The organism is Nocardioides sp. (assembly GCF_035697785.1).
In the GTDB taxonomy this organism is placed as follows: domain Bacteria; phylum Actinomycetota; class Actinomycetes; order Propionibacteriales; family Nocardioidaceae; genus Nocardioides_B.
Map to the genome: position 1 here is coordinate 1 of NZ_DASSCL010000099.1, position 99,007 is coordinate 99,007.

Sequence of the window (99,007 nt, forward strand, 5' to 3'; positions counted from 1 at the left end):
GAGATGCGGTCCGCGTTCGCGGGCGGCTTCGGGCCGTTCACGAACACCGGCGGCGGACCCGGTGGCACGACCTTCGACGTCAACGACCTCTTCGGAGGTAGGGGCGGCGGGGGCGGCGGCTTCGGCGACCTCTTCGGGACCATGTTCGGCGGCGGGGGCGGCGGGACGCGCACCACCCGCACCCAGGCCCGCCGGGGCGCCGACATCGAGACCGAGGCGACCATCGGGTTCGCCGAGGCGGTCGACGGCGTCACGGTCTCGCTCCGGCTCAGCTCCGACGCACCGTGCCCGGACTGCTCCGGCACCGGCGCCAGGTCGGGCACCGTGCCGCGGGTCTGTCCCGAGTGCGAGGGCGTCGGCATGCGGGCCGCATCGGTCGGCGGCGCGTTCACGATGAACGAGACCTGCCCGGCCTGCGGCGGCCGCGGCCTCGTGGTCGACGACCCGTGCCCGACCTGCCACGGATCCGGCCGCGGCTTGTCCAACCGCACCATCTCGGCGCGGATCCCGGCCGGCGTCAAGGACGGCCAGAAGATCCGGCTGCGCGGCAAGGGCGCGAGCGGCGAGCGCGGCGGCCCGGCGGGCGACCTCTACGTCACCGTCCACGTCACGCCGCACCCGCTCTTCGGGCGGCGCGGTGACAACCTGACGCTGACCGTCCCGGTCGCGTTCCACGAGGCCGCCCTCGGAGCGGACATCAAGGTGCCGACCCTCGACGGCGCCCCGGTCACCGTGAAGATCCCGCCGGGCACGCCGAACGGCCGCACGTTCCGCGTGCGCGGCAAGGGCGCGCCGCGCAAGGACGGCCATCGCGGCGACCTGCTCGTCACCGTCGACGTACAGGTGCCGGCTCACCTCGACGAGGCGGGCCGGGCCGCCGTCGAGGCCTACCGCGACGCGACCAGCGGCAGCGACCTGCGCAGCAAGCTCTTCGAGGGCGGTCCACGATGACTGCCCAGCGCTTCCAGGCGGCTGCCGGGCAGCCGGGCCCGGACGTCCCCGTCTACGTCATCAGCGTGGCCGCGGAGCTGACCGGTCTGCACCCGCAGACGCTGCGCAGCTACGACCGGCTCGGCCTGGTCCGTCCCGGGCGGACGCTGGGCGGCGGCCGCCGCTACTCCTGGCGCGACATCGAGGTGCTCCGCGAGGTCGCCCAGCTGACCGCGAGCGGCATCGGGCTCGAGGGAGTGCGCCGGATCCTCGATCTCGAGCACCAAGCCGAGGCGCTGCGCCAGCGCGTGGCCGAGCTCGAGCACGAGCTCGACGCCGCGCACCGAGCGCTGCGCGTCACCCGGACCGACCGCTCCGCACCCAACCTGCCCGCGGTCCGAACCGTCCCCGGCCAGTCCGTCACCGTCTGGCGCCGCAGCACCCGCTAGCCATGAACGATTCGTCTGCGGTCCGCCCGTGTGAATCACCCCATAGACCGCAGACGAATCGTTGTTGAAGGAGAACTCATGGACGCCTCGAAGTTCACCACCCGCAGCCAGGAAGCGATCAACACCGCGATCTCGACCGCCAACGCGGGCGGGCACCCTCAGGTGGAGGCCGTGCACCTGCTCGCTGCCCTGCTCTCGCAGCCCGACGGGATCGCCCGGCCGCTGTTCGAGGCGGCGGGCGTGCAGCCCACGGCGGTCGTCGCCGGTGTCGAGGCCGAGCTGAAGAAGCTCCCGGCCGCGTCGGGTGCCACGGTCGGCGCCCCGTCGTACTCCCGCGCGGCCCTGCAGATCCTCAGCACGGCGGGTGACATCGCGGCGGAGATGAAGGACGACTACATCTCCACCGAGCACCTGCTGATCGCCGCCGCCACCGTGGAGAGCCCGGTGCGCACCATGCTCGCCGAGGCCGGCGCGAGTGCCGAGGCGTTGCGCGGGGCACTGACCAGCGTGCGCGGGACGCAGCGAGTCACCACGCAGGATCCGGAGTCGACGTACCAGGCGCTGGAGAAGTACGCCGTCGACCTGACCGCAGCCGCCAAGGAGGGCAAGCTCGACCCGGTGATTGGCCGCGACGCCGAGATCCGCCGGGTCATCCAGGTGCTGTCGCGGCGCACCAAGAACAACCCCGTACTGATCGGCGAGCCCGGCGTCGGCAAGACCGCGGTCGTCGAAGGGCTCGCCCAGCGGGTCGTCGACGGCGATGTGCCCGACTCGCTCAAGAACCGTCGGGTGCTCTCGCTCGACTTGGCCGCGATGGTCGCCGGCGCGAAGTACCGCGGCGAGTTCGAGGAGCGGCTCAAGGCGGTGCTCGAGGAGATCAAGGCCGCCGAGGGCCAGGTGATCACGTTCATCGACGAGCTGCACACCGTCGTGGGCGCCGGCGCGGGCGGCGACTCGGCCATGGACGCCGGCAACATGCTCAAGCCGATGCTCGCCCGCGGTGAGCTCCGGATGATCGGCGCCACCACGCTCGACGAGTACCGCGAGCGGATCGAGAAGGACCCCGCCCTGGAGCGTCGCTTCCAGCAGGTGTTCGTGGGCGAGCCGTCGGTGGAGGACACCGTCGCGATCCTGCGCGGCCTGCAGGAGAAGTACGAAGCACACCACGGGGTGAAGATCACCGACCAGGCGCTGGTGGCGGCGGCGATGCTCTCCGACCGCTACATCTCCGGCCGGCAGCTGCCCGACAAGGCGATCGACCTGGTCGACGAGGCGGCCTCGCGGCTGCGAATGGAGATCGAGTCCTCGCCGGAGGAGATCGACCAGCTCCGCCGGGTCGTGAACCGGATGCGGATGGAGGAGCTCGCCCTCGACCGGGAGACCGACGAGGCCTCCCGCGAACGCCTGGGCAGGCTGCGCGCCGACCTCGCCGACCGCGAGGAGGAGCTGCGCGGGCTGGAGGCCCGGTGGGACCGCGAGAAGGCCGCCCTCGAGGGGTCCGGCGAGCTGCGCAAGCAGATCGACCAGCTGCGCTCGGAGGCGGAGCGGTTCCAGCGCGACGGTGAACTGGCCAAGGCCAGCGAGATCCTCTACGGACGGATCCCGGCTCTTGAGAAGCAGCTCGAGGCGGCCGCCGAGGCCGAGCAGGCCGTCGCCGGTGAGGAGCCGATGGTCCGTGAGGAGGTCGGTGCGGAAGAGATCGCCGACGTCGTCGAGGCCTGGACCGGCATCCCGACCGGCCGGCTGCTCGAGGGCGAGACCGCCAAGCTGCTCCGGATGGAGGAGGTCATCGGCGAGCGGCTGATCGGCCAGAAGCCGGCCGTCGCCGCGGTGTCCGACGCGGTACGCCGCTCGCGGGCCGGCATCTCCGACCCCGACCGTCCGACCGGCACCTTCCTGTTCCTCGGCCCGACCGGCGTCGGCAAGACCGAGCTCGCCAAGTCGCTCGCAGACTTCCTTTTCGACGACGAGCGGGCGATCATCCGCATCGACATGAGCGAGTACTCCGAGAAGCACAGCGTCGCCCGGCTGGTCGGTGCGCCTCCCGGCTACGTCGGCTACGAGGAGGGCGGCCAGCTCACCGAGGCGGTGCGCCGCCGGCCCTACAGCGTGGTGCTGCTCGACGAGGTCGAGAAGGCGCATCCCGAGGTCTTCGACATCCTGCTGCAGGTGCTCGACGACGGCCGGCTCACCGACGGGCAGGGCCGCACCGTCGACTTCCGCAACACGGTGCTGATCCTGACGTCCAACCTGGGCTCCATGTACCTCGTCGACCCCACCCTCGACGACGAGCAGAAGCGCGAGTCGGTGATGGGCGTCGTGCGACAGTCGTTCAAGCCGGAGTTCCTCAACCGGCTCGACGAGGTGGTCATGTTCGACGCGCTGACCCGCGACGAGCTCTCGCACATCGTGGATCTCCAGGTGGCCGAGCTCGGCCGCCGGCTGGCCGTGCGGCGGATCACCGTCGACGTCACCAAGGAGGCGCACGAGTGGCTGTCGCGCACCGGCTACGACCCGGCGTACGGCGCCCGTCCGCTACGTCGCCTGGTGCAGACCGCCATCGGCGACCCGCTCGCCCGCATGCTGCTCGCCGGCGAGGTGAAGGACGGCTCGTCCGTGACCGTGGATGTGTCGGAGGCCGGCGACTCGCTCACGCTCACGCCCGCGTGACCGCGGCGTCGCCCGGTTGGGCGTGCATGGTGCAATTGCCGCATGAGTGAGTCGACGACGCTGCCGCGTCCGCGTCAGGTGACGACCGCGGCGATCATCGGCGGGATCGGGAGCCTGCTGCTCGTCGTCTCGCTCTTCGACCTGATGAGCGGGCTGCACAGCATCGAGGCGCGCGAGCAGATCGCCGACAATCTCGCCTCGCCCGCCTACGAGGGGCTCGGCGTCGACGCGGCGTTCGTCACCGAGGCGCTGCGCACCCTGCTGCTCGTCACCGGCGCGCTCGCCGCAGCCGGGGTCGTGCTCGCGTTCTTCGTGTTCCAGCGGCACCGCGGCGCCCGCCTCGGCTTCGGCATCGCGGCCGCGCTGCTCTTCGTGAGCACCTTCGTGCTCGCCGACTGGATCCCGGGGGTGCCGTTCGGGATCACGGTGGTGATGGCGTTCGCGGCCTCGCTGCTCTGGAGCCCGCCGGTGCGGGACTGGTACGCCGGTCGCGCACCCGCACCCGCCCGCGAGGACACCACCCGGTCCGCCCGCCCCGGGCCGACCACCGCCGCCTGGGCCCCGCCGACGACGCAGTCCCAGCCGCCAGAGGGACAGCCCTCGCGCCCCGAGGACCCCGCCGACGCCCCGCCCCGACCGCCTGCCGACGAGCATGCGCAGCCCGCGCCGGCGGCGTACCCCTACGGCGGGCAGCGGCCCGCCGGCACACCCTCCTCCTGGGCGCCTCCGCCGTCCGGAGCCCGACCGGTCGACCCGCACCGCCGCCCCGGCCAGGTGACCGCGGCGGTCGTGCTCACCTGGATCGTGACCCCGGTCGTGGCGTTCGCGTTCTTCCTGGTCGTGATGATGCTCATGGTCGCCCGCGACACCCTGCTGGAGGCGATCCGGGAGGCCCCCGAGCTGGAGTCGTCGGGCTTCACGACCGGGGAGCTGATGGCCGCGCTGTGGGCGGCCAGCGCGATCCTGCTGTTCTGGTGCCTGGTGGCGTGCGTGCTGGCCTTCCTGGCTTTCCGTCGGCAGGGCTGGGCGCGCGGCGTGCTGGTCGGGTCGGCCGTGATGGCCACGCTGGTCTCGCTGGTCGCGTTCCCGCTCGGCCTCCTGGTGGCGCTGCCGGCGGCCGCGTCAGCCGGACTGCTGCTCAGCGGTCCGGCGCGGGCCTGGTACGCCGCGCCGCCCGGCTCGACCGCGGGCCCGCGTCCGCCGTCGTCGTACCCGCAGCAGCCGATGCCGCCGCCCCCGCCGCCGAGGCAGGGCAAGCCGCCGGTCTGGTGAGCGCCGAGCCCGTCGAGACCCTCAGGCGTGCAGGTCGGCCGAGGTGAGCCGGCGGATCCCCTCCTCGATGACGGCCGCCTCCTTGCAGAACGCCCACCGCACCATGTGCCGGCCCTCGTCCTGGTCGTCGTAGAACGCCTGCGACGGGATCGCGACCACCCCGGCCCGCTCCGGGAGCGCCAGGCAGAACGCCTTGGCGTCGGGGTAGCCGTAACGGCGCACGTCGGTCGAGACGAAGTAGGTCGCCTCCGGCACGAAGACGTCCAGGTCGAGACGGGAGAGCCCGTCGCAGAGCAGGTCGCGCTTGGCCTGGAGGTCCTTGGCCAGCAGGTCGTAGAAGCCGGCCTCCTGGTCGAGCGCGTGCGCGATCGCGGGCTGCAGCGGCGCGGCGTTGCTGAAGGTGAGCCACTGCTTCGCGGAGTACACGGTCGCCACCAGGTCGGCCGGACCGGTCGCCCAGCCGACCTTCCAGCCGGTGAACGAGAACGTCTTGCCGGCACTGGAGATAGACACGGTGCGGTCCCACATGCCGGGCAGCGTGCAGATCGGCACGTGCTCGCGGCCGTCGTAGCGCAGGTGCTCGTAGACCTCGTCGGTCACCACCAACGTGTCGTGCTCGACGGCCAGCCGCGCCACCTCCGTGAGCTCGTCGCGGGTGAGCACGGCGCCGGTCGGGTTGTGTGGCGAGTTCAGCAGGATCAGCTTGGTGCGGTCGGTGACGGCGGCGCGGAGTTCGTCGAGGTCGATGCGGAAGCCCGGCGCGCGCAGGGTGACGGGTCGTCGTACGCCGCCGGCCATCTCGATGCACGCGACGTAGGAGTCGTAGAACGGCTCGAGGACCACCACCTCGTCGCCGGGGTCCACGAGCGCCAGCAGGGCGGCCGCGATCGCCTCGGTGGCGCCGGCGGTGACGACCACCTGCGTGTCGGGGTCCAGGTCGATGCCGTAGTGCCGGGCCTGGTGGGCGGCGACCGCCGCCCGCAGCTCCGGCACGCCGGGGCCAGGGGCGTACTGGTTGCGGCCTGCCCGCAGCGCCTCGACCGCCGCCTCGACCACCGCCGGCGGCCCGTCCACGTCGGGGAACCCCTGGCCGAGGTTGAGCGCACCGGTCCGGACGGCCAGAGCGGACATCTCCGCGAAGATCGTCGGCGGCACGTTCTGCAGGCGGCGGGCGGTCCGGGGGCTGGGTGTGGCCATCTGCCCAATCTAGACACCGCCGGTGAGGGATGATCGGGGGATGGGTGGGCAGCCGCGCGGGCGGCGCCGGGTGACGTTCTGGCTGGGGACCGGTCTGGTCGCGGCCGGGTTGGCGCTGCTCGGGTACGTCGGCTGGCAGTTCTTCGGCACCAACATCGTCTCCGAGCGCCGGCAGCGCGAGACCGTCGCGGAGCTGCAGCGGCAGTGGCGCGAGCCCGCGACCGTCGTGGAGGGCGACGACAGGTCCGGTGCGCGCGCGGAGCCGGCCGCCGTACCTCTGGGCCGGGCGTCCGCGCTGGTCCGGATCCCGCGGTTCGGTGACGACTACGTGATGCCGGTGCTCGAGGGGGTCGGCGACGACGTACTCGCACGCGGGTTCGGCCACTTCGAGGACTCGGCGGCCGCGGGCGGCCGCGGCAACTACGCGCTGGCGGCGCACCGGGTCACGCACGGCGAGCCGTTGCGCGACATGCCGTCGCTGCGTCCCGGTGACGAGGTCCTGGTGGAGACCCGCGACACCGTCTACACCTACGTGCTCGACACCGACCCGTTCGTGGTGACCTTCCGGGATGTCTGGGTGGTGGCCAAGGAGCCCGAGAACCCCGACCTGGCCGGGGTGAACCCCATCGACGACCCGCGGCTGCTCACGCTCACCACCTGTGCCGAGATCTTCCACACCGACGACCGGATGATCGCGTTCGGCCACCTCGTCTCCGCGGAGGACAAGCCGCCTGCATAGGGTGAGGCCCGTGACCGAGAACAGCCTGGCTCGCGACATCGACTCCACCTGCCGGCTCACCGGCGACTTCCTGCTGCGTTCCGGGCAGCGGGCCACCGAGTACTTCGACAAGTACCTCTTCGAGGCCGACCCCGCGCTACTCGCCCGGGTGGTCGAGGACATGGCTCGGCTGGTGCCGGAGGGCACCGAGGTCCTCGGCGGTCTCGAGCTCGGCGGCGTGCCGATCGCGACCGTGCTGAGCCAGCGCACCGGGCTGCCGAGCGTGTTCGTGCGCAAGAAGGCCAAGGAGTACGGCACCTGCAAGCTCGCCGAGGGCACCGACGTCCGCGGCCGGCGGGTGACCTTGGTCGAGGACGTGATCACGACCGGCGGGGCGGTGCGGGACGCGACCCGTGAGCTCCGCGCCGCCGGGGCCACCGTCGAGGTGGTCCTCTGCGCGATCGACCGCTCGCCGGAGGGTGAGAACCCGCTGGCCGACCTCGGGCTGGTGGTTCGCTCGGTGCTCACGAAGGCCGAGCTGGACGCGGTGTCGGTCGGCTGACGTTTGGGGGGGTGGGGCGGGGGCCAATTACCACGGGACCGTGGTAATCCACCGCTCCCCGCGGGGAGTTCGCCCCGGGAAGGGGACGTTTACCACGGGACCGTGGTAATCCACCCGCCCCGAGCTCAGTCCTCGGTGAGCTCGCCGAGCTTGCGGGCAGCGCGCTCACGCAGCATCTCGATCGCGATCGGTACGACGGCGATCGCCACGAACGCCAGGACCATCACCTCGACGTTGTCGCGGACGAAGGGGATCGAGCCGAGGTAGTAGCCGAGCGCGGTGACGCCGGCGGCCCACGCCAGCCCCCCGATGGCGGAGTAGATGATGAACTTCCGGAAGCTCATCGTCCCGACGCCCGCCATCACCGTGATGAACGTGCGCACCACCGGCACGAAGCGGGCCAAGACGATCGCACGGCTGCCGTACCGATCGAAGAAGTCGCGTGTCTTCTCGACGTACTCCTTCTTGAACAGCCGCGAGCCCTCCCGCCCGAACACGCTCGGCCCGAACTTGTCGCCGATGACGTACCCGCACACGTTGCCGAGCATCGACGCCGCGAACAGCACCAGGCAGCACAGCCACAGCGGGTACGACACCTTGTCCTGCGCGACGAGCAGCCCGACGGTGAAGAGCAGCGAGTCGCCCGGCAGGAAGAACCCGATCAGCAGCCCGCACTCCGCGAACACGATCGCGGCGGCTCCCCACAGTGCGTAGTCGCCGAACCGGTCCAGCATCGTCGCCGGGTCGAGCCAGTCGATGCCGAGCAGGAGGGGTGCGATCACCGCAGGAGCCTAGTGGGCGGCGAGCTTCACCCGGGGGCGGGTGGGCGCCGGCCGATTACCACGGTCCCGTGGTGATCTCCCCCTTCCCGGGGCGAGCTCCCCACGAGAAGCGGGAGATTCACTGGGGACCGTGGTAATCAGCCACTCGGCGGCGGCAGCGCATCCGTCGACTCGATCACGCCCATCCCGGTGATCCGGAGCAGGTCGGCGACGATCGAGCGGGCCTGGGCCAGGATCACCTCCGACGACAGATCGTGCGTGCGCTCCACCTGCGCGGTGGTCAAGGCGACGGCGACCAGGGCGGGCTGGGCGGCTGACGGCATCCGGTCGTTCTCCAGCTCCTCGGCGACCCGGTCGGCGGCGTCCGCCAGCTCGCCGCACAGCACCGTCAGCCCGCGCGGCACCGGTTCGCCTCGGTGCGCCGCGACGGCCGCTCGGCGTACGACGACGCGGGTGTTGCGCAGCGCCAGGTCCAGGGGCTCGACGAGCTCGGCCATCCGGCGCAGCGGCTCCCGGTGCCGCAGCCGGAACGGCGACGACGCGACCACGGACAGCCCCTCGTCCGAGGCGTCCTGCAGCTCGCGGATCAGCACGTCGGTCGCGCGGGCGTCCGACAGCAGCTCGAGCGCGGGCTCGACCTCCCCGTCGCGCATCACCTCGGACGCGCCGCGGAGCAGCTCCGCGATCTTCCGTACGACGACGGCCGCCTGCAGGCGGGGACGGCGCAACGGCGCCCGCGGCACCGCCGTCGCGGCCACCACCGCCACCGCGCCGCCGATCAGGGCGTCGGTCCATCGGGTCAGCGCCGCGTTCGGGTCCGGCAGCAACGTGGTGACCACGATCGACTGCACCGCCGCCTGGGTCACGAACAGCCGGCTGGCGTCCAGCAGGAACGCGACCGACATCGAGGCGGCGACCACCACCGCAAGCTGCCAGGCGCCGGAGCCGAACTGCACCACGAACAGGTCCGCGACGAAGACGCCGATCGCCACCCCGAGGGTGACCTCGACGACCCGGCGCAGCCGCTGCCCGTAGGAGGTGCCGAGGCAGAGCACCGCGGCGATCGGCGCGAAGAACGGGATGTCGTGCCCGAGCAGGTCCGCGGCGACGAACCATGCGACCCCGGCCGCGACGGCACACTGCCCGATGTGCCAGGCGTTGGTGCGCAGCCGGTGCATCCGCTGCTCGACCGACGTACGGCCGCGCTGCAGCGCTCGGTCCAGGGTCTGCTGGGCGTCCACGGGCTCAGGCTGCCAGACCGGCCCGGCGCACCGGCACGGCCGGGCCGGTCAGGCGTCGGTGTCCGCGGTGGCGGCCTTCCGGTGCCGCCAGAACTCCACCGCCATCGGCAGCACGGAGACGAACACGATCACCAGCACCGCGGCCTCGATGTTGTGCTGGAGGAACTCGATGCCGCCGAGGAAGTAGCCGAGCAGGGTCAGACCGGTCGCCCAGAGCACCGCCCCGACGAACGACCAGACGAAGAAGTGCCGGCGGTCCATCTTGCCGATCCCGGCGACCACGGTGATGAAGGTGCGCACGATGGGCACGAAGCGGCCGAGCACCAGGGCCCGGGCGCCGTACTTCTCGAAGAACTCGTGGGTCTGGTCGAAGTACTTCTTCTTGATGAACCGGCCCGTGTGCTCCTGCAGCGGCTCGCCGATGGCGCGGCCGATCTCGTAGCCGACCACGTTGCCCAGGAACGCCGCGAGGCTGAGGATCACGCACGCGGTGACGATGCCGATGTCGATGCCCGCCTCGCCGGCCTGCGAGCGGTGCACGAACAGGCCGACGCTGAACAGCAGCGAGTCGCCCGGCAGGATCGGGAACAGCAGCCCGCACTCGATGAACACGATCGCCACGCTGACCCAGAACATCTGGTCCCCGAACCGGTCGAGCAGCCACTCGGGGTCCATCCAGTCGATCCCGAGCAGCATCGGGACGGCCAGCAGCGTGTCGATCACCCGTGAACCCTAACCGCACCACGCCGGGCGCCTGGTTCGCCTCCTACGATCTCCGGGTGGACGACGTGCAGCCCGAGCAGCCCCGCGCGCCGTACGACCCGATGCCGCACGGCCCACCCGAGGTGGGCGTCGGTCCGTGGCCCGGTCCGTGGCCCGAGGGCGAGCAGTACGACGCCCGGCTGCTCGCCGAGGGCGACCGGCGCAACGTCGTGGACCGCTACCGGTACTGGACGATGGAGGCCATCGTCGCGGACCTCGACCGACGCCGGCACGGGTTCCACGTCGCGATCGAGAACTGGCAGCACGACTTCAACATCGGCACCATCGTGCGCACCGCCAACGCGTTCCTCGCCGCGGAGGTGCACATCATCGGCAACCGGCGGTGGAACCGACGCGGCGCGATGGTCACCGACCGCTACCAGCACGTGCGGCACCATCCGTCCGTCTCCGAGCTCGCCGACGACCTGCACGCGCGCGGCGTGACATTGCTCGGCATCGACAACCTGCCCGGTTCGGAGCCGATCGAGACGCTCGCCCTGCCGCGCGACGTCTGCCTGCTGTTCGGCCAGGAGGGCCCGGGCCTGTCCGAGGCGGCCCGCCTGGCGTGCGACGGGACGTTCTCGATCACCCAGTTCGGGTCGACCCGGTCGATCAACGCCTCGGCGGCGGCCGCGATCGCGATGCACACCTGGATCCGCCAGCACGCCGACCTGGACGGCGAGCACTCCTGGCTCGGGGGCCCCGGGGCGACGTCCTGAGGGCCGAGGAAGCCCTGGTCGAGGGTATTGAGCGTCGCCGAGCCGTGGGTGTGAAGCCTCCCCCTCGGTCAGCCACCCCCACCCATCTGGACGGGCGCGGCCCAGTCGCCAGGCCCCGAACCCTGGCTGGGGTGGTCCTTTCCGCAGCGGAGGCAGCGCCGGTAGCGGGCGCCGTCCTCGGTGGTCTCGGTGTGCCACTGGTGGTGGACGTGGAGGCGGCAGAGCAGCGGGGTGCGGGGCACGGCATCGTGGATCATGGTGTTCTCCTCGGTTAGGGCACGGCGCAGGGCCCAGGCGCGCGACAGGATGCCGACCGAGAAGCGGAGCTGGGAGGCGGACCTTTCGATGAAGCTGAGTTCTGCCAGGAACTCCTGTCGATAGCGGGTGCGGGACGACCCGCGTGGGAGGACCAGCGTGGCGGTGACCACTGCGCACCGCGCCGCGATCGCGGGCCGGTTGGCCGCGTCTGGTGTGGTCGTGCCAGGGGTGTTCATCACTGGCCGGGGAGCGGGTGTGGTGCCAGGCCGGCCCGCCGTGGACGGGAGGCGCGCAGCAGGGCGGCCGGTGCGCGGTTCGCGCCGGCGGCGGTGAGCCGGTAGTAGCGCCTGGCGGGGCGGCCGGCCTGGCTCGGGTCGACGTCCTCCCAACGAGACTCCACCCAGCCCACGCCCTCCAGCCGGGCGAGGATCGGGTGCACTGTGCCGCTGGGCAAACCGGCAGCGGAGCCGATCTGCCCGCCGTACAGCTCGACCTCCGCATCCGCGAGGAGCACCTGCAGCACGAGCTGGGTGGGGATCGTCATGCGGGGTCCCCGCTCGCCGTCGAACATGCATGTACTCTACCTAGGGGCTAGGTAGAGTACAACCATGACTTTGGGCCGGTGCTGTGGTCGAGCCGGGTCAGCAGTCGATCTCGAACAGCGGGCCGGCGGCTGTGACCTCGGTGCCGGGGGCGCCGAGCGCACGCGCCTCGAACGGACAGTCGAGTACGACGACGGCGCAGATCGACGAGTGCCCGGCGGCCTCGACGTACTCGGGGTCCCAGGTGACCACCTCGTCGCCGGCGCTGACCCGGTCCTGCTCCTCGAGCAGGGCGGTGAAGCCGTCGCCGTTGAGGTGCACGGTGTCCATCCCGAGGTGTACCAGCACCCCCGGGCCGCGGTCGCTGACCACCACGAAGGCATGCGGGTGCAGCTTCGCGAGCACGCCGTCGATCGGGGCGACGGCGGTCTGGGTGCCGGCCTTGGGACGGATGGCTGCACCGGGGCCGACCAGGCCGGCGGCGAACACGGGGTCGGGGAGGTCGCTGACATCCTCACGTAGGCCCGCGACCGGGGAGAGCACCTCGACCATCACCGCTCGCCCCGCCGGGCCGCCGCAGCCAGGTGCGTGCGCATCAGAGCAGCGCTTCGATCTGGGACGCGATCGTGTCGGCGTCCGGGCCGACCACGACCTGCACGACCGAGCCGGCCCGCATGATCCCGTGCGCCCCGGCGTCCTGGAGCGCGGTCTCGTCGACCAGCGCGGTGTCGGCAAGGGCGGTGCGGAGGCGCGTGATGCAGGCCTCGATCTCGACGATGTTGGTGCTGCCGCCCAGGCCGGCGACGATCTGCTCGGCTTGGCTCATGGGTGCATTGAACCACCCGGCAAACGGGTACACGTGCGGGGAGCCCGGTCTCGATCTCGGGAGGAGGACGATGGACGCCGACAGCCGGGCGGGTGCCGAAGCCCGCCCGTCGACGCCCCCTGCCGAGACCGCCCACCGGATCGGGCTCGGGGCCTTGCAGCGACTCGGTCGCAGCCTGATGCTCCCGATCGCCGCGCTTCCGGTCGCCGCGATCCTGCTCCGCCTGGGCCAGCCCGACATGCTGGGCGCGGGCGACTCCGGGCTCGCGCTGGCGTCCCGGTGGCCGTCCCTCGAGCCGGTCGCCGACGTCCTCGCGGCGGCGGGTGGCACGTTGTTCAGCCACCTGGGGCTGCTCTTCGCCGTGGGCGTCGCGGTCGGGTTCGCCCGCAAGTCCGACGGCTCGACCGCCCTGGCCGCCGTGGTGGGCTACCTCGTGTTCGACGAGGTGACCACCGCCATGTCGCCGTACGTCCTCGAACCAGCCACCGGCACGTCCTCGCAGGTCATCGACTACGGCGTCTTCGGCGGCATCCTCATCGGCATCGTCTCGGCCCTGCTGTGGCAGCGCTTCTACCGGATCAAGCTGCCGACCTACCTTGCCTTCTTCGGCGGCCGCCGGTTCGTCCCGATCATCACCGCCAACGCCGCGCTGCTCCTCGGGGTGGCGTTGTCGTTCGCCTACCCGGTCTTCGACCACGGCCTCACCGCGCTCGGCGAGTGGCTGGTCGGCAACGACATCATCGGCGCCTTCGTGTACGGCGTGGTCAACCGGCTGATGATCCCGTTCGGCCTGCACCACATCATCAACTCGGTGCCGTGGTTCGTCGTCGGCGAGTTCCAGACGCCGAGCGGCGAGGTGGTCCGCGGTGACATCGCCCGCTTCCTGAGCGGCGACCCGACCGCCGGGGCGTTCATGACCGGCTTCTTCCCGATCATGATGTTCGCGCTGCCGGCGGCGGCACTGGCGATCTACCACGAGGCGAGCCCCGGCCGCCGCAAGGTCATCGGCGGCGTGATGCTCTCGGGCGCACTGACCTCCTTCGTCACCGGCGTCACCGAACCGCTGGAGTTCGCCTTCATGTTCGTGGCCTGGCCGCTGTTCCTGATCCACGCGGTGCTGACCGGGACGTCGCTGGCGCTCGTGAACGCGCTCGGGATCAAGCACGGGTTCGCCTTCTCAGCCGGCGCCATCGACTACACCCTGAACTTCACCCCGGCCACGCAGCCGCTGCTGCTGGTGCCGATCGGGTTCGCCTACGCCGCCCTCTACTACGTGCTGTTCCGGGTGGTGATCCGGCGCTTCGACCTGGGCACGCCCGGTCGCGATCGCCACGAGCCGGAACGCGAGGGGCGGACCACCGACTGATCGCCTTGCTTCGTCGTACGACGTCGGCCGTAGGGTGTTGGCACCGGCCGACCCAAGCCCGACACAGGAGACGAACATGCCCATCGCCACTCCCGAGGTGTACGCGGAGATGCTCGACAAGGCGAAGCGCGAGTCCTTCGCCTACCCGGCCATCAACGTCAGCTCCTCGCAGACGCTCAACGCCGCCCTCAAGGGTTTCGCCGACGCCGGCAGTGACGGGATCATCCAGGTGTCCACCGGCGGTGCGGAGTACCTCTCCGGGCCGACCGTGAAGAACATGGTCACCGGGTCCGTGGCCTTCGCCAGCTTCGCCGCCGAGGTCGCGAAGAACTACCCGGTCAACATCGCACTGCACACCGACCACTGCCCCAAGGACAAGCTCGACGGCTTCGTCCGGCCGCTGCTCGACATCTCCGTCGAGCGGGTCAAGAACGGCCAGGAGCCGCTGTTCCAGTCGCACATGTGGGACGGCTCGGCCGTGCCGCTCGACGAGAACCTCGCGATCGCCCAGGAGCTGCTGGAGAAGGCCGACGCCGCCAACATCGTGCTGGAGATCGAGGTCGGCGTGGTCGGCGGCGAGGAGGACGGCGTCGTGGGCGGCTCCGGCGACAAGCTCTACAGCACCACCGACGACGCGCTGGCGACGGTCGCGGCGCTCGGCACCGGCGAGAAGGGCCGTTACATGACGGCACTGACCTTCGGCAACGTGCACGGCGTCTACAAGCCCGGCAACGTGAAGCTGCGGCCGGAGATCCTCAAGCAGGCCCAGGACGCCGTGGTCGAGAAGCTCGGCCTCGAGGCCGGCTCGAAGCCGTTCGACCTGGTCTTCCACGGCGGCTCCGGCTCGCTGGCGGAGGAGATCGCCGCCGCCGTCGACTACGGGGTGGTCAAGATGAACGTCGACACCGACACCCAGTACGCCTTCACCCGCCCCGTAGCCGGGCACATGTTCAGCAACTACGACGGCGTGCTGAAGGTCGACGGCGAGGTCGGCAGCAAGAAGGCCTACGACCCGCGGGCGTGGGGCAAGGCCGCCGAGGCGGGCATGGCCGCGCGCGTCGTGGAGGCCTGCGAGCACCTGCGGTCCACGGGAACATCCGTCTCTGCGTGACAGCCGCTCCCGTGCCACGGAGCCCGCGTGACCCCAGCCACAGCGGCATGAGATCCGCCTGGGGTCTCACTCGCCGAGCCGGGCCCACACCGTCACGTCGGTCGGCACCCGCCCGTCGAGCAAGACCTCGCTCGTCAGCAGCACCTCGGCACCATCCGGCAGCGCGACGGGGTCCGGCCCGAAGTTGGTGAGCACGAGGTAGGACCCGCTCGGCGTGCTCCGCACGAGCGCGAGCACGTCGGCGCCGTACGCCTCCGACACCGCCACCTCGCCGGTTCCCAGCCCCAGCTCCTTGCGCAGGGCGAGCAGCGACCGGTACAGCTCCAGGGTCGAGGCCGGGTCGCCTGCCTGGGCGTCGACGGCGTACCGCGCGAACGACGCCGGCTGCGGCAGCCAGCTCTTGCCGGTCTCGCTGAAGCCGTACGCCGGGGCGTCGGCACGCCACGGGATCGGGACCCGGCAGCCGTCGCGGCCGACCACCTCACCGCCGTGCCGGAACCAGGTCGGGTCCTGGCGGTGCTCGTCGGCGAGCATGCTGTGCTCGGGCAGGCCGAGCTCCTCGCCCTGGTAGAGGTACGCCGAACCAGGCAGCGCCAGCATCAGCGCCGACGCCGCGCGGGCCCGCCGCAGCCCGAGCTCGGCGTCCGGTTGCGGGTCGCGGGGCCCCAGCCCGCGGTGGTCGTGCTTGCCGGGTTTGGCCAGACCGAGCCGGCTGGCGTGCCGCACCACGTCGTGGTTGCTCAGCACCCACGTGGTCGGCGCCCCGACCAGGGCGTTGGCCTGCAGCGACGTCTCGATCGCCTCGCGGACATCGTCGGCCGCCCACAGCGAGCCCAGGTAGTGGAAGTTGAAGGCCTGGTGCATCTCGTCGGGGCGCACGTAGAGCGCGAGCCGCGAGGCGGGCTCGACCCAGGCCTCGGCGACCATCATCCGGTCCCCTGGCCGCCCGTACTCGTCGAGCACCTCCCGCCACTCGCGGTAGATCGCGTGCACGCCGTCCTGGTCCCACATCGGCGGCCGCTCGCCGTCGGAGTTCTCGCCCTCGAGCAGCTCCTGCTCGTGGTCCCAGTGGGGCAGGCCCTCTGCCTTGACCATCCCGTGCGCGACATCGACCCGGAAGCCGTCGATGCCGCGATCGAGCCAGAACCGCAGGACGTCGCGGAACTCCGCGTGCACCTCGTCGTTCTGCCAGTTCAGGTCGGGCTGCTTGACGTCGAACATGTGCAGGTACCACTGGCCGGGCGTCCCGTCCGGCTCGGTCACGCGGCTCCAGGCAGGGCCGCCGAAGACGCTGCGCCAGTCGTTCGGCGGCTCCGAGCCGTCGGTCCCGGTGCCGTCGCGGAACAGGTAGCGGTCCCGCTCGGGCGAGCCAGGGCCGGCGGCGAGCGCGGCCCGGAACCAGGCGTGCTCGTCGGAGGTGTGGTTGGGGACCAGGTCGGCGATCACCTTCAGGCCGAGAGCATGCGCCTCCGCGATCAGCGTCTCGGCGTCCCCCAGCGAGCCGAACAGCGGGTCGACGTCGCGGTAGTCCGCCACGTCGTACCCGCCGTCGGCCATCGGCGAGACGTAGTACGGCGAGATCCAGATCGCGTCCACGCCGAGGTCGGCGAGGTACGGCAGCCGGGCCGTGATGCCGGGCAGGTCGCCGACCCCGTCACCGTTCCCGTCGGCGAACGAGCGCGGGTAGACCTGGTAGACGACCGCGTGCTGCCACCAGCGCGCGGTCTCGTCGGCCGGCGCCGGGCTGCTCGGCAGCGGCGTGAGTGCTGGGGTCGAAGTCACCGGACCATGGTGAGTCATCGCGGCGGCGGCGCTCGCGGCACCCCGGTCGTTCCGGCGGCCGGCCAGTGGGGTGGTCGGCACCCCGGGCACAATGAGGCCATGACCTTCCAGGACCTGATGGCCGGCCCGCCCCCGACGCACCTCCCGGAGGACCCCGCCGCTGGGCTGCTCGACGGTTCCGTCGATCCGGCCGCCGTCGTGCGCGACCACCCGGAGTCGCCGCTGGCCTGGGCCACCCTCGCCGAGCGGGCGCTCGCGGACTCGGCGGTGGACGACGTGACGGCGTACGCCTACGCCCGGGTCGGCTACCACCGCAGCCTGGACCTGCTCCGCCGCAACGGCTGGAAGGGCCACGGGCCGGTGCCGTGGGAGCACGAGCCGAACCGCGGTTTCCTCCGCGCGCTGGCCGCCCTCTCCATCGCCGCCACCCGGATCGGGGAGACCCCCGAGGCCGAACGCTGCGCCGAGTTCCTGCGCGACTCCAGCCCCACCGGCTACGACAGGCTGCTCCCAGGCACCTGACCCCAGGCGGTTCGGATCGCGTCCACACGACATGGGGGCACAGGCGAAGCGCCGGAATCGTCCCCTGCTGCGATTCCGGCGCTTCGACTGGTTGTCGGGCCGACCCGGGGTTTCCCGAATCCCCCGATTTGGAAATCCCGGTCGGCCTCAGGGAGAAGATTGGCAGTCGCACGTCACGGTTTGCCTGTCCACTCGATGCCAATGGCACTAAACTGCCAGCGTGGCCGAGCAGGACGAGCATCCCTCACCCCTGTCGGTGCTCGGGTTGTCCGCTGCGGAGGAGTCGCTCTACCGCGCGCTGCTGCGCACCCCCAGGCTCACGGAGGAGAGCGCGGCCAGCGTGGTCGGCGCCGACCGGCGGTCCACCGCCGAGCTGGTCGACCGTCTCGTGGGGGCGGGACTGGTGCTGCGAGACGATGACGCGCTGGTCGCCGCGCCCCCGGAGCAGGCGCTCGAACGGCTCATCAACGACGAGCAGCAGCGGCTGCAGGCGGTGCGCGAACAGCTCACCGGCGTCCGCGGCCTGGTGCCCGCCCTCACGGCCGACTACCGGGCCACCCGCGGTCCTCTCGGCGAACCGGTCCAGGTCGAGTCGCTGCCGATCCGCGAGGCGCTGCCGGTGCTGCGCAGCCTGGCGGTCGAGACCGACGGCGACCTGCTCTGGATGCGCCACGACCAGTGGCGGCTGCCGGTCGGCCGCGCCGTCGACGAGTGGGTGCGCGACCAGCTGCGGCAGGGGCGGCGCTCGCGGGTGCTCTACCCCGCGCGCGTGCTGGAGGAGGCGCCGGAGGCGGTACGACGCCGCGCCGACCTCGGCGAGCACGTGCGCATCCTCGGCGAGCTGCCCGGCCGGCTCGCCGTGATCGGCACCGCCGCCGCGCTCCTCCCGCAACGCTTCGACGTCGCCGACGACGTGCTGCTCGTCCTCCGCCAGCAGTCGTTGGTCACCGCGATGACCCTGCTGTTCGACGCGCTGTGGGAGCGCGCCCTGATCGTGCCGGGCATCGGCGGTGACGGGGAGGCCGAGAGCGAGAGCGCCCGGCGGCTGATCCTCGACCAGATGGCCCGCGGCGCCAAGGACGAGCAGATCGCCCGCACACTCGGCCTCTCGCTGCGGACGGTGCGCCGCCGCGTAGCCGATCTCATGGACGAGCTCGAGGCGGGTTCCCGCTTCCAGGCCGGCGTCGAGGCGGTACGACGAGGGTGGCTCTGAGACGGGCGCTACACCGGCACGACGGGGTCGCGCGGCGGAAGCGGCATCGAGAACGCGCCCGGCTCGATGCGCCAGGTGCGGGTGCGCTCGGGGCCGGAGAGCTCGCCGTCGGCGCTGCACCAGAACGCCTGACCGGCCACCGAGACGGTCTTGCCGCGCACGTAGATCACGTCATCGCGCTCGGGGTGCCGGCCGAGCTTGAGCTGGAAGGCGTACCCGAACCGGGACAGCGGCCCCACCGCGAACGACACCATCACGTCCAGCTGGCCGTCACCGGTGTCGGCGTGCGGGGTCAGGTCCGTTCCGCCGCCGACGGTCGTGCCGTTGCCGATGGCCACCTGGACGACGTGCCGGTCCATGTCGGCGACCACCTCGCCGTCGACCTCGACCCGGAACCGGTAGAACGGCGGCCGGATCGACGCCTGCGCCGCGCCGACGACGTACCCCAGCCGGCCCAGCGCCTTCTTCCACGACCGGGCCTTGTGGCTGGCCTGCGCACCGACCCCGACATGCACGTTGTTGACGACCACCTCGCCGACGCAGTCGACGATGAGGTCGACCGGGCGGACCTCGCCGGTGACGATCAGCTCCGCGGCCGCGCGCGGGTCGAGCGGGATGTCGTTGCCGCGGGCGAAGTCGTTGCCGGTGCCGAGGGGGAGCAGGCCGACCACCGTGTCGGCCAGCTCGTTGCGACGGTGCAGGGCGGCCACCACTGCGTGCAGGCTGCCGTCCCCGCCGGCCACCACGACCCGACGGCCGCCGCGCCGGTGCAGGACGCCGTCGAGCTCCCCGGGGTTGCCGGTCGTGGCCACCTCGACGTCAGCGTCCCGGCGCAGCACGTCGAGGGCCTCATCGAGGCGCTCACGGTCGGCGCTCCCGGCTTCGGCGTTGGCGATCAGCAGCAGTGGATCCACGGACCGAGACAGTACCCCCGGGCCCCGGCGAGAAACCGAGGACCAGACCGCCGCCCGCCCGGCGTCCCGCGCTCCGAGGCCGCGGCTCGGGCGCCCGGGAGCGGCGGGGGCCCGCTTTGTTAGCCTTGGTTCGCAAGAGCCCCGGTGCTGTTTGCACCCGGGCCTTTTTGTTGGCAGCTGTTGTCGGCGGCAGAGAGGTGCCCATGCCCGCGATCGTGGTGCTCGGAGCGCAGTGGGGCGACGAAGGAAAGGGCAAGGCGACCGACCAGCTCGGGTCCTCGATCGATTATTGCGTGCGAACGTCCGGCGGAAACAATGCAGGGCACACCATCGTCGTCAACGGCGAGAAGTTCGACACCCACCTGCTGCCGTCCGCCGTCCTGATCCCCGACGTCGTCCCGGTGATCGCCAACGGCGTCGTGGTCGACCCGGCCGCGCTGTTCGACGAGATCGACGGCTTCCGGGCCCGCGGCGTCGAGGTCGCGAACCTGGTCGTCTCCGCCAACGCCCACCTGATCACCAGCTACCACACCACCCTCGACAAGGTCACCGAGCGCTTCCTCGGCAAGAACCTCATCGGCACCACCGGCCGGGGGATCGGCCCGACGTACGCCGACAAGATCAGCCGCACCGGCATCCGGGTCGCTGACCTCTTCGACGAGAGCATCCTGCGGCAGAAGGTCGAGGGCGCCCTCGACCTCAAGAACCAGGTGCTCGCCAAGGTCTACAACCGGCGCGCGATCGAGCCCGAGCAGGTGGTCGAGGAGCTGCTGTCGTACGCCGACCGGCTGCGCCCGATGGTCGCGGACACGAGCCTGTTGCTCAACCTGGCGCTCGACGAGGACAAGACGGTGCTGTTCGAGGGCGCCCAGGCGACCATGCTCGACGTCGACCACGGCACCTATCCGTTCGTGACGTCGTCCAACCCGGTCAGCGGTGGGGTGTGCACCGGCGCCGGGGTCGGGCCGACCCGGATCAACCGGGTGATCGGCGTGATCAAGGCCTATACCACCCGCGTCGGGTCCGGGCCGTTCCCGACCGAGCTGCACGACGACGACGGCGACAAGCTGCGCTCGGTGGGTGGCGAGTTCGGCGTGACGACCGGCCGGCCGCGGCGCTGCGGATGGTACGACGCCGTGATCGCCCGCTACGCCGCCCGGGTCAACGGGCTCACGGAGTTCTGTCTCACCAAGCTCGACGTGCTCGGCGCCTGGGAGCGGATCCCGGTGTGCGTCGGCTACCAGGTGGACGGCGAGCGCATCGACGAGATGCCGATGACCCAGTCGGACTTCCACCACGCCGAACCGGTCTACGAGTTCTTCGACGGCTGGAACTCCGACATCTCGGACTGCCGCTCCTTCGAGGACCTCCCCAAGAACGCCCAGATCTACGTACGGGCGCTCGAGGAGATGTCCGGGGCCCCGTTCTGGGCGGTCGGCGTTGGCCCGAGCCGCGAGCAGACGGTCGTTCTCCGATGAAGGTCCTGGTGGTCGGGTCCGGGGGCCGCGAGCACGCCCTGGCACTTGCGCTGTTCCGCGACCCCGAGGTCAGCCAGGTGTACGCCGCGCCGGGCAACCCGGGGATGGCCGCGGTTGCCGAGCTGCACCCGGTGGACGCCGTCGACGGGGCGGCCGTGGCGGCGCTGGCGACGGAGCTGGACGTCGACCTCGTCGTGGTCGGCCCGGAGGCCCCGCTCGTCGCGGGCGTCGCCGACGCGGTCCGCGCAGCCGGGATCTCCTGCTTCGGCCCGTCCGCCGAGGCGGCCGTCCTCGAGGGCTCGAAGGCGTTCGCCAAGGACGTGATGGCCGCGGCCGACGTACCCACCGCGCTCGCCCACGTCTGCGGCACGCCCGACGAGGCGGCCGCCGCGCTCGACGCGTTCGGTGCGCCGTACGTCGTGAAGGACGACGGCCTCGCGGCCGGCAAGGGTGTGGTCGTGACCGACGACCGCGACGTGGCGGCCGGCCACGCTGCCGCCTGCGGACGGGTGGTCATCGAGGAGTACCTCGACGGTCCCGAGGTCTCCGTGTTCGCGATCACCGACGGTGAGACCGTGCTACCGATGCTGCCCGCCCAGGACTTCAAGCGGGTCCACGACGGCGGCGAGGGCCCCAACACCGGCGGCATGGGCGCCTACACGCCGTTGCCGTGGGCGCCCGAGGGTCTCGTCGACGAGGTCACCGAGCGGGTGCTCCGACCGACGGTCCGGGAGATGGCCCGCCGCGGCACCCCGTTCACCGGGCTGCTGTACGCCGGGCTGGCGCTCACCGGGCGCGGGGTCCGGGTGGTGGAGTTCAACGCCCGCTTCGGCGACCCCGAGACCCAGCCGCTGCTCGCCCTGCTCGAGTCCCCGCTCGGCGTGGTGCTCAAGGCGGCGGCCGACGGCCGGCTGCACGAGGTGGGGCCGCTGAAGTGGCGCGACGGAGCCGCGGTCGCGGTCGTCGTCGCGGCGCACAACTATCCCGGCACCCCGCGCACCGGTGACCCGATCACCGGGGTCGACGCGGCCGAGGCGCTCGACGGGGTCGACGTGATCCACGCCGGCACCGCGGTGCGCGACGGCGCCCTGGTCACGTCCGGCGGCCGGGTGCTCGCCGTGACCGCGGTGGGTGCCGACGTCGCGGAGGCGCGGCAGCGGGCGTACGCCGGCGTCGCCTGTGTCGACATCGACGGCTGCCACCACCGCACCGACATCGCGGCCCTCCCGGTCGAGGCCGAGGAGACCCGGTGACCGTCCCCAACGTCCTCGCCACCCGGTACGCCGGCGCCGACCTGGCCGCGATCTGGTCGCCCGAGCACAAGATCGTGCTCGAACGGCAGCTGTGGGTCGCGGTGCTCAAGGCCCAGCGCGACCTCGGCATCGACGTACCCGCCGGTGTCGTCGAGGCCTACGAGGCGGTCGTGGACAAGGTCGACCTCGACTCGATCGCGGCGCGCGAGCGCGTCACCCGGCACGACGTGAAGGCGCGGATCGAGGAGTTCTGCGCGCTCGCCGGCCACGAGCACATCCACAAGGGGATGACCTCCCGCGACCTCACCGAGAACGTCGAGCAGCTGCAGGTGCGCTCCTCGCTGCTGCTGGTCCGCGACCGCGTCGTGGCCGCCCTGGCCCGGCTGGGGCGGCTCGCGGCCGAGCACCGGAGCCTGGTGATGGCCGGCCGCTCCCACAACGTGGCGGCGCAGGCCACCACCCTGGGCAAGCGGTTCGCCAGCATCGCCGACGAGATGCTGGTCGCGCTCGACCGGCTCGAGGACCTGCTGGCGCGGTACCCGCTGCGCGGCATCAAGGGCCCGGTCGGCACCGCCCAGGACATGCTCGACCTGCTCGACGGCGACGCCGACAAGCTCGGCGAGCTCGAGCGACGGGTCGCCGCCCACCTCGGCTTCGAGCGGGTGCTGACCAGCGTCGGGCAGGTCTACCCGCGCTCGCTGGACTTCGACGTGCTGTCCGCGCTGGTGCAGGTCGTCGCCGGACCGTCCAACCTCGCCACCACGATTCGGCTGATGGCCGGCGTCGAGCTGGTCACCGAGGGCTTCAAGGAGGGCCAGGTCGGCTCCTCGGCGATGCCGCACAAGATGAACACCCGATCGTGCGAGCGCGTGAACGGTCTCGCCGTAGTCCTGCGCGGCTACCTCTCCATGGTCGGGGAGCTCGCCGGCGACCAGTGGAACGAGGGGGACGTCTCCTGCTCCGTCGTACGCCGGGTGGCGCTGCCCGACGCGTTCTTCGCGACCGACGGGCTGTTCCAGACGTTCCTGACCGTGCTCGACGAGTTCGGCGCCTTCCCGGCCGTGGTGCAGCGCGAGCTCGACCGGTACCTCCCGTTCCTGGCCACCACCAAGGTGCTGATGGCCGCGGTCCGCAACGGGGTGGGCCGTGAGACCGCGCACGAGGCGATCAAGGAGGCGGCCGTCGGCGTCGCCCTGGCGATGCGGCAGGGGCAGACCGACAACGACGTCTTCGCCCGGCTCGCCGCCGACGAGCGGCTCGGGCTCACCGAGCAGCAGCTCGAGACCCTCGTGGCGGACCCGATCACCTTCACCGGCGCGGCCGTCGCGCAGGTGGACACCGTCGTCCGCCGGGTCGAGCAGGTCGCGGCGTCGTACCCCGACGCCGCGACCTACACCCCCGGTTCGATCCTGTGAACCGCCACCGATATCGGTAGCCGTCGCGTGACCCAGGGGTCACGGTCGGGCTACCGACATCGGTGGGTTGGGGGTCAGCGGACGATGCCGGGATCCTGCGCGAGCGTGATGGCCGTGTGCGCCACCGCGTCGCTCATGATGTCCAGCGACTCCCGGCTGACGTTGTCGATGTCGTCGGCGGGCGTGTGGTAGTTCGGGTCGTAGTGGATGCCCGCGGTGCCGCCGTACATCCCCACCTGCGCGGGCGTCTTGGTCCCGTCACCACCGGAGAACAGGCCGCCGGCCGCGACCCCGTTGTTGATGAACGCCTGGTAGTCCGACCGGCCGCTGAACGCGGTGTCGTTCCACGGCTGGTCGACGGAGTCGAAGTATTCGGTGAAGACGGACTCGGTCTCGATCGAGCCCGGCGGGATGACGACGCCGTCGGGGTTCGGGTTCCCGGCGTTGTTGGAGTTGTTGGCGTCGTACACGCCGATCTGGAAGTTCGGCGAGCCGAGCATGTCGAAGTTGAGGTACGTCGCGATGTCCTGCAGCGCACCTGGCTTTTCCTTGAGCTGGTTGACGTAGAACGTCGAACCGACCAGGCCGGTCTCCTCGGCGCCCCACCAGGCGAAGCGGACCTTGCCGTCCAGCTTGTACTTGGGGTTCGCGATCTCCTCCGCGACGGTGAGGACCGTCGACGTGCCGGACGCGTTGTCGTTGATCCCGGGACCGCCGACGACGCTGTCGAGGTGGCTGCCCAGCATGATCACGTCGTCCGCGTCGCCGCGCTTGGTCTCGGCGATCACGTTGAAGGTCTGGCGCTGCTCCACGAGGGTGCGGAGGTCGACGGTCAGGTTCACGGCGCCCGCCGCCATTTCGGCGATGAGGGCCTGGCCGTCGGCCTGGGTGATGCCGGTGGTCGGTGCGACGCCCTGCGGGTTGTCACCGAGCGTGCCGTTGAGCTCGCCGTCGGCGTTGTTGTAGATGATCACCGCGGCGGCGCCGGCGGTGTTGGCGGCCTGGCTCTTCTGGGCGAAGGGGCAGGTGCCGCGGCTGACCAACGCGATCTGCCCGGCCACCGCCGTGCCGTCCCAGTCGGTCGCCTCGCAGCCCAACGGGTCCGCGGGGTCCGCCGGGGTGACCAGGTTCGCCGTCACGCCGCCCGGCGGCGTGCTCGGGCTCGCGGTCATCACGTGGTTGTCGATGGTGCGCTGGTTGGCGCCGTTGACCCGCACGTTCTCCGCGAGGATCTCGGTGTAGGTGAACGGGAAGTACTGCCGCTTGGTCTTGTACCCCGCCTTCTTCAGGCGCTTCTCGACGTACCGGCCGCTGGCTTCGTAGCCCGGCGTGCCCGACGCCCGGGTTCCGCCGTTCTCGTCGGCGATCTCCTGGAACTCGTCGAGATGCTTCATGATCTTGCTGACGCTGACTTCCTTGCGCAGCTTCTTGCTGGCGTCGCTGTTCCCACCGGGGTCGGCGGCCGCGGTGACGGCCCCGAACGTGAGTCCGGTGGTGGCGAGTGACGCGACCGCCGCGGTGATGGTGGCCGCGCGCAAGCGTGAGTTCTTCTTCACCCAGAGGCTCCTTGTGCAGGGGGAGGACGCTGTTCGTCCGACCCGAGATGGGTCAGACACAACCAAACCGGACGGCTCTGGTAAAGACCCCTCACCAATTCGTGACCAGGTGGACCCTCCGAGCGGGCTCCAGATGACACGCGCGGCGTGGCACCCTGGGCGGATGGCCGAGCAGCAGGTGAGCGCCGTCGACGTGGTGGTCCGCGGCCAGGTGCAGGGGGTCGGGTTCCGCTTCCACTGCCTGCACGAGGCCCAGCGCCTCGGCGTCAACGGGTGGGTGCGAAACGAGCCCGACGGCACGGTCGCCGGGCACTTCGAGGGGACGCCGGACGCGGTGCACGCCCTGGTCGACTGGTGTCGCTCCGGACCGGCCTACGCCGACGTGACCTCCGTCGAGGACCGACCGGCGGCACCGACGGGGGCCCGGACGTTCAGCGCGGGCTGACCCGGGACGCGTGCCGGAGGTCGCGCACGGCCACCACGAGCGCGAGCACGATCAGGACCAGCGCCGTGCCGAGCGCGACCCGCAGGGCCGTCGCCGTGGAGCCGGATGCGGTCACCGTCACCTGGTAGACCGACATCACCAGCGCCGTGCCGAGCGCCGAGCCGATCCGCTGGCCGGTCTGGAGGGCCCCGCCGGCGGCGCCGCCCATCCGCGGCGGCACCTCCTCGAGCGTGAGCGTGAAGTTGGGGGAGACCACGCCGCCGCCGCCGAGCCCGGCCAGCAGCAGCGGCACCACCAGCAGCGGCCACAGCCCGTCGCCGTCGTGGCCGGGCACGAGCAGCATCACGCTCACCAACCCGACGATCACCACCAGCAGCGCCAGCACCGTCACCCGCCGGCCGACCCGGGACACGAAGTGCCCGGCCACCGGCGCGGTCACCGCCGACCCGATCGCGAACGGCGTAAGCATCAGCCCGGTGGCCAGCGGGGACAGGTCGAGCCGCTCCTGGAGGTGGACCGACAGCACCAGGAAGACACCGGTGAAGCCGGTGAAGTACAGGCTGCCGAGCAGGATCCCGGACGCGTAACCGGGCGCGGCCCGGAGCAGGCTGACGTCGAGCAGCGGTGCCCGGCCGGTGGCGACGAGGCGGCGCTCCCACCGGGCGAACACCCAGAACAGCACGGGTGCGCCGACGAGCACGAGCAGGACCGGGGAGACGCCGGCCATCACCGCGACCAGCGGGTACAGCACGCACAGCACGCCGGCACCCAGCAGCGCGGCCCCGACCAGGTCGATCCGGTCGGCGGCGCCGCCGGGGGACCCGTCCCGCCCCGGAACCAGCCTCGCCACGAACACCAGTGCCACCAGGCCGATCGGCACGTTGACCAGGAAGATCGCCCGCCAGCCGTTCTCCTCGCCGAACGCCGCGATGATCAGGCCGCCGAGGACCGGGCCGAGCGCGGCGGAGACCGAGACCGTCAGCCCGAACAGGCCGAAGGCGCGCCCCCGCTCGGGTCCGCGGAACAGCTGCTGGATGAGACCCGAGTTCTGCGGGGTGAGCAGTCCGGCGGCCGCACCCTGCGCGAGCCGGGCGACCACCACCCACAGCTCGTCGGGGGCGAGGCCGACCGCGGCGCTGGAGACCAGGAACCCCGACAGCCCGATCACCATCATCCGGCGCCGCCCGAGCGCGTCGCCGAGCCGGCCGCCCGCGACCAGGGTCAGCCCGAACGTGAGCGCGTAGCCGGAGATGATCCACTGCACCCCGGCCGCGGACGCGCCCAGTCCGGAGCGGATCGAGGGCAGCGCGACATTCACGATCGTGACGTCCAGCAGCGCCATGAAGCCGATCACGAGGGTGACCGCGAGGATCCGCCAGCGCCGAGGGTCGGGCTCGAAGTCGGCGTCCGCGGCGGCCGCGTCGTACCCGGTCTCCGTCACGCCCTCCAGGGTGCCCCCGGCCGTCAAGCCGGAAACGGTCCCGCCGACGCCCGGCTGTTGGCACGGCGGGTCAGACCAGGCACTCCCCGTCGTGCAGCGCGAGCCGGTCCGCGACGTGCTTGATGTCGGCGCGCCAGACCTCCTTGGGCGGCGGCGGGAGCATCTCGTTCCACTCCACGGCCATCGAGCCCAGGATGTGCGGCAGCCGTTCGTAGCGGGCCAGGAACCACACGTGCATGTGGCTGCCGCCGTCGCCCCACCGGCACACGTGCACGCGCCCGATGTGCGGCAGCCGGGACATGATCCGGTGCAGCCAGATGCTGATCCGGCCGTACTCCGCGGCCAGCTCGTCGTCGAGGTCGCCGAGGTCGAGGTGCTCGCGCGGGTGCAGGAACAGGATCAGCGGCAGGCCGCCCGGCTGATCCATCGACGAGACCGCCCAGCGCTCGTTGCACCAGACCGCGTTCTGCGGCAGCCAGTCGGGATCCGTCTGGCTGGTGGTCGCCGACACCCCGCAGTCGCAGGTCCGGTCGCCCTCGCCCCACCGCGGCCCCTCCTGCGCGAGCGGCGGCTCGACCACCTTCGGCTGCCACGTGTCGCCGACCTGCTCCCAGGGGAAGATGTCCCACTCGGCGACCGGCGGCATCGGCAGCCGCCCGCCCTCCCCGACCTGTTCGACGACACGTGCGTAGACCTCTTCTGGTGACAACGGCATGCGTCCACCCCATCACGGCCGGTGACAACGATTCGTCTGCGGGTCGCCCGCGTGGATCACCCCATAGACCACAGACGAATCGTTGTTAGGGTCCCCGCGTGACCACCTCCGACCTCGGCATCCCGCCCGCCCCGCGGATCGAGGGCGCCGAGCACCTGCACTCCGGCAAGGTGCGCGACCTGTACCGGCTCACCGAGGGCCCGCACGCCGGCCGGCTGCTGATGGTGGCCAGTGACCGGATCTCGGCCTTCGACTTCGTCCTCGACACCACCATCCCAGACAAAGGGGCGATCCTGACCCGGATGTCGCTGTGGTGGTTCGAGCGGCTCGCGGACGTGGTGCCACACCACATCGTGTCCAACGACGTGCCCGCGTCGGTCGCGGGCCGGGCGGTGGTGTGCGAGGGCCTCGACATGTACGCCGTCGAGTGCGTCGCCCGCGGCTACCTCACCGGCTCGGGACTGCTGGACTACCGCGCGACGGGCGAGGTGTGCGGCATCCCGCTGCCCGCCGGGCTGGAGGACGGCGGGCGGCTCCCGGAGCCGATCTTCACGCCCGCCGCGAAGGCCGCCGTGGGCGACCACGACGAGAACGTGTCGTACGACGCCGTGGTCGGCGTGGTGGGACCGGATGTCGCGGCCCGGCTGCGCGACGTGACGCTGGCGGTGTACGCGCGGGCGGAGGGCATCGCGCGGGAGCGCGGCATCATCCTCGCGGACACCAAGCTCGAGTTCGGCTCCCGGCCCGCATCCGGGGAGCCCGGGGAGCCCGGGGAGCCCGGGGAGCCCGGTGGGGTCGCGACGATCGTGCTGGCGGACGAGGTGCTCACCCCGGACTCCTCCCGGTTCTGGCCGGCCGACGAGTGGGTGCCGGGCCGCCAGCAGCCGTCGTACGACAAGCAGATCGTGCGCAACTGGCTGCTGTCCGCCGAGAGCGGGTGGGACAGGTCGTCCGGCGAGAAGCCGCCGCCGTTGCCCGACGCCGTCGTGGAGCGGACGCGGGCGCGGTACGTCGAGGCGTTCGAGCGGCTGACCGGCCAGACGTTCTGAGAGCCACCGATATCGGTATGCCGGGAGTGGTCCCCACGTCACGCTCCGACTACCGATATCGGTTGGGTGACGAGCGCCGCACCGCTGAGTAGGTTGAGGCCATGTCGAACCTCGCAGCCCTCCTCGAAGGATCCGCCGAGCGCTACCCGGAGCGGGAGGCGATCGTCTTCGCGGACACCCGGCTCAGCTACGCGCAGGTCAACGGCGCCGCCAACCAGGTCGCGAACCTCCTCGTCGAGCGCGGCATCGAGCCCGGCGACAAGGTCGCGCTGAGCTGTCCGAACCTGCCGTACTTCACGATCGTGTACTTCGGCATCCTCAAGGCCGGCGCCACCGTCGTACCGCTGAACGTCCTGCTCAAGGGCCGCGAGGTCGCCTACCACCTCGCCGACTCCGACGCGAAGGCGTACTTCTGCTTCCAGGGCACGCCGGAGCTGCCCATCGGCGCGGAGGGCAAGGCAGGGTTCGACAAGACCGAGGCCTGCGAGCACTTCTTCGTGATCACCGCCGACCCCGCGGCCGAGTCGCCGATCGAGGGTGCCGAGACGATGGGCCGGGCGATGGCCGGACGGCCGCCGACGTTCGACACCGTTGCGACCGACGACGACGACACCGCGGTGATCCTCTACACATCGGGTACGACGGGGCAGCCCAAGGGCGCGGAGCTGCGGCACCGCAACATGCGCGACAACGCGCTATGCGGCAAGGAGCTCTTCGACGCGGACGCCGGTCGGCCCGACACCTACCTGTGCGTGCTGCCGCTGTTCCACTCCTTCGGACAGACCGTGATCCAGAACGGCGCGTTCGCCTTCGGCGGCACCGTCGTGATGCTGCCCCGGTTCGAGGCCGCCCCGGCTCTGGCCGCGCTGCAGAAGGAGAACGTCACGTTCTTCGCCGGCGTACCCACGATGTACTGGGGCCTTCTGGGCGCGCTCGACGACACCGTCGACGTCGAGGGCATCGCCCGCAACCTGCGCATCGCGGTCGCCGGCGGGTCGGCCCTGCCGGTCGAGGTGCACAAGGACTTCGAGAAGAAGTTCGGGGTCACGATCCTCGAGGGCTACGGGCTGTCGGAGACCTCGCCGGTCGCGAGCTTCTCTGAGCACGGCGCACCGGCTCGGCCGGGCTCGATCGGCATCCCGATCCCGGGCGTGGAGATGAAGCTCCTCAAGCCGGAGAGCTGGGACGAGGTCGACTGGACGCCCGACGCGATCGGCGAGATCGCGATCAAGGGGCACAACATCATGAAGGGCTACTACGCCCGGCCGGAGGCGACCGAGGAGGCGATCCGCGACGGGTGGTTCCGGTCCGGCGACCTCGCCAGGCGCGACGAGGACGGCTGGTACTACATCGTCGACCGTTCGAAGGACATGATCCTGCGCGGCGGCTACAACGTGTACCCGCGCGAGATCGAGGAGGTGCTGATGACCCACGAGGACGTGTCGCTCGCCGCGGTCGTCGGCGTGCCCCACGAGAGCCACGGCGAGGAGATCAAGGCCTACGTGATCCTCAACGACGGCGCGTCCGCGACCAGCGACGACCTGGTGGCGTGGGGCAAGGAGCACATGGCCGCGTACAAGTACCCGCGCATCGTCCAGGTGGTCGACTCGCTGCCGATGACCGCCACCGGGAAGATCCTGAAGCGCGAACTCGCCTGACCCTGCGGGGCCGATTACCACGGTCCCGTGGTGAACGGCCGCTTCCCGTGGGGAGTTCACCCCGGGGAGCGGGGGATTACCACGGGACCGTGGTAATCCACCCCTCCCTCCCGAGCACCGACGGCCCCGCGTCCTAGACTCGCTACCGAACCTCGTCGCCCTCCCAAGGAGACCCCCGTGGCCCGTGTCGTCGTCGACGTCATGCTCAAGCCCGAGATCCTCGACCCGCAGGGCAAGGCCGTGCACGGCGCACTGCCCCGGCTCGGGTTCGAGGGGGTGACCGGCGTCCGGCAGGGCAAGCGGTTCGAGCTCGAGCTGGACGGCGAGCTGACCTCGGCCCGGCTCGCCGAGGTCCACGAGATCGCGGAGAAGCTGCTGTCCAACCCCGTGATCGAGGACTTCGAGGTCCACGTCGAGGAGCACGAGGGGTCCCCCGCGTGAGGATCGGTGTCGTCACGTTCCCCGGCTCGCTCGACGACGTCGACGCACGCCGCGCCGTCACGATCGCCGGCCACGAGGCGGTGGCGCTGTGGCACGGCGACCACGACCTCAAGGGTGTCGACGCCGTCGTGCTGCCCGGCGGCTTCTCCTACGGCGACTACCTGCGTTGCGGTGCGATCTCCCGGTTCTCCCCGCTGATGACCGACGTCGTCGAGGGCGCGAAGAGCGGGCTGCCCGTGCTCGGCATCTGCAACGGCTTCCAGATCCTCTGCGAGTCCCACCTGCTGCCCGGCGCGCTGATCCGCAACGACCACCAGAAGTTCGTCTGCCGCGACCAGCGACTCCGCGTCGAGAACGCACACACCGCCTGGACCTCGTCGTACGACGAGGGGCAGGAGATCACCGTCGTGCTCAAGAACGGCGAGGGCTCCTACGTCGCCGACGCCGCCACCCTCGACCGGCTGGAGGGGGAGGGCCGGGTCGTCGCGCGCTACCTCGACGTCAACCCCAACGGCTCGCTGCGCGACATCGCCGGCATCACCAACGAGCGCGGCAACGTCGTCGGCCTGATGCCGCACCCGGAGCACGCGGTCGAGGACCTCACCGGGCCCGGCACCGACGGGCTCGGCTTCTTCACGTCGCTGCTGGCCGCGGCGGCCGTCTGACCCATCGGGGAGCCGCACGTGCCCGTCACCGTCGAGGACGTCCGCCGGCTCGCGCTCACGCTTCCCCGCACCACCGAGCACCTGATCCGCGACCGGGTGAAATTCCGGGTCAAGCAGATCGTCTACGTGTCGTTCTCCCGCGACGAGACCCTGATGGGCTTCGCCTTCCCGCGCGAGCAGCGCGCCGCGCTCGTCGAGAGCGAGCCCGACAAGTTCCAGCTGCCGTCGGCCGGCGACATGCGCTACCAGTGGGTGGTCGCCCGGATGGAAGCTCTCGACCTCGACGAAATGACCGAGCTCGTCACCGACGCCTGGACGATGGTGGTGCCCAAGTACGTCGCCAGGGAGTACTTCGACGGACTCCCCTAGCGCCGAGCCGGTTCCGCACCCGCCACCGCGAGCCGGGCGGCGCGGGACATGTCCGCGGTCACCCGTTCCAACGGGCCGCTCCGGTCCGCGAGCCGGAACAGGGCGCCGATCACCAGCACCACCACCACGTGCAGGGTGAACGTCGGCACGTCGTCGTCCGGCCAGAACGTCGGCGTGCGCAGCACCACGTGCAGGGAGTACAACGTCAGCGTCATCGCGCCGGCGCCGAACACGACCGCCCAGACCGCTGGCACGAACCGCGTCACCAGCAGGCACAGCCCGATCAGGGCGAGCGCGGTGCCGGTCGTGTGAGCGAGGTCGAAGGGCGTGGCGGTGTGCGGTGCGCTGGTCGCCAGCCACCACCAGCTGCCGGTCGGGGTGGTGCCGAAGAGACCGTGCTCCAAGGTGTTCTCGAGACCGCCCTCCGGGCGGGAGCCGGTCAGGGTCCGGGCCAGCGTCGACCGCACGCCGGGCTGGTCGACGAGGTACGCCGACGCGGCCTTCGCCAGTACCGCCGTCACTACCCCGACCACCAGCACCCAGGCCGCGGTCGTGGGCCGACGGAGGTCCAGGCGGCCGATGGCCATGCCGGCCAGGAGGTAGGTCAGCCACGACCACGCCGGGTAGTAGCCGGAGAACGTCAGCTCGCTGACGAGCTCCACGGGGAACACGAGGTGGTCGAACGTGGGGCTGGCCAGCGTCGGTCGTGGCAGGTCCGGGCGCAGCAGGTGCGACACCACCGGCGCGAGCGCGCACCAGCCCACGGCCAGCGCGGCCAGGGCGCGCGCACCCAGCAGGGTGAACGGGATGCCCAGCGCGAACAGCACCCCGTAGTAGGTCAGGATGATCGCGATCGTGGTGTCGAGCGCCCCCAGGATCAGGCCGATGAACGCGATCACCAGAGCCCGCACCGCGAGGCCGGCGGCGGCTGCCCACCACGCCCGCCCGCGCAGCGGCGTACGTCGTCCCGACATCAGGCTGAGGCTCACGCCCGCGAGGACCGCGAACAGGGCGGCCGACCGGCCACCGGCGATCGACTGCACCACCGTCGTACCGCCGTCCGGCGTGGACGTCACCAGCGCGTGCGTCGAGATCATCCCGATCAGCGCGATGCAGCGCGCGACGTCGAGCCCGACCACCCGTCCGGGACGGACCAGTGCCGCGGCTACCAAGGGTCGCCCGCTGCGCGCCGAGGCACTGCCGTCCTCAGCCGCGCTCGATGCGGATCACCCGGTCACCCGTGCCGTTGCTCGTGGTGATCCACAGCGTCCGGTCCGGCGCCGGCTCCACGGTGCGGATCCGGCCGAAGTCGTTCTGGAAGAAGCGGCGGATCCGGCCGCGGCCGCCGCCGCGCAGGTCGACGCGGTAGAGCGACTGACCGGCCAGCGCTCCCACCCAGGCGTACCCACCGGCGACCGCGAGTCCGGACGGGGAGCAGGTGGACGTGGGGGACCAGGTGACCAGCGGGTCGTGGAAGCTGCCACCCCCGCCGTCGCCGCCCTCGACGACCGGCCAGCCGTAGTTGTGGCCCTTGACGATCCGGTTCAGCTCGTCGCGGGTGTTCTGGCCGAACTCGGTCGCCCAGAGCCGGCCGCGCTTGTCGAACGACAGCCCCTGGACGTTGCGGTGCCCGAAGGACCAGACCGGGCTGCCGCGGAACGGGTTGCCGGCCGGCACCTCGCCGTCCGGGGTGACCCGCAGGATCTTGCCGCCCAGCGAGTCGACGTCCTGGGCGTTGCTGGTGTCGCCGGCGTCGCCGGTCGAGACGAACAGGTGGCCGGCGGGGCCGAAGCGCAGCCGTCCGCCGTTGTGGTTGCCGGCCTTGGGGAACCCGGCCAGCACCGTCTCCTGGCTGCCGAGCCGGCCGTCGACGTACCGCATCCGGACCACCCGGTTGTCGTCGGCCGCGGTGATGTAGGCGTACAGCCAGCGGGTCTCCGCGAAGTTGGGGTGGCAGGCCAGCCCCAGCAGGCCGCCCTCGCCGAAGGACACGACCCCCTCGACCTCGCCGACGACCTTGCTGCCGCCGCGGCGCGAGACCTTGTGCACCAGCGCGGAGTCCCGCTCGGCCACCAGGGCGTTTCCGGTGGGCAGGAACGCCAGCCCCCAGGGGATCGACAGGCCGCGCGCCAGCGTCCGCCGCTTGGTGGGCGGCGCGGCCGACGAGGCGGGCGGGCCGAGGGCGGTGCCGGCGAGCAGCCCACCGGTGCCCGCGGCCCCGGCCTTGAACAGCGTGCGTCGGTCCAGCAGCGTCATGATGGCTCCTCCCAGTGCGGCCGACATGGCGTCGGGGTAGGGCACGTTGGTAGACCCCGTGGCCTGCTGCGCGCCGTCCGGCACGCACGCTGGCGGCGTTGCCGTCACTCGACGGGCCGCCGGCCCGCCCTCGCTCCGTCGCCTTGCCATCGCACGCACCGGACGTCGCTCGCGACGGCCGAGGGTTTACCAACGCACCCTAGGCCACCGTCACACTCCGGGCGACCACATTCAAGAGGCGACCGGCTGTGTAGATTGAGGCCGCCACCCCTCCGTTCCGGCTGGAGACCTGACACCCGGTGACCGACCAGCGCACGCACCTCGACACCGTCGAGGTCGCCACCAGCAACCCCGACCGCGAGCAGCCGTGGGCCGACCTCGGTCTCAAGCCCGACGAGTACGCCGAGATCCGGGAGATCCTCGGCCGCCGGCCCACCTCCTCCGAGCTCGCGATGTACTCGGTGATGTGGAGCGAGCACTGCTCCTACAAGTCCTCCAAGGTCCACCTCCGCCAGTTCGGCGAGAAGATGACCGACGAGATGCGCGCCCACCTGATGGTCGGGATCGGCGAGAACGCCGGCGTCGTCGACATCGGTGACGGGTACGCCGTCACGTTCAAGGTCGAGTCGCACAACCACCCGTCGTACGTCGAGCCCTACCAAGGCGCCGCCACCGGCGTCGGCGGCATCGTCCGCGACATCCTCGCGATGGGGGCGCGACCGGTGGCCGTCATGGACCCGCTCCGCTTCGGGCCGCTCGACGCGCCCGACACGCACCGCGTGCTGCCCGGGATCGTCGCGGGCGTCGGGGGCTACGGCAACTGCCTCGGTCTCCCCAACATCGGCGGCGAGGCGGTCTTCGACCCGACGTACGCCGGCAACCCGCTGGTCAACGCGCTCTGCGTCGGAGTGATGCGGCACGAGCAGCTGCACCTGGCAAAGGCTTCGGGCGCGGGCAACCAGGTCATCCTGTACGGCGCACGCACCGGCGGCGACGGCATCGGCGGCGTCTCGGTGCTCGCCAGCGAGACGTTCGAGGACACCGGCCCCACCAAGCGGCCGGCGGTCCAGGTCGGCGACCCGTTCATGGAGAAGCTGTTGATCGAGTGCACCCTGGAGATCTTCGCCGAGGACCTCGTCGTCGGGATCCAGGACCTCGGCGGTGCGGGACTGTCGTGCGCGACCTCCGAGCTGGCCAGCGCCGGCGACGGTGGCATGCACGTGTGGCTCGACCGGGTCCCGCTGCGCGACTCCTCGCTCGCCCCCGAGGAGATCCTGATGAGCGAGTCGCAGGAACGGATGATGGCCGTCGTCGAGCCCGGCAACGTCGATCGGTTCCTGGAGATCTGCGCCAAGTGGGACGTCGACGCCACCGTCGTCGGCGAGGTCAACGACTCGGGTCGGCTCACCATCGAGTGGCACGGCGAGACCGTCGTCGACGTGCCGCCGCGCTCCGTCGCGCACGACGGTCCGACGTACCAGCGCCCCTACGCCCGGCCGGACACGCAGGACGCGTTGCAGGCCGACGCCGCAGAGACGCTCGACCGGCCCAAGACTGGCGAGGAGCTGCGCGAGACGCTGCTCCGGCTGGTGGCGAGCCCGAACCTCTGCGACAAGTCGTGGATCACCGACCAGTACGACCGCTACGTCCAGGGCAACACCGTGCTGGCGCAGCCGGAGGACTCCGGCATGGTGCGCGTCGACGAGGAGTCCGACCTCGGGGTCGCGGTGTCCACCGACTGCAACGGCCGGTTCGCGCGGCTCGACCCGTACACGGGAGCGCAGCTCGCGCTCGCCGAGTCCTACCGCAACGTCGCGACCACCGGCGCACGGCCGCTCGCGGTCAGTGACTGCCTCAACTTCGGGTCCCCCGAGGATCCCGGGGTGATGTGGCAGTTCGCCGAGGCCACCCGTGGCCTGGCCGACGGCTGCCGCACGCTCGGTGTACCGGTCACCGGCGGCAACGTCAGTCTCTACAACCAGACGGGTGAGACCGCGATCCTGCCGACGCCGGTCGTGGCGGTGCTCGGCGTGATCGACGACGTCACCCGGCGTACGCCGTCCGGCTTCGTCGCCGAGGGTCAGCAGATCTACCTGCTCGGCACGACGCGCGAGGAGCTCTCGGGCTCGGAGTGGGCGCACGTCGTGCACGGCCACCTCGGCGGGATGCCGCCGCAGGTCGACCTGGCCGCGGAGAAGGAGCTCGCCGACATCCTCGTCAACGCGTCCCGCGACGGGCTGGTCGACGCCGCGCACGACGTGTCCGACGGCGGTCTGGCGCAGGCCCTCGTCGAGGCGTGCCTGCTCGGTGCCGGTCGCCGCGGCGTCGGTGCGCGGGTGTGGCTGCCCGACGAGCTCGAGCCGTTCGTCGCGCTGTTCGGGGAGTCCGCCGGCCGCGCGATCGTCGCGGTGCCGCGCTCGGAGGAGGTGCGCTTCACCGACATGTGCAGCGCTCGCGGCTTCCCGCACCTGCGCATCGGCGTGACCGACGGCTTGGGCGACGACGCGGTGCTCGACGTGCAAGGCCAGTTCAGCGTCCCGCTCGCCGAGCTCCGGGCCGCCTGGACCGGCACCCTGCCCGCCGCCTTCGCCTGACAACGATTCGTCTGTGGTCTATGGGGTGATTCCCGTGGGCGGATCGCAGACGAATCGTTGTCGGTTGGCTACTTCTTGCCGGCGCGGAGCATCGTCCAGAGGTCGTCGGTGACCACGCCGGTGCGGGCCATGCCGTGGTCGGCCTGGTAGGCACGGACCGCGGCGGTGGTGCTGGCCTCGAAGACGCCGCTGACCTGCAGGCCGGCCTTGTCCGCCGCGTTGAGGGCGCGCTGCAGCCGCCGTACGGCGTGGCTGGCGGCGCCGTACTTCATCAGCGGGTGGTGGCCGCGGGCCAGGATCGACGTCCACACCGCCTTCGACATCGAGCCGCCCGCGGGCAGCCCGACCTTGGTGCGGTACGCCGCGGCGGCCGCGGCGGTCGCGCGGTCGTAGCTGCCGGTGATCGGGCCGGAGTACTGCTTCTTCTGACGCAGCAGGCACTGCGCGGCCTTGACCAGGTCACCCTGGCTGCCGACCCGCAGCTTCGGGTACGCCGGGTGGTCGATGTCGACGCCGCCGCAGAACACCTTGGCCGTGCGCGCCGTCGACCCGTCGCCGAGGTCGACGTAGTTGCTGTCGATGTTGATCGTGACGCCGCCGTGGGTCTCGTTGTGGCCCCCGCGGTACTGGTGCACGCGCTTGTGCGGGGTCCAGCTGGTGTCGCGGAGGTACGGCGTACGGCCGGGCTCGTTGATCCGGCCGGGCACACCGCTCCACCGGGCGACCCAGAGCTGGTCGGGCATCTTGTAGGTGCCCGGACGCAGCGTCGCCGCGTCGTCGAGCATCTTCACTCCGGTGCCGGCGCTCGAGTAGAAGCCGGAGAGGTAGCCGAGCTTGTGCAGCTTCTTGGTCCAGGCCGACAGGAAGCTGAGCGCGGACTCGCGGCAGTCGGTCATGTCGGAGCGGAAGTCGCCCTCGAGGTCGTACCACATGGTGCTGCCCGGGGCGATGCCCAGCGCGGTGGCGCGGCTGACCGTCTTCTGCGCCTCGGCCCGGCCCTGCGCCCGTGCCTTCCGGTAGCGGCTCGTCGGATCGGGGTTGATCCGCACCTGCTGCTTGTAGCGGTCCCGGGAGGTGCACCAGGCCTGCGGCCCGAGCGTGATCGGCAGCAGCCGCCAGCCGTTGGCGAGCTGCGTGCTCACCCAGGTGGGGGTGAGGTTCGGCTGCACCGGGCAGGCCCGGGAGTCGCCGGAGATGTAGATGCCGACCGCCCAGAACGGAGAGTTGTACAGCCAGGCGTCCATCGCCTTCTGGCTCGGCGCCAGGCACTGGTCGAAGCCGTAGCCGGTGAAGTTGCCCGGCGTCGCGACGTTGCTGGCCTGGGCCGGGGCGGCGACCGCGACCAGGCCGGAGCCGATCGTGACCAGGCCGACCAGGACGCCGACCAGGCTGCGCACCCGTGTGGAGACGGTGGACCGGGGGCGCGGGCGGAGACTGACGAGCGGCATGAGGACTCCCAGAGGTCAATGAGCAGGAGTCACTCTAGTCACAAAATCCTCAACCGTATCCAGGGTTCAACGAGAAATCCGCGAATGACACGCGTGTAATTCGCGCGTTCCTTCAGCGGCGACCCTGCTGGAGCTGGTCCCACACGACGACGGTGACCACGCCGGTGCGCGGCAGGTCGCGTCCCTTCTGGTAACGCTTCACCATCCGCTGCGTGCGCCGGTCGAACACCCCGGTGACGTCGATCCGGGCGCCTTCCGCGGCGTTGAGGGAGCGCTGCAGCCGGCGTACCGAGCTCGCCCGCGAGCCGTACTTCAGCAGCGGGTCCGAACCCCTGGCGAGCAGCGCGGTCCAGGTCTTCCGGTTGGCCTTGCCGGTGATGCTCAGCGTGTCGGTACGACGCTGCAGCCGCTTGACCGCCTTGACGGTGCCCTGGTGGTACCTGCCGTGCAAGCGGCCGTTGTAGAAGTCGCCCTTGCGCAGGAAGCACTGCAGCGCCTTCACCTTGTCGCCGCGGTCGCCCCGGCGCAGACCCGGGTAGCGCGGGAAGTCGACGTCGGTGTGGCACATCCTGGTCCGGCCCTTGGGCTCGGATCCCTTGCCGAAGTCCATGTAGTTGCTGTCGATGCTGATCGGCACTCCGCCGTACGTCTCCGTGTGCGTGCCGCAGAACTGCCGCATCCGGTTGCGCTGCCAGCCCTCGTCCGAGATGAACTCCGTGCTGGTGGTGCCCCACCTGAGCCTGCACGAGTCGCGGCTGACGTAGTGGGCGATCCAGATCTGGTCCGGCAGCACCCAGTGGTCGGTGGTGTCCACGCGGGCGTCGTCGAGCATCTTGATGCCGGACGCGGCGCTGGAGTAGTAGCCGCTCCTGTAGCCGGCGGCGTGCAGCCGGTCCGTCCAGGCGGACACCAGCGCGAGGGCCGAGTCGCGGCACTCGGTCTGGCTGATGCTGAACGCCTCGAGGTCGTACCAGAGCGTGCTGCCGGCGCCGATGCCGTAGGCCCGCGCGGCCGCGACCGCCTCGTCGGCCTCGACGGTGCCCTGGGCGCGCGCGGCGGCGTAGTCGCCGGCAGGGTTCGGGTCGATCCGCTCCCAGTCTCGTCTCGGGTCGCTGCAGGAGGCCTGCAGGCCGACATGGATCGGGATCAGCCGCCAGCCGCGGCTGTTCTGGGTGGCTACCCACTCCGGCGAGAGCTCGACCTGCACGTCGCAGAAGCGGTTGCGGCCCGACGTGTAGATGCCGACGCCCCAGTACGGCGAGCTCTGCCACCACGCGTCCATCGCGGCCTGGGACGGCGCCTGGCAGGCGTCGAACGCGTAGCCGGTCATCGCGCCCGGCATCCGACGCGTGGCGGCGTCGGCGGGACGCAGCAGCGCCATCCCGGCCAGCGCAACGGCCAGCGCCAGGACGATGGTCAGCGAGCGACGTACAGACGGCACAGCGGGTCCCCCCGAGATCGATGGTGAGCGGTCACCTTATCGGTCGCTGCGCAGCATCGTCGTGCACACTTCGGGCATGCCCGTCCGTCTGCGTCCCGCCGATCCGGCGGAGGTGGGTCCCGCGCTGGACCGGTTCCGCGCCGGCGGCCGCGACGCCGCGGACCTGCGGCTGCTGACCAAGCACCTGCTGGCCCTGCTGATCGCGCGGGCACCCGGTGCCGCGGTCGAGGTCCGGGTGCCGCCGTACGCCGCTGTGCAGTGCGTCGGCGGCACCCGGCACACGCGGGGCACCCCGCCCGCCGTCGTGGAGACCGACCCGGCGACCTGGATCGCCCTGGCCGTCGGCGACGAGGACTGGGCCCAGGCGGTGGACCAGGGCCGGGTCGTCGCGTCGGGGGAGCGAAGCGACCTGTCCGGCCTGCTGCCTGTCGCCTGACGGTCAGACGGTCGGTCCGTCCGGACCGCCCGAGCGTAGTGCCTTCGGGTCAGTCGTCCCGACGATCGGGTCGTTCTGTCCGGATTGCCGGGATCCCACGTCACGCCGGACTGTCGAACTCGTCCTCCCCATGCCGGACCGCCCCGGTCCGCATCGCACCCGAGGACACGTCATGACGCTGCTGGCACCCGAGCCGACCAGTCGCTCCGAGCACCCACGACGGCCGCTGCGCCGACCCGTTGGGCCGGGCGCGCCGGACATCCGGCCGCTGCCGCTTGCCGCCTGGGCCGACGGGCTGGCCGGTCCCATGTCCGAGACGCGGCGGTCCCGGAACCTGGCCCGTTTCGGCGGTCTGGTCGCCGTGCTGTCCCTCCTCGGCTACATCGCCTGGCGGCTGCTGGCCACGGTGCCTCCGACGGGACCCTGGCGGTGGGCGGCCTGGCTGCTGATCGCGTTCGAGGCGGTCCCGATCGTCGGAGCCGTCGTCAAGCTCGTCGGCACCTGGACGACCGACGCGCCGTCAGTGCCCCCGCTGCCCGCGGGCGCCGGAGCCCCGGGCGGCATGCGCGTGGCGGTGCTGATCCCGACGTACGACGAGCCGGCCGAGATCGTCGGGCCGACCATCGCCGCGGCCTGCCGGCTCGAGCCCGCTCACGAGACCTGGGTTCTCGACGACGGGGACCGGCCGTGGCTCGAGGAGCTCTGCCGCGACCTCGGTGCCCGCTACCTGACGCGCCCGGAGCACGAGCACGCAAAGGCGGGCAACCTCAACCACGCCCTCGACCTGATGCAGAGGGAGGAGGCGGCCGGTGCCCTGCCCATCGACCTGATCGCCGTGCTGGACTGCGACCACGTGCCACTGCCCGCGTTCCTCACCGCGACGCTGGGCTACTTCGAGGACGACGACATCGCCCTGGTCCAGGCGCCGCAGACCTTCTTCAACGGCGGGGCCTTCGACGACGACGGCTACACCGGCGAGCAGGGCCTGTTCTTCAACGTGCAGCTCGCGGCCCGTGCGCACGGCGGCGCCGGCACGTTCTGGTGCGGCTCCACGTCGGTGCTGCGGGTCGCTGCGCTGCGCCAGGTCGGCGGAGTCGCGCAGGAGACCGTCACCGAGGACATGCACACCACGCTGAAGCTGCAGCGACTCGGCTGGCGCACGGCGTACCACCACCAGAACCTGGCCCTCGGCCTCGCACCGGCGACGCCCGAGCAGTACCTCGTCCAGCGCCGCCGCTGGGGCATGGGCGCCATGCAGGTGCTCGTGCACGAGAAGCTGTGGCGCCGGCACCGTTGGATGTCGCTGCGCACCCAGTTCGAGTACCTCACCGGCGCGCTGTGGTGGCTGGAGGGGCTGGTGACCCTGCTGGCCCTCGCCATCCCGGCGACGCTGCTGCTCACCGGTGTCCCGACGTCCACGGCCTCGGCGCAGGCCTTCGTGACGGTGTTCGTCGGCGCGTTCGCACTGCGGATGTGGGGCTACAAGCTGCTGCTGCGTCGGCAGATCCGCTGGCGGACGGCGTTCGCCCTGCGCGTGCTGCGCGTGCCGGTGGGTCTGGCCGCCCTGTGGTGGCTCATCACCCAGCAGGCGTTGCAGTTCAAGGTGACCCCGAAGGGGGCCGCCGCCAAGCGTCGGCGTGGTCGCGTGCCCGTTGTCGTGCTCGTGCTGACGGCCGCGGCCGTCGGGTTGTCGGGGTACGCCGTCGCGGGGATCGCGGGCTGGGTGCCGTGGCGCACGGACGCGTCCTCGACGGTCGCCTCCGGCATCTGGCTGCTGGTCGCCGTGGGTGTCCTCGCGCACGCCATGGTGCGGATCCGCGCCGAGCAGTACTCCACGTCCCGTCGGGTCGCGCACCGCTTCGAGGTCCCTCTGGACGTGTGCCTCGATGGCCGGCCGGCCCGCCTGGTCGACGTGTCGGTGCGCGGCGCGGCGGTGCGGATGCCCGCCGGGAAACGGCCTCCCGAGGGCGACGTCCACCTGGAGCTCCCCGGCGCTCCGGCGGTCCGGCTCAGGGTCAGGGCGGTCGCCGGCGACCTGGTCAAGCTCAGCTCGGTCGAGGGGGACTGGGTCGCGCTGCGAGACCTCTCGTTGTGGCTCTTCCACACCCCGCACGGTGCGGTCCCGGCGCTCCCCGCCGGGGTGCCGGTGGTGGCCGTCCAGGCGTCCTGACCCCGCCTCGGCGGCGTCTCAACGCTAGGGGCGCTTCGGTCCGTGTCGCTTCGGCGGGACCACCGGGCGGCCGTGCTGGAGCGCCAGCCAGGTGCGGTGCGCCGCGACGCCGGTGACCCGCAGCCGGGCCCGGCGCTGGTAGCGCTGCACCGCCGCGGAGGTGGCCGGGCCGAAGTGTCCGTGCACGCTGACCGCACCCGGCAGCGCGGCCGTCAGACTTCGTTGGAGGCGGCGCACCGCGGGTCCCTCCGAGCCGCGTTTGAGGACCGGCCGGGATCCGCCGGCGAGCAACGCGGTCCAGGTGCGCTCGTCGAGGCGACCGGTCCTCCGCAGTCCGGCGGACCTCTGGAGCTGCCGGACCGCGGCGCGGGTGCGCCCGTCGAAGTGGCCGTCCGGGCGACCGTGGAGGTGCCCGGCGCTTCGCAGCAGACACTCGGCGGTGCTCACGACCTCGCCCCGGTTGCCGCGACGGAGCGTCCGGTAGTGCCGGCGGTCGGCGTCCCGCCCGCAGGCGGCGGGGGTCCGACGCAGGGTGGGTGACGACCCGAGCTCGACGTAGTTGCGGTCGATCGCCAGCCGCACGCCGCCGTACGACGCCCGCACGTCCAGCGCGTACTGGTGCACGCGGCCGTTCGTCTTCCAGCGCGGCGCGCGCAGCCAGTCACGCCCCAGCCAGGTGTCGCGCCGGCCGTTGGCCCACGCGAACCAGATCGCGTCGGGGTGCGGGTAGGACCGCCGGCCGCGCACCTTGCCCACCGCCTTGATGCCGGCACTCACGCTCGAGTAGACCCCGGAGCGGTAGCCGCTTCGGTGCAGGGTGCGGGTCCACGCGCCCAGGAACCGCAGCACCGTGCTCCGGCACCGGCCGCGGCCGGGCGGGAACCACTCGAGGTCGTACCAGAGCGTGCTGCCCGGCGTGATCCCCAGGGAGAGCGCGGCCGCCCGGGCTCCGCGGGCGGCCCGCACGCCCTGGCGGTGGGCGAGCGCCGGGCGCGTCGAGATCCGTCTCCCGTAGCCCGTGCAGCTCGCCTGCGGGCCGACCCAGATCGGCAGCGTCCGCCAGCCGCGCCGGGTCTGCCGTGCGACCCACCGGCGGGTGAGGTGCTTCTGCTGGCAGGCGCGCAGCGGGCCGCCTATGTAGATGCCGACCCCCCGAAAGGGGGAGGCGACCCGCCAGCGGTCCATCGCCCGCGACGACGGTGCCCGACACGCGTCGAACGCGTAGCCGCTCCACGAATGGAGAGCTCGTGCCTGGGCCGGCTGCACCGCGCCCCGCTCGGCGCCGCGGCCAGGTGCGCGGTCCCGGTCCCGTTCCCGCTGGTCCAGTCCGGAGGGCTTCTCGCGGAGCGGTGCCGACGCCTCCGCCGGTCCCGGGCGATCCACGGGCCGGGCGTCCGCGGCCTGTACGGACAGGACGACGGCGAGCGCGACGACTGCCGCCAGCACGGGGCGGGGAAGGCTGCGGATCAGGCTGCGAAGGGGCGGGCGGACGGGGTCCGAAGCGCGGTTGCGGGCGCGACGGTGCCGGGGGTGGGGCATGCAGGGGCTCTTCTCGGTGAATCGTCAGGGAGGGCCTCCCGAGCAAGGCCCCGGTACTGTAGGTCGAAGGTTCGCGGCCCGCTGCATTTCGGACATTTCTGTCCCTCGTAGGGTGTCCGCCATGACCTCGACCCAGCAGATCCGCGCCGCCGTGCGCGACGTGATGCCTTCCGTCCGTGCCGACCTCGAGGCGCTCGTGCGCATCCCGTCGGTCAGCGCCGACCCGGCGCGCGCGGACGACGTACGACGGTCCGCCGAGGCCACCGCGGACTTGTTCCGGGCCGAGGGCTTCGACGACGTGCAGATCCTCACCGCCGCGGGTGGTGCGCCGGCCGTGGTCGCGCGCAGGCCCGCCCCGGAGGGCGCCCCGACCGTCTTGCTGTACGCCCACCACGACGTGCAGCCCACCGGCAGCCTCGATGACTGGGACAGCGACCCGTTCGAGCCGACCGAACGCGGCGCTCGCCTCTACGGCCGCGGTGCCGCCGACGACAAGGCAGGCATCGCCGCCCACCTGGCCGCCATCCGCGCGTTCGGCGACGAACTGCCGGTCGGCGTGACGCTGCTGATCGAGGGCGAGGAGGAGGTCGGGTCGCCGACGCTGGAGGCGTTCCTGGGTGAGCACCGGGACCTGCTGGCCGCCGACGTGATCGTGATCGCCGACTCCGGCAACTGGGACATCGGCGAACCGGCGCTCACCACCAGCCTGCGCGGTCTGGTCGACTGCCACGTCGAGGTGCGCACCCTCGAGCACGCCGTGCACTCCGGCATGTGGGGCGGTGCCGTCCCGGACGCCATGACGGCGACGATCCGCCTGCTCGCGACCCTGCACGACGCTAACGGCGACGTCGCCGTCGAGGGCCTGGTCAGCGGCCCGGCCGCCGACGTCGACTACCCCCTCGACCGGGTCCGCGCCGAGTCGGGCCTCGCCGAGGGTGTCGAGCTGATCGGCACCGGCTCGGTCGTCGAGCGGCTCTGGACGAAGCCCGCCCTCGCCGTCATCGGTATGGACATCACCCGCACGGCCGACGCGAGCAACACGCTGATCCCGTCGGTGAAAACGAAGATCTCCGTCCGGCTGGCCCCCGGCGACGACTGCAAGCGCGCGATGCGGCACCTCGAGGATCACCTGCGCAAGCACGTTCCGTTCGGCGCGCAGCTGACCTTCACCCCCGGCGAGCTCGGCGAACCGACGCAGATCGACGCCACCGGTCCGGCGTACGACGCCGCCCGGGCCGCGTTCAAGGAGGCCTGGGACGGCGTCGACCCCGTCGACATGGGCGTCGGCGGCTCCATCCCGTTCATCGCCGCCTTCCGCGACGCCTACCCCGACGCCTCCGTCCTGGTCACCGGCGTCGAGGACCCCGACACCCGCGCCCACGGCGCCAACGAAGGCCTCCACCTCGCCGAGTTCGAGAAGGTCTGCCTCGCCGAAGCGCTCCTCCTCCACAACCTCGCAAGCGGCAGCTAGGCGAGGCTGCAGCCCGCGCGTAGGCGCGGATCACGGCGGGTCGTCCGAGGGAACGGGCGGACGACGAGGGCGCCGGACCGTGGCGGGCCTGGCGGGAGGCCGAGCGAAGCGAGGCCGGATGGTAGGTCCGGCGCCCTCGTCGGGAGCCCGGGCCCTCGGCCGGGACAAGCCGACCCAACCGCAACACAGCGGACCGGAACCACCGCCGCGGGGCGCGATCCGCGCGACGTCACCTCCACGTACCATGAACCACGTGCCAAGCTCACGCGGTGACGGCCGCCTGACCCACGAGCTCGACCCCCACGACACCGGACCCCAGGACGCCTGCGGCGTGTTCGGCGTCTGGGCACCAGGTGAGGACGTCGCCAAGCTCACCTACTACGGCCTCTACGCGCTCCAGCACCGCGGCCAGGAGTCGGCCGGTATCGCGGTCGGCAACGGCCGGCAGATCCTCGTCTACAAGGACATGGGCCTGGTGTCCCAGGTCTTCGACGAGTCCACGCTCGCCTCGCTCCAGGGCCACCTCGCCGTCGGCCACTGCCGCTACTCGACGACCGGCGCCAGCACCTGGCACAACGCCCAGCCGACGTTCCGCCCCACCGAGACCGGCTCGATCGCGCTGGCCCACAACGGCAACCTCACCAACACCCACGAGCTCGCCGCCCGGGTCGCCGAGCTCGGGTCCACCGACGCCCTCGACCTCTCGATGAAGAACGCGCCGGCGTCGACCAACGACACCAGCCTGGTCACCGCGCTGCTCGCCCACCACCCCGACCGGAGCCTCGAGGAGAACGCCGCCGAGCTGCTGCCCACCATCAAGGGCGCGTTCTCCTTCGTCTGGATGGATGACCACACGCTGTACGCCGCCCGCGACCCGCAGGGCATCCGGCCCCTCGTACTCGGCCGTCTGGACCGCGGCTGGGTGGTCGCCTCGGAGACCGCGGCTCTCGACATCGTGGGTGCTTCGTTCATCCGGGAGGTCGAGCCCGGTGAGATGGTCGCGGTCGACGAGGACGGTCTGCGCAGCCGGCACTTCGCGACCGCGGTGCCGAAGCACTGCCTCTTCGAGTTCGTCTACCTCGCCCGCCCGGACACCCTGATGAACGACCGGCGCGTGCACAGCGTGCGCGTCGAGATCGGCCGCCGCCTCGCCCGCGAGTTCCCTGCCGACGCCGACCTGGTGATGCCGGTGCCGGAGTCCGGCACCCCCGCCGCGATCGGGTACGCCGAGGAGAGCGGCATCCCCTACGGCACCGGTCTGGTCAAGAACTCCTACGTCGGACGCACGTTCATCCAGCCCTCCCAGACGATCCGCCAGCTCGGCATCCGGCTCAAGCTGAACCCGCTCCGCGACGTCATCGAGGGCAAGCGCCTGGTCGTGGTCGACGACTCGATCGTCCGCGGCAACACCCAGCGGGCCCTGGTCCGGATGCTCCGCGAGGCCGGCGCCCGCGAGGTGCACGTGCGGATCTCCAGCCCGCCGGTGAAGTGGCCGTGCTTCTACGGCATCGACTTCGCCACCCGCGCCGAGCTGATCGCCAACGGGCTCACTTCCGACGAGATCTGCCGCTCCATCGACGCCGACTCCCTGGCCTACATCTCGCTCGAGGAGCTGGTCGAGGCGACGACGGTCCCGAAGCAGCAGCTGTGCCGGGCCTGCTTCGACGGTGTCTACCCGGTCGAGCTCCCCGACCCCGAGCGGCTCGGCAAGCACCTGCTCGAGCTCGACCCCGTACTCCCGCTCGACTCCGTCGACGTACCCCGGGTGTCGCTCACCCCGGGCGGTGGCGCGGGCGACGCGCTGGACCGTCCCTGACCGCAGTCCCGCCACCACCCCGCTCGCTCGGCAACGAACCGAAGGACCAGCGATGACCCAGCCCCCTGCCCGTGACCAGCGGTCCGGCGCCACCTACGAGGCGGCCGGCGTCTCGATCGACGCGGGCGACAAGGCCGTCGAACTGATGAAGGTGTGGGTCGACAAGGCCCGCCGTCCGGAGATGGTCGGCGGCATCGGCGGCTTCGCCGGGCTGTTCGACGCCAGTGCGCTGAAATCGTTCGACCACCCGCTGCTCGCCACCTCGGCCGACGGAGTCGGCACCAAGGTCGCGATCGCGCAGGCGATGGACGTGCACCACACGATCGGCTTCGACCTGGTCGGCATGCTTGTCGACGACCTGGTGGTGTGCGGTGCCGAGCCGCTGTTCCTCACCGACTACATCGCCACCGGCCGCGTCGTACCCGAGCGCATCGCCGCCATCGTGCAGGGCATCGCCGAGGCGTGCGTCCAGGCCGGGTGCGCCCTCGCCGGCGGCGAGACGGCCGAGCACCCCGGACTGCTGGGGCCCGACGAGTACGACGTCGCGGGCTCCACCACCGGCGTGGTGGAGGCGGCCGACCTGCTCGGCCCGGGTCGCGTGCGGACCGGGGACGTGGTGATCGCGATGGCGGCGAGCGGGCTGCACAGCAACGGGTACTCCCTGGTCCGGCACGTGCTCCTCTCCGAGACTGCCGGCGCCGGGTGGTCCCTCGACCGGCACGTCGACGAGCTGGGCCGCACGCTCGGCGAGGAGCTCCTGGAGCCGACCCGGATCTACGCCAAGGCCTGCCTGGACCTGGCGCGCTCCACCGCCACGCACGCGATGTCGCACGTCACCGGCGGCGGGCTGGCCGCCAACCTGGAGCGGGTGCTCCCCGACGACAAGGTCGTGACCATCGACCGGGGCACCTGGACCCCGGCCCCGGTGTTCGACCTGGTCCGCCGGGTCGGCGACGTCGCCCAGCCGGCCCTGGAGCAGACCCTCAACTGCGGGGTCGGGATGGTCGCGCTGACCGACCCCGACGACGCCGACCGGGCGGTCGCGCTGCTCGCCGGCCACGGAGTCGACGCCTGGGTGTGCGGCGAGGTGGCCGCGGCGACCGGTGCCACCGGGACCGCCGCGGGCGGCACGGTCACCCTCCGGGGGCAGCACCCCGGCTGGTGACCCCTCGCACCACCGATATCGGTATGCCCGGAGTGACCCATGGGTCACGGCGGACATACCGACATCGGTGTCAGCCGTGAGCGAAAACTCGTGCCGATTGACGAGCCGGGTGTGCGGGATTGTTGCCCGGGCAGGTACGGTTGGACCACGAGAAACCATCAGGACAGACCGGACGCTCGTCCGTCACTGGCCCTCGCGGTCCTTGCCGACCGTTGAAGGTCGGGTGGGCGTGACTCCGGCCAAGTGTGCGAGGGGGTCGACCCTATGGGGCGCGGCCGTGCGAAGGCCAAGCAGACCAAGGTCGCCCGCGACCTGAAGTACCGCTCCCACGAGACGGACTTCGGCGCGTTGGCGCGAGAGCTGCATGGCGACAACGACAACTCCGACGGGTCCGGTGACGCAGGTGGCGGCACCGACCTCGACGAACTCGACGAGTGGTCGGACTACTCCGACTCTCGTTCCTCGCGAGACTGACGCCAGGACGCGAAACCCCTCACCGGTCCGCGGGCCGGTGAGGGGTTCACTCGCGTCCTGACCCCGGTTGGCGAGCCCTACCCGAGCCAGACGCCCCGCAGGCGTCCGACCTCGCGCATCCGGCGCTCCGCGATCCGGTCGGCCGCGACAGCCGGCGGGACGCCCTCGTCCTCGGCCAGCGCGAAGACCTTCTTGGTGGTGTCGTAGATCTTCTCGGCGCGCGCCTTGGCGCGGTCGAAGGAGAAGCCCTCGAGCTCGTCGGCCACCTGGATCAGGCCGCCGGAGTTCACCATGTAGTCGGGCGCGTAGAGCACGCCGCGGTCCTGCAGCTGCTTCTCGATGCCGTCGTGCGCGAGCTGGTTGTTGGCGGCGCCGCAGACGATCTTGGCGCTCATGACCTCGACGACCTCGTCGCTCAGCGCACCGCCCAGGGCGCAGGGCGCGTAGACGTCGAGCTCGGTGCCGACCAGCGTGTCCGCGTCGGCGACGGCCAGAACCTCGGGGTGCTCGGCCTGCACGCGCGCGATCGCCTCGGGGTTGACGTCGGTGACGGTCACGGAGGCGCCGTCCTCGACCAGGTGGCGGACCAGGTGATGACCGACCTTGCCGACGCCGGCGACCCCGACGGTGCGTCCGTGCAGCGTAGGCGCGCCCCAGGTCGCCTCGGCCGCGGCGCGCATCCCCTGGAAGACGCCGTACGCCGTCAGCACCGAGGAGTCGCCCGCGCCGCCGTGCGCGGCGGTGCGACCGGTGACGAACGAGCACTCCCGGGCGATGTGGTCCATGTCCTCCGAGAAGGTGCCGACGTCGCAGGCGGTGTAGTAGCGGCCGTTGAGCGACTGCACGAAGCGCCCGTAGGCGCGCAGCAGGGCCTCGGTCTTGAGCGTCGTCGGGTCACCGATGCTCACGGCCTTGCCGCCACCGAGGTCGAGCCCGGCCAGGGCGGCCTTGTAGGACATGCCCCGGGAGAGGTTCAGGACGTCGGCGAGCGCGTCGGCCTCGGACGCGTAGGGGTAGAACCGGGTCCCGCCGAGAGCGGGCCCGAGCGCAGTGGAGTGGATCGCGATGATCGCGCGGAGACCGGTCGGCTCGTCGTGGCAGTACACGACCTGCTCGTGTCCGGAGGCCTGGTCGAAAACACCTGGCGGGAGGCCCTGCGGGCCGGCGGGAGAGGTCCCGGTCACGGTGGTGACCCTTCTGTTCGGGCCCGCGGGGGTGGTGCGGGCGTTGGCACGGGGGGTGCGGGCGTCGGCCGCGGGGGTGGTGCGGCGACGTACCAAGACTACGGAACCGCGCGGGTCGGCGGCCAACCCGCGGCGTTTCCCCGCAGATTGGGGGGACATGGGTACCTCACGGTGAGGGACCGTGACTCATATGTGCCATTGTCCGGAATTTCCCCCGGACCTAGGCTCGACGGTGCAACACTGGAGCGGAGGGAAAGTCCGGGGCACCTTGCGGGAACTCCGGACGATGACAAGTGTGAGGGAGGCCCGCTATGGACACGCGGCCACCGGAGTCCGAGCCCCTGCTGACACCTGCTGAGGTGGCGGCGATGTTCCGCGTCGACCCGAAGACGGTCACGCGGTGGGCCAAGGCTGGCAAGCTGAGCTCGATCCGGACTCTCGGCGGACACCGCCGGTATCGGGAGTCTGAGGTCCGAGAGCTGTTGACGGGCATGGTGCCCGAGCAGCGGCGACCGGAAGAGTCGGCCTGACCGGAGCGCACGTTCCGCGCTCGCGAGCGCGGTTCCGAGCTTGATCGTGCCCCAGCATCCACGAGAGGTGCTGGGGCATGGTGCTGTCCGGACCTGTTCACCATGGGCTGCCGCCACCCGGGGCGATCCTCAGCGCAGGCCGAGCACGTAGGCGCGCACCTGGCGGGCCTCGCGGAGCCGACGTTCCCAGGTGACGCCGGTCGCGATCAGCACCGCCCCGGCCGCGCCGATGAGCACCCAGCGGGGCACGGTGTCGCCGATGTACGGCGCGGCCAGCCGGAGCACCAGCAGCCCGCCGACCACGGCACCGGACACCACCGGGGCGGTCCAGCGCAGCAGGACCCCGGCGAGCACCAGGACCAGGCAGCCCAGGCCGAGCAGCAGCACCCGGGGGCCCTGCGGGTCGGCCAGCGCCCAGAGCAGGCTCGGCACCAGCGCGAGTGACAGGGCCGGGCCCAGCGCCGTCATCGTGGTCGCCCCCGGGTGGGTGCGCAGGTGCCACAGCCCGACCGCGGCGAGGGCGGCGGCGCTCGGCAGCGTGTAGGCCTCCGGGGCCCGGACGCCGAGGTCCCACAGCCGGACCCAGCTGGCCGTGGCGAGCAGCGCCCCGCCGGGCCAGCCGAGCATCCGGCGGTCGGCGCGCAGCAGTGCGGTCGCCGCGACCGCGACCCCGGCCAGAGTCAGGTAGCCGGCGGCCCAGGACGGCTGGTCGACCGCCGGAGCCAGTGCGACGCCGAGCATGCCCAGGGGAACGGCGGCCGCCGCGGCACCGACCTCGAGCCCGGTCCTCGCGCCGACCGCCGACGGGCTCCGCCACCAGCCGGCGGGAGCGAGGAAGGTGGTGGTGCCGACCGCAGCGAGCAGGAGCAGCCCCACCAGCACCACCACCGACGGGTCGGCGTCGGCGAGTACGCCCACCGTCCAGGTGAGCCAGGCCAGGGTCGCCGCGACCACCGCCCCGGCGACCTGGGACACCGGGGTGCGCCGGGCCAGCAGGTGCACGTGCGCCGCGCAACCGAGCGCGCCGACCAGCGCGGCGGCCGTCAGCCATTCGTCGTACTGTGAGACCGTCACGGCGAGCCCGAGGAAGGCAGCGCCCACCGCGAGCGGGACGAGCGAGCCGCGGCGCAGCCACCAGACCTGGAAGGCCACCGCGGTGCCGAGCAGCAGCGCCACCAGCAGCCAGACGGGCGGCGCGTAGAGCGCGAGGGTCAGCACGACCGTTAGCGCGGCGACCGCCGCCAGCGCCCGCAGGTCGGCGACCAGCCCGACGACGGCGTCCACCTCGGGGCTGGCCTCGGCGGCGGCCAGGACAGTGCCGAGCAGGGCGACCACGCCGAGCAGCAGCAGCCACGGCGCGGGTGCGGTTGCGGGCAGCCCCGGGTCGAGGCTCCCCCCGGGTGAGCCGCCGACCGCTTCCGCGATGTCGGCCAGGGTGAGCGCGCCGTACGTCGCCAGCTCGACGACGACGGCACCGACGACCAGCGCACCGAGGACCTGTGGGAGCAGGGCGACGAGGCCCCACGGCCGCGGGGCGAACCAGGCGAGCAAGCCGAACGCCGCCAGGACACCGACGACCGCGAGCGTCGCCGGCGTGCGGCCCTCGTCGAGGGCGGGCATCACGGCAGCCAGGGCCAGGACGGCGGCGCCGACGCTCGCCGCTGAGACGCGCGCGGCGACCGGGAACCGTCGGACGAGCGCGAGCCCGCCGACCAAGGTCGCGGCCGCGAGGAGCGGCCAGACGTGCAGGTCGCCCCAGAGCTGCCGGAACGTCTCGTGGTCCGCGGCCCGGGCCACCGCGACCGCCAGCAGGGTGACCCAGCCGAGCCCGGCGACGACCGCGGCGACGACCGCCGCCACTCCGGTGCCTAACCGGCGGAAGCCCTCGGCGGCCAGCCCGGCCGCCACCACGGCGACGAGCAGGTCGGCGTCGGTGCGGCCGGCGTCGAGGTCGGCGAGCCCGAACCACGCCACCGCCACCCCGACGCCGGCGACCAGCTGGGTGCCGACGAGCATGCCCACCGGGGTACGCCGGGCCGCCAGGGACGCGCCGGTTCCGGCGACCACCAGCACCGTGCCGAGCAGCACGAGGAACGCCTCGCCGTCGAGGTCGCCGAGCCAGCCGGCGTTCTCGGCGCCGAACACGTCGAGGGTCAGCAGCCCGAGCGACACCAGGGCGAGCGACTCGGCCGCGCCGCGCAGGTCGCGCCGGGCCAGCCACCCCGCGAGCGCGCCGGTCGCGACGGTGAGCACGACCAACGTCGCGGTCCGGCCGCCCACCCCCATCACCGACCAGGTGACGGCGAGGAACACCAGCGCCGCGACCAGCACGCAGGCGGCGCCCAGGCCGAGCAGGATCTTCGGGACCGAGGCGGCGCTGAGCCGTCGGGGCGGGGGCGCGGCGGCCGGCAGCGGCGCCTGGGGGCGCGGTCCGGCGCCGAGCGAACCGGTGGGCGTATCGGCCGGGTAAGTCTGAGGCGAAGAGGCGACCGGCGCCAGCGACGAGGCACGCAGCTCGACCAGCAACCGGTCCGCGACGGTCAGGGTCTCGAACAGCCGCTGCGCGACGGCCCCGCGCAGGGACAGCCCGCAGCTCGAGCAGGCCGGCGCCTGGAAGACGATCGCGCTGCCGCAGTCCGGGCAGCGGGTCGGGTCCGCGTAACGGGTCATGGACTCATCAACCCACGCCACCACCCCCGGCGTACCCCGATCGCGCACTCATCCGTCTGAGTACGCCTACTCAGCCCACCGCCGAGGAGTCAGGAAATCGGGGTCCTGGGCGGCGTGTCGGTGCACCGGTGACCCCTCGGTGGCCGAGCCGGCTCAGCTGAGCGACATCCGGGGCTCGCCGTTGACGAGGCCGGTGCCCGCGATCCGGCAGCTGCCGCCGCGCGGTGCACCCCCGTTGTAGGCCTGCCGCACGCACGAACGGGTGGCCAGCTGAGCCCAGTAGTTCGGGTGCAGCGACTCCTGGACGTAGTACGGGCTGTTCGCACAGCACGTCGAGACGGTGCGGATCTGGTTGACCCACTCGGTCTGGTCGACGGCGCCCGGGGACGTCCAGCTCGCGATCCCCCGTTCCTCGTAGAGACCCACCGTGTTCTCGCAGAGGCGGCGCCCGTTGAACGCCGAGGAGAGGTCCAGCGTCCGGGAGTTCGTGATGCCGGCCTGGGCGATCGCGCCGGTCACCGCTCCGTTGATCGTGGGCAGCGCGGTGGCGTTGGCCCAGCTGGCGTCGGCGTTCCAGAAGCCGCAGCCGCCGGTGCTCTGCCGGGTGTAGCCGCTCTGCGAGTAGCGGAAGCCGTTGCCGTTCGGGATCGGCGACGGGTAGTTCTGCACGACCAGCGTCCAGGCGCCGTCGGCGTACCCGGCGTTGCGCATCGCCTGCCGGACGTTCTGGTACGCCGTCGCGATCCGCGCGCGTACGGTCGCCACGTTGCTCGACGTGAAGTTCGCCGTGACCGAGCTGTCATCGTGGCAGTAGTCCGGCCACCACGACGGCGAGGTCAGGAAGTCGGTCACGCAGGTCTGCACGATCGAGGCGAACTCGAAGTCGTTGCCGCCGATGGACACCACGACCATCTTCACGTTGTGGCTCGCCGCGAAGTTCTGCAGCATCAGCGCCTGGCCCTTCCGGCCCTCGCTGTCGTAGAAGTCCAGGCCGGGCTTGAAGCGGCCGTTCCCGTCGGTGTACGTCGAGGTGCGGGCGCCGGAGCAGGCGAGGTTCAGCCCGTTCACGCCGGCACCGATGTAGGCCTCGGACGACCGGCTGCGGTGACAGCGGGCGATCTGCTCGGCGGTGCCGCCGACGTTGTCGTGGTAGGCGGTCGGCCCCAGCGCGTCGGCACGGGAGCTGGAGGCGTTGGAGCTGCCGGCCCAGCGGCCCGCCTCTCCCGAGATGTAGGAGTCGCCCAGCGTGACCACCCACGGTGAACCGACGCCGGGCCCGTCCGCGGACGCGGCGGGAGCGGTCACGGCCAGACCGAAGGTGGTGAGGAGGAGGGCGAAGGCGACGGACAGCGTCCGCCGTCCAGAGGGCAGCGACACGGGGGCTCCTTCGACGGCTCAGCCCCCCGGCAGTCGATGTGGTGAACCTAGCGACATTTCGGGCAGGTGGGAAGAAGTCGCCCGCGGGGAGTCGAGTTCGGGAGCGCGGCGCGGTCCGTCCCGGTGGCTAGCCGTCCTGCGTGGGTGGGTGCTGGCCACCGACGCGGGCGCCGTCGAGAGTCGCGGCGCGGCTGTCCCGAGGCACCACGACGTGCAGGGCGTTGCGCGCGACCTCGATGAGCGAGGGGGTGGCGGTCTCCACCTCCCCGTCGAGGTTCACCGGCAGCGGCTCGTCGGTGACGACGCGCACGGCCTGGGTGGTCACGTGGTGCACCCGGTCGTGGTGGACGAACGAGCCGTCCCTGAGCAGCCGGGCGATGCTGACGTGCTCGCGCAGCCGGCCGCGGACGATGGCGTACACGTCGAGCGTGTGGTCGTCGATCCCCGCGTTCGGCGCGACCGTGTTGCCGCCGCCGTAGTGCCGACCGTTGCCAACCGCGACCTGCATCAGGTCGTCGAGCTCGAGCGTCCCGTGGTCGCCGTGCGGGAACTCCAGCCGGGCGCTGAACGGCCGGTGCCGCCGGTAGGCCCGGAGCGTCGCGACCGGGTAGGCGAGCGGGCCGAGCCGGCGCTTGAGCCCGGCTGTCAGGGCCTCGGCGACGCCGACCGAGAGGCCGACGGAGGCCACGTTGAGGAAGGTCCGCCCGTCGACCCGGCCGAGGTCGACGTCGACGACCTCGCCGTGCGCGAGCGCGGCGCACGCACCGGCCACGTCGGCGGGCAGCTCCAGGGTCCGCGCGAAGTCGTTGGCGGTGCCCAGCGGGAGTACGCCGAGCGTGGCTGGTGTGCCGGCGACGAGGCCGGCCGCGCAGCCGATGGTGCCGTCGCCGCCGCCGACGATCACCAGGTCGTGCCCGTCGGACACGGCCAGACCTACCGCGGCCGGTAGTTCGCTCCCGTGCGACACCGCCTGCGCCGAGCGGACCGGGACCCCCTCGGACGCGAGTCTTGCCAGCACCTCGTCGTACGCCGCGGCCCCTCGACGGGACCCGGTGTTGACCACGACCGCGGCGCTGCGGGCGTCCTCGGCGTACCTCATCCGGGCCACGGTATGCGCGGCGGCTGAGGGGGTGATGAGACGAGGCTGTGTGTTGGCGCCATCTCCGACGCCCGTTCGATACCATCCGGGGAGGTCTGGACCAGTTGCGCCCGGGGTGACCGGAGGCGCACAGTGGTCCGGGGTTGAGCGTCGAGCCTCTCGGCGCCTGGGGGTGGTAGACGTGGCAGTCGTTACGCAGCCGGACGAAGGAGTCGTCGAGTTCCGGCACGAGGTGGCCTTCTACGAAGGCCTCGCCGGGCTGCCCTCCGCGCTGCTCCCGTTCCTGCTCGAAGGCGTCGCCAACGGCGAAGCGATGCTCGTGGTGATGCTCCCCGACCGGCTCCGCGTGCTGCGCGACGCGATGGGTCCACTGGCCGACCGGGTCGAGTGGGTCGACATGACCACGGTGGGCGCCAACCCGGCATGCATCATCCCGGCCTGGCGCGACTTCCTCGACCAGCACGGCGGCGAAGGCCCGGTGCGCGGCATCGGCGAGCCCGTCTGGCTGGGCCGCCGCGGCGCCGAGATGGCCGAGGCCGAGCTCCACGAGGCCCTGCTCAACGTCGCCTTCGACCACGGCCCGGCGTGGCGACTGCTCTGTCCCTACGACGTCACGGCGCTGCCCGGCGACGTGCTCGAGGAGGCCCTGCGCAACCACCCGGTCCGCGACCTGGCCCAGCCCATCGCGCCCTACGCCGGGCACGAGCACGCGGCCCGCACGTTCTCCCGTGAGCTGCCCGCGGCCCCGACGGACGCGACCCTCCTGGCGTTCGGTCCGGGCGACCTGGGCACCGTCCGCGCCGTGGTGCGCCGAGCCTGCGAGACGGTCAGACTGCACCCGTCGACCGTCGACGACGTCGTGCTCGCCGCTCACGAGCTGGCCGCGAACAGCGTGAAGCACGCCGACAACGGTGGGTGGCTGCTGCTCTGGGACGAGCCGGGCGCGCTCGTCCTCGAGGTGCGCGACCGGGGCCACATCGACGACCCGCTCGTCGGCCGCAACTCGCTCGACCTCACCTCTGAGAACGGTCGCGGCATCTGGATGGCCAACCAGCTCTGCGACCTGGTGCAGGTGCGCTCCGGCGCACACGGGACCCAGGTCCGGCTCTACGCCTGGCTCTGACCCGCCGCCCCCATCGGTTCGCGGTGCGAAGATGCGGGCCGTGACGGAGCGCGCGTTGACCTGGGCCGCCGAGCAGTGGGGCCGGGAGGTACGCCGCGCCGACCTGCTGCACGGCGGCTGGACCTCGACGATGCTCCGGCTCACCGACGCCGACGGGGAGCGCGCCGTGCTGCGGCTCATGACCCGGGAACCGTGGCGCCGGCACGCCCGGGAGCTGCTGGGACGTGAGGCGGCGGTCCAGGCGCTGCTCGCGGGGTCGGCCGTGCCCGCGCCGACGAGCCTCGCGCTCGACCTCGACGGCCGCGCGGGGGACCCGGCGCACCTGATGTCGTGGCTGCCCGGCCGGCTGGAGCTGGCCCGCTGCGACGAGGACCTGCTGGCCCGCCTCGCCGCGCTCCTCGGCCGGATCCACGACTTCGATCCCGGGGACCGCCGGCCCCGGCGCTACCAGAGCTGGGCGCCGCCGGCGAAGCGCACGATGCCGGACTGGGCGCGGCGGCCGGCGACGTGGAGGGCGGCGTTCGACGTGCTCGCCGCCCCACCGCCGTCGTACGACGGGAGGTTCCTGCACCGAGACTTCCACCTCGGCAACGTGCTCTGGTCGGACGGTGAGGTCACCGGTGTCGTTGACTGGGTGGAGACGTCGTGGGGGCCGGCGGCGCTCGACGTGGCGCACGCCGCGACGTACCTCGCGATGATGCACGGCCCGGAGCCGGCCGCGCTCTTCGAGTCTCTGTGTGGTCCGGTCGACGAGGGCGACAGGTACTGGCGGGTGATGGACGTCGTCGGCTACCTGCCCGACCCGGTCAAGGTGGCGCAGCCCTGGCGCGACCAGGGCATCGACATCACCGACGCGACGGTGCGCGACCGGCTCGAGCGACGACTGGACGCCGTGCTCACCTCGTAGCCTGTGCGCGTGACGGACTCTCGCAGCGACCCGGTCGCGCTCCGCTTCCGCGACCTCGACGCGTTCGGGCACGTCTACCACGCCGAGTACCTCACGCTGCTCGACGAGCTCCGCACCGCCTGGTTCGGCAGCGTCCTCGGCCTCGACCACCCGCAGTCCTACGTCGTGGTGCGGGTCGAGATCGACTACGTCAGCTCGCTGACCGGCGACGACGGGTCCGTGCACGGGGAGTTCGCCGTCGAGGCAGCCGGTACGACGAGTCTCACGCTGCGGGAGTCGCTGCGCGCCGGTGACGGGCGCGAGGTGGCCCGCAGCCGCGTCGTGGTGGTGCTGCGGGACCCGCGGACCGGTTCGTCCCGGTCGTTGTCCGACCGCGAGCGGGCGAGCTGCGTACGGTACGCCGAGCGGCGCGGGCACGCCATGAAGCGGATCGGCCTGCTCGGCGGGATGAGCTGGGAGAGCAGTGCCCACTACTACCGGCTGGTCAACGAGCTGGTCCGGGACCGGCTGGGCGGGCTGCACTCCGCGGAGTGCCTGATGTTCTCCGTCGACTTCGCCGAGGTGGAGGCGATGCAGGAGTCGGGCCGCTGGGACGACGCCGCCCGTCTGCTCACGGCCGCCGCCCGGGTGCTCGAGGGAGGTGGCGCGGACTTCGTCGTGCTGTGCACCAACACCATGCACAAGGTCGCCGACGCGATCTCCGCCGGCGTCTCCGTGCCGCTGCTCCACCTCGGCGACACCACCGCCGAAGCGGTCCTCGCGACCGGCGTCCGTCGAGTGGGACTCCTCGGCACCGGGTTCACGATGGAGCAGTCGTTCTACAAGGACCGGCTCGCCGGCCACGGCCTCGACGTCGTCGTCCCGGAGGCGGACGACCGCGCCCTGGTCCACCGGGTGATCTACGACGAGCTGTGCCGTGGCGTGGTGAGCGAGCGGTCGCGCGTCGCCTACCAGGCGGTCATCGGCCGCCTGGTCGAAGAGGGGGTCGAGGGAGTCGTCCTCGGCTGCACCGAGATCGAGCTACTCATCGGACCCGAGCACAGCCCGGTGCCGGTGTTCCCGACGACGCGGCTGCACGCCGAGGCAGCGGTCCGGCTCGCGCTCGGCTGAGCGGCCCGCCTAGGTGTACCTAGGGCGGGGCGGTGCCGGTCGCGCCCGGCTCCGCCGGGACGTGCGGCTGCCGGAGACTCGGGACCAGTACGCCGAAGACCAGCGCCACTCCGACACCGAGCAGCGTCTCGAGGACGCGTTCGCCGAACCGGCTCGGACCCGTTCCGGGCGAGGTCAGGGCCAGCAGCAGGATCACGAGGAAAGTGGTGAAGCCGCCCGTGACGTACCACCGGCTGGCGCGCGTGCCGGCCAACCCGGTGAGGGCGGCGCAGATCGCCACCGCGACCACCGCGGGAGGCGGGTCGGTGGCGGCGAGCAACATGGCGGCCAGGGCGCCCACGGTGACCGCGCCCGCACGCCCGGCCCCGCGCAGTCGGGTCAGCTCCGGCGTCGGTCGCATGACGAGCAGGCAGGCCGCGGTCGCCCAGCCCTTGTGGTCAAGGTCGAGTGCGAAACCGACACCGGCGCAGACGGCGCCGGCGAGGCCGAGCCGGACGCCGTAGCCGAGCAGCACCTCGGACGGCTGCGGACGCGGTCGAACCGGCTCGGGTCCGTCGTGCGCCGGCCAGGCCAGGGCGACAAGCCAGCCGTACGCCGAACCGAGGACCAGGACCCCGGCGACCTCCACGGCGGTGCCTACGTCCGAGAAGCTGAGACCGGCACCGACCATCGGCACGGCCAGCACCATCAGGAGCCGGCCGACGGCGAGGCGCCCGGCGAGGACCGCCGCGCCCAGGCAGAGCAGGAAGATGGTCACGACGGCCGCGACGGCGTGGGTCGCTAGCGCCGCGCCGAGCACCAGGCCGGCCCCGATGGCCGCTCCCACGACGAGGCAGGCGGAGCGGTCGCGCCGGCGTGGCAGGACCCCGGTCGCGGCCGCAGGCAGCACTCCGACCGCGAGCGCCACTCCCAGCGTCGGGTCGGAGAACGCGACGATCACGGCGGGGACGGAGCAGAGCCCGCCCAGCAGCGCCCACGACCCGTTCCAGGCGACCGCCGGCGCCGGCACTGCTCGATTGGCACTCGCGGGTCCCACGCCCATGGCGTCAGGGTAGCGACGGTGCGGTCCGCCAGAACGAAAGCCGCAGACCAGAGTGGCTCTGGCCTGCGGCTCCCTCGCTCGTGGGCAGGGGCGGGGTCGAACCGCCGACCTTCCACTTTTCAGGCGGACGCTCGTACCAACTGAGCTACCTGCCCGAGCGCGGGAAACTCTACAACAGCCGCGTGGGCATCGAGGAATCGCCGTGGCCCCCGAATCCGATCCGCGCGGACCCCGTGAAACGACGAAGCGCCCCGGACCAGATGGTCCGGGGCGCTGCGCTCGTGGCGACCCCGACGGGACTCGAACCCGCGGCCTCCGCCGTGACAGGGCGGCGCGCTAACCAACTGCGCTACGGGGCCAGGTTGATGCTCAACTTCAAGCGGCGCAATGCTAACGCACTGTGTCGCGTTCTCCCGAATCGAGACCCTGCCGGGTCTGATCTGGGCACCCCCAACGGGATTCGAACCCGTGCTACCGCCGTGAAAGGGCGGGGTCCTAGGCCGCTAGACGATGGGGGCAACTGCCCTTCGAGCGGCCGTCGGGCACGACTGCCGTCCGGGGACCGGACAACTATAGGGGCGCCGATGCGGGCCCACAAATCGAGGGCGGGTCCGGGCCGGTACGACGCCGCGGGGGAGGATGGCACCGTGATCGAGATGACCCGGGAGCGGTTCGAGGAGCTGGTGGCGGAGGCCCTCGACGGCCTGCCGCCGGAGCTCTCGGCGCTCATCGACAACGTCGTGGTGCTCGTCGAGGACGAGCCGCCGGCCGACGACCCGGACCTCCTCGGCTTCTACGACGGCACGCCGCTCACCCAGCGCGACTCGACGTACGCCGGTGTGCTGCCCGACCGGATCACCGTCTACCGGAACCCGACGCTCGACATGTGCGCCTCCGAGGAGGAGGTCGTCGACGAGGTCAACATCACCGTCGTCCACGAGATCGCGCACCACTTCGGCATCGACGACGACCGCCTCCACGAGCTCGGCTACGCCTGAACAACGATTCGTCTGCGGTTTATGGGGTGATTCACGGTGGCGGATCGCAGACGAATCGTTGTCATCCGGTGCCCAGCCGGAAGCCGAGAGCGCACAGGGCGATCGCCGGCACGAGCGTGACCAGGGCGACGGCGGAGCCGAGGCGCGGACCGCGGTCGTGGACGTGCACGGCGAGGGCGGAGTACGTGGTCAGCCCGCCGCAGAACCCGGTCCCGAGCAGTGCCAGCGGGTCACCCGAGACACCGCGGGCGACGAGCAGCCCCAAGAGGAACGAGCCAGCCCAGTTCACCAGCACCGTCCCCCACGGCCACCGCTCGTCGAGGAGGTGGCCGGCCACGTAGCGCGCCGGAGCGCCGACCGCCGCGCCGAGGGCGACCAGCAGCACGGTCACAGGTCGCCCTCCTCGGCGTCGAACTCGCGGCGTTGCGTGGCGGTGCTGAGCCGGTCGGCGGCCGCGACCGCCACCAGACACGCTGCCAGCGTGCCGACGACATAGAGGCCTGCCGTCGTCGCATGACCCGACGCAAGGAGGGCGCGGGTCTGCTCGGAGTACGTCGACAGGGTGGTGAAGCCGCCGAGCAGGCCGGTGCCGAGCAGGGGCGGCAGGATCGGGTGCCGGCGTATCGAGGCGACCGCGGGGAGCAGGGCGAGCACGAACGATCCGGCGACGTTGATCGCGAAGGTGGTCCAGGGAAACGCGGGGCCGGTGTCCGGGAAGGCGATCGTCAGCAGGTGCCGGGCGACAGCGCCCGCTGCGCCACCGACAGCCACCGCGACGACGAAGGAGAACCTCACCCCGTGGTGTGGTCCACGACGGTCGAGCCGGGCCAGGGGGTCGGCTCCTGCCCGGCACCCTGACGGGCGAACTGGTCGGAGTACCACCGCATCAGCTGGAGCTGCTGGGGTGTCGCCGCGACGGTCAGCAGGCTCTGGTCCCGGCAGAACCGGTCGGCGCGTTCGAGGACGTCGCGCATCCGGGCCATGGTCGTCGGCGCGGTCGCGGGTACGACGTACTCCAGGTCGACCGACTCCAGCCCTTCGGCGATCGCCTCGTTGAGGCGCTCGATGCCGCGGGCCAGCCGCCGCTCGTGCTCCACCTGCAGCATCAGCTCTCCGAGCTCGTCGGCGACCGGGTAGCGGTCGCCGTGGTCGAAGGAGAGCAGCCGGAGCTCGCGCCGGATCTCGGAGTACCAGCCTCGGAAGGACGCGAACACCTGCGCCGGCATGCCTAGCAGGCGGATGGTCACCATCTCCTCGACCGGCTCGGCGTCGGCCATCGCCTCCTCCACCGCCTCCGCGAGGTCGTAGACGTCACCCTCCTCGGCGACATCGACACCCGGGTCGCCGCTCGGGACGAACCACACGACCTTGCCGTCCTGCGACACGTCGGCACCCCAGCTCTGCGAGTAGAGCGCGACGATGCCCATGCCGCGGCCGATCGTGGTCATCAGGTGGTTCTCGTCGGTCATGTCCACACCGACGCGCGGGGGCCGAGCGGACTTGTCGTGCACCTCGACCCGGGGTTTGTCCTTCGACCCGCGCAGCCGCACGCTGATCGGCGGCTCGGCATGCAGGATCGCGTTGGTGACCAGCTCGGAGACGCCCAGCTCGGCCGCGTCCACGAGGTCGGGCCGGCCGAGTCGCTCGAGCTCGCCGCCGATCCAGACCCGGGCCCGTCGTACCGACTGGGGATCGGGGTCGAGCAGCAGCCGTGCGCTCATACCCTCCTCCGCTCGGCACGCAGGGACACCAACCGGGTGACGACCATGGCGATGTAGAAGATGCCCACCACCTGCTCAAGCATGACGACGCTCTGGCCGTGGCCGGTCGCGGGGCCGATGTCTGAGAGGCCGGTGCTCGACAACGTGGTGAACGACAGGTAGAGCAGGTCCATCCAGCCTCGTTCGCCCGCCCCGAACGCGCCGGGGCTCGCGGCCTGCACCACCACGAACAGGTAGGCGAACGCCCACGCGAACAGCGTGAACACGGCCGGGATGGCGAAGAGCTCGTCGGTGGTGACGTCGTCGTCCTTGAGCATGTAGGCGAGCATCGCGATCGCGGCGTAGAAGTACAGCGCCGACTCGAATCCGGACGACCACGGGACGAGCCGGTCGTCGCCGATGAAGACCGAGACCAGCAACAGGGCGGTGGCCGGCACGAAGACGAAGGCGCTGACCCACGTGAAGAGCGGAGTGGCACGCAGGGCGCGGATCGTGAGCACCAGCACCAGGAGCCCGAAGGCGGAGAGGATGGTGCGGCCGACGAAGCCCTGGTCGCCGCCGACGAACGGGTAGAGGACGACACCGCCGAGCTGCACGACGAGCAACGACAGGCAGGGGGTGTTGCGCACGAACCGGCCCCACTCCCGCATGGCCGGAATCCTAGTGGGTGCCGGTCCCTTCGCCCCGCACCGGCGACCGGAGCCGGAACAGCTCGAGCTCGGTGCCGTAGTAGCGGTCGGTGAGACCGTGCGGCTCCATGCCCAGCCGCGTGCAGACGGCGACCGATGCGGAGTTGCCCGGCCGTACGACGGCGATCGCCTCGTCCAGCCCCTCCGCGAACGCCCGGTCGAGCACGGCGCGGGCCGTCTCGGTGGCGAGGCCCTGGCCCCAGGAGTCGGGATGCAGGTGCCAGCCGACCTCGATCACCCCGTCGCCGTCGGGCACCGGGACCAGCAGGACCGTGCCGGCGACGACGCCGTCGTCCTTGCGCTCGATCGCCCACAGCCCTTGGCCGGTCCGTTCCTCGGCCCGCTCGGCCCAGCGCTCGATCCGGGCCACCGCCTCCTCGCGGGTGCGCAACCGGGTGGGCACGGCGCCGAGCCAGCGGGCGACCTCCCAGCGCGAGTAGATGTCCAGGAACCGGTCGGCCTCGTCGACCCGCCACGACCGGAGTCGTGCGCGCTCGGTCTCGAGGAATCCCGGACCCGCCTGCTCAGCGGTCAAGGTGGCGGGCCCACGCGAAGCAGAAGAGGCCGAAGCAGGCGATGCCGGCCGCGACGAGCGCGAGCAGCGCCGGTCCGAACGGCTGCTCGAGGAGCTGCAGCAGGGCCTGGTCGAGCCCACCGGACTTGTCCGGGTCGTGGGTCCATGCGGCGTACAGGAAGAGGCCTCCGACGACCGCGAAGGCGACGCCCTTGCTGATGTAGCCCGCCTTGCCGAACCAGCGGTAGGTCTGCCCGTCCTTGCCGGTGTGTCCGCTGCTGTCGAGCATGTCGAGGAACTTCTCCCGCCATCCGTTCCAGGCGAGCCCGATCGCGATGCCGACGATCACCGCGCCGACGAGCGCGACCAGGATCACGCCGAACGGCAGGCTCATCAGGCGCGCGGTGAGGGAGTCGGTGCTCTTGCCGCCGCCGCTCTGACCTCCCACGGCGATCCGGAGGGCTCCCCAGCCGAGTGCGCCGTAGATGACGGCCCTGCTCAGAGAGACGACGCGCTTGCCAGCGCGCTTCGCGCCTTCCTCGTCACGATGTCCGGCAGCGGCCTCGAACAGCTGCCACACGACGAGAGCCACGAAGCCGGCGCCCACGACGTAGAGCGAGATCCGGCCGAGCTCGGTGCCGGCCAGCTGACGCAGTGCGCCGCTGCCGGAGACATTGCCCTCCCGGTCGCCGAAGACGAGCTGGAGCGCGAGCCAGGCCATCAGCAGGTGCACGATCCCGTAGCTCACCAGCCCGACCCGCACGCCCACGTCGAGCGCGTCATCATGATCCATGGCCGGAACGTACCCCCTGGGGCTGTTGCCTAACGGGCGCTGCCGGTAGAACGCTCACATGACTTCTGACGCTCTCGTCCTCGGGCCGCTGCTGCGACACGTGGACGCGACGTCCGCGTCGGTCTGGGTGGAGACCGCCCGCGACGCGACCGTCACCGTCGAGCTGGATGGGCGGCGCTGGTCGCACCGCACGTTCGCCGTCCACGGTCACCACTACGCGATGATCGAGGTGACCGGGCTGGAGCCGGGCTCCAAGTCGCCGTACCGCGTGCTCGTCGACGACGAGGTGGTGTGGCCGGAGCCGGACTCCCCGTTCCCGCCGAGCGTCATCGCGACGCAGGTGCCAGACCAGCGGCTGCGCCTGATGTACGGGTCCTGCCGCACCAGCGTGGGCCACGACCTCAAGGGCAACCTCACCCACGGGGTCGACGCGCTGCGCGCACTGTCGCGGCGGATGGTCAAGGACGAGGGCGCGGTCTGGCCGGATCTCGTGCTGTTCCTCGGCGACCAGGTGTACGCCGACGAGACCACCGAGGAGATGCACGACTTCATCGAGTCGCGGCGCAGCATCAAGGAGCCGCCGGGCAAGGAGCTCAAGGACTACGAGGAGTACGCCCACCTCTACACGCTCGCCTGGACCGACCCGGCCAACCGCTGGCTGCTGTCCACCCTGCCGAGCGCGATGATCTTCGACGACCACGACGTCCGCGACGACTGGAACACCTCGCTGGCGTGGAAGCAGAAGATGGACGCCACCCAGTGGTGGCACGGCCGCATCGTGGCGGGCCTGTCCTCGTACTGGGTCTACCAGCACCTCGGCAACCTCTCCCCGCAGGAGCGCGAGGAGGACGTGCTCTGGCAGCGGATCGCGACGCACGACGGCGACGACGAGCTCGACATGACCGCCGCGGTCGAGGACCTGGCCGAGCGGGTGGACCGAGACCCGGAGGAGTACCGCTGGAGCTACTCCCGCGACCTCGCCGGCGTCCGGCTCATCGTGCTCGACTCGCGTGCAGCGCGCGTGCTCGACCCCGATCGGCGGGCGATGCTCGACCCCCAGGAGCTGGCCTGGCTCGACGAGCACATGCAGGGCGGCTTCCGGCACGTGCTGGTCGGCACCTCGTTGCCGTTCCTGCTCCCACCCGGTCTGCACCACCTGGAGGCCTGGAACGAAGCCGTCGCGGGCGGTGCGTGGGGACGGCGGCTCACCAGGTTCGGGGAGTGGGCGCGCCAGACCGTGGACCTGGAGCACTGGGGCGCCTGGCAACGCTCGTTCCAACAGGTGGCGGACCTGGCCACTGAGGTGGCGGACGGAAGGCGCGGGCCGGCTCCGCAGACGGTGACGTTCCTGTCGGGCGACGTGCACCACTCCTACGTCAGCGAGGTGCGGCGACGTCGCGGTGGCCGGATCGTCCAGGCCGTGTGCTCACCGATCCGCAACCCGCTGCCGAGGTTCTTCCGGTTCCTGACCGCGGTGCTCGCGTACGCCGTGGCCGGGCCGATCGGCCGTGCGGTCTCACGGTCCGCGCACGTGCCCCGGCCGCCGTTCAGGTGGCGCAAGCTCGCCGGCCCCTGGTTCGACAACGCGGTGGCCACGCTCGAGGACCGCGACGAAGGACTGCTGCTGCGTTGGGAGAAGGGCGTCGCCGGCGACGACCCGAAGGACTCCCGGCTGGAGCTGGTCGAGGAGCTGGTGATCCCGCCCCGCTGAGCCCGGACGACGGCCTACCCCTCCAGGGCGAGCAGGGCGTTCTCGACGACCTCGGTGAGAGCGGGGTGGATCCAGTACTGGCCCAGGGCGACGTCGTGAGCCGTCTGACCGAGGCTCATCGCCTGGATCAGCGGCTGGATCAACGTCGCCGCTTGTGGGCCGAGGATGTGCCCGCCGAGGAGCAGCCCGGTGTCCGGGTCGGCGAGCACCTTCACGAAGCTGTGCTCGTCCTCCATCGCCCAGCCGTAGGCGGTCCCGGCGTAGTCGTGCCGTCCGACCACGAAGCGGCGACCGGCCGCGCGCGCCTCCTCCTCCGTGATCCCGATGCTGGCGACCTGCGGCTGGCTGAACACGGCGCTCGGCACGTGCTCGTGGTCGGTCGTCACCAGGTCGTCGGGATGCTGGAGGTTGTGCCGGATGGTGCGCGCCTCGGCGTTGGAGACGTGCTTGAGCTGGAACGTGTTGCTCACGTCGCCGAGCGCCCAGACGTTGTCGGCGGTGGTGCGCTGGTGCTCGTCGACCAGCACGAGACCGCGCTCGCCGACCTCGACGCCGGTGCGGTCGACGTCGAGCAGGTCGGAGTTGGAGCGGCGGCCGGTCGCCACCAGCAGCAGGTCCGCCAGCACCGTCGTACCGTCGTCGAGGTGTGCGCGCACACCCTGGTCCGATCTTGACTCCACGAGTCCCCGCGCGGGTTCCAGCTTGGTGATGGTCGTGTCGAGGCGGACGTCCCAGCGGTCCTGCGCGAGCTCGGTGAACCGGGTCGCCACGTCACGGTCCTCCTCGCGCAGCAGCAGGTGCGACCGGTTGACCACGCTGACGTGCGCGCCGAACGCGGAGAAGACGTGCGCGAACTCCGCCGACACGAACCCGCCGCCCAGGATGAGCACACGAGTGGGCAGCTCGTCGATGCGCATCACCGTGTCGCTGGTGTGGAAAGGGACGTCGTCGAGGCCGGGTACGTCGGGGATCTGCGGGCGTGACCCGCTGGCGATGACGACGTGCTCGGCGGTGATGGTCTCGCCCGTGCCGGTGTCGAGGGTGCGCTCGTCGGTGAACCTGGCATGGCCCTCGAAGAGCCGCACGTTCGGACGCCCGGAGGCCCGCCACTCGCGACCCGAGGTCGAGATCGGGTCGATCCGGCCGAAGATCCGGTCGCGGATCTCGGGCCAGCGGGCCCGCTCGAAGGTCGTCTCGACACCCAGCCGGTCGGCGTGCGCGGCGGCGTACGCCAGGTCGGCGGGGTGGACGAACATCTTGGTGGGGATGCAGCCGACGTTGAGGCAGGTCCCGCCGAAGGTGCCCTTCTCGAGGATGGCGACCTTCCAGTCCGCGAAGGAGTCGTCCACGATCGTGTTGCCCGAGCCGGAGCCGATGACGGCGAGGTCGAAATGGGAAGGTGCGGTGCCTGACGAGGGGGTCACCCACCCATCCTGCCCCGCCCCCGGTGTGAGCGAACCCACGGCGGGAGGGGCATGACCCAGGACTCGGGATGCGTTGAACCGGGTAGGAGGCGAAGATGGCACCCGAGCAGCACGAAAGGCAGCAGATGACGAACCCGCAGGCGCAGACGGGCGGCCGCCACCAGGTCGTCGTGATCGGGTCCGGATTCGGAGGCCTGTTCGGCACGAAGGCGCTCAAGCGCGCAGACGCCGACGTCACGATGGTGGCCAGGACCACCCACCACCTCTTCCAGCCGTTGCTCTACCAGGTCGCGACCGGCATCCTCAGCGAGGGCGAGATCGCGCCGGCGACGCGTGAGGTGCTGTCCGGCCAGCAGAACGCCCGCGTCATCCTGGGCGACGTCACCGACATCGACCTCGAGAAGCGCACGGTCACCTCCAAGGTGCTGCACCGTGAGACCGTCACGCCGTACGACTCCCTCATCGTGGCAGCAGGCGCCGGGCAGTCCTACTTCGGCAATGACCACTTCTCGGAGTTCGCGCCGGGCATGAAGAGCATCGACGACGCGCTCGAGCTGCGCGGCCGGATCTTCGGTGCGTTCGAGCTGGCCGAGATCTCCGACGACGAGGACGAGATCGAGCGGCTGCTCACCTTCGTCGTCGTGGGGGCGGGCCCCACCGGTGTCGAGATGGCCGGGCAGATCGCCGAGCTCGCACACCGCACGCTCAAACGCGACTTCCGCCGGATCAACACCCGTGAGGCGCGGGTGATCCTGCTCGACGCCGCGCCCCAGGTGCTGCCGCCGTTCGGCAACAAGCTGGGCGCCCGCGCCCAGAAGGACCTCGAGGGGCTGGGCGTGGAGGTCAAGCTCGGCGCGATGGTGACCGACGTCGACGAGCGCGGCATCGAGCTGCAGAACAAGGACGGCAGCCGCGAGCGCATCGAGGCCGTCACCAAGGTCTGGGCCGCCGGCGTCGCCGCCAGCCCGCTGGGGCGGCTGCTCGCCGCACAGACCGGTGCGCCCCTCGACCGCGCCGGGCGGATCGGAGTGAACCCCGACCTCACCCTCCCCGGACACCCCGAGGTCTTCGTGGTCGGCGACATGATCGCGCTGGACAACCTCCCGGGCGTGGCCCAGGTCGCGATCCAGGGTGCGAAGTACGCCGCCAAGGAGATCCGTAACAGGATCGAGGGCAAGCCGCCCCAGGAGCCCTTCAAGTACTGGGACAAGGGGTCCATGGCCACCATCTCCCGGTTCAGCGCGGTGGCGATGGTGGGCAAGCTGCGGTTCACCGGCTTCATCGCCTGGCTCATGTGGCTCGGCCTGCACCTCATCTACATCACCGGCTTCAAGAGCCAGCTGACCGCGCTGCTGCACTGGGCGGTGAGCTTCGTCGGTCGCGGCCGTTCACAGCGCACCGCGACCGAGCAGCAGATCTTCGCCCGCGCGGCGCTGAAGCGGCTCAAGGGCGGCGCCGCCGACCTGGTCGCACCGCCGGGAGCCTACGAGGCCGCGCAGGACCTGATCGCCACCACCAGGGCCGAGCTCGAGGCGAAGGCCGCCGAGGAGGCCCGGCTCTCCGACGAGAACCGGCGGGGCGTCAAACAGGACGCCTGAACCGCCGAGGGGTCAGTTCTTCAGGGCCCTGGGCGGCGTGTCGCTGCATCCGTGACTCCTCGCCGCGGCGGTGGGTAGAGCCGGGCTCACTCCTCGTCGATGACGTGGACGGCGGCCTCCTCTGCGCTCGCACCGGCGCCGTCGATGCCGATGTCGTCGGCCACGAGGTCCTTCTCCTCGTCCTCGCCCAGACCCTCGTCCTCGGCGACCAGCCGACCCGCGCGTTCGTGGCCGACCTCGCCGCCGACGTGCTCGTCCTCGGCGGCCGCCGCCGCGTACGGGTCCGGCTCGGGCACCTCCTGCGCGAGCCGCTGGTCGAGGGACTCGCCGGCGAACTCCTCGGCCGGGGTGTTGCCGTAGCCCTCGGCGGGGGACCACCCGTCGGGCGGGGCATACCCCTCGTCGAGGGCGTCCTCCACGCCCCGGTCCAGCAGCGAATCCTCGGGCTGCAGCTGGTCCTCGTCGTCGACGCTGTAGGACCCGTAGGTCTCCGGGTCCGGCTCGATCGTGTTGTCGCTCATGCCTCCACCCCTACCCGTGGACAGCGAGTCGCAACCGGCCCTGACGCCATCGGAGCGGGCTTCCGTCGGCACCGGGCCGAGGCGACGTACGACGTGTCGGGGGCCGTTCAGTACGCTCGAGTTGTTCGTAGCAACCGACCTGAAGGGGCTCCCGGCCCGTCATGGACCCCGACTGTCCCGGTCGCCCCCGCGCCACCGGCGGTGAGGAGCGGTGACCGAGGTTCCGTACCTCCTCGTCTCGCTGGTGCTCATCGTCGCGTGCGGCATCTTCGTCGCCGCCGAGTTCGCGTTCGTCACCGTCGACCGTGCCTCGGTGGACCGGGCCGCCGAGGCCGGTGACCGCGGCGCGCGCGGCGTGCAGTCCGCGCTGAAGGGACTGTCCACCCAGCTGTCTGGCGCCCAGGTCGGCATCACCCTCACCAACCTGGTGATCGGCTACCTCGCCGAGCCCGCGATCGCGCAGCTGGTCGACGACCCGCTCGCCGCGGCCGGTCTGCCGGCCTCGTGGGTGCGGCCGGTCTCGGTCGGCATCGGGCTGGGGCTGGCCACCGTGCTCACCATGCTGTTCGGCGAGCTGGTCCCGAAGAACCTCGCGATCGCCCGGCCGCTCGGCACCGCCAAGGCCACGCAGGCGTTCCAGCGTGGCTTCACCGCCGCGATGAAGCTGCCGATCGCCGTGCTCAACGGATCGGCCAACGCGATCGTGCGGCGCCTGGGCATCGAGCCCCAGGAGGAGCTGCGCTCGGCCCGCAACTCCGACGAGCTCGCCTCGCTCGTACGCCGTTCGGCCTCGCAGGGCACGCTGGACGCCGGCACCGCCCGCCTCATGGAGCGATCGGTCACCTTCGCGGACCGGATGGCCGGCGAGATCATGACGCCCCGGGTGCGCATGGACAGCGTGCGCACCGACGCTCCCGTCGCCGCGGTCGTGGAGGCGGCCCGGCGTACCGGGCACTCACGCTTCCCCGTTGTCCTCGGCGGCGACGACGACGTGGTGGGTGCGGTGCACGTGAAGAACGCCGTCGCGGTCCCGGCCGACCGGCGCGGCACCGTCCCCGTCTCGTCGGTGATGGTCGAACCGACCGTGGTACCTGAGAGCCTGCGCCTCGACCCGCTGCTCGCCCTGCTCAAGGAGGAGGGCTTCCAGATGGCGGTCGTCGTCGACGAGTACGGCGGCACGGCGGGCGTCGTCACGCTCGAGGACGTCGTCGAGGAGATCGTCGGCGACATCGCCGACGAGCACGACCGGCTCGGCTCGTCCGCGCGGCGCCGGCGGGACGGCTCGGTGTCGGTCTCGGGGATGCTGCGGCCCGACGAGGTCGAGTCGGCCACCGGCGTCGAGCTGCCCGAGCACGAGGACTACGACACCGTGGCCGGGCTGATCATGCAGCGGCTCGGCCGGATGGCCGCACCCGGCGACGCCGTCGTCGTGCCCCTGCCGCGGCACGCCGACGACGAGGGTGACTCGCTCCCGCCGCAGGTGGCCGAGCTGCGCGTCGAGCGTCTCGACGGGCTGCGCATCGACCGCGTGTCCGTGCGGACCCGCGCCGCGACCGCCGGCGACCGGGCCGAGGGGGCGGGCCGATGAGCGGGTGGGCGGCCGTGCTGGTCGCGGTGCTGCTGCTGGCGGCCAACGCATTCTTCGTGGGCGCGGAGTTCGCGTTGATCTCCGCGCGCCGGACCCAGATCGAGCCGCGGGCCGCCGCCGGGTCGCGGGCGGCGCGCACCACCCTGCGCGCCATGGAGCAGGTGTCCCTCGTGATGGCCGGCGCCCAGCTCGGCATCACGATGGCCTCGCTCGGGCTGGGCGCCATCGGCGAGCCCGCGGTCGCGCACCTGCTGGAGCCGGCGCTGCACGCGGTCGGTGTGCCGGAGGCGCTGCTGCACCCGATCGCGTTCGCCGTGGCGCTGTCGGTCGTGGTGTACCTGCACGTGGTGCTCGGGGAGATGGTGCCGAAGAACATCGCGCTGGCCGGCCCGGACCGTGCCGCCCTCGTGCTCGGCCCGCCGATGATGCTCGTGGTGATGGTGCTCAAGCCCGTCGTCGTCGCCTTGAACGCGTTCGCCAACGGCATCCTCCGGCTGGTGCGCGTCGAGCCCCGCGACGAGGTCGCCTCGGCGTTCACGCGCGAGGAGGTCGCGTCGATGGTCGACGAGTCGCGCGGGGAGGGGACGATCGGCGAGGACGAGTACGACCGGCTCGCCGGCGCCCTCGGCTTCACCGAGCGCACCGTGACCGACGTGCTGCTGCCGACCGAGTCGCTGGTGACGGTGTCGCAGGGCGCGACCGGCGCCGAGGTCGAGGCGGTGTGTGCGGAGACCGGGTTCTCCCGCTTCCCGGTCGTCGCGGCGCACGGCGAGCTGCTCGGCTATCTGCACGTGAAGGACGTCCTCGAGACCGACCCCGACCGCAGGCTGCGGCCGGTGGACGACAAGTGGATCCGCTCGTTGGCCTCGGTCCGCCCGGGCGACGTACTCCATGACTGCCTGCGGACCCTCCAGTCCCGCGGGGCGCACATGGGCCGCGTGGTCGGCGACGACGGGGACGTCCTCGGTCTGGTCGCTCTCGAGGACGTGCTCGAGGAGCTCGTCGGGGAGATCCGGGACGCCGCCCACGCCGACGAGTGACGCTCAGTCGTCGAGCTCGGCCACCACGGAGTCGACGACGGCCATCAGATCCCCGTCGGTCTCGGCGAGCACGCGACGCTGGCGCTGGTACGACGCACCGACCTTGGGGATGTCGGCCACCGAGGAGAGCTCGTGCTCGCAGCCGAGCTCGCGGGACAGCGGGGTGAGCCGTTCCAGGAGGTCGTGCAGGTCGTCGGTGACCAGCCGTTCGTTGCCGGCCGCGTCGAGGATGACCTCGGCGTCGAGGCCGTAGCGGGCGGCCCGCCACTTGTTCTCCTGCACGTACCAGGGCGGCATCGTCGGCACCTCCTCGCCGGCCCGCAGCCGGCGGTCGAGGTCGACCACGAGGCACTGCGTCAGCGCGGTGAGCGCCGCCACCTCACGCAGGTTGGGGACGCCGTCGCAGATCCGCATCTCCACGGTGCCCAGCCCGGGTGAGGGCCGGATGTCCCAGCGGATGTCGTTGAGATGCTCGATGACCCCGGTGCGGAAGTGGTCGTCGACGAAGGCTTCATACTCGGCCCAGGTCGTGAACTGGAACGGCAGCCCGGCGGTCGGCAGCTGCTGGAACATCATCGCGCGGTTGCTCGCGTAACCGGTGTCGGTGCCGCTCCACAGCGGCGACGACGCGCTCAGCGCCTGCAGGTGCGGGAAGTGGTTGAGCAGCGAGGAGACGATCGGCAGCACGTGGGACCGCTCGGCGAGGCCGACGTGCACGTGCAGTCCCCAGATCAGCATCTGCCTGCCCCACCACTGGGTGCGGTTAATCAGCTCCTCATAGCGGTGGCCCGGCGTGAGCAGCTGCACCGACCACTCCGCGAACGGGTGGGTCCCGGCGGCGTACAGGTCGACGCCCATCGCCCGCGCCGTACGTCGGACCACCCGCATCGTGCCCGCGAGGTCCGCGACCGCCTCCGGGACGTCCTCGCACACGCCGGTGACCACCTCGACGGTGTTGCGCAGCAGCTCCTTGTGCAGCTTGGCCTCGTCGACGCCGGATCCTTCGCCCTGGTGAACGGCGTCGAACAGCTCCGAGGCGGAGTTGGACAGGTCGCGCGTGGTGCGGTCGACCAGCGCGAACTCCCACTCCACGCCGACGGTCGGGCGGGGGGAGGGCCGGAACTCGACGGGCACGCGTCCATCACACCATCCCGTGGGGGCGCGGCGGAATGCCGTCGGGGTCCGCGATCACCCTGTGCGGCGTACTGCCCCAGGAGAACTACCGGTTCCCGTGGGGAGTTCGCCCCGGGAAGCGGGCAATTACCACGGGACCGTGGTAATTGGGCCCCGCTACTCCGACGGGCCGCCGGGCTCGATCTGCTGGGCGAGGTACTGCTGCAGGCCGACCCGCTCGATCGCGTCGAGCTGGCTCTCGAACCAGTCGGCGTGCTTCTCCTCGTCGCGGACCATGTCCTCGAAGACGGCCGCGCTGCCGTGGTCGCCGAGGTCGTGGCACTCCGCGGCGCCGGCGTTGAACTGGGCGACGGCGGCCCGCTCGCTGTCGAGGGCCAGGCGCAGCATCTCCTCGGCGGTCTCCCCGACTGTGATGGAGCCGAGCCGCTGCACGTTGGGGTGGCCGTCGAAGAGCAGGATCCGGTTGATCAGGTCGTCGGCGTCGCGCATCTCGTCGATGGACAGGTCGTAGAAGACCTTGCCCAGCCGGGCGAAGCCCCAGTTGTCGAGCATCCGGGCGTGCAGGAAGTAGGTGTTCGTCACCGTGAGCTCGAAGGTGAGGGCTTCGTTGAACAGCTCGACGATGCGGGGACTAGCTGGCTGCAACTTCGACCTCCGGCGGCATGGCGGGCAACGGCCTCCCATGCTCGCACAGCAGCCTCTTGAGGGAGAAGACGCAGGCGCCGCAGTCCCGGCCGGCCCCGGTCGACCGGCAGATGCCGGCCAGCGTGCGCGCGCCGGACTCGATCGCGTTGGCGACCTTGCCGTCGCTGACGACCCGGCAGTGGCAGACGATCACGCGTCTCCACCTCCCTCACAGGTCGACTAGGTAAGCCTTACCTAACTAACGGTACACGACGGTGAGCCACCCTGTCTCCTCCGCCGCAGGACTGGACCGTTCCAGGGGACGCACACGACGAGGTCGTCGGTTCGCTGTACGACGCCGCATGGGGCTCGCGGGCTCGAGACGGCGGGACAGACGGTCCGCTCGCCAGTCGGACAGGGGGCCGCCTTGAGAGGTGAGAGCCTGCGGGTGACGCTCGGAGCCGCTAGCGTCACCACAGGACAAGCCTCAGGGCGCGAGAACGGGGAGAATCATGACCGAACCGCAGGATCCGACCCAGCCTCCGTCGTCAGGCCAGACCCCACCAGGCTCCGGGCCCTCGACTCCGCCACCGTCCGGGGGTGGCTACCCGCCGCCTCCGCCACCGCCCCCGCCCACCGAAGGTGGCTACGCACCACCGCCCGGCTACTACCCGCCCGCCGGCCCGGGTGCCGGCGGGTTCAGTGTCGGCGAGGCGTTCGGCTGGGGCTGGAAGAAGTTCCGCGAGAACCTCGGCCCACTGGTCGTCGTCGCGCTCGCCATCGTCGCGGTGCTGATCGTCCTCGGCATCATCCGGTACGCGCTCACCGCCGGAAGTGAAGCCGCGATCGACCCGGTCACCGGCCAGGTGGAGAACCCGGGCCTGTTCGGCACCGCGCTGGTGTCAAGCGTGCTGCTGGGCCTCGTCCAGTTCGTGGTCAGCGTCATCGTGTCGGCCGGCATCATCAAGGGCGCGCTCGACATAACCCAGGGCCGCCCGCTCGAGCTCGGCACGATGTTCAAGGGCTTCGACCTGCTGCAGCTCATCATCGCCTCGATCCTGACCTCGCTGCTGACGTTCGTCGGTCTGATCGCCTGCATCGTCGGCGCGGTCGTGGTGGCGTTCTTCCTGTCCTTCACCACCTACTTCATCGTCGACGAGGGACAGTCGGCCATCGACGCGATGAAGGCCAGCTTCCAGTTCACCAAGACCAACGCCGGCGAGCTGCTGCTGCTGTTCCTCGCCATCATCGGCGCGAACATCCTCGGTGCCTGCCTGTGCGGTGTCGGCCTGCTGGTCACCGTGCCGGTGACGATCCTCGCCCAGGCCTACGCCTACCGGTCGCTACGGCAGCAACCGATCGCCGCCTGACCGCTCCCGGCCCGATTCTCGGATCGGCTACGCCTTCTTTCCGCTCACGCCCCTCCTCGACCGGGCCGCCGCGTCCGCGCTTCACGTCCGGTCATCGCGGCCGCGCGCGTGGGGCGTCAAGCAGGCAATTCACCCGCGGGCGGCACCCGCAGGCGCCAGGTGTCAGCCAGGCGTCGCAGCGGCTCGTCGGTCGACGACGGGCGCCGCGGTGCGCGTGACGACCTCGTCGAGGGAGACCCCGGGGGCGAGCTCGACGAGGTGGAACTCGCCCTCGACCGCGTCGAGCACGCAGAGGTCGGTGACGACCCGTGAGACGACGCCCCGGCCGGTGAGCGGAAGCGTGCAGACCGAGACCAGCTTGGGCTCGCCCGCCCTGGTGAGATGGTCCATCAGCACGACCACTCGGCCGGCGCCGCTGACCAGGTCCATGGCGCCACCCATGCCCCTCACCATCGCGCCCGGCACCATCCAGTTGGCCAGGTCGCCGGTTGCCGACACCTGCATGCCGCCGAGCACGGCGACGTCGATGTGACCGCCGCGGATCATCGAGAAGCTCAGCGGGGAGTCGAAGTACGACGCACCGGGCAGCACCGTGACGGTCTGCTTGCCGGCGTTGATGAGGTCCGGGTCGACCTCGTCGTCGTAAGGAAACGGGCCGACTCCGAGAACGCCGTTCTCCGCGTGGAGCGTCACGGTCGACCCCTCCGGGAGGTGGCCGGGGATCATGGTCGGCAAGCCGATCCCGAGGTTGACGTACTCGCCCTCGTGCAGCTCGAGGGCCGCACGTGCCGCCATCTGGTCGCGGGTCCAGGCCACGTCAGCTCGTCCTCGCCCGGGTGGTCCGCTTCTCGACGTCCTTGCGGCTCGCCTGCTCGGGGGTCAGCTCGACCACCCGCTGGACGAAGACGCCCGGCAGGTGGACGTCGTCGGGTCCGAGCTCGCCGACCTCGACGACGCTCTCGGCCTCGACGATCGTGAGCCGGCCGGCCATGGCCGCGGCGGGGTTGAAGTTCCGCGCCGAGGCGTGGAAGACGCAGTTGCCCGCGCGGTCGACGACCGCCGCGCGCACCAGCGCCACGTCGGTGACGATGGACTCCTCGAGCACCATCTCCCGGCCGTGGAAGGTGCGCACCTCCTTCGGTGCCGAGGCGAGCGCCACCGAACCGTCCGGGTGGTAGCGCCACGGCAGGCCCCCTTCGGCGACCGGCGTGCCGACACCGGTCGGGGTGTAGAAGGCACCGATACCAGCGCCGCCGGCGCGCAGCCGCTCGGCGAGCGTGCCCTGGGGCGTGAGCTCGACGGTGAGCTCGCCGCCGAGGTACTGCCGCGCGAACTCCTTGTTCTCCCCGACGTACGACGCGATCACTCGGCTGATCCGGCCGCGCTCGAGCAGCAGGCCGAGGCCGGCGCCGTCGACGCCGCAGTTGTTGGACACCACTGTCAGGTCGTCGGCGCCCTGGTCGAGCAGCGCGTCGAGCAGGAACCACGGGATGCCGGCCAGCCCGAACCCGCCGACCGCGAGGACGGCTCCGGAGGGGATGTCGGCGACGGCGTCGGCCGCGGAGGCGACCACCTTGTCGAGGCTCATGCGTCGTCGGTCCGGGTCAACGGACCGCCTCGAACACCGCGGCCAGCCCCTGGCCGCCGCCGATGCACATCGTCTCCAGGCCGAAGCGGCTGCCGCGGCGCTGCATCTCGTGGGCCAGGGTGGCGAGGATCCGGCCGCCGGTGGCGCCGACCGGGTGGCCGAGCGAGATGCCCGAGCCGTTCGGGTTCAGCCGTTCGTCGGTCGCGTCGATCTTCCACTCGCGCAGGCAGGCGAGCACCTGCGCGGCGAACGCCTCGTTGAGCTCGATGAGGTCCAGGTCGTCGAGAGTCAGGCCGGCCCGGTCGAGGGCGGCCGCGGTGGCGGGGACCGGCCCGATGCCCATCACCTCGGGGCCGACCCCGGCGACCGCCCAGGAGCGCAGGGCCAGCAGCGGGCGCAGCCCTCGGCGCTCGGCCTCGTCACGCGTGGTGACCACGCTCATCGCCGCTCCGTCGTTCTGCCCGCTGGCGTTGCCGGCGGTGACGGTCGAGGCCTCGTCGATCTTGAGACGGACCGGTCGCAGCCGCGCCAGGTCCTCGAGCGTGGTCTCCGGGCGCGGGTGCTCGTCGCGGTCCACGACGAGGTCGGGCTTCCCGCGGCGGCCGGGCACGGTCACCGGCACCAGCTCGTGGGCGAAGCGGCCCTCGTCGTGCGCGGCGCCGGCGCGCTGCTGGGAGCGCACCGACAGCTCGTCCTGCTCCTCGCGGGAGATGGCGTACTCACGGCGGAGGTTCTCGGCCGTCTCCAGCATCCCGCCGGGCACCGGGTGGTGCTTGCCGCCGGCGGTCTCGCGGGCCCGGTCGAGGCGGTCCATCAGCTCGACGCCGCCCATCCGCACCCCGGTCCGCAGCCTGAGGGCGTAGTGCTCGACGTTGGACATCGACTCCACCCCGCCGGCCACGACGACCTTCGCCGCCCCGGTGGCGACCTGACCGGAGGCGTACAGGACGGCTTGGAGGCCGGAGCCGCACCGGCGGTCGATCTGGATGCCGGGGACACCGGTGCCGAGGCCCGCGTCGAGGGCGGCGATCCGTCCGATCGCCGGAGACTCGCCGTTGGCGTAGCCCTGACCGAGCACGACGTCGTCCACGTCGCCCTCCTGGAGCCCGGTCCGCCGGACCAGCTCGGTGAGCAGCTGCGAGGCGAGGTCGACGGCGCTGAGCGGGGCGAGCGCCCCACCGAAGCGGCCGACGGGGGTGCGGACTGGCTCACAGATGACGACGTCGCTCATCCCTTGACGTTAGGTCCTGCAGTTCCATATTGGGAAATACTCGTTTCGCGTTGATCCAGACTCTGAGAGTCTGAATTCATGGAACTCCGTCACCTGCGCTATTTCCAGGCCGTCGCCGAGGAGCGGCACTTCGGGCGCGCCGCCGACCGCCTGCACATGGCGCAGCCGCCACTGTCCCAGCAGATCCGCCGGCTCGAGGAGGAGCTGGGGGTGACGCTGCTGCGGCGCTCGACCCGCAAGGTCGAGCTGACCGCCGCCGGGGATGCCTATCTCGGCCGGGTCCGGGGAATCCTGGCCGCCGTCGACGAGGCGGGGGAGGAGGCACACCGCATCGACGCCGGCCTCGAGGGCAGGCTGGTGGTGGGCTGCGTCGGCTCGGCGACGTACAGCCTGCTGCCGGCGCTGGCCCGCGCTCTGCGTGAGGAGCTGCCGGGCGTCGACTTCGCGTTCCGCGGCGAGATGCTCGTGCCGGACCTGGCCGACGCGCTGCGCTCCGGCGTCATCGACCTGGCACTGCTGCGCCCGCCGCTCGACGACGCGGCCCTGTCCCTCCGGCTACTGCGCCGGGAGCGGCTCATCGTCGCGCTGCCCGAGGGACATCGGCTCGCGTCCCGCGAGCGCGTCCGGCTCGCCGACCTGGAGCAGGAGGAGCTGGTGGTGCACGCCGGGCGCGGTCGTTCGGTGATGTACGACGCGGTGGTCCAGCTGTGCCGGGGGGCCGGCTTCGAGCCGCGCGTGCGTCATGAGGTCGCGGAGACCTCCACGTTGGTCACCTTCGTGGCCGCCGGTCTCGGTGTGGCCCTCGTGCCGGAACCGGTGGCCGCGCTCGGCGTGGCCGGCGCGACGTACCGCCCGCTGGTCGGCCGGCACGCGCGGGTCGACCTCGCCGCCGCCACCCGGGCCGACGACGACGCCGCGGCGCTGGCCCGGACGCTCGAGGTCCTCGAGGCCCAGGTCGCGGCCGGAGCCCGCTAGCACCTCCCGAGCGTGCAACGCCCCGCGCCCCGCGCCCCGGCAGGGGTGGGGTGCTAGGACCATGGCCCACTGTGAATTCGGCACCGGTTGGTTCTACTGTCGGGGAGCACCCGAACACATCGAGCTCTCGGGGGCCGACCATGGCGACGGCGCGCGCCCAGTCATGGCCCCCGGCTCGTCACCTGCCCTGCCCGACCGAGCGGAGGGAGCCACGTTGACGGAGCGACGGCGGATCGTCCTGCTGCGCCACGGCCGGACCGCCTGGAACGTGGAACGCCGGTTCCAGGGCAGATCCGACCTGCCGCTGGACGACGTCGGCATCGCCCAGGCCGATGCCGCCGCGACGCATCTCGAGCGGGCCGAGCCGTCGATCCTGCTCAGCTCCGACGCGCTCCGCGCCCAGCAGACAGCGGAGGCGCTGGCGACGAGCATCGGCGTGGAGATCCGGCCCGACCCCCGGCTGCGGGAGGCCGACCTCGGATCCTGGGAGGGACTCACCCGCGACGAGGTCGAGCGACGGTTCCCCCGGGAGTACCTCGCGTGGCGGCACGGGATCGACATCCGGCGGGGCGGTGGGGAGACCTACGTCGAGGTCGCATTGCGGGCCCAGGCGGCCATCGACGATGCCCTCGCCGGCCTGGCGTCCGGTGAGACGATGGTCGTGGTGACCCATGGCGGCACGGCGAAGGCGGCGATCGGGCGGCTGATCGGCCTGGCGCCGGACGCGTGGCACCGGCTGAGCAGCCTGGCCCACGGCAGGTGGGCGGTGCTGGAGGAGGCCGTGTTCGGGTGGCGGCTGGACGAGCACAACGTCCGACCGCTCCGGCGCCGGCCACGTTCGACCTGACGGGCGCGCCTCAGCCGACCGAGCCGAACTCCAGCGCGACTGCCTCGCCGATCTCGCGGTGGCGGGTCAGGAACGCACGCTCGTCGTACCTCTTGCGGCGGAGCCAGCCGGTGACCTCGTCGTTGCACTTGCTGGCGTTGCACGCCCGGCACGCCGGCGCGACGTTGTCTAGGGTGTAGCGCCCGCCGCGGGAGATCGCCAACACGCAGTCGCGCTGCAGGGGCCCGTCGGTGGCGCCGCAGTAGGCGCATCCGCCCCACGCCGTCTTGAGGGCGGCCCACTGCGCGTCGCTCAGGTCGTGCTCGACGCGAGCCATCCGGAGGTTGCGGCGACGGGCGTAGCGAGACCTGCGACTCCGGTTCACCGCCATGCCCTCAGCGTAGGCAGCACCCTGTCCGTGCGGCCGATGCAACGCCGCATGCGGCCGGCCGGCTGCGGGCGCCGCTGATGGTTCCTCGAGGAGCTCTCGTGCGGTACGAGCCGGAGACATGAGACACCGGAATCCTGCTCCGCCTATGCTCCGGGCAATGGAGCGCGAAAGGAGCACCGGGGTATTGGCCAGCGTGCTGGACGCGGCAGAGTCGGCGTCCCCCGTGGAGGCTGTCGAGTCGGTGACTGCTGCCCTCGGGCGGGAGCTCGGTGCCAGCTCCGCCTCCTTCCTGGTGGCCGACCTCTCGGGTCGTGGGCTGGTCAGGCTGGCGCACGTCCCGCGCCAGGCGGCGCCCGACCGAAGCCGCGAGGTGCCGCTGTCCCAGGGTGAGCGTCGGCAGGTCGACGAGAGCGCGACCGTGCTGCCGTTCGACGGGGGACCGGCAGAACGGGTGGTACGGCGCCAGGAGGTGCAGGTCCTCGCTCCGGGCTCCGAGTTCGCGGAGCCGACCCATCCCGACGAGTGGCGGGTGCTCGCGCCGGTGACCGAGCGCGGCGAGGTGATCGGCGTTCTCGAGTTCATCCTCCCCGAACAGCCTGACGCCGAGGGGCTCGAGGAGGTGGCCCGGCTCGCGCACCTGCTGGCGTTCGTGGTGATCGCCAACCGCAGGCACACCGACCTGTACGAATGGGGTCAACGCACCCGCCCCCTGAGCCTGTCCGCGGAGATCCAGCACCGGCTGCTGCCCGGACCACAGACGTGTGAGGCCGGCGCCTTCACGCTCGCCGGATGGCTCGAGCCGGCAGCCGGCATAGCCGGGGACACGTTCGACTTCAGCCTCTCTCGCGACGTGCTGCACCTGTCCATGACCGACGCGATGGGCCACGGCGTCGCCGCCGCTCTCAGCGCGACGCTGTGCGTGGGGAGCCTCCGGAACACGCGCAGCGAGGGCGCGGCCCTGCTCGAGCAGGTCGCCTCCGCGAACCAGGCGTTGGTCGAACATGCTTCCGGTAGCGGTCTGGAGGACTTCGTGACGGGGTTGGTCGGCCGTCTCGACCTGAGCAGCGGATCCATCCAGCTGGTGAATGCCGGCCATGTGTCGCCCTACCTGGCCCGAGGCAACGACGTCTCGGTCGTCGAGCTGCCCGTGGACCTTCCGCTCGGGTTGTTCCCCGACACGACGTACCGCGGCACGGATCTCGTGCTGGAGCCCGGCGATCGGCTGGTCCTCGTGACGGACGGGATGCTCGAGCGCAACGCGGCCGACCTGGACCTGGCTCAAGCCATCGTCGACACCCGCATGCTCCACCCCCGCGAGGCCGTTCGGGCGCTCGCCGACCGCGTCCTCGGCGTGCTCGACGGCGTGCTCACCGACGACGCGACCGTTCTCTGCGTCGACTGGCACGGTGGCCACGGGCGAGATCGCGACACCGTCCACGGAGCGGATCGGCGATTCCCGGCGTACACCGAATGGACCGACTGACGCGGCGGCACGGCGCGGACACGGTCGTCGCCGACCCCACCCGATGAGCAACAAGGGCGGTCAGGCCGCGCCAAGGTAACGAAATGGTCACGATATTGGGAACGCTCCCAAAGGGCCATTGACGGCGGGATGCGGCCCTCACCACAGTGATTGAGAACCGGCATCCGACCGGTGAACTTGAAGGAGGCAAGGCATGGCGTATGGCAAAGTCCGGCGCGGTGCGGCCGCTGTGGCGTGTGGGTTGGCGGCGACGCTGGTGCTGGCCGCGTGCGGCGGCGACGACGAGCCCTCAGACGCCGACGGTGGCGAAGCCGGTGGTGGCGGTGGTGGCGGCAGCAGCGCCGACTGCGCCTTCGCCGAGTCGTACGGCGACCTCGACGGCACCCAGATCTCGGTTTACAGCACGATCGTGGCACCCGAGGACGAGCCCCTCGAAGCGTCGTTCGACCTGTTCGAGGAGTGCACGGGAGCGACGGTCGTCTACGAAGGCTCCGACGAGTTCGAGGCGCAGCTCCCGGTCCGGGTCCAGGGCGGCACGGCGCCCGACATCGCGATCATCCCCCAGCCGGGCCTGCTGGCCACGCTGGTCAACGACTTCGACGCCGTGATCGAGGTCCCCGAAGACACGCAGGCCAACGTCGAGGCCTCCTGGGATCCGTCGTGGGTCGGGTACGGCTCGGTCAACGACACCTACTACGGAACCCCGTGGGGTGCCAACGTCAAGTCGTTCGTCTGGTACTCGCCGACGGCCTTCGCCGAGGCTGGGTACGAGGTCCCCGAGACCTGGGACGACCTGATCGCGCTGTCGGACCAGATCGTCGCGGACGGCGGGAAGCCGTGGTGCGCGGGCGTGGGATCCGGCGACGCAACCGGCTGGCCGGCCACCGACTGGATCGAGGATGTCGTCCTGCGTACGGCCGGGCCCGAGGTCTACGACCAGTGGATCGCACACGAGATCCCGTTCAACGACCCGCAGATCGTCGAAGCGATGGACACCGTCGCCGAGGTCTTCCTCAACGAGGACTACATGAACGGCGGCCTGGGCGACGTCTCCAGCATCGCTACGACACGGTTCGAGGACGGCGGACTTCCGATCGCGCAGGACCAGTGCTGGATGCACCGGCAGGCGTCCTTCTACGCCGCTAACTGGCCGGAGGGCACCGACGTCAGCCCCGACGGCGAGATCTTCGCGTTCTACTTCCCGCCGATCAACCCGGAGCACGGCAGCCCAGTCCTGGGCGGCGGCGAGTTCGTCGCGGCGTTCGACGAGCGCCCGGAGGTCCAGGCGCTCCAGAACTACATGTCGAGCGACATCGGGCAGTCCGAGCGTGCCGAAGCCGGTGGCGCGTTCGTCTCGGCGAACCGGAACGTCCCGCTCGAGCTCTTCGACGACCCGGTGGACACCCTGTCGGCGGAGATCTTCCAGGACGAGGACGCCGTCTTCCGGTTCGACGCGTCGGACCTGATGCCGGCCGAGGTGGGCACCGTGGCGTTCTGGAACGGCATGGTCGACTGGATCACAGGCACCGACACCCAGGCGGTGGCCGACGGGATCGAGGACGCCTGGCCGCAGTGAGACGCCCGTCTCGAAGGTGAATGCCAGGACGGTCGGATGCTCGACGGGTCCGGGTGGACGTGACCGCAGGGTCAGGTCCGCCCCCGGTCAGCATCCGGCCGCCTGGCGCCGCGGCCGCGGGCCGCGACGAGGCGAAGCGAACGAGGCGAGGCGAGCAAGAAGGGTGAGCCATGGAGAGCTTCGAAAAGCTGGGTCAGATGGTGTTGGCGATCGCCCTCTTCGCCGGGGTGATGGGGCTGATCCTCCTGCTCGTCGGCCGGGTGAAGCGTAGGGCGGAGCTGGTGGAGTCGCTGGCGTTCGTCGTGCCGGCACTCGCCCTGCTGAGCGTGGGACTGGTCTACCCCGCGATCCGAACGACGTACCAGTCGTTCTTCGACCGGACGAGCGACACCTTCGTCGGGTTGGAGAACTACACCGAGGTGTTCACCAACCCGGCCATGCTCACGGTGCTGCAGAACACCGCGATCTGGGTCATCCTCACCCCGATCATGTCCACCGCGGTGGGCCTCGTCTACGCCGTGCTCGTCGACCGGTCGCGTTTCGAGGCGAGCGCGAAGGCGGTGATCTTCCTGCCGATGGCGATCTCGCTCGTGGGGGCGTCCATCATCTGGAAGTTCGTCTACGAGTACCGCCCGGACCAGCAGGGGATCCAGCAGATCGGACTGCTCAACCAGGTGCTGGTCTGGCTCGGCTTCGAGCCGCAGCAGTTCTTGCTCAACGCGCCGCTGAACACGGTCTTCCTCATCCTCGTGATGGTCTGGGTCCAGGCCGGCTTCGCCATGACGGTCCTGTCAGCAGCCATCAAAGCCATCCCGTCCGACATCACCGATGCGGCTCAGCTCGACGGACTGGGCGGGATCAAGATGTTCCGCTACATCACTGTCCCGAGCATCCGTCCGGCGCTCATCGTGGTGCTCACGACGATCGCCATCGGCACGCTGAAGGTGTTCGACATCGTGCGGACGATGACCGGCGGCCAGTTCGATACCAGCGTGGTGGCCAACGAGTTCTACACCCAGGGCTTCCGGATCCTGAACACCGGCATCGCCTCCGCGCTCGCGGTGCTGCTGTTCGTCCTGGTCGTGCCGCTCGTCGTCTACAACGTCCTACAGATGCGAAAGGCGGCGTAGAGATGAGCGTCGTGGTCACCACCGCCGAACCGGTCGAGGGCATCGAGCCCGTGACCGTGTCCGGCCGGGCCAAGAAGCGACTCAGCAGCCCCTGGGCGTCGCTTGCGGCGATCGTCCTGGCGCTGCTTTGGACGGTGCCCACGTTCGGGCTGCTGCTCACGTCGTTCCGTCCCCAGGCCTCCATCCAGTCCAGCGGGTGGTGGACCTGGTTCAGCAACCCCGAGTTCACGCTGGAGAACTACGAGGAGACCCTGTTCGGCGGGGCCGCCCTGTCGACGTACTTCATCAACTCGATCGTGATCACCATTCCGGCCGTGGTGATCCCCGTGACGGTCGCGAGCCTGGCCGCCTACGCCTTCGCATGGATGCGGTTCCCGTTCCGGGACCTGCTGTTCGTGGCGGTCTTCGCGCTGCAGATCGTGCCGCTGCAGATCGCGTTGATCCCGCTGCTGCGCATCTACGTGGACCTGGGTGTCAACGGCACGTTCTGGCCACTGTGGCTCTCGCACACGATCTTCGCGCTGCCGCTCGCCATCTTCCTGCTGCACAACTTCATGAAGGAGGTCCCGCGGGAGCTGATCGAGGCCGCGCGTGTCGACGGTGCCGACCACGTGGCGATCTTCACCCGCATCATGCTGCCGGTCGTTGCCCCGGCGCTCGCGGCGTTCGGCATCTTCCAGTTCCTCTGGGTCTGGAACGACCTCCTCGTGGCGCTGACGATGACCGGCGGTACGACGGACGTCGCGCCGTTGACAGCCCGGATCGCCGAGCTCTCCGGCAGCCGAGGCAGCGACTGGCACCTGCTGTCGGCAGGCGCCTTCGTGGCCATGGTGGTCCCCGTAGTGGTCTTCCTGTTCCTCCAGCGCTACTTCGTGCGCGGACTGCTCGCGGGCAGCGTGAAGGGATGACCTTCGCGGAGGACCGCGTGGACCGTCCCGCGGTCTCACCGGATGCGGCGGGCTTCCCCGCGGACTTCGTCTGGGGCGCCGCCACCGCGTCGTACCAGATCGAGGGCGCGGTGGCCGAGGACGGGCGGCTGCCATCCATCTGGGACACGTTCAGCGCCCAGCCGGGACGCGTCGTCGGCGGTGACACCGGCGCGGTGGCCGCGGACCACTACCACCGCTGGCGCGACGACGTGGCGCTGATGCGCAAGCTGGGCCTGCGCGCGTACCGGTTCTCGGTCGCCTGGCCGCGCATCCAGCCCACCGGGTCGGGTCCGGTGAATGCTTCCGGGCTCGCCTTCTACGACCGGCTGGTCGATGAGCTGTTGGCGCACGATCTCGACCCGTGGGTGACTCTGTACCACTGGGACCTGCCGCAGGCGCTCGAGGATCGTGGCGGCTGGCCGGAGCGCGAGACGGCCCTGCGATTCGCAGAGTTCAGCAGCCATGTCGCGGCGGCCCTGGGCGACCGTGTCCGTCATTGGATCACGCTGAACGAGCCCTGGTGCTCGGCGTTCCTCGGTTACGCCGCGGGCAGCCATGCCCCGGGTCGGTCCGAGCCGGCGGCGGCCGTGGCCGCCGCGCATCACCTCATGCTGGGGCACGGACTCGCCGTCGACGCGGTTCGTGCGGTCGCCGCGCAGGCCCTGATCGGGCCGACGGTCAACCTGTACCCCGTCCGCCCGAAGCCCGGCCACCCCGACGCGGCGGACGCGGTGCGCCGTATCGACGGTCTGCAGAACCGGTGGTTCCTGGACCCGCTGCTGCGGGGTGGCTACCCCGACGACGTACGCGCCGACCTGGAGCGCGTCACGGACTTCGGTTTCGAGCGTGACGGCGATGCCGCCGTACACAAGCGCCCCGTTGACTTCCTCGGCGTCAACTACTACAGCAGCCTGGTGGTCCGCCCCAGCGCGTTCCCCGGCAGCAACACCGTCGACTTCGTCGACTCCGGCCGACCGCACACCGCCATGGGATGGGGCGTCGACAAGGACGGACTGACGGAGACGCTGTGCCGCGTGCACGACGAGTACGGGCCGCTGCCGCTGTACGTGACCGAGAACGGCTCCGCGTTCGATGACGTGGTCACCCCGGACGACCGGATCGTCGACCTCGAGCGCCGCGACTACCTGGCCGCCCACCTGCATGCGTGCCAGCTGGCGATCGAGGCCGGCGTGCCGCTGGCGGGCTACTTCGTGTGGTCGCTGCTGGACAACTTCGAGTGGGCGGAGGGTTACCGGCGCCGGTTCGGCATCGTGCACGTGGACTACAAGACCCAGGAGCGCCGGGTCAAGGAGAGCGGCGCGTGGTACAGCGCGTTCATCGACCGACACCGCGGTGGAGGTTGACCGTGAGCGGGCCTTCGACCAGCCAGCCCACCCTCGAGCAGGTGGCGGCTCTCGCGGGTGTCGGACGCGGCACGGCGTCCCGGGTGATCAACGGGTCGGCGCATGTGTCCGAGCGAAGCCGACAGGCCGTGCTGACCGCCGTCGAGGAGCTCGGCTACGTCCCCAACCAGGCGGCGCGGTCGCTCGCACGGCGCCGGACCGACACGGTCGCACTGGTGATCTCCGAGTCCGAGGACCGGATCTTCGGCGAGCCGTACTTCGCCGGCGTCATCCGCGGAATCAGCGCCGCGGTGAGCGCGTCGCAGCGCCAGCTCGTGCTGGTCCTGAGCCAGGTCCACGACCCGTCCAGCCCGCTGGAGCGCTACCTCTCCCGGCAGCACGTCGACGGTGTGCTGCTGCTCTCGCTGCACGGCGAGGACCCACTGCCCGCACGTCTCGTCGCGCGAAGGCTCCCGCTTGTGCTGGGAGGCCGGCCTGTGGGGTTGACCGGTGTCAGCTACGTCGATGTGGGCAACGTCGACGGGGCGCGCCAGGGCGTCGAGCACCTGGCAGACACGGGACGTCGCCGGATAGCGACGATCGCCGGGCCGCAGGACATGGCCGCCGGGCAGGACCGGTTGACCGGCTACCGGGACGTCCTCAGCACGCGCGGCCTGGACGCGGGGGCCGAGCTGGTCGCGTACGGCGACTTCAGCCAGCACAGCGGCCAGCAGGCGATGCGCGAGCTGCTCGACCGCGTCCCCGACCTGGACGCGGTCTTCGCCGCCAACGACCCGATGGCGGCCGGTGCGCTGCAGGTCCTGAAGGAGCGGGGCCGACGGGTGCCCGACGACGTTGCGGTGGTCGGCTTCGATGACGCGCCGATGGCCCAGTTCACGGACCCGCCGCTCACCTCGGTGCACCAGTCTCCCGAGCAGATGGGGCGGGAGATGGTCGCGCTCCTGTTCGAGCAGGTCGACGACGCCGCCGCGGCCGGCGCCTCCACGGTCCTCTCGACCGAGTTGGTCCGCCGGGCCTCGACCTGAGCACGAAGCCCGGCTGCGTCGCACTCGGCTCCGCTGGGCGCGGCCAGTAGAGTTGTGCTCGAGTCCTGCGCGCGAGACGGGCACACCCATGAGGCCTTCGGCGTCCACCAAGTCGGGGGCCCTCCACGCCACCAGGCGGGACGGCGCCCGCGGCACGCGCGTCGACGCTCAGCAGCCCACCACCCGTAGACCCCCTCCAGCGGCTCGCACGAGCCAGTCGACGAGGACCGAGTCGTGAGTGGCAAAGCCGCGCCCGCGGAGGCTCGCCCCACCCTGACGATGTGGACCTACGACTCGCCTCTCGGCGCCACCGCCGGCGAGATGCGGCTGCGCACCCTGCGGCAGCACGGCGCCCTGCGCGTGCACGACGCCATCACGATCACCTGGATGGCAGGGAGCCACGCCCCGCGCACCGGCCGCCTGCGGCACGGCTACATGCGGCCGCGACCGGAACAGTCGATGCTCGCGGCCATCGTCGACCCGCTCCTGCAGATCGCCGCCGGCGGCGGCAGGACCGAGGCCGCCTTGAACGAGGTGGCCGCGGCGCTGGAGGGCACCGGCGTCGACCTCGACGCGCTGCGCGCGATCGGGCAGGCGGTCACACCGGGCACATCGTCGCTCCTCGTGCTCGCAAGCCACGCCGATCCTGAGGTGATTCGCCCGGTCGTCGAACGCGGCCTCGCCCGCGGCGACCTCACGCTAATCCGGGTCTCCCTGGCGCCGGGTGGCATCGAACGGATCCGCGACGTTGCGCGGACCCTCGACCTGGGCGCGTGACCGGGTCCGCTGACGAGGCGTCAACCGACACACAAGGTCGCTCCGGTTCACCTGAGCCCGACTGGCAACTGCCGACCTCGTTCCGGCCGAGCCCTAGAGTGAGCCCATGACGGTGCGGGTCGTCTTCGCGGACGACAATTTTCTCGTCCGGGAGGGCGTCTCCGCACTGCTCGCCGAGGCACCCGGGGTCGAGCTGGTCGAGGCCGTCGAGGACCCGCAGGCGCTGCACCGAGCGGTCGCCGTGCACAAGCCGGACGCGGTGCTCACCGACATCCGGATGCCGCCGACGTTCACGACGGAGGGCATCGACGCGGCCAAGCGGATCCGCGCGGAGTTCCCCGGGACCGGCGTGGTCGTGCTGTCGCAGTACGTCGAGGCGGAGTACGCGTTCGACCTGCTCGCCGACGGGGTGGAAGGGCTGGGCTACCTCCTCAAGGAACGGGTCAGCGAGCTGGACGAGCTGGTCCGGGCGCTGAACGAAGTGGCGCGAGGCGGGTCGGCACTCGACCCCAAGGTCGTCGAAGGGCTGCTCACGCGGAAGTCGGAGCAGACCAGCTCGGCGCTGTCGTCGCTCACGGAGCGGGAGCTGGAGGTGCTGCGGGAGATCGCGACCGGGCGGAGCAACGCGGCCACCGCGAAGGCGTTGTTCATGAGCGAGCGAGCGGTCGAGAAGCACGTCGGGTCGGTGTTCCAGAAGCTCGGGCTGGTGAACGAGGGCGAGGTCAACCGGCGGGTCAAGGCGGTGCTGGCCTTCCTGGAGGCGACGGGGGGTCGGTGACCCGGAATCGTGTGGCTAGCACCATCCCGGGAGTGCCGGACATCCGGTGACAATGGCCGTGTGGACGAAGTACGCGTGCTGGTCGTGGACGACCAGGAGCCGTTCCGAAGGGCGATGGTGACCGTGGTCGAGGCGACCGACGGCTTCGTCGTCGTGGGGACGGCGGCGTCGGGCGAGGAGTCGCTCGCCGCGGTAGGGGAGGTTCGACCACAGCTCGTGCTCATGGACGTGCACCTGCCCGGCATCGACGGGGTGGAAGCCACGCGGCGCCTGACCCACGACGGTGGTGGACCGGTCGTGGTGCTGCTGTCCACCTACGACGAGGACGAGTTCGACCTTGATGGGTCGGGCGCGGCGGCGTACATCGCGAAGGCGGCGTTCGGACCGGACCGGCTACTCGAGGTCTGGGAGCGCCACGCAGACGAGGTCGCCTGACCGCGACACCGAGCCACCCGCCGCCTCGACGCGGTCACGGACGGCCTGCGGGACGTCGGCCACACCGTGGAGCTCCAGGCCCGTCGGGGTCAGCGTCGCTGCACCCGCTCCGGTCTGGGTGCAGCACACGTAAACGGCCGCCTCGACCCGGGCAGGGAAGCGTCGGCCGCTCAACGACGGGTCGACCGTCAACGGGAAGCCGCGCAGAGCGGCCTCGATGCCCGCACGCGCGAGCTGGGTCGGGTAGACGCCGCGGGTCAGCTCGCGGAGCGCCTCGAGGGCCGTGTTGACCTCGTCGATCAGGGGCTCGACCGGACGGTCGCTGCGCAGGCCGTCGGCGACCGCGAGGAGGTGCGGGATCACGTCCCGGGAGATGGCGGACTCCAGGGTTCGGCGTACGGCGTCATCGGCATCGACGATGCGAGCACGCGACCGCGCCAGCTCCGCGTTCGTGGCGTCGAGAGCGTCGACGTGCGCGGCCAGCTCCGCCTCGAGCGAGACGTTCCGGAACGCGACCTCGGCCTGGTTGGCCAACGCGTGGAGGAGCCGTTCGTCGGAGGGTCGGAGGCTCCGGCCGCGTGGAATGCCCACCGAGATGCTGCCCTCGTCACCGACGGCCACCGTGTGGAGGTCGGTCGTGGACTCCCCGGACCCCCACTGGGTGGACTGCGTGCCCAGGGTCGCCGACGCCGATCGCGCCGCCAGCGCCTCTCCCGCGGCGGCCGCCACCACCGGCAGCAGCCGCTCCGCCGAAGGCGTCTCGACGAGCCGGCTGCTGAAGTCCGCCAGCTCCTCGTAAGGCTTGGCGCGGGTCCCGTACGCGAGTCGGTTCGCCCACCGTACGACGATGCGCCGGACGGGCTGGAAGGCCACCGCGACGAGTGCCGTGACCGCCAGCGACAGGGCGAAGCCACTGGTCTGTCGTCCGACGAGGACGACGACCGTGGTGTAGCCGACCGCAGCGAACACGGTCGCTGCCATCACCACGACCGTGCGGTTGATGACCACGTCGAGCTCGTAGAGACGGTGCCGCAGCACCGCGATGGCGAAGAGCACCGGCAGCAGGCAGTAAGCGGCGAACAGTGGCACGCTCGATAGCCAGGTCTGTGTTCCGCCGTTGTACGCCTGCACCACGGGCATCCACACCAGACCGAACGACGCCAGCCCCGCCGACAGCGCGATCGGCCTCAGCTGCCGGCGTTGCACACCGCTGCTGCGTCGAAGCCGCAGCACCACGGAGACCAGAGATGCGATCAGCGAGAGCGAGATCAACCCGAAGCCGACGGTCAGCAGGATGTTGCGAGCCAGTCCGAGCTCCTGGTCGGACGCCAGCAGCCGGTACTCCGTGGGGTCGAGCGAGAGGACGGCCAGCAGGCACATGGCGACCCCGCACAGGGTCATCCCTGCGACGTACCGCCAACGAGGTGACAGCAGGTGCCCGTCGGGGGCGAGCAGGAACATCAGCGCCAGGCCACCGATGATGAGCTGCCCCCCGAGCAGCGTGGCCAGCCAGGCCGCGGCCGCCGCGAGCGCGGCGGGCCCGGGGCCGTCAGCCTCCTGCCCCCAGAACGCGAATGCCTCGAGCAGTAGGGAGGCGCTCCCGACGACGCCCTGCACGAGCAGGATCCAGCCGATCGGGTGCCGCGCATAACGCGAGACGATCAACGCGCCCATCCACGCGGCGCCCAGGACCGCTCCGTGGACGAACGGGAAGCCGTGGAACCCGATCGCCGTGTCCGAGACCAGCGACACCGCTTGGACGGCCACCACGATGTCGCCGACCACCAGCACGACGGTCAGGGCGAACAGGCACCACGCGACCCGGGCTTGCATCTCAGGCCACCTCGACGACCCGAGCGGGTAGCACCGCCTCGACCCGGGTGCCGCGGCCCTGCCCGGATGTCGTCGTCAGGGTTCCACCGACCGACTCCACGCGGTCTCGGAGGTTCGCCAGGCCGGCGCCTGCGGGCACCGTCGACGGGTCGAAACCGTGACCGTCGTCCTCGACCGTGAGTACGACCGACTCCGAACCGTCGCTCAGCGACACCCGCACCGACGTCGCGCCCGAGTGCTTGGCCGCGTTCTGCAGCGCCTCCAGGCAGGCGAAGTAGGCCGCCGCCTCGATGCGGGCGTCGTAGCGCCCGATGTCCGCCACCACCGTGACCGGCACCGGGCTGGTCGCGGCCGCCGCGCGGACGGCCGAGGTGAGGCCTGCGTCGGCCAACAGCGGGGGGTAGATGCCGCGCGACAGCTGGACCAGCGTGTCGATCGCGTCGGCGGTGGCCTGCTGCTGGGCCGCCAGCAGCTCGGCGGAGCGGTCGGGGGAACGGCCGGCGAGCGTCTGCGCGAGCCGCAGGTTCACCGCCAGTGCCACCAGGTGCTGCTGGGCACCGTCGTGGATGTCCCGCTCGAGGACGCGGCGCCGCTCGTCCTGGAGGTCGACCAGGCGCTGCCGGGAGGCCCGCAGCTCCTCCGCGCGGGCGGACAGCTCCTGCACCCTGCGCTGCAGCTGGACCCGGAGGGCGGCGCTGCGGAGCACGAGGCCGGCCTGGTCCGCCAGGCCCGCGAACAGCCGCTCCTCCACGGTCGTGAGCGGTGCCTGCTCCTGGACCACGAGGACACCCAGCGGCTCACCGGCGTACCGCACGGGCAGGGAGCGCCGGCCGGCCGCCTCCACGGGGAGGGGGTCCGCACCGGGCGGCCAGGTGGCCGCGAGCGTCGGGAGGTCCTGTACGGTCAGCCACACCTCGGCCGCCCGGGCACCCGTGCCCTCCGCCAGCACCCGCGCCATCCGGGCGGGCACCTCCTCGACCGGGTAGCTGCCGATCACGGTCGAGGTGAACCGCTCCAGCACGTCGTACGGCGGAGCGGCGTCGCCGTACACGCCACGGGTGGCGGTCCGCTCCAGCGTGCTCTGCACCCGGTCGAACGCCACTGCCACGATCACCGTCGCCACCACCGAGAGCACGAGGTCCGGCGACGAGGTCCGTCCGACGAGGGCACCTCCGCCGAGCACCACGACGACGTACACCAGGACGACGAAGAGCGTCAGCCCACCGAGGACGAGCGCGGACACGGCGACCTCGCGCCGGGTGCGCCGCCTCGTCAGCCAGGTCATGCAGTCGAGTCTGCTCGCAACCGGCCCCCGGCGGGAGGGGCTGGCCCGCACGCGGGGGTGGGGTTAGCCGCACGGGCAGCACCCGGGACCGGACGGTCTGCGCCCATCGGCGTGCGCCCAGCCCGATCGGCACCGAGCCGAGAACGGCGTGTGCTGGAGCCATCCCAAAGAAGCGAGAGGGAAGGCCATGAGCCACATCGTCGAAGAAGAGAGCGGCACCTATGCCCCGCGGGACCAGCACGCCCACAACGGCTACTACGCCGGCGACTTCACCGCCGTCCCGTTCCAGCAGCCCGACCTCCGCGTCCTACTCACCTTGATGGAGACCACAGCATGACCCCCACCAACGTCCTCGAGATCGCCTCGCGTCACCCGAGCCGGCTTGCTGCCGACCTGGTGCCCCATCACCGGCCCATGGTCACGACCGGGTCCGCGGTACCGCGGTCCCCGCGACGACGACGACGCCCGCGACTTCTCGGGTTCCACCTTCCCGCCCAGCCCGCACAGGCCTGACCAAAGGACAAGACATGACCACCATGACCAGCACCCGAGTCCGGACCGACACCGCGGCCCGGGCCGAAGGCGTCACGAAGCTCTACGGCGCCGGGGACGCCGCCGTCGCAGCCCTCGACGACGCCAGCGTCGACCTGTACGCCGGGCAGTTCACCGCCATCATGGGCCCCTCCGGCTCCGGCAAGTCGACGCTGCTCCACATGCTGGCCGGGCTCGACCGGCCGACCGCCGGCGAGGTCTATGTCGCGGACACCGAGATCACCCGGCTCGGTGACAAGGCGCTCACCACGTTGCGCCGCGACCGGATCGGGTTCATCTTCCAGTCCTTCAACCTGCTCCCGACCCTGACAGCGGCCGAGAACATCGTGCTGCCGATGCGGATCGCGGGCCGCAAGCCGGACGCCCACTGGGTGGCCGAGGTCGCGGAGACGGTCGGCCTGACCGGACGGCTCGGGCACCGGCCGGCGCAGCTGTCCGGTGGCCAGCAGCAGCGCGTGGCCGCAGCGAGGGCCCTGGCGTCCAAACCCGACATCGTCTTCGCCGACGAGCCGACCGGCGCCCTGGACCGACGCTCGGGCACCGAGCTGCTCGGACTGCTCCGCGGCGCCGTCGACGACCTCGGCCAGACCGTCGTGATGGTCACCCACGACCCCACCGCGGCCTGCTACGCAGACCGGGTCGTCTTCCTCGCCGACGGCCGCATCGTCGACGAGCTCTACGCACCGTCCGCCGAGGCCGTCCTAGACCACATGAAGCAGATGGAGGCCTGACCCATGTTGACCGCCACCTTTCGAAGCATGCTCGCGCACAAGGTGCGCGTCGTGCTCACGACAGCGTCGATCGCACTCGGCGTCGCGCTGCTCTCAGGGACGCTGATCCTCACCAACACCATGGGGATCGCGTTCGACATGCTGTTCGGCAAGATCAGCGCGGGCACCGACGTGGTGGTTCGCACCGAGGCGCCGTACACCGCGACCGAGGGCGTCGGCACGAACCGCGGCCCCGTCGCCGAGTCGGTCCTCGACAAGGTACGGGGCGTGGAGGGCGTCCGAGCCGCCGAGGGCTCGGTGAGCGGCTATGCCCTGCTCACCGGCGCCGATGGCCGGGCCATCACGACCGTCGGCGGCGCTCCGACGAACGGCTACAGCATGCCGGCGGACGCCGAGCTGCGCGGCGACGTGCAACTGCTCTCCGGCCGGGCCCCCCGCGGACCAGGCGAGGTCGCCGTCGACGCCAGCAGCGCCGAGAAGGGCGACCTCAAGCTCGGGTCCACCATCGACGTGCTCTTCCTCGGGCCGACACGAGAGTTCACGGTCGTCGGCACCGTGGGCTACGGCGACGGGATCAAGGATCTCGGTGGTACGTCGTCGGCCTACTTCGACACCGCGACCGCGCAGAAGGTGCTCGGCACCCCCGGGATGTTCGACGCCATCGACGTGAGCGCCCGGCCGGGAGTGTCCCAGGCGGAGCTTGCCGAGAGGGTCTCCACCGTGATCCCGGACGGAACCGAGGCACTCACCGGCGCTGCCGTCTCCAAGGAGAATGCGACGGCCACAAAGGAGAACTTCAAGATGGTCGGCGTGATCCTGAGCACCTTCGCGGGTGTCGCGCTCTTCGTCGGCGCGTTCATCATCTGGAACACCTTCACGATGACCGTCACCCAGCGCTCGCGCGAGATCGCCCTGCTGCGCGCCATCGGCGCACGGCGACGCCAGGTGCTGGGCAGCCTGCTGGTGGAGGCATTCGTGCTCGGCACGGTCGCATCGGCGATCGGCCTCGGCCTCGGGGTCGCCGTGGCCAAGGGGCTGAAGGCGCTGATGGACGCGGTGGGCCTGGCCCTCCCGTTCACGTCCCTGCAGGTGCCCTCCAGCGCGATCTGGGCGTCCGTGATCGTGGGCACCGGCGTCACGGTCGTCTCCGCGCTGGTCCCGGCTCGCCGTGCCACCAAGGTGCTGCCGGTCGAGGCGCTGCGCGAGGCCACGCCGGGCGCGGAGCGACCGTCGACGCGCCGGGCCCTCGTGGGGATGCTCGTCCTCGGGGCGGGCGCCGCCGGGATGCTGTCCGCCCTGTATGGCGACACCGGGCTGCGCGTGTTCGGCGTCGGCCTGCTGGGCGCCATGCTCGGTGTGATCATCGCGCTGCCGGTCGCGGTCCGTCCGATCGCGTCGTTCGTCGGCACTCCGCTGCGGCTGCGCGGCCTGCCCGGCGAGCTCGCGAAGGACAACGCCATGCGCAGCCCGCGTCGTACCTCCGCCACGGCGGCCGCACTGATGATCGGTCTCACGTTGGTCGTCAGCCTGGGCGTCTTCGCCTCGTCCCTCAAGACGTCGTTCAGCGACGTGCTGTCGGAGCAGACCAACGCCGACCTGTTCGTCACCTCGTCGAGCGCGTCGGCCCCGGGCTTCAGCCCGACGGCCATCGAGGACGTCGCCCGGGTCGACGGTATCGACGAGGTGTCCGCGAACGGGTACGGCCAGGCCCGCTACGACGGCGCCGGTACCAGCTACTCGTCGGTCGACCCGACCAACGCCGAGGAGGTCCTGAACCTCGAGGTGTCGGAGGGCTCCGTGGCCGACCTCGGCAAGGACGGTGTCGTGGTGGCCGAGTCGGCGGCGAAGGAGCACGGCTGGGTGCTCGGTGACACCGTCTCCCTGGAGTTCGCCGAGAGCGGCAAGCACGACCTGCGAGTGGTGGGCCTGTACGCCGGAAAGGGTTGGATCAGCGACGATTTCATCCTCAGCCTCGACCAGCAGCAGGCGTTCACCGGTCAGCAGCTGGTGGCCGCGGGGCTGGTGACGCTGGCCCCCGGTGCGGACAAGGGTCACGTCGAGGACGCGATCACGGCCGCCCTGGCCGACCACCCGGACGCCCGGGTGCTGGACCAGGAGGGTTATGAGAGGGTCGCGAGCGGCTTCATCGACCAGCTGCTGATGTTCATGACCGTGATGCTGGCTCTCGCCGTGCTCATCGCCCTGCTAGGCATCGTCAACACCCTGGCCCTGTCGGTCTTCGAGCGCACGCGTGAGCTTGGGTTGCTACGTGCGGTCGGCATGACCCGTAACCAGGTCCGGGCGATGGTCCGCTGGGAGTCGGCTGTGATCTCGCTGATCGGTGCCCTGACAGGGGCGGCGCTCGGCGTCGGCATCGGCCTGGCCATGTCGCAGATGCTCAAGGACTACGGCATCGAGTCGATCTCCATCCCCGTCGGACAGATCGCCGTGTACGTCGCTGTGGCAGCGCTCGCCGGCATCCTGGCCGCCCTCGGTCCGGCCCGGGCCGCGGCGAGGGTCGACGTCCTCAGGGCGGTGGTGACCGACTGACGCTGCGCCGCACGAGGGGCCCCCGGGACTGCCCGGGGGCCCCGTTCGTGCGCCTTTGGCCTCATGACTTGTCGGACCGGGGCATGGAGCCCAGGGGCTTGCTCGCCGAGGACGTGACAGCAGCCACTGTCGATTTCAGCACCGCCAACACGGTCTGGTACCGCTGCTCGGCAGGATCAACTCCCGCATCCGGGGAGTGTCAAGAATCAACCGAAGTACCTGTCAAGCATCAGCCGAAACACTGTCCACCATCAACCGAAGCCGAAACGACAAGCATCAGCCGACTCATTACAAGCGACTTCGTGGGCCCCGTGGGACTCGAACCCACAACCCGCGGATTAAAAGTCCGCTGCTCTGCCAATTGCGCTAGAGGCCCGGGAGGCGGAGTTCAGTCCGGAGAAATCCTCCGGACAACTCCCTCATGATTCGCGATAAGGGTACGCATCGCTCGCCCAGTATGACGGAGTCCGGGGGGTGTGCCGCGAACAAGGTTGGCAACCCGCACGGCTACCACGAAGGGACGATCCGCGTCGCCCGGAACTCGAATCCATCCTGCCCAGGACTTTCCCACTGAAGACCGACCTGCTGTCCCGCATCGAGCGTCTTGTAGCCCGTCCATGTCGATAACGCTGTAGTGCGCCCAGCAGCCACCGGGCGTCTCCGCCGAGTCCAGGACGCCCCAACCCTCACCTGCGTCCCAGCTTCGAACGGTCGCGTTGGTCATCTCGGCAGGTTAGCGGCTGCCAACAGTCCCGGCCTCGACGGCGGATAACTGGAACAGGGGTCGGTACAGCGCGACCGTCAGGCCGAGAAAGAGCAGCGCGAAGCCGGCGAACCCGAGGGCGAGAGGGGCGGACGCGTCCGGATCACTGTTCGCCAGCATGACCAGGGCCATGCTCGTGACCGACACCGCCAGGCAGCTGTAGGCGGTGAGGACGATGACCGCGGCGCGTCGTGCCCACGGTCGTCCGCGCAGGAGTCCGAGCCCGGTCACGACGGCCACAGGAACCACGATGCCTAGATCCATCAGCTTGACCAGCCAGAACGGAGTCGGGCTCGAGGCGTACTCCGTCAACGCACTCGGATCGGTCCAGGCGGTGACGATCGGCATCATGTGCTGCCCGAAGACGAGAAACACGGCGAGCGCGAGCAACGTGTACGCCGCAGCGCGTTCCACCCGTCTCGAGACAGGTGGCAGCACGCTCGTGCTTCGCCACCCCAGGACGAAGGCCGCCTCTGCGAGCACGAACACCACGAGCAGCAGCGGGAAGAACCTCTCCACATTTCCCGCGATCCGCAGGTACTCCTGACCGATCACCAACTGCGCGTAGGTGTACACCGCGAACGCGCCGATCCCACTCGCCAACAGAGGAGCGGCTGCGTGTCCGCGACGAGCGAGCAAGGCAGTCACCAGGGCCAACGGTGCGATCACGAACAGGGTTGCGGCGTCACTGCCCAGCAGCTGGTTGAGCGTCGTTGGTGAGGTGCGGTACTCCATCAGTCCCAGGGCCAGCGGGCCGGCCAACGAGGTGATCGCCATGCCGAATGCCAAGAGGACCATGACCGGTGCCATCGGGGTCATTCGAAGTGCCTCCTTCCTGCACTCCAAAGCGTCTCGCCCTCCGCGGCCGGTGTGGCGGTCCGTTGGTC

At 71.6% G+C, this 99,007-nt stretch carries 92 protein-coding genes and 4 tRNA genes; 51 read left to right on the plus strand and 45 right to left on the minus strand.

Annotated elements, in window-relative coordinates; all coding sequences use genetic code 11:
• The 4 genes from VFH10_RS09540 to VFH10_RS09555 all read left to right on the plus strand — a co-directional run.
• Window positions 1-951: DnaJ C-terminal domain-containing protein (locus VFH10_RS09540; protein WP_325127887.1), on the plus strand; the 951-nt coding region annotated here is incomplete at its 5' end.
• Window positions 948-1,379: a heat shock protein transcriptional repressor HspR gene (locus VFH10_RS09545; protein WP_325127888.1), complete on the plus strand. Its 432-nt coding sequence runs from the start codon at window positions 948-950 to the stop codon at window positions 1,377-1,379. The genes VFH10_RS09540 and VFH10_RS09545, both read left to right, overlap by 4 nt.
• A gap of 78 nt (window positions 1,380-1,457) precedes the next feature.
• Complete coding sequence (gene clpB, locus VFH10_RS09550; RefSeq protein WP_325127889.1) at window positions 1,458-4,049, plus strand: ATP-dependent chaperone ClpB; 2,592 nt, start codon at window positions 1,458-1,460, stop codon at window positions 4,047-4,049.
• 42 nt (window positions 4,050-4,091) lie between these two features.
• Window positions 4,092-5,321 carry a hypothetical protein gene (locus VFH10_RS09555; RefSeq protein WP_325127890.1) on the plus strand — a complete coding sequence of 410 codons (1,230 nt, stop codon included), beginning with the start codon at window positions 4,092-4,094 and terminating at the stop codon, window positions 5,319-5,321.
• A 21-nt stretch (window positions 5,322-5,342) separates the two neighbouring features.
• Here VFH10_RS09555 and VFH10_RS09560 read toward each other — a convergent pair whose 3' ends face one another.
• On the minus strand, window positions 5,343-6,518 hold the full coding sequence (locus tag VFH10_RS09560; RefSeq protein WP_325127892.1) for a pyridoxal phosphate-dependent aminotransferase: 1,176 nt from the start codon (window positions 6,516-6,518) through the stop codon (window positions 5,343-5,345).
• Between the two features lie 40 nt (window positions 6,519-6,558).
• On the opposite strand from VFH10_RS09560, the gene VFH10_RS09565 reads away from it, so the two are divergent.
• Both VFH10_RS09565 and pyrE read left to right on the plus strand, forming a co-directional pair.
• On the plus strand, window positions 6,559-7,257 hold the full coding sequence (locus tag VFH10_RS09565; protein WP_325127894.1) for a class E sortase: 699 nt from the start codon (window positions 6,559-6,561) through the stop codon (window positions 7,255-7,257).
• Between the two features lie 10 nt (window positions 7,258-7,267).
• Window positions 7,268-7,798, plus strand: coding sequence for an orotate phosphoribosyltransferase (pyrE, locus tag VFH10_RS09570; protein WP_325127896.1), 531 nt, complete (start codon window positions 7,268-7,270; stop codon window positions 7,796-7,798).
• Window positions 7,799-7,923: 125 nt separating this feature from the next.
• Here the strand turns inward: pyrE and VFH10_RS09575 are convergent, their stop codons facing one another.
• The 3 genes from VFH10_RS09575 to VFH10_RS09585 all read right to left on the minus strand — a co-directional run bounded on the left by VFH10_RS09575 (window position 7,924) and on the right by VFH10_RS09585 (window position 10,544).
• Window positions 7,924-8,580, minus strand: a complete 657-nt coding sequence (locus VFH10_RS09575; protein WP_325127898.1) for a DedA family protein — start codon at window positions 8,578-8,580, stop codon at window positions 7,924-7,926.
• 137 nt (window positions 8,581-8,717) lie between these two features.
• Window positions 8,718-9,821, minus strand: a complete 1,104-nt coding sequence (locus VFH10_RS09580) for an FUSC family protein (protein ID WP_325127900.1) — start codon at window positions 9,819-9,821, stop codon at window positions 8,718-8,720.
• A gap of 48 nt (window positions 9,822-9,869) precedes the next feature.
• Entirely contained in the window at window positions 9,870-10,544 is a 675-nt protein-coding gene (locus tag VFH10_RS09585) for a DedA family protein (protein WP_325127902.1), read from the minus strand.
• Window positions 10,545-10,645: 101 nt separating this feature from the next.
• On the opposite strand from VFH10_RS09585, the gene VFH10_RS09590 reads away from it, so the two are divergent.
• Window positions 10,646-11,302: a TrmH family RNA methyltransferase gene (locus VFH10_RS09590; protein WP_325128054.1), complete on the plus strand. Its 657-nt coding sequence runs from the start codon at window positions 10,646-10,648 to the stop codon at window positions 11,300-11,302.
• Window positions 11,303-11,370: 68 nt separating this feature from the next.
• Here the strand turns inward: VFH10_RS09590 and VFH10_RS09595 are convergent, their stop codons facing one another.
• The 4 genes from VFH10_RS09595 to VFH10_RS09610 all read right to left on the minus strand — a co-directional run bounded on the left by VFH10_RS09595 (window position 11,371) and on the right by VFH10_RS09610 (window position 12,928).
• Complete coding sequence (locus VFH10_RS09595) at window positions 11,371-11,796, minus strand: hypothetical protein (RefSeq protein WP_325127903.1); 426 nt, start codon at window positions 11,794-11,796, stop codon at window positions 11,371-11,373.
• Window positions 11,796-12,131 carry a PadR family transcriptional regulator gene (locus VFH10_RS09600; RefSeq protein WP_325127905.1) on the minus strand — a complete coding sequence of 112 codons (336 nt, stop codon included), beginning with the start codon at window positions 12,129-12,131 and terminating at the stop codon, window positions 11,796-11,798. Before VFH10_RS09600 ends, VFH10_RS09595 begins: the two co-directional genes overlap by 1 nt.
• Window positions 12,132-12,201: 70 nt before the next feature.
• A complete protein-coding gene (locus tag VFH10_RS09605) occupies window positions 12,202-12,654 on the minus strand; it encodes a PTS glucose transporter subunit IIA (protein WP_325127907.1) in 453 nt (150 codons plus the stop codon).
• Between the two features lie 43 nt (window positions 12,655-12,697).
• Window positions 12,698-12,928 (minus strand): PTS glucose/sucrose transporter subunit IIB, encoded by a 231-nt coding sequence (locus VFH10_RS09610; protein ID WP_325127909.1) that lies wholly within the window; start codon window positions 12,926-12,928, stop codon window positions 12,698-12,700.
• A 70-nt stretch (window positions 12,929-12,998) separates the two neighbouring features.
• Between VFH10_RS09610 and VFH10_RS09615 the strand changes: the two genes are divergently transcribed.
• Both VFH10_RS09615 and fbaA read left to right on the plus strand, forming a co-directional pair.
• Window positions 12,999-14,294, plus strand: a complete 1,296-nt coding sequence (locus VFH10_RS09615) for a PTS transporter subunit EIIC (RefSeq protein WP_325127911.1) — start codon at window positions 12,999-13,001, stop codon at window positions 14,292-14,294.
• Between the two features lie 76 nt (window positions 14,295-14,370).
• Window positions 14,371-15,405, plus strand: coding sequence for a class II fructose-bisphosphate aldolase (gene fbaA / locus VFH10_RS09620; protein WP_325127914.1), 1,035 nt, complete (start codon window positions 14,371-14,373; stop codon window positions 15,403-15,405).
• Between the two features lie 66 nt (window positions 15,406-15,471).
• On the opposite strand, the gene VFH10_RS09625 is transcribed toward fbaA, so the two are convergent.
• Complete coding sequence (locus VFH10_RS09625; protein ID WP_414689859.1) at window positions 15,472-17,205, minus strand: glycoside hydrolase family 13 protein; 1,734 nt, start codon at window positions 17,203-17,205, stop codon at window positions 15,472-15,474.
• 81 nt (window positions 17,206-17,286) lie between these two features.
• Here VFH10_RS09625 and VFH10_RS09630 point away from each other — a divergent pair, with 81 nt between their 5' ends.
• Together VFH10_RS09630 and VFH10_RS09635 are read left to right on the plus strand one after the other, a co-directional pair.
• Entirely contained in the window at window positions 17,287-17,709 is a 423-nt protein-coding gene (locus tag VFH10_RS09630; RefSeq protein WP_325127918.1) for a DUF3151 domain-containing protein, read from the plus strand.
• A 220-nt stretch (window positions 17,710-17,929) separates the two neighbouring features.
• Window positions 17,930-18,922, plus strand: coding sequence for a LuxR C-terminal-related transcriptional regulator (locus tag VFH10_RS09635; protein ID WP_325127920.1), 993 nt, complete (start codon window positions 17,930-17,932; stop codon window positions 18,920-18,922).
• An 8-nt stretch (window positions 18,923-18,930) separates the two neighbouring features.
• Here VFH10_RS09635 and VFH10_RS09640 read toward each other — a convergent pair whose 3' ends face one another.
• A complete protein-coding gene (locus VFH10_RS09640; RefSeq protein ID WP_325127922.1) occupies window positions 18,931-19,836 on the minus strand; it encodes a diacylglycerol/lipid kinase family protein in 906 nt (301 codons plus the stop codon).
• A 203-nt stretch (window positions 19,837-20,039) separates the two neighbouring features.
• Between VFH10_RS09640 and VFH10_RS09645 the strand changes: the two genes are divergently transcribed.
• Genes VFH10_RS09645 through purB form a run of 3 tightly spaced genes read left to right on the plus strand, consistent with a single transcriptional unit; the run spans window position 20,040 to window position 23,982 of the window.
• Window positions 20,040-21,314 (plus strand): adenylosuccinate synthase, encoded by a 1,275-nt coding sequence (locus VFH10_RS09645; protein WP_325127924.1) that lies wholly within the window; start codon window positions 20,040-20,042, stop codon window positions 21,312-21,314.
• Window positions 21,311-22,567 carry a phosphoribosylamine--glycine ligase gene (gene purD / locus VFH10_RS09650; RefSeq protein WP_325127925.1) on the plus strand — a complete coding sequence of 419 codons (1,257 nt, stop codon included), beginning with the start codon at window positions 21,311-21,313 and terminating at the stop codon, window positions 22,565-22,567. Before VFH10_RS09645 ends, purD begins: the two co-directional genes overlap by 4 nt.
• On the plus strand, window positions 22,564-23,982 hold the full coding sequence (gene purB, locus VFH10_RS09655) for an adenylosuccinate lyase (protein ID WP_325127928.1): 1,419 nt from the start codon (window positions 22,564-22,566) through the stop codon (window positions 23,980-23,982). Before purD ends, purB begins: the two co-directional genes overlap by 4 nt.
• Before the next feature lie 74 nt (window positions 23,983-24,056).
• Here purB and VFH10_RS09660 read toward each other — a convergent pair whose 3' ends face one another.
• Complete coding sequence (locus tag VFH10_RS09660) at window positions 24,057-25,538, minus strand: M28 family peptidase (RefSeq protein WP_325127930.1); 1,482 nt, start codon at window positions 25,536-25,538, stop codon at window positions 24,057-24,059.
• A 163-nt stretch (window positions 25,539-25,701) separates the two neighbouring features.
• On the opposite strand from VFH10_RS09660, the gene VFH10_RS09665 reads away from it, so the two are divergent.
• On the plus strand, window positions 25,702-25,983 hold the full coding sequence (locus VFH10_RS09665; RefSeq protein ID WP_325127932.1) for an acylphosphatase: 282 nt from the start codon (window positions 25,702-25,704) through the stop codon (window positions 25,981-25,983).
• On the opposite strand, the gene VFH10_RS09670 is transcribed toward VFH10_RS09665, so the two are convergent.
• Together VFH10_RS09670 and VFH10_RS09675 are read right to left on the minus strand one after the other, a co-directional pair.
• Window positions 25,970-27,424 (minus strand): MFS transporter, encoded by a 1,455-nt coding sequence (locus tag VFH10_RS09670; protein ID WP_325127934.1) that lies wholly within the window; start codon window positions 27,422-27,424, stop codon window positions 25,970-25,972. The two genes, VFH10_RS09665 and VFH10_RS09670, sit on opposite strands and share 14 nt — an antisense overlap.
• A 70-nt stretch (window positions 27,425-27,494) precedes the next feature.
• Window positions 27,495-28,139, minus strand: a complete 645-nt coding sequence (locus VFH10_RS09675; RefSeq protein ID WP_325127936.1) for a hypothetical protein — start codon at window positions 28,137-28,139, stop codon at window positions 27,495-27,497.
• A gap of 98 nt (window positions 28,140-28,237) precedes the next feature.
• Between VFH10_RS09675 and VFH10_RS09680 the strand changes: the two genes are divergently transcribed.
• From VFH10_RS09680 to VFH10_RS09700, 5 genes are all read left to right on the plus strand, one after another.
• Window positions 28,238-29,188: a phosphoribosylaminoimidazolesuccinocarboxamide synthase gene (locus VFH10_RS09680; RefSeq protein ID WP_325127937.1), complete on the plus strand. Its 951-nt coding sequence runs from the start codon at window positions 28,238-28,240 to the stop codon at window positions 29,186-29,188.
• Window positions 29,189-29,289: 101 nt separating this feature from the next.
• Window positions 29,290-30,846 carry a long-chain fatty acid--CoA ligase gene (locus tag VFH10_RS09685; protein ID WP_325127938.1) on the plus strand — a complete coding sequence of 519 codons (1,557 nt, stop codon included), beginning with the start codon at window positions 29,290-29,292 and terminating at the stop codon, window positions 30,844-30,846.
• A 177-nt stretch (window positions 30,847-31,023) separates the two neighbouring features.
• Window positions 31,024-31,287: a phosphoribosylformylglycinamidine synthase subunit PurS gene (purS, locus tag VFH10_RS09690; protein ID WP_325127939.1), complete on the plus strand. Its 264-nt coding sequence runs from the start codon at window positions 31,024-31,026 to the stop codon at window positions 31,285-31,287.
• Complete coding sequence (gene purQ, locus VFH10_RS09695; RefSeq protein WP_325127940.1) at window positions 31,284-31,952, plus strand: phosphoribosylformylglycinamidine synthase subunit PurQ; 669 nt, start codon at window positions 31,284-31,286, stop codon at window positions 31,950-31,952. Before purS ends, purQ begins: the two co-directional genes overlap by 4 nt.
• Before the next feature lie 18 nt (window positions 31,953-31,970).
• The gene (locus VFH10_RS09700) at window positions 31,971-32,321 is read left to right on the plus strand and encodes an MmcQ/YjbR family DNA-binding protein (protein WP_325127942.1); all 351 of its coding nucleotides are present in this window, start codon (window positions 31,971-31,973) and stop codon (window positions 32,319-32,321) included.
• Here VFH10_RS09700 and VFH10_RS09705 read toward each other — a convergent pair.
• Both VFH10_RS09705 and VFH10_RS09710 read right to left on the minus strand, forming a co-directional pair.
• Window positions 32,318-33,493, minus strand: coding sequence for a heparan-alpha-glucosaminide N-acetyltransferase domain-containing protein (locus VFH10_RS09705; RefSeq protein ID WP_325127944.1), 1,176 nt, complete (start codon window positions 33,491-33,493; stop codon window positions 32,318-32,320). The genes VFH10_RS09700 and VFH10_RS09705 overlap by 4 nt on opposite strands.
• 34 nt (window positions 33,494-33,527) lie before the next feature.
• Window positions 33,528-34,577, minus strand: coding sequence for a PQQ-dependent sugar dehydrogenase (locus VFH10_RS09710; protein WP_325127946.1), 1,050 nt, complete (start codon window positions 34,575-34,577; stop codon window positions 33,528-33,530).
• 299 nt (window positions 34,578-34,876) lie between these two features.
• On the opposite strand from VFH10_RS09710, the gene purL reads away from it, so the two are divergent.
• Window positions 34,877-37,171 (plus strand): phosphoribosylformylglycinamidine synthase subunit PurL, encoded by a 2,295-nt coding sequence (purL, locus tag VFH10_RS09715; RefSeq protein WP_325127947.1) that lies wholly within the window; start codon window positions 34,877-34,879, stop codon window positions 37,169-37,171.
• Between the two features lie 68 nt (window positions 37,172-37,239).
• Here the strand turns inward: purL and VFH10_RS09720 are convergent, their stop codons facing one another.
• Together VFH10_RS09720 and VFH10_RS09725 are read right to left on the minus strand one after the other, a co-directional pair.
• On the minus strand, window positions 37,240-38,619 hold the full coding sequence (locus VFH10_RS09720; RefSeq protein ID WP_325127948.1) for a glycoside hydrolase domain-containing protein: 1,380 nt from the start codon (window positions 38,617-38,619) through the stop codon (window positions 37,240-37,242).
• Between the two features lie 112 nt (window positions 38,620-38,731).
• Window positions 38,732-40,060: a glycoside hydrolase domain-containing protein gene (locus VFH10_RS09725; protein WP_325127949.1), complete on the minus strand. Its 1,329-nt coding sequence runs from the start codon at window positions 40,058-40,060 to the stop codon at window positions 38,732-38,734.
• 76 nt (window positions 40,061-40,136) lie between these two features.
• Here VFH10_RS09725 and VFH10_RS09730 point away from each other — a divergent pair, with 76 nt between their 5' ends.
• Complete coding sequence (locus VFH10_RS09730; RefSeq protein WP_325127950.1) at window positions 40,137-40,496, plus strand: sterol carrier family protein; 360 nt, start codon at window positions 40,137-40,139, stop codon at window positions 40,494-40,496.
• A gap of 172 nt (window positions 40,497-40,668) precedes the next feature.
• Window positions 40,669-42,666, plus strand: coding sequence for a glycosyltransferase family 2 protein (locus VFH10_RS09735; protein ID WP_325127952.1), 1,998 nt, complete (start codon window positions 40,669-40,671; stop codon window positions 42,664-42,666).
• A 24-nt stretch (window positions 42,667-42,690) separates the two neighbouring features.
• Here VFH10_RS09735 and VFH10_RS09740 read toward each other — a convergent pair whose 3' ends face one another.
• Window positions 42,691-44,205, minus strand: coding sequence for a glycoside hydrolase domain-containing protein (locus VFH10_RS09740; RefSeq protein WP_325127953.1), 1,515 nt, complete (start codon window positions 44,203-44,205; stop codon window positions 42,691-42,693).
• A 121-nt stretch (window positions 44,206-44,326) separates the two neighbouring features.
• Here VFH10_RS09740 and VFH10_RS09745 point away from each other — a divergent pair, with 121 nt between their 5' ends.
• The 4 genes from VFH10_RS09745 to VFH10_RS09760 all read left to right on the plus strand — a co-directional run bounded on the left by VFH10_RS09745 (window position 44,327) and on the right by VFH10_RS09760 (window position 49,131).
• Window positions 44,327-45,676, plus strand: coding sequence for a dipeptidase (locus VFH10_RS09745; RefSeq protein ID WP_325127956.1), 1,350 nt, complete (start codon window positions 44,327-44,329; stop codon window positions 45,674-45,676).
• Window positions 45,677-45,929: 253 nt separating this feature from the next.
• Window positions 45,930-47,492, plus strand: coding sequence for an amidophosphoribosyltransferase (gene purF / locus VFH10_RS09750; RefSeq protein ID WP_325127958.1), 1,563 nt, complete (start codon window positions 45,930-45,932; stop codon window positions 47,490-47,492).
• Window positions 47,493-47,544: 52 nt separating this feature from the next.
• Window positions 47,545-48,657 (plus strand): phosphoribosylformylglycinamidine cyclo-ligase, encoded by a 1,113-nt coding sequence (gene purM, locus VFH10_RS09755; RefSeq protein ID WP_325127960.1) that lies wholly within the window; start codon window positions 47,545-47,547, stop codon window positions 48,655-48,657.
• Window positions 48,658-48,921: 264 nt separating this feature from the next.
• Window positions 48,922-49,131, plus strand: a complete 210-nt coding sequence (locus VFH10_RS09760; protein WP_325127962.1) for a DUF3073 domain-containing protein — start codon at window positions 48,922-48,924, stop codon at window positions 49,129-49,131.
• Between the two features lie 77 nt (window positions 49,132-49,208).
• Here the strand turns inward: VFH10_RS09760 and VFH10_RS09765 are convergent, their stop codons facing one another.
• Window positions 49,209-50,315 carry a Glu/Leu/Phe/Val dehydrogenase dimerization domain-containing protein gene (locus VFH10_RS09765; RefSeq protein WP_325127964.1) on the minus strand — a complete coding sequence of 369 codons (1,107 nt, stop codon included), beginning with the start codon at window positions 50,313-50,315 and terminating at the stop codon, window positions 49,209-49,211.
• A gap of 311 nt (window positions 50,316-50,626) precedes the next feature.
• Here VFH10_RS09765 and VFH10_RS09770 point away from each other — a divergent pair, with 311 nt between their 5' ends.
• Complete coding sequence (locus tag VFH10_RS09770) at window positions 50,627-50,845, plus strand: BldC family transcriptional regulator (protein WP_325127966.1); 219 nt, start codon at window positions 50,627-50,629, stop codon at window positions 50,843-50,845.
• Window positions 50,846-50,974: 129 nt separating this feature from the next.
• On the opposite strand, the gene VFH10_RS09775 is transcribed toward VFH10_RS09770, so the two are convergent.
• From VFH10_RS09775 to VFH10_RS09785, 3 genes are all read right to left on the minus strand, one after another.
• Window positions 50,975-53,515: an SCO7613 C-terminal domain-containing membrane protein gene (locus tag VFH10_RS09775; protein WP_325127968.1), complete on the minus strand. Its 2,541-nt coding sequence runs from the start codon at window positions 53,513-53,515 to the stop codon at window positions 50,975-50,977.
• A 153-nt stretch (window positions 53,516-53,668) separates the two neighbouring features.
• Complete coding sequence (locus VFH10_RS09780) at window positions 53,669-54,892, minus strand: hypothetical protein (protein ID WP_325127969.1); 1,224 nt, start codon at window positions 54,890-54,892, stop codon at window positions 53,669-53,671.
• Window positions 54,893-55,019: 127 nt separating this feature from the next.
• The gene (locus tag VFH10_RS09785) at window positions 55,020-55,991 is read right to left on the minus strand and encodes a lipid kinase (protein ID WP_325127971.1); all 972 of its coding nucleotides are present in this window, start codon (window positions 55,989-55,991) and stop codon (window positions 55,020-55,022) included.
• A 181-nt stretch (window positions 55,992-56,172) separates the two neighbouring features.
• Between VFH10_RS09785 and VFH10_RS09790 the strand changes: the two genes are divergently transcribed.
• The 3 genes from VFH10_RS09790 to VFH10_RS09800 are packed head-to-tail and all read left to right on the plus strand — an operon-like array spanning window position 56,173 to window position 59,131.
• Window positions 56,173-57,114 (plus strand): sensor histidine kinase, encoded by a 942-nt coding sequence (locus VFH10_RS09790; protein WP_325127974.1) that lies wholly within the window; start codon window positions 56,173-56,175, stop codon window positions 57,112-57,114.
• Between the two features lie 40 nt (window positions 57,115-57,154).
• Complete coding sequence (locus VFH10_RS09795; protein ID WP_325127976.1) at window positions 57,155-58,021, plus strand: aminoglycoside phosphotransferase family protein; 867 nt, start codon at window positions 57,155-57,157, stop codon at window positions 58,019-58,021.
• A gap of 9 nt (window positions 58,022-58,030) precedes the next feature.
• Window positions 58,031-59,131: an amino acid racemase gene (locus VFH10_RS09800; RefSeq protein WP_325127978.1), complete on the plus strand. Its 1,101-nt coding sequence runs from the start codon at window positions 58,031-58,033 to the stop codon at window positions 59,129-59,131.
• Between the two features lie 19 nt (window positions 59,132-59,150).
• Here VFH10_RS09800 and VFH10_RS09805 read toward each other — a convergent pair whose 3' ends face one another.
• The 4 genes from VFH10_RS09805 to VFH10_RS09820 form a co-directional block, all read right to left on the minus strand.
• The gene (locus tag VFH10_RS09805; protein ID WP_325127979.1) at window positions 59,151-60,173 is read right to left on the minus strand and encodes an FUSC family protein; all 1,023 of its coding nucleotides are present in this window, start codon (window positions 60,171-60,173) and stop codon (window positions 59,151-59,153) included.
• Window positions 60,174-60,254: 81 nt separating this feature from the next.
• A tRNA-Phe gene (locus tag VFH10_RS09810) sits at window positions 60,255-60,328 on the minus strand.
• A gap of 127 nt (window positions 60,329-60,455) precedes the next feature.
• Window positions 60,456-60,532: transfer RNA gene (locus VFH10_RS09815), tRNA-Asp, on the minus strand.
• An 86-nt stretch (window positions 60,533-60,618) separates the two neighbouring features.
• Window positions 60,619-60,691 (minus strand) — tRNA-Glu (locus VFH10_RS09820).
• A 138-nt stretch (window positions 60,692-60,829) separates the two neighbouring features.
• Between VFH10_RS09820 and VFH10_RS09825 the strand changes: the two genes are divergently transcribed.
• Window positions 60,830-61,171 (plus strand): metallopeptidase family protein, encoded by a 342-nt coding sequence (locus tag VFH10_RS09825; RefSeq protein WP_325128055.1) that lies wholly within the window; start codon window positions 60,830-60,832, stop codon window positions 61,169-61,171.
• Window positions 61,172-61,232: 61 nt separating this feature from the next.
• Here the strand turns inward: VFH10_RS09825 and VFH10_RS09830 are convergent, their stop codons facing one another.
• Genes VFH10_RS09830 through VFH10_RS09855 form a run of 6 tightly spaced genes read right to left on the minus strand, consistent with a single transcriptional unit; the run spans window position 61,233 to window position 64,888 of the window.
• Window positions 61,233-61,562 carry a fluoride efflux transporter FluC gene (locus VFH10_RS09830; protein WP_325127981.1) on the minus strand — a complete coding sequence of 110 codons (330 nt, stop codon included), beginning with the start codon at window positions 61,560-61,562 and terminating at the stop codon, window positions 61,233-61,235.
• Window positions 61,559-61,966 carry a CrcB family protein gene (locus tag VFH10_RS09835; RefSeq protein WP_325127983.1) on the minus strand — a complete coding sequence of 136 codons (408 nt, stop codon included), beginning with the start codon at window positions 61,964-61,966 and terminating at the stop codon, window positions 61,559-61,561. Before VFH10_RS09835 ends, VFH10_RS09830 begins: the two co-directional genes overlap by 4 nt.
• On the minus strand, window positions 61,963-62,892 hold the full coding sequence (locus VFH10_RS09840; RefSeq protein ID WP_325127985.1) for an ATP-binding protein: 930 nt from the start codon (window positions 62,890-62,892) through the stop codon (window positions 61,963-61,965). The genes VFH10_RS09835 and VFH10_RS09840 overlap by 4 nt, the downstream gene beginning before the upstream one ends.
• Window positions 62,889-63,542, minus strand: a complete 654-nt coding sequence (locus VFH10_RS09845; RefSeq protein ID WP_325127987.1) for an ion channel — start codon at window positions 63,540-63,542, stop codon at window positions 62,889-62,891. The genes VFH10_RS09840 and VFH10_RS09845 overlap by 4 nt, the downstream gene beginning before the upstream one ends.
• A gap of 10 nt (window positions 63,543-63,552) precedes the next feature.
• Window positions 63,553-64,116, minus strand: coding sequence for a GNAT family N-acetyltransferase (locus VFH10_RS09850; protein WP_325127988.1), 564 nt, complete (start codon window positions 64,114-64,116; stop codon window positions 63,553-63,555).
• Complete coding sequence (locus tag VFH10_RS09855) at window positions 64,106-64,888, minus strand: DUF1206 domain-containing protein (RefSeq protein WP_325127990.1); 783 nt, start codon at window positions 64,886-64,888, stop codon at window positions 64,106-64,108. Before VFH10_RS09855 ends, VFH10_RS09850 begins: the two co-directional genes overlap by 11 nt.
• A gap of 58 nt (window positions 64,889-64,946) precedes the next feature.
• On the opposite strand from VFH10_RS09855, the gene VFH10_RS09860 reads away from it, so the two are divergent.
• Complete coding sequence (locus VFH10_RS09860; RefSeq protein ID WP_325127992.1) at window positions 64,947-66,599, plus strand: alkaline phosphatase D family protein; 1,653 nt, start codon at window positions 64,947-64,949, stop codon at window positions 66,597-66,599.
• 14 nt (window positions 66,600-66,613) lie between these two features.
• Here VFH10_RS09860 and VFH10_RS09865 read toward each other — a convergent pair whose 3' ends face one another.
• Window positions 66,614-68,023, minus strand: a complete 1,410-nt coding sequence (locus tag VFH10_RS09865) for a mycothione reductase (protein ID WP_325127994.1) — start codon at window positions 68,021-68,023, stop codon at window positions 66,614-66,616.
• A 95-nt stretch (window positions 68,024-68,118) separates the two neighbouring features.
• Here VFH10_RS09865 and VFH10_RS09870 point away from each other — a divergent pair, with 95 nt between their 5' ends.
• Window positions 68,119-69,621 (plus strand): NAD(P)/FAD-dependent oxidoreductase, encoded by a 1,503-nt coding sequence (locus VFH10_RS09870; protein ID WP_325127997.1) that lies wholly within the window; start codon window positions 68,119-68,121, stop codon window positions 69,619-69,621.
• 86 nt (window positions 69,622-69,707) lie between these two features.
• On the opposite strand, the gene VFH10_RS09875 is transcribed toward VFH10_RS09870, so the two are convergent.
• Window positions 69,708-70,142 carry a DUF5709 domain-containing protein gene (locus VFH10_RS09875; RefSeq protein ID WP_325127999.1) on the minus strand — a complete coding sequence of 145 codons (435 nt, stop codon included), beginning with the start codon at window positions 70,140-70,142 and terminating at the stop codon, window positions 69,708-69,710.
• A gap of 211 nt (window positions 70,143-70,353) precedes the next feature.
• On the opposite strand from VFH10_RS09875, the gene VFH10_RS09880 reads away from it, so the two are divergent.
• Both VFH10_RS09880 and VFH10_RS09885 read left to right on the plus strand, forming a co-directional pair.
• The gene (locus VFH10_RS09880) at window positions 70,354-71,730 is read left to right on the plus strand and encodes a hemolysin family protein (protein WP_325128001.1); all 1,377 of its coding nucleotides are present in this window, start codon (window positions 70,354-70,356) and stop codon (window positions 71,728-71,730) included.
• The gene (locus VFH10_RS09885) at window positions 71,727-72,770 is read left to right on the plus strand and encodes a hemolysin family protein (RefSeq protein ID WP_325128002.1); all 1,044 of its coding nucleotides are present in this window, start codon (window positions 71,727-71,729) and stop codon (window positions 72,768-72,770) included. Before VFH10_RS09880 ends, VFH10_RS09885 begins: the two co-directional genes overlap by 4 nt.
• A 3-nt stretch (window positions 72,771-72,773) precedes the next feature.
• Here VFH10_RS09885 and VFH10_RS09890 read toward each other — a convergent pair whose 3' ends face one another.
• The 3 genes from VFH10_RS09890 to VFH10_RS09900 form a co-directional block, all read right to left on the minus strand.
• The gene (locus VFH10_RS09890; RefSeq protein ID WP_325128004.1) at window positions 72,774-73,904 is read right to left on the minus strand and encodes a glutamate--cysteine ligase; all 1,131 of its coding nucleotides are present in this window, start codon (window positions 73,902-73,904) and stop codon (window positions 72,774-72,776) included.
• A 156-nt stretch (window positions 73,905-74,060) separates the two neighbouring features.
• Window positions 74,061-74,549 carry a bacterioferritin gene (bfr, locus tag VFH10_RS09895; protein WP_325128006.1) on the minus strand — a complete coding sequence of 163 codons (489 nt, stop codon included), beginning with the start codon at window positions 74,547-74,549 and terminating at the stop codon, window positions 74,061-74,063.
• Window positions 74,536-74,742: a (2Fe-2S)-binding protein gene (locus tag VFH10_RS09900; protein ID WP_325128008.1), complete on the minus strand. Its 207-nt coding sequence runs from the start codon at window positions 74,740-74,742 to the stop codon at window positions 74,536-74,538. Before VFH10_RS09900 ends, bfr begins: the two co-directional genes overlap by 14 nt.
• Before the next feature lie 298 nt (window positions 74,743-75,040).
• Here VFH10_RS09900 and VFH10_RS09905 point away from each other — a divergent pair, with 298 nt between their 5' ends.
• Window positions 75,041-75,898: a hypothetical protein gene (locus VFH10_RS09905; RefSeq protein WP_325128010.1), complete on the plus strand. Its 858-nt coding sequence runs from the start codon at window positions 75,041-75,043 to the stop codon at window positions 75,896-75,898.
• Between the two features lie 162 nt (window positions 75,899-76,060).
• Here the strand turns inward: VFH10_RS09905 and VFH10_RS09910 are convergent, their stop codons facing one another.
• Genes VFH10_RS09910 through VFH10_RS09920 form a run of 3 tightly spaced genes read right to left on the minus strand, consistent with a single transcriptional unit; the run spans window position 76,061 to window position 78,717 of the window.
• Entirely contained in the window at window positions 76,061-76,714 is a 654-nt protein-coding gene (locus tag VFH10_RS09910; protein ID WP_325128011.1) for a 3-oxoacid CoA-transferase subunit B, read from the minus strand.
• Window position 76,715: 1 nt separating this feature from the next.
• Window positions 76,716-77,486, minus strand: a complete 771-nt coding sequence (locus VFH10_RS09915) for a CoA transferase subunit A (protein WP_325128013.1) — start codon at window positions 77,484-77,486, stop codon at window positions 76,716-76,718.
• A gap of 16 nt (window positions 77,487-77,502) precedes the next feature.
• Window positions 77,503-78,717, minus strand: coding sequence for an acetyl-CoA C-acetyltransferase (locus tag VFH10_RS09920; protein WP_325128015.1), 1,215 nt, complete (start codon window positions 78,715-78,717; stop codon window positions 77,503-77,505).
• 78 nt (window positions 78,718-78,795) lie between these two features.
• On the opposite strand from VFH10_RS09920, the gene VFH10_RS09925 reads away from it, so the two are divergent.
• Window positions 78,796-79,692: a LysR substrate-binding domain-containing protein gene (locus tag VFH10_RS09925; RefSeq protein ID WP_325128017.1), complete on the plus strand. Its 897-nt coding sequence runs from the start codon at window positions 78,796-78,798 to the stop codon at window positions 79,690-79,692.
• Window positions 79,693-79,906: 214 nt separating this feature from the next.
• Window positions 79,907-80,539, plus strand: a complete 633-nt coding sequence (locus tag VFH10_RS09930; RefSeq protein ID WP_325128019.1) for a histidine phosphatase family protein — start codon at window positions 79,907-79,909, stop codon at window positions 80,537-80,539.
• A gap of 10 nt (window positions 80,540-80,549) precedes the next feature.
• On the opposite strand, the gene VFH10_RS09935 is transcribed toward VFH10_RS09930, so the two are convergent.
• Window positions 80,550-80,909 carry an HNH endonuclease gene (locus VFH10_RS09935; RefSeq protein ID WP_325128021.1) on the minus strand — a complete coding sequence of 120 codons (360 nt, stop codon included), beginning with the start codon at window positions 80,907-80,909 and terminating at the stop codon, window positions 80,550-80,552.
• Between the two features lie 157 nt (window positions 80,910-81,066).
• Here VFH10_RS09935 and VFH10_RS09940 point away from each other — a divergent pair, with 157 nt between their 5' ends.
• The 9 genes from VFH10_RS09940 (at window position 81,067) to VFH10_RS09980 (ending at window position 90,406) form a co-directional block, all read left to right on the plus strand.
• A complete protein-coding gene (locus VFH10_RS09940) occupies window positions 81,067-82,392 on the plus strand; it encodes a PP2C family protein-serine/threonine phosphatase (RefSeq protein ID WP_325128023.1) in 1,326 nt (441 codons plus the stop codon).
• 193 nt (window positions 82,393-82,585) lie between these two features.
• Window positions 82,586-83,968 (plus strand): ABC transporter substrate-binding protein, encoded by a 1,383-nt coding sequence (locus VFH10_RS09945; RefSeq protein WP_325128025.1) that lies wholly within the window; start codon window positions 82,586-82,588, stop codon window positions 83,966-83,968.
• A gap of 170 nt (window positions 83,969-84,138) precedes the next feature.
• Window positions 84,139-85,098 (plus strand): sugar ABC transporter permease, encoded by a 960-nt coding sequence (locus tag VFH10_RS09950; protein ID WP_325128027.1) that lies wholly within the window; start codon window positions 84,139-84,141, stop codon window positions 85,096-85,098.
• 2 nt (window positions 85,099-85,100) lie between these two features.
• Window positions 85,101-86,006, plus strand: coding sequence for a carbohydrate ABC transporter permease (locus VFH10_RS09955; RefSeq protein WP_325128030.1), 906 nt, complete (start codon window positions 85,101-85,103; stop codon window positions 86,004-86,006).
• Window positions 86,003-87,391, plus strand: a complete 1,389-nt coding sequence (locus VFH10_RS09960; protein ID WP_325128032.1) for a GH1 family beta-glucosidase — start codon at window positions 86,003-86,005, stop codon at window positions 87,389-87,391. Before VFH10_RS09955 ends, VFH10_RS09960 begins: the two co-directional genes overlap by 4 nt.
• A gap of 2 nt (window positions 87,392-87,393) precedes the next feature.
• Window positions 87,394-88,416: a LacI family DNA-binding transcriptional regulator gene (locus VFH10_RS09965; RefSeq protein WP_325128034.1), complete on the plus strand. Its 1,023-nt coding sequence runs from the start codon at window positions 87,394-87,396 to the stop codon at window positions 88,414-88,416.
• A gap of 234 nt (window positions 88,417-88,650) precedes the next feature.
• Window positions 88,651-89,193: a hypothetical protein gene (locus VFH10_RS09970; RefSeq protein ID WP_325128036.1), complete on the plus strand. Its 543-nt coding sequence runs from the start codon at window positions 88,651-88,653 to the stop codon at window positions 89,191-89,193.
• Between the two features lie 106 nt (window positions 89,194-89,299).
• Window positions 89,300-89,971 (plus strand): response regulator transcription factor, encoded by a 672-nt coding sequence (locus VFH10_RS09975; RefSeq protein WP_325128038.1) that lies wholly within the window; start codon window positions 89,300-89,302, stop codon window positions 89,969-89,971.
• A 60-nt stretch (window positions 89,972-90,031) separates the two neighbouring features.
• A complete protein-coding gene (locus VFH10_RS09980; protein ID WP_325128040.1) occupies window positions 90,032-90,406 on the plus strand; it encodes a response regulator transcription factor in 375 nt (124 codons plus the stop codon).
• On the opposite strand, the gene VFH10_RS09985 is transcribed toward VFH10_RS09980, so the two are convergent.
• Window positions 90,365-92,239, minus strand: coding sequence for a hypothetical protein (locus VFH10_RS09985; protein WP_325128042.1), 1,875 nt, complete (start codon window positions 92,237-92,239; stop codon window positions 90,365-90,367). The genes VFH10_RS09980 and VFH10_RS09985 overlap by 42 nt on opposite strands.
• A 1-nt stretch (window position 92,240) precedes the next feature.
• Window positions 92,241-93,524, minus strand: a complete 1,284-nt coding sequence (locus VFH10_RS09990; protein WP_325128044.1) for a sensor histidine kinase — start codon at window positions 93,522-93,524, stop codon at window positions 92,241-92,243.
• 187 nt (window positions 93,525-93,711) lie between these two features.
• Here VFH10_RS09990 and VFH10_RS09995 point away from each other — a divergent pair, with 187 nt between their 5' ends.
• The 3 genes from VFH10_RS09995 (at window position 93,712) to VFH10_RS10005 (ending at window position 97,357) form a co-directional block, all read left to right on the plus strand.
• On the plus strand, window positions 93,712-93,861 hold the full coding sequence (locus VFH10_RS09995; protein ID WP_325128046.1) for a hypothetical protein: 150 nt from the start codon (window positions 93,712-93,714) through the stop codon (window positions 93,859-93,861).
• A 190-nt stretch (window positions 93,862-94,051) separates the two neighbouring features.
• A complete protein-coding gene (locus tag VFH10_RS10000) occupies window positions 94,052-94,807 on the plus strand; it encodes an ABC transporter ATP-binding protein (protein WP_325128048.1) in 756 nt (251 codons plus the stop codon).
• A gap of 27 nt (window positions 94,808-94,834) precedes the next feature.
• Window positions 94,835-97,357 carry an ABC transporter permease gene (locus tag VFH10_RS10005; RefSeq protein ID WP_325128050.1) on the plus strand — a complete coding sequence of 841 codons (2,523 nt, stop codon included), beginning with the start codon at window positions 94,835-94,837 and terminating at the stop codon, window positions 97,355-97,357.
• A gap of 303 nt (window positions 97,358-97,660) precedes the next feature.
• On the opposite strand, the gene VFH10_RS10010 is transcribed toward VFH10_RS10005, so the two are convergent.
• Both VFH10_RS10010 and VFH10_RS10015 read right to left on the minus strand, forming a co-directional pair.
• Window positions 97,661-97,733: transfer RNA gene (locus VFH10_RS10010), tRNA-Lys, on the minus strand.
• A 357-nt stretch (window positions 97,734-98,090) separates the two neighbouring features.
• Window positions 98,091-98,930, minus strand: a complete 840-nt coding sequence (locus tag VFH10_RS10015; RefSeq protein ID WP_325128052.1) for a hypothetical protein — start codon at window positions 98,928-98,930, stop codon at window positions 98,091-98,093.
• Between the last annotated feature and the right edge of the window lie 77 nt (window positions 98,931-99,007).

What these genes read in the sequence shown, in the direction of transcription:
- VFH10_RS09545 (WP_325127888.1), top strand. Translation starts at nt 948, where the DNA reads ATGACTGCCCAGCGCTTCCAGGCGGCTGCCGGGCAGCCGGGCCCGGAC.
- clpB (WP_325127889.1), top strand. Translation starts at nt 1,458, where the DNA reads ATGGACGCCTCGAAGTTCACCACCCGCAGCCAGGAAGCGATCAACACC.
- VFH10_RS09555 (WP_325127890.1), top strand. Translation starts at nt 4,092, where the DNA reads ATGAGTGAGTCGACGACGCTGCCGCGTCCGCGTCAGGTGACGACCGCG.
- VFH10_RS09560 (WP_325127892.1), bottom strand. Translation starts at nt 6,518, where the DNA reads ATGGCCACACCCAGCCCCCGGACCGCCCGCCGCCTGCAGAACGTGCCG.
- VFH10_RS09565 (WP_325127894.1), top strand. Translation starts at nt 6,559, where the DNA reads ATGGGTGGGCAGCCGCGCGGGCGGCGCCGGGTGACGTTCTGGCTGGGG.
- VFH10_RS09590 (WP_325128054.1), top strand. Translation starts at nt 10,646, where the DNA reads ATGCCGCACGGCCCACCCGAGGTGGGCGTCGGTCCGTGGCCCGGTCCG.
- VFH10_RS09595 (WP_325127903.1), bottom strand. Translation starts at nt 11,796, where the DNA reads ATGAACACCCCTGGCACGACCACACCAGACGCGGCCAACCGGCCCGCG.
- VFH10_RS09600 (WP_325127905.1), bottom strand. Translation starts at nt 12,131, where the DNA reads ATGTTCGACGGCGAGCGGGGACCCCGCATGACGATCCCCACCCAGCTC.
- VFH10_RS09605 (WP_325127907.1), bottom strand. Translation starts at nt 12,654, where the DNA reads ATGGTCGAGGTGCTCTCCCCGGTCGCGGGCCTACGTGAGGATGTCAGC.
- VFH10_RS09610 (WP_325127909.1), bottom strand. Translation starts at nt 12,928, where the DNA reads ATGAGCCAAGCCGAGCAGATCGTCGCCGGCCTGGGCGGCAGCACCAAC.
- VFH10_RS09615 (WP_325127911.1), top strand. Translation starts at nt 12,999, where the DNA reads ATGGACGCCGACAGCCGGGCGGGTGCCGAAGCCCGCCCGTCGACGCCC.
- fbaA (WP_325127914.1), top strand. Translation starts at nt 14,371, where the DNA reads ATGCCCATCGCCACTCCCGAGGTGTACGCGGAGATGCTCGACAAGGCG.
- VFH10_RS09625 (WP_414689859.1), bottom strand. Translation starts at nt 17,205, where the DNA reads ATGACTCACCATGGTCCGGTGACTTCGACCCCAGCACTCACGCCGCTG.
- VFH10_RS09630 (WP_325127918.1), top strand. Translation starts at nt 17,287, where the DNA reads ATGACCTTCCAGGACCTGATGGCCGGCCCGCCCCCGACGCACCTCCCG.
- VFH10_RS09645 (WP_325127924.1), top strand. Translation starts at nt 20,040, where the DNA reads ATGCCCGCGATCGTGGTGCTCGGAGCGCAGTGGGGCGACGAAGGAAAG.
- purD (WP_325127925.1), top strand. Translation starts at nt 21,311, where the DNA reads ATGAAGGTCCTGGTGGTCGGGTCCGGGGGCCGCGAGCACGCCCTGGCA.
- VFH10_RS09665 (WP_325127932.1), top strand. Translation starts at nt 25,702, where the DNA reads ATGGCCGAGCAGCAGGTGAGCGCCGTCGACGTGGTGGTCCGCGGCCAG.
- VFH10_RS09675 (WP_325127936.1), bottom strand. Translation starts at nt 28,139, where the DNA reads ATGCCGTTGTCACCAGAAGAGGTCTACGCACGTGTCGTCGAACAGGTC.
- VFH10_RS09685 (WP_325127938.1), top strand. Translation starts at nt 29,290, where the DNA reads ATGTCGAACCTCGCAGCCCTCCTCGAAGGATCCGCCGAGCGCTACCCG.
- VFH10_RS09710 (WP_325127946.1), bottom strand. Translation starts at nt 34,577, where the DNA reads ATGACGCTGCTGGACCGACGCACGCTGTTCAAGGCCGGGGCCGCGGGC.
- VFH10_RS09720 (WP_325127948.1), bottom strand. Translation starts at nt 38,619, where the DNA reads ATGCCGCTCGTCAGTCTCCGCCCGCGCCCCCGGTCCACCGTCTCCACA.
- VFH10_RS09730 (WP_325127950.1), top strand. Translation starts at nt 40,137, where the DNA reads ATGCCCGTCCGTCTGCGTCCCGCCGATCCGGCGGAGGTGGGTCCCGCG.
- VFH10_RS09735 (WP_325127952.1), top strand. Translation starts at nt 40,669, where the DNA reads ATGACGCTGCTGGCACCCGAGCCGACCAGTCGCTCCGAGCACCCACGA.
- VFH10_RS09740 (WP_325127953.1), bottom strand. Translation starts at nt 44,205, where the DNA reads ATGCCCCACCCCCGGCACCGTCGCGCCCGCAACCGCGCTTCGGACCCC.
- VFH10_RS09745 (WP_325127956.1), top strand. Translation starts at nt 44,327, where the DNA reads ATGACCTCGACCCAGCAGATCCGCGCCGCCGTGCGCGACGTGATGCCT.
- purM (WP_325127960.1), top strand. Translation starts at nt 47,545, where the DNA reads ATGACCCAGCCCCCTGCCCGTGACCAGCGGTCCGGCGCCACCTACGAG.
- VFH10_RS09760 (WP_325127962.1), top strand. Translation starts at nt 48,922, where the DNA reads ATGGGGCGCGGCCGTGCGAAGGCCAAGCAGACCAAGGTCGCCCGCGAC.
- VFH10_RS09770 (WP_325127966.1), top strand. Translation starts at nt 50,627, where the DNA reads ATGGACACGCGGCCACCGGAGTCCGAGCCCCTGCTGACACCTGCTGAG.
- VFH10_RS09775 (WP_325127968.1), bottom strand. Translation starts at nt 53,515, where the DNA reads ATGACCCGTTACGCGGACCCGACCCGCTGCCCGGACTGCGGCAGCGCG.
- VFH10_RS09785 (WP_325127971.1), bottom strand. Translation starts at nt 55,991, where the DNA reads ATGAGGTACGCCGAGGACGCCCGCAGCGCCGCGGTCGTGGTCAACACC.
- VFH10_RS09805 (WP_325127979.1), bottom strand. Translation starts at nt 60,173, where the DNA reads ATGGGCGTGGGACCCGCGAGTGCCAATCGAGCAGTGCCGGCGCCGGCG.
- VFH10_RS09825 (WP_325128055.1), top strand. Translation starts at nt 60,830, where the DNA reads ATGACCCGGGAGCGGTTCGAGGAGCTGGTGGCGGAGGCCCTCGACGGC.
- VFH10_RS09840 (WP_325127985.1), bottom strand. Translation starts at nt 62,892, where the DNA reads ATGAGCGCACGGCTGCTGCTCGACCCCGATCCCCAGTCGGTACGACGG.
- VFH10_RS09845 (WP_325127987.1), bottom strand. Translation starts at nt 63,542, where the DNA reads ATGCGGGAGTGGGGCCGGTTCGTGCGCAACACCCCCTGCCTGTCGTTG.
- VFH10_RS09855 (WP_325127990.1), bottom strand. Translation starts at nt 64,888, where the DNA reads ATGGATCATGATGACGCGCTCGACGTGGGCGTGCGGGTCGGGCTGGTG.
- VFH10_RS09860 (WP_325127992.1), top strand. Translation starts at nt 64,947, where the DNA reads ATGACTTCTGACGCTCTCGTCCTCGGGCCGCTGCTGCGACACGTGGAC.
- VFH10_RS09870 (WP_325127997.1), top strand. Translation starts at nt 68,119, where the DNA reads ATGGCACCCGAGCAGCACGAAAGGCAGCAGATGACGAACCCGCAGGCG.
- VFH10_RS09875 (WP_325127999.1), bottom strand. Translation starts at nt 70,142, where the DNA reads ATGAGCGACAACACGATCGAGCCGGACCCGGAGACCTACGGGTCCTAC.
- VFH10_RS09885 (WP_325128002.1), top strand. Translation starts at nt 71,727, where the DNA reads ATGAGCGGGTGGGCGGCCGTGCTGGTCGCGGTGCTGCTGCTGGCGGCC.
- VFH10_RS09905 (WP_325128010.1), top strand. Translation starts at nt 75,041, where the DNA reads ATGACCGAACCGCAGGATCCGACCCAGCCTCCGTCGTCAGGCCAGACC.
- VFH10_RS09915 (WP_325128013.1), bottom strand. Translation starts at nt 77,486, where the DNA reads ATGAGCCTCGACAAGGTGGTCGCCTCCGCGGCCGACGCCGTCGCCGAC.
- VFH10_RS09920 (WP_325128015.1), bottom strand. Translation starts at nt 78,717, where the DNA reads ATGAGCGACGTCGTCATCTGTGAGCCAGTCCGCACCCCCGTCGGCCGC.
- VFH10_RS09925 (WP_325128017.1), top strand. Translation starts at nt 78,796, where the DNA reads ATGGAACTCCGTCACCTGCGCTATTTCCAGGCCGTCGCCGAGGAGCGG.
- VFH10_RS09935 (WP_325128021.1), bottom strand. Translation starts at nt 80,909, where the DNA reads ATGGCGGTGAACCGGAGTCGCAGGTCTCGCTACGCCCGTCGCCGCAAC.
- VFH10_RS09940 (WP_325128023.1), top strand. Translation starts at nt 81,067, where the DNA reads ATGGAGCGCGAAAGGAGCACCGGGGTATTGGCCAGCGTGCTGGACGCG.
- VFH10_RS09945 (WP_325128025.1), top strand. Translation starts at nt 82,586, where the DNA reads ATGGCGTATGGCAAAGTCCGGCGCGGTGCGGCCGCTGTGGCGTGTGGG.
- VFH10_RS09950 (WP_325128027.1), top strand. Translation starts at nt 84,139, where the DNA reads ATGGAGAGCTTCGAAAAGCTGGGTCAGATGGTGTTGGCGATCGCCCTC.
- VFH10_RS09955 (WP_325128030.1), top strand. Translation starts at nt 85,101, where the DNA reads ATGAGCGTCGTGGTCACCACCGCCGAACCGGTCGAGGGCATCGAGCCC.
- VFH10_RS09960 (WP_325128032.1), top strand. Translation starts at nt 86,003, where the DNA reads ATGACCTTCGCGGAGGACCGCGTGGACCGTCCCGCGGTCTCACCGGAT.
- VFH10_RS09975 (WP_325128038.1), top strand. Translation starts at nt 89,300, where the DNA reads ATGACGGTGCGGGTCGTCTTCGCGGACGACAATTTTCTCGTCCGGGAG.
- VFH10_RS09985 (WP_325128042.1), bottom strand. Translation starts at nt 92,239, where the DNA reads ATGCAAGCCCGGGTCGCGTGGTGCCTGTTCGCCCTGACCGTCGTGCTG.
- VFH10_RS09990 (WP_325128044.1), bottom strand. Translation starts at nt 93,524, where the DNA reads ATGACCTGGCTGACGAGGCGGCGCACCCGGCGCGAGGTCGCCGTGTCC.
- VFH10_RS09995 (WP_325128046.1), top strand. Translation starts at nt 93,712, where the DNA reads ATGAGCCACATCGTCGAAGAAGAGAGCGGCACCTATGCCCCGCGGGAC.
- VFH10_RS10000 (WP_325128048.1), top strand. Translation starts at nt 94,052, where the DNA reads ATGACCACCATGACCAGCACCCGAGTCCGGACCGACACCGCGGCCCGG.
- VFH10_RS10005 (WP_325128050.1), top strand. Translation starts at nt 94,835, where the DNA reads ATGCTCGCGCACAAGGTGCGCGTCGTGCTCACGACAGCGTCGATCGCA.
- VFH10_RS10015 (WP_325128052.1), bottom strand. Translation starts at nt 98,930, where the DNA reads ATGGCACCGGTCATGGTCCTCTTGGCATTCGGCATGGCGATCACCTCG.